We start from the raw sequence: 111,950 nt of genomic DNA on the forward strand, positions 1-111,950 counted from the left end.
GGAAGCTGTACGACAGCGCCGTCTGGGACCGCATCGCCAACAGCGAGCAGCGCCACTTCGAGGCCATCGGGCGGCTGCTCGAGCAGTTCGACGTCGCTGACCCGACAGCGGGCGACGACGACGGCACCTATGACGACAAGCAACTCCAGAAGCTGTACGACGGATGGCTGGAGGACGGGGAGAAGTCCGAGGACGACGCTTTCAAGGCCGCCATCGAGCTGGAGAAGCGCGACATCGCCGACCTCGAGAAGCAGATCAAGGCCACCGACAACGACGACATCAAGGCCGTCTACGAGCGCCTGCTCGCCGGCTCCGAGAACCATCTCGCGGCGTTCACCGCCTGGGCCAACGGCGAACCGGTCACCGGTATGCAGCAGGGCCAGCGCATGCAGCAGGGTCAGGGCATGCAGGGTCAGCAGAACGAGGCGCGCCGTGCGGAGCGCAGCGCGGTCTGTGACGGCACCGGCATGGAAGACACCGACCGCGGCAACGCGGACGCCCCGCGTGACGGCTCGGGCGACCAGCTGCGAGACGGCACCGGCAACGAGGACGCCCCGCGTCGTGGCATGAACCGCGGCAACGCCTGATCAACTGAGGACGGCGCCACTCTTGGGGGTGGCGCCGTTGTCATGCCCGGACCGGTCGCGCCCCGGCCCCACCCGCTGGCTGCCTTGAAAGAACGCTCTTCCCTCACCACGGGGGCCGCCCCGGCCCCGGTCACTGAGGTGCCGCGAAGCGGCCTCGAAGCCTATAGAACGTGACCTTGTCAGCTCGCGTTCGTCGGGGATCGCGTCTCAGCCAGAGGGGCGCAAGCCCTCGCGTCAGCTTGGGGTGATCGGCAGGGTCAGGGTGAACGTGGCGCCGCGGCCCGGGCCCGCGGACGCCGCGACCAGGTCCCCGCCGTGGGCCCGCGCGATCTGCCGCGCGATCGTCAGGCCGATGCCCGATCCTCCGCCCCGCTGATCCCCCTGCCGGCGATCCACCCGGTAGAACCGCTCGAACACCTTCTCCAGGTCCTCGGCCGCCAGGCCCACCCCGTCGTCAGCGACGGTGACCGCCACCCGCCCGGAATCCGCGCGGCACCTCACCGCGACACTCCCGCCCCGCGACACCGCCCGCAGCGCGTTACCCACGAGGTTCGTCACCACCTGCCCGATGCGTTGAGCGTCGGCGTCGGCCCAGGCGGCCTCGGAGTCGACTGTGAGGCTGACGCCCGCGTCGACCGCCTGAGGGCGCAGCCTCTCGGCGGCCTCGGCGGCAGTGGCCCCGACGTCGATCCGCTCCAGCCGCAGCGCCGTGCCCGCCTCCTGTGATTTCGACAGCGCCCCGAGATCGTCGGCCAGACGACGCATCCGCTCCACCTCGCGCCCAATGAGGCCGAGGTGCTCGGAATCTGTCGGAACCATTCCATCGGTCATCGCTTCGACGTACCCGCCCACGACGGTGAGGGGGGTGCGGAGCTCATGGGCGACGTCGCCGAGCAGTCTGACGCGCCGGGCTTCCGTGCTGGCCAGCGACTGGCCGAGCGTCTGAAGGTCGGAACCGAGGTCGCTGAGCTCCCGCTCGGACGCCTCCGGGACGGCGACGTCGTAGCGCCCAGCGGCCATCTGCCTAGCCGCCTCCTGCAGCTGGCGGATGGGGCGCATGAAGCGGCGGGCGACGAGGATCCCGAGCGTCGCGGCGACGAGAACCCCCGCGGCCGTGCCGATGAGCAACGCCAGGTCCATCGTCTCGACGATCTGCTGCCGGAAGCCCTGCCCCTGGCCGGCGTGGGGACCGCGCTGTTGCATGCGGTCGTACAGGGCCGGGGCCAGCGCCCGCGAGAGGAGGAACGTGACCAAAGCGCCGATCGCCACCACCGCGACATGGCTCAGCGCCAGCCGCACCGCCAGGCTCCTCACGGCTTCCCCGAAGGGGTCTTGAGAAACCGGTAGCCCACCCCTCGAACGGTCCCGATGACGACGGTGCCGTCGTCGCCGAGAGCCGCGCGGATGGTGCGGACGTGGACGTCGACGACCCGCTCGTCGCCGTAGAAGGCGTAGCCCCAGACCTGCTCGAGCAGCTGCGCGCGGGAGAAGACGCGGCCGGGTTTACGGGCGAGGGCGAGGAGGAGATCGAAGTCGAGGGCGCTGAGCGTCACGGGTTCGCCGTCGAGCGTGATCTCGCGGGCTGCCGGGTCCAGCGTGAGGCCCGGGAAGCGGAGGGTCTCGTCGGGTGCCTCGTCGGCGCCGCGCGGCCTGCGCATCATGGCGTGCACGCGGGCCACCACCTCGCGGGGGCTGAAGGGCTTGACGATGTAGTCGTCGGCTCCGAGGCTGAGGCTGACGATCTTGTCCACCTCTTCGGCCCGTGCGGTGACCACGATCACGTAGACCGACGAGTTGGCGCGGATCCTGCCGAGTACGTCCAGGCCTGAGAGGTCTGGGAGGCCGAGGTCGAGCAGCACCACGTCGGGGCGTTGCTCTCCGGCGAGCCGGACTGCCTCCTCGCCTGTGCCGGCAGTGAGGACCGCCATTCCTTCGGCCTCAAGATAGGTCCGGAGAAGGGTGCGGATCTCGGGTGCGTCGTCGACGACGAGAACGGTGGGTGCCACGGTGCCTCCTGGGTCACACAATACCCAGATGGGTATGGGGGGCGCGGAGTCGGGACCCCAGTGACGCCGGTCACGCTCAGCCCAGGTCGAGGTGACCGTCGCTACGGGCACGATTCCGCGGCCGGCAGGGTTCAGGGGAGTGGTGCGGTCGATTCCCTGACCACGAGATGCGGTCGGATCACCCGCCTTGCGCCCATTCGTCAGCACCTGTGCATAGTTATGCGGCACCAACTGGTCATTCATGAACGCCTATGTCAGGATGTGGGCTGCCGCGGGATAGCCAGCTCGCAGGCACCCGGCCAACCGTCCGACTATCTAGCCACTCCCGAACAGTCGTGCCGTCGCGTCGACGGCCCGCTGAGGACCGTGCTAGTTTCCGAGCGTGCCCATTCGCATTGCGCCCGAGCGACTCCCCCTCGTCGTCAAGGTCGCGCGCCTCTATCACGAGCACGGACTTCGTCAGCCGGAGATCGCCGCGCGGTTGAACATGTCCCAGTCGCGGGTGTCGCGGCTGCTCAAGGAAGGCGTCGAGGCGGGCATCGTGCGGACCATCGTCGTGGAGCCGCCGGGTATGTTCTCTGAGCTCGAGGACCAGGTGCGCGACGCCTACGGGCTGCGTGACGTCGTGGTGGCGGGAGGGCCGGACGAGGCCGGCGAATCAGACGCGGCCCTGCTCAGCGCCATCGGCAGTGCGGGCGCACGCTACCTCGAGTCCACCATGCTTCCGAGCGACCGCGTAGGGCTGTCATCCTGGTCCGCGTCGCTCCTGGCGGTGGTGGACGCCATGACCCCCCGCACCACCCGGACCGCCGAGCGCATCGTTCAGGTGATCGGCGGCGTCGGAGACCCCCGGGCCCAGGTGCAGGCCACCCGGCTGGCGGACCGTCTGGCGCAGGTCACAGGCGCGGAGGTCCACTACTTCAACGCCCCCGGTGTGGTTTCGAGCCCCGAGGTGCGGGCGTCGTTGATGTCGGACCCCCAGATCGCGGCGATCCGCGACGAATGGACCGGGCTCACGATGGCGCTCGTGGGCATCGGGAGCGTCCGGCCGTCCGCGCTGCTCGTCTCCTCCGGTAACACGCTCCCAGAGGCCGATCTTGAGGCCCTCGCGCGGCTGGGCGCGGTCGGCGACGTCTGCCTTCGCTTCTTCGACGCGCACGGCGTGCACGTCGATACCGAACTGGTGGACCGCACCCTGGGGATCGACGAGGAAACGCTCAAGGCCATCCCGCGGCGCATCGGTGTGGCCGGCGGCGAGCGGAAGCATGCCGCGATCCGAGCCGCGCTCGTGGGCGGGTGGTGCGACGTTCTGATCACCGACTCGCGGACCGCTCGCGCGCTGCTTGCCGACGGCTGAGCGCGGCAGAGGGGCCGACTGACAGGTTGCCCACTCAGCCCCCGGCGGTCCACGCCTTCCGCCACGACAGGCGCCCCGTCGTGTGGAGGAGGGCGCGACGGTACAGTCTGGCCCCCGCCAGGATCGTGACCGCACAGAAGGCCAGGGTCAACAGCAACGCCACCGCGGGCTCCCACCAGGTGGTCTCGCCGGCCAGGATCCGCATCGGCATCAGGATGGTGGACATCACGGGGACGAACGAACCCGTCACCTGAGCCTGGCCGTCCAGGTTGATGCCCAGGACGAAGACGCCGACGAGGATCAGCGTCAGCGGCATCGAGGTGGCCTGCACGTCCTCGATCCTCGACGCCATCGACCCGGCTGCGGCCCAGATGCAGGCCAGCGCGAGGAAGCCGAACAGGAAGAACGGCAGGTACCAGGCCACCGCCTCGGCCAGCCCAGGAAGCTCGATGTTGAGGTCGATGAACTGCAGCCCGAGCAGCCCCACGCCCGCGATCAGCGCCAACTGCAGCAACGCCAAGGCCGTGCTTCCGAGCACCTTGCCCAGCAGCAGGTGCCGCACCGGAATGGCCGCGGCCAGGATCTCCACGATCCGCGACTGCTTCTCCTCCACCACGCTGGTGGCGATCGCCATCCCGAACATCAGCGACGACATGTAGAAAAGCACAGCGAAGATCAGGCCGACGATATAGACCACCAGCCCCTGATCCGTGTCACCGCTCAGGTCACGGGTGGCCAACTGGGTTCCGGCGAGCAGTTCATCGACCCCGACGCCCAGGCGTTGAGCGTTGTCCTCGAGCGCCGACGCGGACACGAGCTCGATGAGCCCCAGCTGCAGCAACCGACCCGACTGCCCGTCCGTCGCCAACGTCCAGACTCCGCCCTCTCTCACCAGCAGGGCCTCGGCGTCCCCGTCGCGCACCTGCTGTTCCCCCGCCGCGACATCGGTGACCCGGACGGCGTTGGCACGAGCCTCCGGATCGGCGGCCTGCATCCGCGCGTCGAGGCCGGCGACCAGGCGAGCCCCGTCGTCGTCGGTCACCGCGACCGTGTAGGTGGAGGCCCCGGCTGTGAGAAAGAACTGCACCACCATGAGGCCGACGATCAGGGCCAGGCTGAAGCCCGTCGAGAGCAGGAAGTTGCGGTCGCGGAGCTTGACGCTGATCTCTCGGGCCGTGACCAGGGCCCATGGATGCGTCCGCCTCCCCGTCTCGGCGTGCGCGGGGCGTGCGTCGGTCCTGTTCATACGGAGGCCACCTCCCTGTAGATCTCGCTCAGGCTGGGCACAACGCGCGCCAGCTCGCGCACTGGGCCCCGCCCGAGGGCGTCGACGAGCAACCGCTGCACCGCCTCGTCGCTCTCCGGCTCGACGACCACGCTCGTCGCCTCCGACGACACCACCCGCACGCCGCTGGCCGCATGCACCCAGCCGATGTCTCCCTGAAGCTCGAGCCGGTATCGCACCGGTGCCGTGCTTCGCAGCTCATCGACGGTGCCATCAGCCACGACACGCCCCTGGTGCAGCACGACCAACCTGTCGCACAGCCGCTCGACCAGCTCCAGTTGGTGGCTGCTGAAGAGCACCGGCACCCCGGTCGCGGTGTGCTCCCGCAGCAACGCCGCCATCTGGTCCACCGCAGTGGGGTCGAGGCCGGAGAACGGCTCGTCGAGGATCAGGGCTTGTGGGCCGCCCAGGACTGCGGCGATGATCTGGGCGCGCTGCTGGTTGCCGAGCGAGAGGGACTCCACCTTGTCCCGGGTCCGGTCACCCAGGCCGAAACGCACGAGGAGCTCCTCGGCGTGCTCCCGCGCCGCATCCGCCCTCATGCCGTGGAGGCGGCCGAGGTACACCAGCTGGCTCAGCACCGGTTGCTTCGGGTAGAGCCCGCGCTCCTCCGGCAGGTAGCCGAACCTCGCCCGGTCAGGCTGCCCCGCCGGGCGGCCGCGCCACAGCACCTCGCCGGCAGAGGGCTGCAGGACCCCCATGATCATCCGCATCGTGGTGGTCTTCCCTGCGCCGTTGCCACCGACGAACCCCACCATCTGCCCGGCGGGGACATCGAAGGAGACGTCGTCGACCGCGGTGAGCTGTCCGAACCGCCTGGTCAGGCCCCTGAGCTGCAGCATCCTCGTCACCCTCCTGCCTGTGCCGCCACAGTACCGGTCGTGCAGTGCAGCTCCTGGGCCTAACCAAGGCCCAGGAACTCCACCAGCTCGGCGATGGCGGCCTCAGCCTCTTCCAGGGTGGGCATCTCGGCGAAGACCCGCAGGACGGGCTCGGTGCCGGAGAACCGCACCACGAGCCAGCCTCCGTTGGAGAAGTAGACCTTGCAGCCGTCGAGGTAGCTGGTGTGGTCCACAGCAGGGGTGAACGGGGGAAGCTCCCGGCGGTCGAAGAGGGTGGCGATGAGCTCGGCGCGCCGCGCAGGGGTGAACGAGTACGCGTTCTCCACCATCTGGGCGTCGCCGTACCGGGCAACGACGTCGGCCCACAACGAACTGAGTTTCCGGTTGCTGGCGGCCAGCATCTCGACCAGGAGCGACCCGGCGTACACGCCGTCCTTTCCCGCGATGTGGCCCCTGACTGTGAGCCCTCCGGAGGACTCGCCGCCGATCACGGCATCCGTCTCGGCCATCTTCGAGCTGATGTGCTTGAAACCCACGGGCACCTCGTAGCATTCCTGGCCGTGGGCGGCCGCGACCCGGTCGAGCAGGTGAGTGGTGGCGATGTTGCGCACCACCGGTCCCGTCCAGCCCTTGCCGGTCAGCAGGTACTCGTACAGCAACACCATGATCTGGTTGGCAGACAGGTAGTTGCCCTCGTCGTCGATGATCCCCAGCCGGTCGGCATCGCCGTCGGTGGCGATGCCGAGATCGGCGCCCTTCTCGATGACCGCCTGACGCAGCTGGTGCAGCGTCTCGAGCTTTGGGGACGGCAGCCGCCCGCCGAACATCGTGTCGTGGCGGGAGTTGATCACGTCGACCTCGCACCGGGCGGTCATCAGGACGGTCTGCATGCAGGTCTGTGACACGCCGAACATCGGGTCGAGCACCACACTCAGATGACGGTGCCGGATGGTCTCGACGTCGAGCTGCTCGAGGATGGCGTCGATGTACCAGTTCATGGAGAACTGCACGGTCACCAACGGATGGGTGCGCACCTCGAAGTCCGGCACCGACCGCACGTCTGCAGGGGTCAGCGCGTTGATCTGCTCCTGGAGGGAGGCGGTGACCTCGACGTCCGCGTCACGACCCCCTTCGGCGAACACCTTGACGCCGTTGTAGACGGCCGGGTTATGGGAGGCGGTGATCGCCAACCCGTAGGCGCACCCCAAGTTGCGCACCGTCCACATGATCATGGGCGTGGGGGCGGGGCGGTCGATCACCGTGACCGGGATCCCGTTGGCCACCAGCACCTCCGTGACCCACCACGCCGCGTCGGAGGAGAGGAAACGTCGGTCGTAGCCGACGACGGTGCCGCGGCCGGCGACCCCCTCGGCGTTCATGCGGTCAGCGAGACCCTGGGCCAGCAGCCGGACGTTCTCCTTGGTGAAGCCGTCGGCGATGATTGCGCGCCAGCCACCGGTGCCGAATTCGATCATGCTCGCACGGTAGCCGAGCCGGCACCCGGCGAGGAGCATCGGGGCAGGACCATTGCGCGTTTGAGCAGTGCCCCTGAGCGCGGACCCGCCTCCTCGACGGCGCCGCCTCCGTGGGGCGGGCGGAAGCGCACAATGGCTGCGCGAAGGAGGAGCCGGGCCGGGCGCTGATCCTAGGATGAGGGCCATGAACGAGACCATGCCCACCAAGGCCGTCATCCTTGCCCGCGGCCTCGGGACCCGGATGCGCCGCGCGGCCGACGTCGACCTCGACGAGGATCAGCGCAGGGCGGCGGAACTCGGGCTCAAGGCCATGATGCCGGTCGGTCTCGGCGACACCTCCCAGAGAGGGCTGCCGGCACGCCCCTTCCTCGACCACGTGATCAGCGAGCTGGCCGACGCCGGGCTCACCGACATCTGTCTGGTCATCGGACCCGAGCACGACCTCGTGCGCGACTACTACGCAGCGCTCGACCTGTCGCGGGTGCGGATCTCCTTCGCCGTCCAGGTGGAGGCCCTCGGCACCGCCGACGCCGTCCGGGCGGCCCGCGGATTCGCAGGAGGGGACCGCTTCGTGATGGTCAACGCCGACAACTTCTATCCCGCCGAGGCCGTCCGCGCACTCCTGCGGGCGCCCGGGACGGCGACGGTCGGCTTCGACGCCGCAGCGATGGTCAGCAGGTCCAACATCCCCGCCGACAGGATCGCCGCCTTCGCGATCCTGGACACCGACGCCGAGGGTCACCTCGTCGACCTGATCGAGAAGCCGTCCGCCGACGTGGTGGCGCGCTTCGGCCCGAATGCGCGGATCTCCATGAACTGCTTCCTGTTCGGTGCGAGCATCTTCAACGCCTGCGACGCCATCACACCCTCGGCGCGGGGCGAGTACGAGATCGTCGACGCCGTCCGCTGGCTGATCGCGGCCGGCGAGCCCGTCACGGTGGTCCCGGTGGCCGAAGGGGTGCTGGACATGTCCGGGCGCACCGATGTGCCCCTGGTGGCGGCCGCCCTCGCGAGCCGTCCGGTGCTGTTGTGAGCGGCTGGTTCGCCCCCGGACGCATCGAGGTCCTCGGCAAGCACACCGACTACGCCGGCGGCAACGTGCTGGTGTGCGCCGTCAACAGGGGCGTGACCGCGACGGTGAAGCCAGGCCGACGGGGGATCGAGGCGCGCAGCACGGCGCAGGAGGACGCCATCACCCTGGAGCCGGGCGTCGCGGTGCGCCTTCCTGCCGGGCACTGGGGCCAGTACCTCAACGTGGTGGTGGACCGGCTGGGCGCCAACTTCGGGCCCCTGCGCCCCGCGCGGCTTGCCATCGACGCGGACCTGCCGCTGGCCAGCGGCATGAGCAGTTCCTCGGCACTGGTCGTGGCGTCAGCCATGGCGTTGGCCCAGTTCAACGGCTTCGACGAGTCCGAGGCCTGGGTCGCGGCGATCCGGGACGAGGTTGCGCTGGCCGGGTACCTGGCCTGCGTCGAGAACGGGAGCGCGTTCGGTGCGCTGTCAGGACGGGCCGGCGTCGGCACGTTCGGTGGATCCGAGGATCACACGGCCATGCTCTGCAGCCAGGCCGACCACCTCGGACTGTTCAGTTTCAACCCGGCCGCGCTCGTGGGACGCGTGCGGCTCCCCGACGACCTCGCCTTCGTGGTGGCGGTCAGCGGCGTGTCGGCGGAGAAGACCGGCGCGGCGAAGGACGCCTACAACCAGGCCTCACGCGGGGTCGCTGAGCTGCTGGCCCGCTGGAACGCCGCCGCCGGGCGCGGAGACGCGAACCTGGCCGCCGCCGTCGAGTCCGACCCGGAGGCCGCAGCGGTGATCGAGTCGCTCGTCGCGGACGAGCCGCGACTGCTCGCGCGCCTCCGCCAGTTCGTCGCCGAATCCACCTGGATCGTGCCGGCGTCGGTCGAGGCGCTTCGCGCCGATGACCGTGCCGCGCTGGGCGAGTTGGTCGCGGCCTCCCAGAGGTGGGCGGCCGACGGCCTCGACAATCAGATCCCCGAGACCGAGGCGCTGGTCCGTGACGGCCGCCGGCTCGGGGCGGTGGCCGCCTCCTCCTTCGGGGCCGGGTTCGGTGGCAGCGTGTGGGCCCTCGTGGATCGCGACGGTGCCGACAGCTTCGCCGCCGAATGGCTCGCCGGCTATGTGCGGGCCCACCCGGAGCCGGGAAGCCGTGCCGCCACATTGATCACCAGGCCCGCGGGGCCGGCTCACGCTCTGGCCGATTGAGGGAGAGGGAGGCGGTCTACCCGCCGTAGGTGATTCTCGACGACGGGTCCGGCTCCTCCTGGCGCAGCCGTTCCTCGATGGTCTCGTCGTGATCGGTGTCGTCGGTGTGGAGAGCCGAGTCCACCGGCGTCTGGGGATCGTTCGGGACCATCGAGGCGGCGTCAGCGCCGTCGTCGATGAGGTCAGCGGTGCCGAGGTCTTCGGCTGTCACCTCGCCGTAGGGGTGCTCGGCGTCGGCGACCTCCTCGGCGTCCAGCTGCTCGAGTCCGTCAATGCTGCCGTCTTGCGCGTCCATGCTCATGCGCCCAGCCTTGCACGGGATCGGTGCCACACAAGGAGTTTGCGCGCCTCCTTCTGCGTGCCGGGAGCGACGCGGCCCAGCGGCGGAGGGCCTACTCGTCGAAGAGGCCGCGGATGTCTGCGGCCGTGATGGCCCCGGAGGAGAAGGAGCCCGAGTCGATGACCGAGGTGAACAGGTCCCGTTTGCGTTCCTGCAGCGCCACCACCTTCTCCTCGATGGTGTCCTCCGAGACCATCCGGTACACGTTGACCGACCTGGTCTGGCCGATGCGGTGGGTCCGGTCGATCGCCTGGCTCTCCGCAGCCGGGTTCCACCACGGGTCCAGCACGAAGACGTAGTCCGCCTCGGTCAGCGTCAGCCCGAAGCCGCCGGCCTTCAGCGAAATCAGGAACACCGGGTCCTCGCCCTCGCGGAACGCGGCGATGCGGGCCGGCCTGTCGCGGGTGTGGCCGTCGAGGTAGACGTGGCTGATGCCCGCCTCGCTCAGCGCCTCCCGCACGAGCTTGAGGTAGCCGGTGAAGCTGCTGAACACCAGCGCACGGTGGCCCTCCGAGGCGAGCTCCGTGACCTGCTCCACCAACGCGGACACCTTCGCCGACGGCGCCCCCGAGGCGTGCTCCGCGTCCACCAGGACCGGGTCCAGCGCCAGCTGCCGCAGCTTCGTGAGCGCACGGAAGATCGCCACCCGGTTGCGGTCCATGTCCTCCAGCATGCCCAGCACCCGCTGCCGCTCCCGGTGCAGGTACTTGTCGTAGACCCTGCGATGGGCGGGGGTGAGCTCCACCCGCTGCACCTGCTCGATCTTCTCCGGCAGCTCCTGTACCACTTCGCGCTTGGTCCGGCGCAGCACGAACGGCTTGATCCGCCGTCGCAACGTTTCCAGGGCGAGGAGGTCGCGCTCGTTCTCGATGGGCTTGCGGAACCGTTCGGTGAAGTGGTCCGGGCGCGGAAACAGGCCGGGCGCCGACAGCGACAGCATGGACCACAGATCCATCAGCGAGTTCTCCAGGGGGGTGCCCGTGATGGCCAGCGTGAACGGGGCGCCGAGCCGTCGGGCGGCCTGGTAGGTGCGGGAGCGGTGGTTCTTCACGAACTGGGCCTCGTCGAGGATCAGCCCGCTCCACTGCAGGGCCCGGTACTCGGCGTCCTCCAGCCGCATCAGCGTGTATGAGGTGACCACGACGTGTGCGCCCGCGACAGCCGCCGCGACAGTGTCGCCCCGGCGCTTCCCCGTGGCGGTGATCACCGCGACATTCAGGCCAGGCGCAAACTTCGCCGCCTCGTCGGCCCAGGTTCCCACCACGCTGGCGGGGGCCACGACGAGCACCGGCCTGCCGTCCAGCTCCCCGGCCTCGCGCGCCCGCTCCAGCAGGGCGAGGGTCTGGAGCGTCTTGCCGAGGCCCATGTCGTCGGCGAGCACCCCGCCCAGCCGCGCGTCCCAGAGCGCGGCCAGCCATTCGTAGCCACGGAGCTGGTAGGGGCGCAGCGTGGCGCGGATCCCGTCCGGGAGGGCGGGCGCCGGGCGGTCGGCGTCGGGGAGGAGGCGCTCGACGGAGGCCAGCCATCGCTTGCTCTGCCGCGCGATCACGCCCAGCTCGACGAGCTCCTCCCACAGGGCGGCCTGGTAGGGGCCGATGCGAAGCGGGCCGTTGGGGCTTCCGTCGGTGAGCTCGCGGGCTTCCTCGATGAGCCGTCGGAGGTCCTGCAGCTCCGGGATGTCGAGGCGGAACCAGGTGCCGGAGTCCAGGAGCAGGGCGTCGTCCCCTGCGGCCAGGGCTCTGAACAGTTCCTCGAACGGCACCTCCTGGCCGTCGACGGAGACGGTGATGTGGAGGTTGAACCAGTCGCGGTCCTCGGTGTCGTCTGCTGTGAGGAGCACGACGGGGGCCTCCGAGGCCTCCTCGTAGGCCACCGCATCGCCCTCCTCCTGCACCTGCACCCCTGCTTCGAGCAGGTGGGGGAGGACGTCGGCGAGGAACGCGGCGGCCGCCATGCCCTGCAGCTCGTGGTGGGCGATCAGGACTGGGCGGGGGGTGGCCTCCAGCAGTGAGGCGCCCACGACGCTGAGCAGCGCGACCACCGCGTCGGTGAGGCGCCGCTCCACCGGCACATCGCGCGGCGGATCCCCTGCGGCGTGCGCGAGAGGGACGACGGTGGGGCCCTGTCCGGCCACCGGCGACGGATAGGCGAACCCCCACCTGAGGTGCGTGACGTGGCCGGGGAGGTGCGTGAGGGTGAGGTGCAGGACGGGTGGGACGATCTCCGGGGCCTCGACGGTGCCGTCAGAGGTGGACACCGCTCCCGTGCGAGCGAGGGCCGGGTAATAGAGGGTCAGGAAGCGATTGACGTCCTCGGCGGGGATCTCGACCGCCTTCCCGTCGGCGAGGAGCCGGTCCAGCCCCTCGGCCGGTGGGGCGGCGAGCGGCCAGAGAGTCAGGGCGCCGCCGTCGAGCTGCCCCACCCCGTGGGCCGGGTTGCCGAACAGCAGGACCCGTCCTGGGGCGTCGGGATCCACCAGGGAGACGCGCGGCTGCGCGGTGATGCCGCCGTCGGCCGAGCGCGTGAGGTCCAGCGCGACCGTGGCGGAGTCGTCGCCGATCCGTACGGACCGCAGGCCCTCTCCGGCGAGGAGGACGACGCCGGCCGAGACCGCGCGCCGCAGCAGCGGCCAGGCGAGGGGGCCGAGGCTCGCGAGGTCCACTGTCGCGGGGACGCCGTAGGAGTAGGCGTTGTCGGGGCTCAGGAGGTGCAGCTGCGCCAGGGCCGCCCGATGCGCGGGGTTCAACTCCGCTGCCCGCCACGGTTGGGTGATGTCGCCCCACGAGGCGCCGGTCTTCACCCACGGGGTGCGGGCGCCCTCGCGGAGGGGCTGCAGCGTGATGCGCGACACGGCGGCCCCGTAGTGGACGGTGGGGACGGAGAACTCGAGGGCGAGCGCCCGTCCGGCGGTGGCGGAAGCGTCGCCGAGCTTGATCAGGTGCGCGAGCTGACTCTCCCATGTGGTGCTGGCGGGGCGTTGGCGGAGCCGTGCGCGCGCCGCGAGCATCACGGCGGCGACGTGCTTGCAGGAGCGGCCCATCGGGCAGCTGCACCAGTTGTCGAGGCGCCGGCCGCTGCGGGTGACCTCGACCTCGTAGACGTGGCGGCCGCTGCCGGTGACCAACGCCCCGAGTTCGTCGGGTGCGACGGTGAGGTCGCGGACGTGCCCGGCGTCGAAGTAGCCCTTGCCGCGGAAGTAGGTGGATGCGCCGAAGACCCGTTTCAGCTCGGGCTCGGAGAACTCCCGAACCCACTCCACGTCGTCAGGGTCCATAACGGACGAGGGTACCCGCTACGGGCTCGTGCCCGCGTCGCGTCGCTGGTCGTCCCGGCTCCTGGCGTTCATCCCGGACAACGACCAGGTTGGGGACAGTCGTCGGAAGTTATCCACAGGGGGTCGATGAAGCCCCGAATCGGCCGCGGCGGCTGCTGTGATGGGGCGACCTCAGAGAGAAGGGCGACGCAGATGGAAACAATGGACGTGCAGGTGGGCGAGGTCTGGGCGTACTACCCAGACGACTACCGGCCCAACGCGAGCAGAGTCGAGATCCTGGAGATCGTGCCTCGGCCCAAGAAGGACCGTTACCTCATCCGCTTCGAGGACGGCCGCGAGCGGGAGGTCGCGCGGACGCGTCTCAAGTGCAGATGGGAGGACGCCCAGGCCTACGAGGAGAAGCTGGCCGCGGAGGAGCTCATCCGGAATCAGGCCCCGGATTCCCGCCTGTCAGGATCCATCCGACGTGTCTTCCGGCTGGTCCCGCGCGAGGTGGCCACGTTGGAGCACTCTGGTCAGGTCGTCATCCACGACACTGCTCGGCTGGCTGCCCGGACGGGGCTGCCGATGGATGTCCTGCTGGCGGCGTGCGGACAGGTTGCGGAAGGCAGCAGTCTTCGGGTGTCGGCGCTGGGAGGCCAGAGGATTGCGATGGCGCTGTGCGTCGCGCACCCGGCCGAGGCCCTGCAGATCGCGCGCGGGCGCGACAGCTACGCGGACCACTACGACGACGAGCGCCCCGGCTACTTCTCACCCCGCCGGGACTATCGCTGGTACGCCCATGAGGAGGCCCCCGCAGGGGAGATCATCCGAAACTGGTGTGGGGCGTTGCCCACCTCCCGGGCCGAGGCGGCCGCCGCGGCCGAAGCCGAGTGCCACCGGCTGTGGCTCCTCGCCCACCGGTTGGTCAACGAGCTCAGCAGGCACGCTCTCCCCTTGGCCGAGAACCTGCGCAAGGACCTGGTGAACAACCAGATCTCGGCCGACGACGTCCGCGCGGCCTGATTCGCGGCTTGGTGATGCCCGCGCCCAGCGGCCCAAGCATGTATCACCGGTGATACAGTGAGGAGGTGGGAAGTGTGACTGTGCGAGACCTGCGCAACCGCAGCGCGGATGTGCTGGCGCGCGTGGCTCGCGGTGAGAGCCTGACGGTGACGCGAGACGGCGAGCCGGTGGCGGCAGTGGTTCCGCTCCCGCGTCGTCCACGAGGTGCCGCCGAGCTGGTCGACAGATGGAGGGCGCTGCCACGGGTGGATGCGGCAGCGCTCAAGGCAGACATCGACACCGTGCTGGATCCGTCGCTGTGAGTGAAGGGATTCTGGACACCTCCGCAGTGATCGACCTGGGCATCCTGGAACCCGCCTCGCTGCCTGCCGAGCCCATGATCACCGCAGTCACGATGGCGGAGTTGTCAGTGGGGCCGCACGTTGCGCGCTCGGATGTGGAACGTGCGGCCCGCCAGGCGCTGGTGCAGCAGGCGGAGGCGGACTTCGACCCCATCCCGTTCGACGGTGCCGCGGCGAGGGCCTTCGGGGTGGTGGCCGCCTCGCTGAGGTCTGCGGGGCGAAAGCCTGCAGCGCGCGCGTACGACGCGCTCATCGCGGCCACTGCGCTGTCACGCGGGCTGCCGATCTACACGGCCAACCCACGTGACTTCGAGGGGATCGCGGGGCTCGACGTGCGGGCCGTCCGGGCCGCGCACGCCGAGTCCTGAGGCGTCAAGCGGGGCTTCGATAGCGCAGCCGCGCCAGTGCCGGGCCGTCCCTTGCGTCCCCGAGAACGTCGCCACGGACGGCTACCACCGTGGACTTCGCCGGAGAGCCGGTCGTCCCCGCGCCCGGCCGAGTCGCGGTTGGTCGCCTCTGAGGCGCTGGCCGGGGCTATCGGTTTCCTTCCCCCGGGGTGGGGGATCCGGCGGGCCGGTGGGTGGCCAGCCGAACCTCCAGCCCGTCGAGGATGAGCTCGAGGCCGTAACCGAATTCGTCTGCGAACGTGTAGCCCGTCGCCACCTCGTCGATGAGCGCGGCCAGGTGGGGGTAGGGCTGAAGCAGCGATCCCACCGCGGCCGCGTAGTCCTCGGCGCCCTCAGCGCGGGAGGAGTCGAACGGGAGGTTCTGCTCGGTGAGGGCGAACCCGTAGACGTAGGCGTCGATCACGGAGAACGCGTGAGATGCCAACCTCGGCGGGAACCCGCCGCCCACCAGGCACCCGAGCACCGCATCGTGATGGTTGAGCAGCGCCGCGCCGGGGTTGGTTCGCGACTCGATGAGCCCCAACGTCCACGGGTGCGCGGCGAGCACCGCTCGCGCCGACGAGGCCCGGCGAACCATCCCGGCGCGCCATGGCTCCCCGCCCAGCGGCAGCTCGATCCGGGAGAAGATCCAATCGGCCAGCGCGTCGAGGAGGGCGTCCTTGCTGGCCACGTGGTGGTACAGCGACATGGCCTCCACCCCGAGCTCCCGCCCCACTGTGCGCATGCTGACCCCGCTGAGTCCTGAGCGGTCCGCGACGGCGACGGCGGCCTCGACGATGCGCTCCAGGCTGAGTGGCGTGCGGGGTTCCATGGCTCCTCCTTGTGTTCTTACAGATGTAAGGCTACAGTGAAGCGAGCAGACTTACACCCGTAAGGAGAGTCGTGAAAGCAGCAGTGGTGCACCGCTACGGACCCCCCGAGGAGGTGGCGATCGTCGAGGTTCCCATCCCCCAGCCCGGCCGGGGCGAGGTGGTCGTCCGCGTCGAGGCGGTGGCCGTCACCTCCGGCGACGCCCGGATGCGGGCCGGCCGGTTCCCGGCCGGGTTCGGGGTACTCGCCCGGCTGGGTTTGGGCATGCGCGGGCCGCGCCGTCGGGTATTGGGCGGCAGCCTCTCGGGGGTCGTGGTCGGTGTGGGCGCCGAGGTCGCGGGGCTCGCGGTGGGCGACGAGGTGGCGGGCATGTCCGGCGCCCTCGGGGCGCACGCGCAGTACGTGGCGGTGCCGGCAGCCCGCATGGTGCCGAAGCCCGCCGGCATCACCCACGCCGAGGCGGCCGGGGTCCTGTTCGGCGGCACCACGGCGCTGTACTTCCTGCGCGATAGGGCCGGGTTGCGGGCCGGTCAGACCGCGCTGGTCAACGGGGCCTCCGGATCTGTCGGGTCCGCTGCTGTGCAGCTGGCCAAGGTCATGGGCGCGGACGTCACGGCGGTCACCAGCGCGACGAACGCCGCCGTCGTGACCCGGTGGGGAGCGGACAGGGTGGTGGATTACTCGCAGACGCCGGTGTCGCGGCTGACCGGCACCTACGACGTGATGTTCGACGCAGTCGGCAACGTCTCCCGCTCTGAGGGGCTCCGGCTCGTCTCACAGGAGGGTGCTCTGGTCCTCGCCGTCGCCGGGCTCTGGGACACCCTCCGGGCGCGCGGCCGGGTGCATGCCGGCCCAGCTCCCGAGCGGCCCGAGGACTTCGCCTACCTGCTGGCCCTCGTCGCCGAGCGCCGGCTGGACCCCGCCGTCGAGGAGTTCGAGGGGCTTGGCCGGCTGCCGGAGGCGTACCGGCGCGTTGATTCCGGCCGCAAGGTGGGCAACCTCGTGCTCATCCCCGAACCCAATGAGGCAGGCTGAGGCCATGAGCGGCGAGACGGAGCTGACCACCCTGCTGGCGACGATGTCCCCCGTCGTGTGCCCTGGGGCCTTCGTCTTCGTGGTTGGCCCCGGGCCTGTGGAGGCTGAGGTGCTGGCCAGCGTCGTCGAATCGGAAGGTCTGAGCATGGTGCTTCGCAAGGAGGACGCGGACCGGCTCGGGTTGGACTACGACTATGTCGCGGGGTGGATCACGCTCACGGTGCAGTCATCGCTGGCCGCCGTCGGGCTGACCGCGGCTGTGAGCACGGCGCTGGCGGAGGCGAGCATCAGCTGCAACGTCGTCGCGGGGTACCACCACGACCACCTCCTGGTCCCGGCCGACCGGCTGGACGACGCCCTGGCGGCCCTTCGTCGCCTGGCCGGAAACGCGCGGGTGTGAGCGAGCCGGCCCAGCGATGAGGAGATCGACGGGGGAGGCTCGCAGCCGCGATCCGTCGCTTAGCCTGGAGGGATCCTGGTTGCGGAAGGCAACCCTGAACGAGGGAGTTCGCCATGACTGACCACACCTACAAGGTGACCGAGATCGTCGGTAGCTCGAGCGAGGGCCTGCAGCAGGCCATCGATGGGGCTGTCGCGCGGGCGTCGCAGACGCTGTCCCACCTGGACTGGTTCGAGGTGACCGAGATCCGCGGCCACATCCAGGACGGCCAGGTTGCCCACTACCAGGTGGGCCTGAAGCTCGGATTCCGCCTGGAGGACCACACGGCGTGAGCGCGACGCAGGACCGTCGTCGTCAGTAGATGAAGAAGGCGAACATGTCCGGGTTGTGGGCGTGCACGATGGCCATGAACACGATGGCGTCGAACAGCAGGTGCACCACCAGGACGTAGAGCAGGGAGCCCGTGCGCGCGAACAGGAAGCCCTGGATCAGTGCGAACGGGATGGTCAGGAGCGGTCCCCACTCGCGGTAGCCGAGCTCCCACAGGAACGAGACGAAGATGGTGGCCTGCAGAGCGTTGGCCAGCCACACCGGGAAGTGCCGCCTCAGCAGGGCGAAGCAGGTGCAGATGAAGAACAGCTCGTCCCAGGTGCCCACCGCGTTGACGCCGACGAAGAACCGCGCCAGTTCACTGGCGTCGGTGATGTGCGGCCAGTTGAGGTAGGCGCCGGAGCGGATGAAGTAGAACGGCAGGATCGCCCAGCCCAGGAACGGCACCGCGACCACGTAGATGACCTCTAGCCGAGACCATCGATGTTCCCCTCGCCAGGGGAACGTGATTGCCCGGCGGCGGTAGACGAAGCGGTCGATCAGCAGCGGCACCGAGACGGCGAGGATCAGCACCGTTCCGATGATGAGGAAGCGGTCCCAGCTCACGTCGGCCTCGACGGAGGTGGCGCTGACGATCGCCACACCCACCCCGATCAGCAGCAGGTCCCTGCCCAGCTCGCGGTTCACGAGACAGGCGGCCAGCAGGCTCAGTAGCAGCAGCGCGTGCCCCCATCCGGCCAGCTGGAACGCGAACAACAGGACCGCAGAGATCGACACCCCCGCCGCGGGGATCAGATCGCGCACCGACCATGCCTGAGCCGACGACGGGTCCTGAGCGAGGGGCGTCGGTGGGGAGGCCATGGGTCCAGCATTCCGCATGAGACGCCCGACGGTGGGGCGCGCGGCTCATGAATGGACCCATGAGCCGCGCTGTCGAGTGGGGCCGGCGTCTCCCGCGCCGTCGAGGTGAGTAGGCTCGGTGGGGTAGTCAACGACGACCACGGGAGGATCACCATGCCCACGCTTGCCATCATCGGTGCCGGAGCCGGACTCGGCGCAACAGTCGCCCGCCGCTTCGCCAAGGAGGGCTTCTCGGTGGCGCTCATCTCTCGCACCGCCGAACGCGTCCATGCCCTCGCCGAGGAACTGACCGCAGAGGGCATCACGGCCCGGGGCTACGTGGCAAACGTCCGCGACCACGATTCCCTGCGGTCCGCGCTCGACGACGCGGCCGCTGACCTCGGCCCCATCGACGTGCTGCAGTACAGCCCGCTGCCGGCGAAGGAATTCCTGCGCCCAGTGCTGGAGACCACCGTCGAGGACCTGCAGCCGGCCATCGAGTTCTCCGTCTACGGGCCGCTCGTGGCGATCCATCACGTCATGCAGCACATGCGCTTCCGCGGAGGCGGCACGATCCTGCTCGTCAACGGTGGCAGCGCGGTGCGCCCGGTGGCGAAATTCGCCGGCACGTCGGTGGCGTTCGCGGGGGAGTCGGCATTGGGTCAGATGCTGCACGACGCCTTGGCGCCGGACAACATCCACGTCACCCAGCTGATCATCCCCGGCGGGATCATCGAGGGTCACCCCCGCAAGGACCCGACGGTGCTCGCCGAACGGCTCTGGGAGATGCACGCCACGAAGGAGCAGTTCCGTCACTTCGCCGGCGATATGGACCTCGACGGCTGACGGTCGAGGCCCGCACGGGGCCACTGGTGGGAGCCGAGCCGGGCCCTGACAGGATGGACCCATGACTGACGAGCGCCCTTGGGTGAAGTACTACCAGCCGGGGGTCCCGGCAGACATCGCCACCCCGCCCACCTCACTGGTGGAGATGTGTGAGGAGGCGGTCGCCAAGGGCGGCGACGGCGTGGCGCTGCAGTTCTTCGGCCGCGAGACCAGCTACCGGAGTCTCGGGGAGCAGATTGCCCGCGTCGCCGAGGGCCTGCGCAGGCTGGGCGTCCGCGCAGGCGACCGCGTGGCACTGATCCTGCCCAACTGCCCGCAGCACGTCGTCGCGTTCTACGCGGTCCTGCGGCTGGGCGCGATCGTCGTGGAGCACAACCCCCTCTACACCGCGCGCGAGCTGCGTCACCTGTTCGAGGACCACGGGGCCCGGGTGGTCGTCGCCTGGGACGCGGCCGTGGGCAAGATCCGCGAGCAGCCGAGCGACATCGAGGTCGAGCATGTCGTCTCGGTCAACCTGCTGCGGGCATTTCCCCTTGTCAAGCGCTTGGCGTTGCAGTTGCCTGTGCCGAAGCTGCGCGCCGCCCGCGACCGCCTCACCCAGCCGGCGCCCGGCACCATGCCCTGGGAGGACCTGCTCCGGGCGCCCGCCCTCGAACCCGCGCATCCGCGCCCCGCGGTCGACGACGTGGCCGTCATCCAGTACACCAGCGGCACCACCGGCCGCGCCAAGGGCGCGATCCTCACCCACCGCAACCTCTACGCCAACGCACTGCAGGGCGCGGCATGGATGCACGACGCCGTGGACGACCGGGAGGTGATCTACGCCGTCCTGCCCATGTTCCACGCGTTCGGCATGACGCTGTACCTGACCTTCGGCATCCTCAAGCGCGCCCGGATCGTCCTGTTCCCGAGCTTCGACGCGGACATGGTCCTCGACGCCGCCCGCACCACCCCGCCGACGGTGTACTGCGCGGTCCCGCCGATCTACGAGAAGACCGCCCGACGGGCCCTCGAGCGTGGCGTGAGCCTGAAGTCGGCCCGCTTCTGCATCTCCGGGGCGATGAACCTGACCGACCCGATCGTCGAGCTCTGGGAGGGGGTGGCCGGGGGGCTCCTCGTCGAGGGCTACGGCCTCACCGAGACCGCCCCCGTGGCGCTGGGGAATCCGTTCCACCCGTCGCGGCGCACCGGCACCATCGGCATCCCGTTCCCCAGCACCCGGATGCGCGTGGTGGACCCGGAGGACCCGTCCCGTGAGGTGCCCCAGGGGGAGCGTGGTGAGCTTCTGCTGGGCGGTCCGCAGGTGTTCCAGGGGTACTGGAACGCGCCAGGGGAGACCGAGGCGGTGCTGCTGCCCGGCGGATGGCTGCGCACAGGCGACCTGGTCACCGTTGACGCCGACGGCTTCACCACCATCGTGGACCGCGTGAAGGAGCTGATCATCACGGGCGGCTTCAACGTGTCGCCGACGGAGGTGGAGGCGGTCCTGCGTGCGCACGAGGACATCGACGACGCCGCCGTCGTCGGCCTGAAGCTGGAGGGCGGGGGAGAGCGCGTCGTGGCGGAGGTGGTTCCGCGCCCGGGCGCCACGGTGCATCCGGAGGCGGTGCGCACGTGGTGCAGGGAGCGGTTGGCCGCCTATAAGGTGCCGCGCGAGGTGGTGGTGGTCGACGAGCTGCCGAAGTCGATGCTGGGCAAGGTGCTGCGCAAGCAGGTCCGCGACCGTCTCGCCGCACGGGCCGTCTCCGCTCCCTGATCTTTCCCGCTGGTTGAGCCGCGCCAAGCCGCGAAGCGGCGCAACGCGCGTCGAAACCGACCCGCGCCCGGTGCAGGGAACCCTGACCCGAGGCCCGGGCGGCCCTTGTCCACAGCCTGCCCGACGGCCGCCGGCCGGTCGTTGGTTCAGTTGTGGAGGCCGCCCGGGCCTCGTCTCACTGCTCCCTGCACTCGTTTCCCTGTGGCGTGGCCGAGTCCGGGAGTGTGCCGTCAAGGCGGCCCTGGCTTGGGTCTGTTCAGGCGGGATGCCAGTCGGGTGATCGTCGGGTTGGGCATCACAGCGCGCAGCCGCCCCGCCGTCCCCACCCTCGCGGGCATCGCAGCGTCCTGCCGGACCCTCGCCCCTCGACTCCGCCGTCGCCCTCGCGTCACATCTCGCGTGAGTCGGCCAAATCCCACTGCGGGTTCTGGCTGCTCGTTAGGACTGGTCGCGTAGTCGGTACCAGATCCACCCATCAGCTGTCGCGGCCCGGCTGCGGTGTTGGCACGTCGGGTCTGGTTCGCTGATCCCAGTGCAGTGAAGCGGACGCCTCACCGCGTCTACAGGGTATGGAGGCTGTGATGGAGCACCCGGTCGAGGTGATGACCAACGGGTTTGACAGGTACGTCGCCGCCCGCGGCGGCGAACTCTGGGTGGCCGCCTGGCTGCTCACCGGGGATCGGCAGCACGCCGAGGACCTCGTCCAGACGGCGCTGTCCAAGACCTACAGCCGCTACGACTCCTTCGACAACGACCACCACTTCGAGGCCTACGTCCGCACGACGATGTACCGCACGTTCATCTCCTGGTGGCGCCGGCTCCAGTGGCGCTCGGAGGTGCCCTCCGACAGCCCGCCGGACCGGCCGTCGGACGCAGGCGAACCATCGCTCGGCACTGACGTCCACCGCGCCCTCGCCGCACTCCCGCGACTCCAGCGCACCTGCCTCGTGCTGCGCTACTTCGAGGACCGCCCCACCCGCGAGGTGGCCGAGTTGCTGCGCATCCCCGAGGGGACCGTCACCTCCCACGTCAGCCGCGGGCTCGCCGCCCTGCGCATCTCCCCCCACCTCGCCCAGGAGGACAGGCCATGAACGAACAGGAATTCTCCGACGCCCTCCGCGACGGCGTCCCGCCCCGCCCGAGCGCTCGCGGCTGGGCGGCCGCCGCCAGGAACCGTGCGCGGAAGCGGCGAATGGGCGTGGCTGCGGCCGCGGTGGTGGCCGTCGTGGGCATGGCCACGCCGCTGGCGCTCCAGCTCACCGCGCCTCCGTCGGTGGTGTTGGCCACGCCCGAGCCCACCGCCGCCGCGACACCACTGGTCCCCGACCCCTGCCGTGACCCTCTCACCGGCGCCGAGACCCTTGTCGACGACGACCTCCCCGACGGCGCCACCCGCGTCTGGCTGTGCGGGCGCTCCGACACCGGGTCCGAGTTGGAGCTCGTGGGCGCGCCTGATCCGCTGGTCGCGCACGCCCAGGACGCCGTCGCGGCGTTCAACGCGCTGGAGAGGTCTGAGGGGGTGCTCGACTGCATGCCGAATCCGCTGGATTACACGGTGGTCGTCGAGTACGGCGACGGCGTGCACCGGGCGGTGCGGATCGCCGGCTGCGGCGACCTCCGGGACGCGACCGGCATGTTCGACATCTTCCGAGCCGACGGCGCCGGCTACCTGAACACTCTCCGCGAGCTGTGGAAGGCCGAGCGCGAGGAGTCCGGGTTCCAGTTCACGGGGGCGGCGCTCTGCGACTCCTCCTACGCCTCCGTCCTCCGGCCCTTGGAGTTGGACGGTCTGACGCGAGCGGTCGCCTGCCGTGCGGACGGCTCGGCGGTCGAGCTGGACGCCGAACTCACCGCCGATCTCCTCGCCGCGCTCCAGTCCGGCGACGCGCTGGCAAGCACGGAGGTGGGGTGGGAGGCGCCGCTCCCGGCCCTGGTCCTGCTCACGCCCACGGGCGATCCCGTCTCGCTCCACCGGAATGACGCCACCTACTGGTGGGACGACGGCACGGCCCGCTGGATGTGGGGGCCGTTGGACGTTGCCCTCGAGGCGCGCATCGTCGAGGCGCAGGGCGTTGACGGCGGACCTGTCCCGTCGCCCAGCCCGACCCCCGTCGTGCTCCCGGATGAGCGTGGCGACGGCTTGGTCTCGCAGGTGTGCGACGACATCCAGACCGGCGCCCTCGCGGCCGAGGAACTCCCCAGCACCGAGAACCTCCCCGACGGCGCAGCGAGGGCATGGCTGTGTGGCGACCGCTGGGAGACGTTCGGCGGCGTGGGCCCCATCGAACCGCTGACCACGGACCCGGACCGCGTCGTCCACGCCGTCAACGCGCTGCCCAGCCCCGACTACGAGGCGTGCACGGAGATGGGCGGCATCACCTACCACGTGGTGCTCGACTACCCCGACGGCACGCGTCGCGTCGTCTCCGCCGAGACCGTCAACTGCGAGTGGGTCGGCGGCTGGGGCAACCGCGCGGGCGGCGCCCAGCTGCTCCAGGACCTGCTCCCGCTGTGGACGGCCCAGCGCGAGGCGAACCCCGAGCCCTTCCTCGACGAGGTCTCCCTCTGCAGCGACAACGCGGGGATCGTCGGACTCAACTCGCTAGGCCCCGTGGAGCGCGGCTCGCTCTACCGCGGCTACGTGTGCGGCCTTCCCGCGGACCCCGCCGTCGGGGACGAATGGATGCAGCGTGAGCTCCCGGGCGACCTGGTCCTGGCCATCTCCCAGGCCACGGCCACCCCGGATGACCAATGGAACATCCCGGAGGACGGGCCGTACGTGGTGATGCTCACCCAATACGGCGACCCGGTCACCTACCTGATCGACGAGGACCTGCAGCTCCGGCTGGATCCCCTCGGCGTCCCCGACGGCGGTCCCTGGACCCCCGACGGCGACCTGGCGGGGGCGTGGAGTGAAATCCTCGCCGGCCTACGCGGCGGCACCCCCTGAGTGGACGGAACGCGTGCACGAAACGCCGCCCGAGTGCGAGGCCGTGTCCGCATTGGGCACCGGGTGGCCATCGGAACGGCGTGTCGTGCACGATGGGGGACGGGGGGTGCCGCGTCCGCCCACAGCGTAATTGAAAGGTCAAGCAATCTCGTGCCACAGTTGAGGCGTGAACAATCTCGCGATCATCGTCTCGTCCACCCGTCCCCAGCGCATCGGCGGCACAGTGAGTGACTGGGTGGCCGACACCCTGGACTCCCACTGGGACGTCACCATGCTCGACCTCGCGGAGATCAACCTCCCGTTCATCGACGAGGGCGCGCCCGCCGGCTCCGGCGTCTACACCCAGCCCCACACGCTGGCCTGGAAGGCCGCGATCGACGCTGCCGACGCGGTCCTGATTGTCACGCCTGAGTACAACGGCTTCTTCCCCGCGCCGCTGAAGAACGCCATCGACTACCTCTACGCCGAGTGGGAGGGCAAGCCCATCGCGTTCGTGGGCTACGGCTTCGGTGGCGGTGGCCGCGCGACGAAGGCTCTCACTCAGCTGATGGAGAACCTCAAGGCCGACGTTGTGGGCACCACGGGACTGATCTTCAACACCGATGTCACGATGGAGGGTCGGGTGACGGCCGGCGCAGACAAGCTCGCCGAGCTGCACTCGCTCTCCGACAAGCTCGCAGACGCCGCCGCCTCGGACGACGCCGCGGCCTGACGCCCCTCCTCCGGTCAGTGGCGACTCAGTTGTTGCCGCTGGCCGGAGGCGCGCCCAGCGCCTCGACGGCGGCGAAGAACTCGTCCGCGACCTCGGCCTCGATCAACCCCGCCAGCGCGTCGAGCCTGGCCAGCGACGGGATGCCCACGACCGTGGTGTCCACCAGCGGGCTGCGCATCGAGAACTGCAGTGCTGCAGCGGCCAGATCGACGCCGGCCTCCCGCGCCAACTCGCGGACCCTGCCGACGTGCGCCGCGAACTCCACCGGCATGCTGTGGTAGCCGTAGGTGCTCTCCCCGTTGGCCAGCGTTCCGCCGCCGAAGGGCGCCGCGTTGAAGACCTGCATGCCGAGCTCGCGCGCCCGCACATAGAGCTCCTCCGCGGAGCGGTCCACCAAGGTGTAGCGATTGTGGTTGAGGGCCACGTCGAACAGCCCCGTTTCCACATACGCGCGCGTCTCCGCCAGTGATCCGTACGCGATCCCGATCGCCCCGATAACGCCCTCGTCCCGCAGCGCGATCAACGCCTCGACGGGGCCACCAGGTGCGAGGGCCTCGTCGACGGTGATCGTGAACGGATCGTGGAATTGGTACAGGGGCAGGTGGTCCACACCGAGCCGTTCAAGTGATTCCTCGAGCGAGCGCCGCACTCGAGCGGCGTCGAAGATCCCCGTGGCCGGATCCCGGTCCGCCTTGGAGAAGACGGCCTTGCCCGACGGCACGCCACCGGCCCGACGGATCGCGTCGCCGAGGAACTGCTCGCTGCGTCCGTCGGCGTAGTTGTTGCTGGTGTCGACATGGCCGAGCGGGGACGCGAGCAGAGCGTCAGCCAGGGCCTCGCCGTCGGGACGCTCGCCGAGGCGCGACGCGCCGAGCGTGACGGGGGTGGTGGGAACGTGTGCCATGGGTGCCTCCTGCGGTCTACGTCGTATGCCCCGACCCTAGACGACGGCGGCCCTACCCCAGCGGCAGCGTCAGGCCGGTGAGCGCCGCGGCGGCGTCCATGAGGCGACCAGCGCCCACGGGGTCCTGCGTCGCCCGGGAGGACCGGGCGAGCACCGGCGGGCCCTTGGTGATCCGGCGCGGGCCCCAGTAGTCGCCGTTGCGCGCCTCGGGGCATGCCGCGGCGGTGAGCACTGGGAGCGCACCGTCGTGCTTGCCGTGGGCGAAGAGGCGCACGGGCGCCCGCAGGAGGCGGGCACCGTCGGGCTGGTTGGTCGCGACCCCTGCCCGCGGTGGGGAGAGGAAGTCGACGGCCGTGCCCGGGTGTGCGCCCACTGCAGCCGCGCCACCGCCGTGGCGGGCAAGACGCCGGGCGAGTTCGTGCATCAGGGTTGTCGTGGCCAGCTTCGACTGGCCGTACTTCGCCAGGTCCGAGGCGCGGAGGTCGGGCCGCGGCACCGCGTCCGCCGCCAGCGGTGCGCCCCGGTCGCCGATGCTGCCCACGAGCACGCACCGGCCGTTCGAGGCGTTGATCAGCGGAAACAGCAGGGCGACGAGCGCGTAGTGGCCGAGGAAGTTGGTGCCCCAGAAGAGCTCTTGACCGTCAGCGGTCGTCCGCCCGCGAATGCCCTTGTCCGCCCCGGGCTTGACGTGGTTGGGGTAGCCGATCGCCCCCGCGTTGGCCACGAGCAGGTCCAGCGTGGGGAGGCCAGCCAGCCGCTCGGCCGCGGCGCGCACCGTCGACAGGTCAGCCAGGTCCAGTGGCTGGTACGAGACCTCCGCCCCCCGAATCCTGGCTTGGATCGCGTGTTGCGCTGCGCGGAACCTGTCGGCGTTGCGCCCCGCGATCACGACGCGCGCTCCGAGGGCTGCGAGTCCCTCGGCCGTGAAGTAGCCGATCCCCGTCGCGCCGCCGGTGACGACGGCGGTCAGGCCGGTCAGGTCCGTCAGGCGGTGCCGATGGCCCCGCGCCGGGCACTGGGTGTGTGACTCAGGGGCTGCCATACGTGACTCCTGGGGTACGCGGTGGGCCTCCGCATGCTGCGCGGCCCATCCGCCAGCAGATACTCACCAGGAGGCTGTCCGGCACACGCTAATACACCCCGGGGGTCAGCCTGTTCCTGCTTGCGCTACGCGTCCTCGGGGCGTCCGCGACCGCGCTTGATCTCCCCGTGGCGGCGCTTGGTGGTCAGCCTGCGCTCAACCGAGCCCCGCGTCGGGCGGGTGCGGCGTCTCGGCGGCGACGGCGGGGCAAGCCCTTCACGGAGCATCGCAGCCAGACGCTCCCGCGCCGCACCCCGGTTCTGGCGCTGCGAGCGGGACTCGGCAGACACGACGGTGAGGACGGTGCCCGCAAGCCGGGACCGCAACCGGTGCAGGAGCCGCTCCCGCTGGACGTCGTCAAGCACGGCGGAGGCGGCCACATCGAAGGACAGCTGCACCCTCGAATCTGAGGTGTTCACGCCCTGGCCGCCGGGACCGGACGCGTGCGAGAACCGCTCGGTCAGCTCACCTGCCGGGACCACCAAGCCCTCCGGCAGCCCCGGCCCCGGTGCAATCCGCAGCTCGCTCACAGTGTCCAGGGTAGGCCGCTACGCCTCGCCTGGCTCAGCCGACGAGCCGCCCGAGCGAGTAGCGGGCGATGGGCGCATAGCCGAGGACCACCGGCCACGGCCCGTGCACGACGAGCCACGCCACACTCGCGCGACCCGACCCGGGCGCCGCCGCGTCGACCCCGTGCTCGAAGGACAGCCTCAGCGGGCCGCTGCGGACGCTCCAGGACCAGGTCCGCGCCGCCTCGTCGACCGCATCGATGCGGAAGTCCGCAACGATCCCGCCCAGGCCCGTCACCCGGCCGGTCGTCCCCGGCGTCACCATCGGTTCCGCGTACTCCACGCCGCGCAGATGCGGCGCCCATCGGGTCCACCACACCGGCCGGGTGTAGCGCTCCCACACCTCGTCCACCCGTAGCGGACCGCTCGCTGAGAGACGCAGCGCGCCGGACAGAGAGAGGTTCACCTCCTCAGTGTCCATCCCGGCACCCCCGATGAGGTCGACGGGGGCCGAACTCGCGCTCCTTCCGCGCCCGCCACGGCAGGGTCCTGCCGCGGCGGAACCCGTCAGGACGTCACGTCGGCGGAGCGGAACCTCGCCCACGCCAGCGACGCGAACACCGCAACCCACCCAACCTGCACCAGCAGCCCCGATCCCAGCACGCCCCAGTCCACCTCGAGGCGGAGGAACTCGGCGAAGTCGAACCAGTGGTGCGTGAGCAGGTAGGGGTGGATGGCCGCGAGTTGTGGCAGGGAGTCCAGCACCGTGGACACCACCGCCACCACGACCGTCGCGGCCATCGCCCCGACGGGGACCTCGGTCAGCGTGGAGATGAACACCCCCACCACCACCAGCCCCGTCAGGGACAGGGCGACATACCCCGCGACACCCAGCATCCGCGCCATCCCGGCCCCCAGGGAGACGGTGGTGCCCGACAGCAGAGTCATCTCTCCCAAGCCGAAGAACGCGCCCCCGGCGGCCAGCGCCATGACGGCGATCACCAGCACCGCGACCACCGCGAACGCCAGTGCCACCAGAGCCTTCGCCAGCAGCAGCCGCGTCCTGGCGACGGGCAGGGTCAGGAGGTAGCGCAGCGTTCCGGCCTGGGCCTCGCCCGCGATCGTGTCGCCCGCGGTGATGGCGATGGTCAGCGGCAGCAGGAACGGCAGGCACATGAACAGGGCCGCGACGACGAGGAACAGCCCGTTGCCGGTGACCCGTCCGATGAACCCCGGCCCCTGACCCTCCAGCCCGGAACCCTGCGCGATGAACAGCACGACGGCGAGGAGCAGCGGCACCAACGCCAGCCCGACGAGGAGCGCCAGCGTGCGGCGCCGGCCGAAGAGCAGCCGCAGCTCGCTGCGCAGCAACCTCCCGAAGGAACCCCTAGCGCGCGACATCGAAGCCCTCCCCAGTCAGTTCCACGAACAGCTGCTCCAGGCTGCGACGGCGGACGGTGAGACCGACGAGGTCCACCCCCGCATGCACCAACGCGGCGGACACGCGCTCCGGGGGCGTGGCCTCGAGCCGCGCCTGGACCTCCACGCCGTCGACGCGCACCTCGGCCAAGCCGAGGGTGCCGAGCACCTCGGTGGCCTCGGCCACGCCGTCGACGGTGGTGGTGACAACCACGCGCGGATCGTCGTCTGCGGCCAGTTCGTGGCGCTCCGCCTGGGCGAGGAGCTTGCCCTGGCCCATGATGCCGATGTGCGTGCAGACCTGCTCGATCTCGGCAAGCAGGTGGGAGGAGACCAGCACGGTGGAGCCCTCCGCGGCGAGCTCACGGATCAGGTGGCGGACCTCGCGGGTGCCCTGCGGGTCCAGGCCGTTGGTGGGCTCGTCGAGGACGAGCAGCTCGCGCGGACGCAGCAGGGCGGCCGCCAGGCCGAGGCGCTGCTTCATGCCGAGCGAGTACTGGCGGTACAGCTTCCCCGAGGCGGCGGTGAGGCCGACCCGTTCGAGCGCCGAGTCGATCCGGGACCGTGAGGTGCCCGGGTCTGCCGTGGCGTCGCACGCGTCGAGGCGGACCAGGTTGGCCCGCCCGCTGAGGTACGGCTGGAACGCCGGCCCCTCCACCAGCGCACCCACCCGCGGCAGCACCGACCCGCCGCTCTCGGGCATGGCCTCGTCGAGCAGCCAGGCGGCACCCGCCGTCGGCTTCACCAGCCCGAGCAGCATCCGGATCGTGGTGGTCTTCCCCGACCCGTTGGGGCCGAGGAATCCGTAGACAGCGCCGCGGGGCACCACCAGGTCGATCCCGTCGACGGCCACCTGGCCGGATCGGAATCGCTTGGTGAGCCCCTCGGTGCGGATTGCCGGGGCGCTCACGCCATCGCGCGCAGGGTCTCGGCGGGAACCGCCCCCACCAGGATGCGACCGTCGTCGGTCACCAGCACGCTGAGCAGTGCGGAGGTGAGCAGGCGACCCTCGGGCACCTCGGTGGTGAGCTGCTCGTAGAGGGCGGCGGCGTCGAGGTCCATGCCCGGCCCATGCTCGGGCTTGAACTCGTCCATCAGGTCCTGCGCCTCATCGGAGCCGGTCGACGGGGTGGGCATGCCGCTCATCGCGCCCGGATCCTGGGCGATCATCGCGGCGACGTCAACGCCGGTGAGCTCGACCACGCTCTCCCAGCCGGTGCCGTACACCGTGGGCTTCTGGTGGTCGCCCTCATGGGCGGGCATCTCGGTGCCCTCGGCGGGGATCGGGATCACGACGTCGCGCTGGGTGGCGCCGGCGGGGGTGGAGAACTCGAACACGGACTCGTTGGGGGCGGTGAAGTCCACGTCCGTGAACGACACCTCGACGGCGGGGGCCGCCTCGTCCTGCGTGCTCCAGGTCTGCACCCGCAGCGGGGTCATGGTCTCACCGTCGACTGCCAGCACCACGTGATCGACGAGGGTGCCGTCGGTGTCAGGGGTGACGACGAGCTGGTAGGCATCGCGCCCGGCGACGCTGATCTGCGAGTCGACGCGCACCGTCGAGTACTCCTCGACGTTGGCCAGCACCTTGGCCGCGGCCTCCTGCGGGGTGGGCAGCTCGTCCTGGCCTGCGAGGGCCTTCTCGCGGGCCTCGTCGCTCATCGTCTCCAGGCGGGCGCGGTCCGCGTCGCTGACGGTGTAGCGGACCACCTCATCGTCGGAGCTGGAATAGGTCCACACGTCCGTGCCGTCGGCCACCATCGAGTACTCGCTCATGGTGCCCAGCAGGGAGACGCGGGCGCGCTCGTCGCCGTCGGTCCAGACACGCAGCGTCGAGCTGCCGCCGAGAAGAGACATGGGATCAGCGCCGGAGGCCTCGGTGAAGAGGAGTTCGGGGAGCCCGAGGCGGGCGGTGTGCACGACGGTGCCGGACATCGCCTGGGGCTCGGACTCGAGGACCCGCGCCACCAGTTCCTCGGCGGTGAGGTCCGGCAGGTTGCTGGACTCGCCGGAGGCGAGCAGCGGCTGCACGAGGAGGCCGACGGCGACAACGCCGGCCACGGCTATCGGGGCGATCCAGGGGGTGCGGAGGGCAGAGCGTCGTTCGGTCATGCGCCCACGGTAGACCGCCGTCGCTGTGAGGACGCTGAGAGCGCCCGCCCGCCGCCACTGGCCCGCTGGCAGGATGGGGGCGTGCGGGTACTGGTGGTCGACGACGAGCGGGGGCTCACCCGGGCGTTGCAGCGCGGCCTGGCGGCGGAGGGGTTCGCGGTGGACTGCTCGCACGACGGCGAGACGGGCCTCTCGCTGGCCACCCACGGCGATTACGACGCGATCGTCCTGGACGTGATGCTGCCCCGGCGCAACGGCTACGACGTAGTGGCCGCGCTGCGTGAACGCAAGGTGTGGACCCCGGTGCTGATGCTGAGCGCCAAGGACGGCGAGTACGACGTGGCAGATGCGCTGGACCTCGGCGCCGACGACTACCTCACCAAGCCCTTCTCCTTCGTCGTGCTCGTGGCCCGGCTCCGTGCCCTGGTGCGCCGTCCCGCGGAGGCCAGGCCGTCGGTGCTCGCCGTCGGCGCGCTCGTGATGGACCCCTCCGCCCGGACCGTGACACTCGACGGGGTGCCCGTGGATCTCACCACCCGCGAACTGGCGCTGCTGGAGTACCTGATGCGGCACGCGGACCGCGTGGTGGGCAAGGTGGAGCTGCGCGACCACGTGTGGGACGGCACAGGGGAGGACCTCAACGTGGTGGAGGTCTACGTCGGCTACCTGCGGCGGAAGCTGGGCCGCGACGTCGTCCTCACCATGCGCGGCGCCGGCTACCGAGTGGTGGGCTGACGGCGTGCCCGGCGAGGGGCGACGGTGGGGCGGGCTCTCACTACGGTTGCGGCTGACTCTGGTGACCGCCGGATTGTTGGCGGTGGGGCTCTCCCTGGGGGCGGTCGCGTTGTCGACGGTGGTGTCCGCGAGCCGGGTGATTGCGCTGGACGAGCTGGCGGAGGCTCGGGCGCTGACGGTGTCGCGGCTGGTGGCCGATGACCGGCTGCCCGAGCCGCTACCGGTGGCGGAGCCGGGGGAGATCGCGCAGGTGCTCGACGGCGACGGCCTGGTGGTGGCGAGCTCGGCCAACGCGAGCCGGACGCTGCCGGTGGTGGCGCCGTCGGAGCTCCCGGCGCTCACGGGAGCCGGCCCCGCGACGATGCCGACGGCCTACGACGCGCGGGCGCGGGTGGTGGCCCGAGCGGCGGACTGGCGGGGGGCACCGGTGACGGTGGTGGTGGCGCTGCCGCTGCGCGACGTCGAGGGGGTGCTGCAAGCGCTGCGGGTGTCGCTGGTGGGGGTGGTGCCCACGTTGACGCTGCTGCTCGCGGGCGTCATCTGGCTGGCGCTCGGCCGGGCGCTGCGGCCGGTGGAGCAGCTCAGGGTGGCCGCCGCCCGGGTGGCCCGCGAGGGCGGGCCGGGCGCGTTGCCCGTGCCCGCAGCCGACGACGAGCTCGGGGCGCTTGCGCGGACCTTGAACGAGATGCTGGACCGCCTGGACCGGGCCGCGGCTCGGCAGCGCGGGTTCGTCGAGGACGCGGCCCACGAGCTGCGCTCGCCGATCTCGTCTCTGCGCGCCGCCGTCGAGGTGGCGGAGGCGCACCCGGCGGCCTTCACCAGCGGGGAGTTGGCGGCCGAGCTTGCGCCGGAGGTGCGGCGGATGCAGGCGCTCGTCGACGATCTGCTGCTGCTGGCGCGGGTGGGTGCGACGGGGGCGCGGCGAGACGACGCTGACCTGGCTGCCCTCGTCGGTGACGCTGTGGCCGGCGTGCGCGCGGGTGTCGCGGTGGAGGTGCGCGGAGCCGGGCGGGCGTGGGTGGACGCGGCCGCCGTCGGGCGGGTTGTGCGCAACCTGGTGGAGAACGCGGCCCGGCACGCCCGTGGTGTGGCGCGGGTGACGGTGTCCGACGGGGTGGTGGTCGTGGAGGACGACGGGGCGGGGATCCCGGCTGGGGATCGCGAGCGGGTCTTCGAGCGCTTCGTGCGGTTGGACGAGGCGCGTGAGCGCGAGGGCGGCGGCAGCGGGCTGGGCCTGGCGATCGCGCGGGAGATCGCCCGCGACCACGGCGGCGAGGTCACCCTGGGGGAGTCTGACCTGGGCGGGTTGAGCGCGACGGTGTCGCTTCCGGTGGGCCGTCCAGACGTGGACTAGGTCTCGCGCCGCGACACCATCTCCGCGATCCAGATCGGCGCGAACGGCGAGGTGCAGCCGGGCGGCGTCGGGTAGTCGCGCAGCACGCCCAGTCGCTCGCCGATCGAGACGGCGCGCTCACGCAGCGGCGGGTTCTCGATGCCGATCTGCGCGAGGCAATGGTTCATCGCCCACTGCAGCCGCTCGGGCGCCTCAGCCATCTGCGCCTCGATCAGGTCCAGAAGCCCGTCCAGATCGATACCCTGGGGGCTCCGCACCACGCGCTCGCTGGTCAGCGCCCACCCGGCGCTCGCGACGGCCGGGTCCGGGTCCGCGAACCAGGCCAGGCGCAGCGACTCCGCGTGGGTGCTCTTCTTGACGACGTAGTTGACGAGCCAGTCGTGCACCTTCGGCGAGCCGGCCCCACGGAGCATGCTGTCGAGCTCGTCGCGGGAGTACAGCTTCGGCCGGCAGATGAGCAGTGCGAGCAGCCGGGCGGCGGAGTCGCCGGTGGTCCACAGCTCGACGGCGAGGTCGTGGTTGGTCCTGACCCGCTTCGCCACGGCCCGCAGTCTCGTGAGGTTCACCCCGTGATCGTCGCCGTGGCGCTCGTTGACGGCCCGGATCTTGGGGTCCTCCAGCGCAGCAAGCTCGGCCAGCAGCTCGGCCGCCGTCGCTGCGGTGGTCGCCGCCTCGCTCATGTCGTCTCCCTCGTGATGTGCGGATTCAGCCTACGTCGGCAGCGGCGGGGCAAGCGCCCTAATGTGGCGACATGAGAATCGTTGTCATCGGCGGAAGCGGGCACATCGGGAGCTACCTTGTCCCGAGGTTGGTCCGGGCCGGGCACGACGTGGTCAGCATCAGCCGTGGTCAGCGAGCCAGCTACGTCGAGGACCCGGCCTGGCGGGATGTGCGTCAGGTGGTCGCCGATCGGGAGGCCGAGGAGCGCGAGGGGACCTTCACCGACCGCGTCGCTGCGCTCCGGCCCGACGTCGTCGTGGACCTGATCTGCTTCACGCTGGACTCTGCCACCGCGCTGGTCGAGCGACTCCGCGGGGAGACTGGGCACCTGCTGCACTGCGGGTCCATCTGGCGTCACGGCCCCAGCGAGCGCCTCCCGATCACAGAGGATGGCGGTACGCCGCCGGCTGGGGAGTACGGGATCGCGAAGTCCGCCATCGCGGCCATGCTGAAGGAGGAGACGAGGTCCGGCGGGTTGGTCACCACGTCGCTGCATCCGGGCCACATCGTCGGCCCCGGCTGGCATCCGATCGGCCCGCTCGGCAACGTCGATCCGACGGTGTGGCGCACCCTCTCAGCCGGCCAACCGCTCGAGATCCCCGGGCTCGGTGGCGAGTTCCTCCATCACGTGCACGCCGACGATGTGGCCCAGGCCTTCGAGGCGGCCATCGTGCACCGCACCGCGGCCGCGGGGGAGGACTTCAGTGTCGTGGCTCCGTCGGCGTTGAACGTGCGGGGGTACGCGAGGATCGCGGCGGGATGGTTCGGGCAGGCGGCGGAACTGCGCTCGGTGAGCTGGGACGAGTTCCGCGCGTCCGCCGCCGAAGGCGCCGCAGAGGCCAGCTGGGAGCACCTGCTGCGCAACCACTACCTCAGCATCGGGAAGGCGCGATACGCGCTCGGGTACGAACCCAGGTATCAGCCGGACGAGGCCATCCTCGAGTCAGTGAGGTGGCTGATCGAGCACGGAGAGTTGGAGGTCGCGGCGCCGCTGGTGGTGTAGCGAGCGCAGCCACCCTGAGCGATCACTCAGACGTCGAGTGCCTTCGCCTGCGTCACCCAGTCCTCACACTCAGCTACCGACAGCCCGATCACCGCTCCGTGACGGGTCTCGATCATCTCTTTCAGGTTGGCCGCGTTGCGGTGCCGGAGCTCCTTGACGGAGTCCACCCCGATGCTCTTGAGCATCTCCGCGTACTTCGGTCCGATGCCCTTGATCCTGGCGAGGTCGTTCTCTACGGATGCCATCACAGCTCCTCGAAGTGTTCGGTGCAATCCTTCGTTGGACTCATCCATCGTATCCAGCCCTGTCGCCGCGGGTGTCGATCTGACTAGGCCGCTCCTGGCCTTCTTGTCACGCCTCGTGCCCGGGTGTGAACCACAGAGCGTAAGCTCCGAGGCGGTCGCGAGGACCTCAGGGGTTCGGCACCCGGCACGCCTCGGTGAAGCCGGCCGGTGGAACACCGAGGGCCTGGATCACCCGCGCCCAGTAGTTCACCTGGGCGGCAGTGGTGGCAAGGATCACGATTTCACGCTCGCTGAACTCCGCCCTGAGCCGCGCCAGGTGCTCTGTGGGAAACGTCAGCGGTGTGGATGAGATCAGCCTTGCGTACTCGATGGCCAGCCGCTCCCGGTGGGTGAAGGTCTGGATGCCGTCAGGGTCGCCGCGGGCGAGCGCGGCCAGTTCGGCGTCGCTCAGCCCGGCGCGGTCATGCTCGTAGCTGTTCATGTCCACACAGAACGCACAGTTCGCGGTGATGGACGCGGTGACGCGGACCAGCTTCAGCAGCCGCTCGGAAGGTTCGCGATGCGCCACCAGCATTTCCAGCAGGCCGGAGCCGATCGCAGCCCTGGGATACCAGGCGAGCAGCCGGGCGGGCTCCATCCGGCGCTCTGTCGTGCGCTCGGCGATCCTGACCCCGAGTCGCAGCAGCGGATTCATCCGGCGCGGTTCACCGATCAGTGCCATGGCGCCATCATGGCAGCGCACTCGGACAATGGGCGGGAACTCCGCAACGCCAAGACCACGCGCGTCTTGTGGATGTCCCGGCCCAAAGGGTCGGGGTCTTAGGTTGTCGTCAGACAGCTGAGCGTTCGCTGTGGGGCTCAGCCACACACGCCATCCCGGTGGCTCAGGTGGCGCCCAGCGCCGTCGAAGCCCCGGACTGTGCGCTTCACGCTCCTGCCGAGGTGCTGATGCCGCCGGAATGGTGTCGTTGACGACGAGGGGTCTGCAACTTGCTACCCAGAGGGCGGCTTCTGCATATATGCGCAGATGCCGCTCTATGGGTAGCAAGTTGCAGACAAACACAAACCAGGGGGACCGTCTTTCCTCGCATGAGGGCGGGTTCGGCCGGGATACCACTCCGGCCCGCACGCGATGAACAACTACCGGATCTGCCGCGGACCGCTCGGACGTTCACAAGTTCCGGAGGTGGCGGACTGGGGTGTCGAGCTGCGCTTCACTCTGTGCACTTCTGCGCTCGGTAGTTTGTAGATCGGGACGCCCGGGGGAGGGTCGTCAAAAGTAGGGAGTGGGTCTTCCTGCTGCGGTGGCGGCGCCCCGTTCGTCAACGTTGGGTCCTGGAGGGATGTCAACGATGGCCGTGCGGTTCACGCTCATGCCGAGAGTCGGATGTCGCCAGATGGCCAAGTCCGAGTCGTGGGCAGTCGTCTGCGCCACATTGGCAGGTTTGGTGCCGTAGTCGACACCGAACCTGCCGATTGGCCCCCGCCGATCCGAGGCGTGGCCTCTGGCTGGCTGAGTGCCGCCGTGCGGTGTGGTCAGTCGAGCGGTTCCGTGGCGGTGTTGGTCGCTGCGGTGGAGATGTCGGTGTCGGCGTCGAGGGTGTCCGCGGTGGCGGGACGCCAGTGCGGGGGTCCACGCTCAGGGGGCGGAACAGAGGGTGCCGCTGCGGGCTCGTTTCCGCGCGCTCGGCTTCGGCACCTGGGGGTGGCGGGTGGCGATGTCCGCGGCGGAGTGGCGGTAGTGGCGGTGGCCTAGGGCCCGGTTGAACGTGGGCGGTGGCACTGGGGGACCGTCTCCGCGGTGGAGGCTCGGGTTGCAGCCCGCGTCTGAGGCGGGGTGACCCTCAAGCTTGACGCGACCTGTCCCCTCAGCGAACTGGCTGACACGGCCGGGTCACGGACCGCCTGAACGCCCGAAACTGCCGCGGGCCTGACCTAGTCGAGTCGAAACCGCATGAGCCAGCGAGGGTGGTTGGCGGCCGTCGCGACGGTTTTGGTGATGCGCTCGAAGCCCTCGGATTCGAAGAGCGTGGTGGTGCCTACGTAGGCCGCCGTCGAGTTCATCCGTCCGTCGCTGGTGTCGGCGGGGTAGGCCTGGATGATCGGCGCGCCGGCCTTCCGCACGTAGTCGACCGCTGCCTGGAGCAGGAGCCGTGCGAGCCCGCGGCCTTGGTGCTTCCTCCGGATGCGGAAGCAGACGACCGTCCAGGCCGGAGCCAGGTCGACCTGAGTCAATCGCTGGGAATTCTTCACGGCCGGCAGAAGCTCCAGAGGGCCGAAGCCAAGCCAACCGGCCACCTCGCCGTCCACGTACGCGATCAGGCCTGGGGGCACGTCGCCAACCAGCAGTTCCTTGAACTTCGCCTCGCGACCGTCAGGGGTGTCCTTCGGCCCGAATCGGGGAAGCACGCACCAGCAGCCTGGGCTCACGGCCGCGCATGCGTCTGTGAAGCGGTCCTCGGTCGCGGGCCAGATGCTAACGTCCTCACGCGCGAGTGGGCTCCGCATGGACACGACCATACGCGAGATCGGGCATGGCCCGCTTGGGCTCACTGACGCATTCGCTCGACCCCGGGCGCGCGACCGTCGGTCGGTCAGACACGGGTCGTCCCTCGGGCTGCCGACAGGCTCGAACCCAGGGAGTTGGCTGAAGCCTCGCAACATCCGACTCTGCCGCGGTCATCGCGCTCGATCGTGCCGATGGGCTGATTCAGCCGGCCGGCCCGTTCGTCGCCTTCCGCAGTGAACCTGTCCTAGGCTCGCCGTGTGGCTCGTGTCATTGTCGTGTGTGGTTTGCCGGGGAGCGGCAAGACGACCCTCGCCTCGGCGCTTGCGGCGCAACTCCCTGCGGCCTTTCTGCGCGTGGATGCCATAGAGACACCGCTGACGCTGGCGGGTATCGATGTCGGTCCGCTCGGCTATCAGGTGGTGCAGGAAGTAGCGGCGTCCAACCTGGCGTTGGGCATCCAGGTGGTGGTCGACCTCGTCGACCCGCTGCCCGAGACGCGCCGGCTGTGGCGCGAGCTTGCCGCACGGACCTCCTCCACGCTCGTCGTGCTTGAATGCGTGGTGCCCGAGGTCGCGGAGCACCGTCGCCGTGTGGAGGCGCGGCGTCCTGATTTGCCGGGCCAGGTTGTCCCTTCGTGGGACGAGGTGAGGGGCCGCGACTATGTCCCCTGGGACGAGGTGAGGGACGGACATCGGACCATTGTGGACATGACCGACACGGCGGCCGCCCTGATTCTGGCGCGGTCCCGGTTGTCGCTCGGTGGCTAGCTAGGCGGTGGTGGTTGCAGGCGAATTCGACAACCCATACGCCCTGATCTGCCGCGAGCCGGTGGCTTATTCGCGAGACGGTCCCTCGGTTTCGGTGAGTTGCCGGAGCGCGTGGACGTGGCCGAGGTAGGCGGTGCGTCCTGCGGGGGTGAGCCGGATCCAGGTTCGTGGTCTGCCGAAGGGTTGGGGGCGTTTTTCGAGGGTGAGGTAGCTCGCGTCGGCGAGCAGTTTGAGTTGCTTGGAGAGTAGTGACGGCGAGATCCCGAGGGCGTCTTCGAGGGCGCTGAACTCGAGGTCGGTGGCGGTCGCGAGGGCGGCGGTGATTCGGAGCCGGGTTGGGGCGTGGATCAGGTCGTCGAATCTGGGGGCGGGGGGTTCCCAGCTCATATGAGGTCGTAGCGGTCGTAGTCCCCGGCGGTGAGGCGCCGGACGCGGTAGCGGTCTTCAAAGCGCAGCCAGGCGTATCCGGCCATGGCCGCGATCAGTCCCGCCCCGAGGGAGTACCAGGGTTGCCAGTTGGGTGGTGCTTCGATTTGGCCCAGGACGAACAGCACGGCGTACAGCAGGGCGAACCTGAGCGTGCGAGCACCGATGGCGCGTTGGTCGAGCACCTGCCCTCGTCCGCGGGCCTGCCGGTGCAGGACAACCGCGAACACGAGCGAGCCGACGACCAGGACGACGATCGCGGCCACCCAGTATCCGGCTGTGCCGAGGGCGATGGTGGCGCCCGCCGCGGTGCTGATGCCCGCGTCGATCCACGCGGGCCGCCGGGTGGCCTGTGCGGCGGCGGTGCGTGACGCGATGATCTGCTCGAGGCTGGCCCGGGCCTCTTCAGGCGTGGGCTGCTCGTGGGCTTCCATGGCCGCCTCTCTGTGAGTTGGTTGACGATGTATCAAGTCTCTATCTTGGTTGTCGTTGCGTCAACCAACTTGGACGCCACCTGCCGCGGTCGCCCGGCCAGACGTACGGACATGCCACGACCTGTGCGCTCGTGGGGGGCGAGGCGCCTGAGCCTCCCTATGGCGTGCTTGGGTTCTGCGTGGTGGTCAGGCGACCTCTCCTCGCGCATGAGCGCGTTCCGATCGGCGCAACGCCCGGCGTCTTGGACTATTTCGCGTGGGTTGGTGAGACTGCAGCCATGACTGACCACGACGGCGAATCACTGTCGCCGCACAGGATCCGCGTCTTGTACGTGACTGATCTGGCGTACCAGGCGCGGGGGCGTCGCTATGGCGACGAGGACGTGTTCTTGTCCGATCGCCTTCGCTCTGACTTCGACATCGCCCTGTGCCACCCCAAGGACGCGGTCGTCTTCATGGACTCCTTCGACGTGGTCGTCGTTCGCAACAGCGGCCCCGTCATCCACTACCAAGGGCACCACGACGAGTTCCGCAGCCGCGCCCTGCAGGCCGGTACCCGGGTGTTCAACGAACTGACGGGCAAGGCCGACATGATCGGGAAGCAGTACCTGCCCGACCTGTACCGCGCCGGCTATCCGGTCATTCCCACGGTCGAACGGCTCCAGGACCTCGACCAGTTGCCGCCGGCGGTCCAGTACGTGGCAAAGCCCAAGTACGGCGCTGATTCGGTCGGTCTACAGTTCGTCGAACCCGACCGGTTGCGAGGGCTGAGCTTCGAGGACCTGCTGGTGCAGCCTCGCGTCGCCTTCGACTACGAGGTGTCGTTCTACTTCGTCGACCGCACCTTCGAGTATGCGCTCTACGCGCCCCATGCAGAGCAGCGATGGTTGCTCGAACTCTACGAACCGACCCAGGCCGATCTGTCCTTCGCGCAGCGGTTCATCGACTGGAACGACATCGTGCATGGGATCCAGCGCGTGGACGCCTGCCGCACACGGGACGGCGGCCTCCTTCTCGTCGAGCTTGAGGACCTCAACCCGTACCTGTCCCTGGAGCGAGTCGCTCCTCCCGTTCTGGATGCCTTCGTCCGGGACATGACGTCATCTATTGCGGCCCTGGCCAGGAAGTCACAAGCCTCAGGCCCGAGGTCCATGCCACGGTCGGGTTGACGGCGTCCGGGCGGCATGGTCGGAGGCTACTGACTCCGAACATCCTCTTCTGGCTCCCTTCTGTGTCAAGCCCGGGGCGTGGCGTTTTTCGGTTCCTCCGCTGTTGATGGTGTGCCGGTGCTCGGCGCGGTCAAGATCGTTCCTCCGGTGGGGGGCTCCATCTTGACCGCGCCTGCGCTCCGGCAGGTGGGCAGCGGCGAGGAACCGGCGGCGGTGTGAGCATCCCGGCCGGTCTGGCGTGCGACCTCGGTGTTCAGGTGGTGGCGGGTTGGGGTGTCCTACGCTGGCGGGTGACGGGTCCGGGAAGTGACTGATCCGAAGAGCCGGTGTGGGGATGTGAGCCGGCCACGCTGGATGTCAGTGTCGTTCCCCGGTGTCCTCCCGGGCCTGTCGCCATGGTGATGTAGTCGGTGAGCATCGTGCGGTAGACGATGTCGGACAGGCGCCGTTTCAGGCAGCGCATCGCCTCCATGGACGTCTTTCCGCTGGCCTTCTTGCGGTCGTAGTAGGCGCGGCCCTCGGTGGCGTTGCGGAGCTGGACGACGGCCATCAGGTGCAGCACCCGGTTGATCTGCCGGTTCCCGCCGCGGGACAGCCGATGGCGGACGTGGTCGCCGGAGGACGCGTCGATCGGGGCGGTCCCGGTCCACGACGCGAAGTGCGCCCGATTCGGGAAGCGGGTGATGTCACCGACCTCGACCAGGAGCCGGGCTGCGCCGGAGGGGCCGATGCCGTGCAGGTCGAGCAGCGCGGTGCGGGTGGCTTTCACGTGGGCGACGAGTTCCTTGTTGGCCTGCTTCTTGCGTTGGTAGATCCGCTCGAGGTCTTCAACCAGCTCCAGGGCGATCCGTTTGCGAGTGATGCTGACAACGTCGGATGGCTGCACGCCGGCCAGCAGTCGACGGGCCTGGGCGGCCGAGAGGTACCTTTTGGCGCCGCCGGGGATCAGCTCCAGCAGCAGTTGGTGCAACTGGCACACCTTCACGGTGTGTTCCTCACCGATCCGGCGGCGACGATCCACCAGCAGCCGCAGGATCTCGATCTGCTCGTGGGCCACGACCGGCCGCAGGCCGGCCATCCGGACCCCGACCAGGGTGATCGAGTGGGCGTCGGTGTCGTCGGTCTTGCGGCCCTGCCCGGTGGCGTAGAACCGGAGCCGTGCCGACAGCTTCGCCGGCACGTCCAGCACCGGCTCGGCGTCGGCGATCAGCCGTTGGGCGATGTGCCGGCCGATCCCTTCGCAGCCCTCCACCGCCCACACCCTCTCGGGCCATTGCCGGCCGTAGTCCCGCATCGCGGTGTAGCCGTCGGTGTCGGTGGTGAACTGGCCTCCACCCACGATGATCTCGTCGGCGGTCATCACCTCGATGGTGGCCGTCCGCTTGTGCGGATCCATCCCGATCACGACCCGTGGCATGTCCTGACTCATGATGTGCCCCCTTCCCCTTGTCCAATGAGGTTTCGGGCATGGGAGGGCACCGCTTCTACGAGCAGAGCATTCCCTTCTTGAGCCTCTCCCGCCCGTCGTCGGTGACCGGGGCAGCGCAGTCCAAATGAGAGTCACACGCGCCTTCATCGTGGACAGCCGCAAACGAGAGCGACCACCCCGGACACCTGAACCGAGCCTCGGCCAAGACCCGATCTACCGTCAATGAAACTAGAAGCCGCGAGGCGCAGCAGCACTGGGCACTCTTCTACCGCGCGCTCATGGCGGAGAGCGGCGGGGACCTTCCGCGGCCGCGCCGCGTGGGCGCGTAGTGGTCCCGCGCTGGCCCGGCGATCGTTGACTGGTGGGGCTTCCAGGGCCACTGTGGGCCTGTGTGTTGGATCGATTGACTGTTGCGGAAGCATGGGGGTGAGCGGGGTGGCCGAGGTGGATCCGATGGATGACACGATCTGGCGATGGGTCATTCATCACTACCGCTTCGACCCGGAGAGGCGGCAGCGTCGAGACGTCGTGGTGGCTGCCTTCGACAACGCGGCTGAGTTGGAGGCGGCGGTGAACCAGTACCACCTGGAGATCCAGGTCGGCATTGACGGCGGTGTCCGTGATGACCGTGAGCGTGTCACTGGCGTGGTGTGGCACCCGGGCTATCACAGTGAGCGGGCGCGGGGGCGGACCCTGGCGTCCTCTGGTTCGCGGCCCGGGAGCTGTGGCGCGGCGGGGACGGTGCCCTGTCCCGGCGCGGCGGATGGCGCGGCTTCCTCATCGCGTGTCTTGCCAACAGCATCCTCGCGACCGCCAGGGGCTTCCTCTAGACGGTATGGGTGACCCCACGCCTCAGCACATACGCACGGTCAGCGGTGGCACTGTGTGTTGAGCCAGGTCGCTGCGGTCTTGTGGGCAGTGTCCACGTCGGCGGACTGTTCGGGTGGTACCGGACCGCCGTTCCAGGTCTTGCCAGTACGGTCCACGTCGACTGCCGTGGTGATGAGGATCTGGGTGCCGTCGTACAGGCTCCTGACCTGGTTGGCCGACGAGTAGCCGGCCGTCGGCGCACCGAAGCTGCGCGCATGACCCAGGCCGCGGAAGGCCAGCACCGTCGCCTCCCCCGAACTGCCATTGTCCGGGCCCTGCAGCACCGCGATCGGCTGGGAGAGCTTCGCGGCATCGGCGACGGCCATCGAGACCTGACCGCCCTGGGACACTGTGCCGCCCTCCAAGGTCTCCCACACCACGGTGCCAGAGCGGTCCTTGAAGCCCACGAGGTTGCCGTCGGGCAACAAGGCCGACAGTCCTGCGAGCATGGGGCCCATGTCACCGCCATGATTGTGGCGCAGGTCCACGATCCAACCGCAGGTCGTGGCCGTGCGCGACGAGGCAATCCCGTTCGCCAACGTGTCCGCGTAGGTCTGTTTGAAGGCCTTGTCCGACACCGCCTGCTCCGGCACCACCACCGTGGTGATCCCTCCGGCGCTGCGCAGCGTCGGCAACGGCCGTTGCGGCATCGCCTCATCCAGGCCCTTGCCCGAATCCATCACCTTGCTGTGGTGACCGCCCGCGACGACCACCGCCCTGCGCAGCGCCGGGATGGTCTCCGCATAGGACTTCGCGTCCCGCGTGTCCGCGACGGCCTGTGCCCGGGCCGTGCGCCAGCTCTCACCAGTCGCGTAGTACCCGCCATCCATGATGCCCAGCGCAGCATCGGCATAGGCCGCAGGGCTCGGAGGCACCAGGTACACGCCATAACGCGGACCAAACTTCCAGACCGCGGCACCCGCCAGCAGAAGCAGGACGAGGAATGTGGCCACGATGACCTTCACACGTCGACGGATGCGCTGACGCCGGATACCTGGGGTGGTGGGGGTACTCACCCGCTCATGCTCCCCTGCCCGGGGGCCACCGTCAACCGGCCGAGTTGACTCATCAGAAACCTCCGCTTGTGCGGGGTCGTTGCCTCGGGTAGAAACCTCCGGTTAGGTGTGTCGTTGCCTCGGGTGAGGACCTCCGCGTGAGCACTATCACGGATGGAGCTGACGATGGGCCAACGCAAGGCCGTCACGAAGATGAAGGCCCTGGCCTACCGGGGCGCCGACCGGGCGGGCAAGACCCGGATCTTGGACGAACTGGTCGATCTGACCGGGTGGCACCGCGACTACGCCCGCGCGGCGTTACGGGATGCGCTGGTGCTCAAGGCGGTGGTGCCGCGTAAGCCCGGCAGGCCCTGACCGTCGCGACCGTGCTGGCAGCCGGCGGATGGCTGGCCACCTGCTGGCTGGCACGAATAGACCAGCTGCCCGGCGTCATCATCGTCGCGGGACACACCAGCCTCTGGTGGGCCGTCTGGTGTCTCCTGCTCACCTCTGCGGTCAGCCTGGTCGCCGCCGGGTTGCTGATCAGCGTCGCGATGACCCCGATACGCAAGCCTCTCCTGCGTGCAGCGGTCGGTGTGATCGGTTCGCTCGCCTGGGCGGTTGGCGCCTTCGCGCTCTTGGTCATCTGCTGGTTCAGCCTGTTCTGCCTCGGGCTCGAGGGCAGTCAGACCTTCGTCACCGCCGACGACGGGACAGCCGTGATGATCACCCAGGACGGGTTCGACGGCGACATGGTCGACTTCTACGACCCTGGCCCGGGACGGTGGTGGATCAGGCGAGACGATACGGCCCGGATCGATCCTCGAGACGGCCACTGCACCCTCACCACCACCAGCGCAACGCTCACCGTCACATGCGGCCACAGAAGGCAGACGATTCCCCGGAACTGACATCGCCGAGCGCCACTCGGGTTCGTCTCCGGCGGTCAACCGCAGTTGGCCGAAGACTTCCGCTAAGGGCGGTGTGCGGGGGCGCCTTGGCTTCGGTTCTCAGACCCTGCCGTCCACCTCGGCCGCTAAGCTAAGAGGCGCCTGCCTGGAGTCCGTTCGTGGCGCTGCCACGCAGTGGATGCTGGAAGAGGCGGCGACGAGTGAGGCCGGGGAACCACCCCGAAAGCCGACTACTCAGCGAGGCGCAGTCGCTTGGGACGACAACCTTGTCTACGCCATGAGCGACGCCGAATGGCGGACACGTCCCGCTTGGGTGTGACAGCCTCGCGTCCCAACGCGCGCTTCTGCCGCGGTGAGTCGGTGGGCCGTATTGATGGCGCCGCTTGCAGAGTGCTAGCATGTTGTCATGACGACCCTGTACATCCGTGACGTCTCCGACGACGTCGCCGCTACCTTGAAGGAACGGGCGGCGGCGGAAGGTATGTCGTTGTCGGCCTACGTCGCCGCCGAGTTGGCCAAGATCGCCACACGGCCCACCAACGAGCAGATCGTTGCTCGGCTCAGGGCGCGGGATCGCTCCAGTGGGCCCAGTTCCGACGACATCGTCGCTGCCGTGCAGGCGGGCCGCCGGTGATCGTGCTGGACGCCTCCGCGATGGTCGAGGCGCTGATCGGCAGCGAGGTGGCCGACGAGTTGCTGGATGCTCTCACCGGCGACGTGCACGCACCGCACCTGCTCGACGTCGAGGTGTTGTCCGTGCTGCGGGGCTTGCTCCTGGGCGGCAAACTCGATCCTGCTGTCGCGGAGGAGGTTCGTCGTGACCACTTCGCGTTCGTCATCAATCGCTACGAGGTCTCACCATTGGCTGATCGGATCTGGCAGTTGCGTCACCAGTACACGAGCTACGACGCCGCGTACCTCGCTCTGGCCGAGGCGCTGGATGCACCGCTGTACACCTGTGACGCGAAGCTCGACAGCGGCGGCCACCACGCCACGGTGCACCTACTCCATCGAACGCACTGATCTGCCGCGATGAGCGCAGCCGGCAGGGAGGGCAGCCTCAGCAGAAGGCCCAGCTACGTTCCCGAACCCGCACCGGAAATATGGTCCGTCCAAGCCCTCTCGGCTTCTTCGAGTGTCATCTCTTGGACCTGGGAGGCGGGGAGGTGCACCACGTAGAGCAGTGCGTCGGTCAACCATCTCGGGACTGGCTCAGGCTTCTCCGGTTCCGGGGTCGCGGTCAGGTCGCTTGCCTGCTTGGCGAAGAGCTCCAGAACCTCCGTGAGCGCCTTGGTCTTCGGTGAGGAGCCAGCGTTAGCGACGCGTTGCCTGATCTCTTCGTAGACCTCGTTGTCCTTGCGGTACCCAACTGCCCAGACCTCCGCGACCTCCACTCGGAAGTCTCCTGCGTCGTCCTGCACGACTCGCCATACGACGCGCCAGTCACGATCGCCGACGGTGATCTTGCGGTAGCCGATGAGACCGCCCAGCAAGGGGGCGCCTGCGTTGGGGTCGCGCTCGATCTGGATCATCTTCTTCAAGGCCCAGCGCACGATCTGCGGGTCGGCCTTGAACAGGGTCTCCAGGTCCTCGACCGCATCCCCGGTCAGGCGCACTAGACACCCGGGTACTTCCGGGTGCTTCTTCTCAACCATGCGTAACCGCCGGCCCGGGGCCGGTCCGGGGTTGCGTTGTCACTCGCGGCCGGTGGCTAGGTCAGCGTCGAGCTCGGCCTCGAGTTCCACCCGGTCGAACCCGAACGCGGCGATGGCGTCGTCCAGATCGGTGCGGCTGCCAGTGTCAGAGAGCTCGCGCGACAAGACGAGGGAAGCGGCGATCAGGTCAGCCCGAACACGGTGAAGCTCGTCGAACTGTTCAACGGAGATAACGGCAGCGACCGCGCGCCCGTGGCGCTCGACGATGATGTCCTCACCGCGCTCCGCATCCTTGACCAAGCCCGCGACACCGCGGCTGGAGGCTGCGGTAACGGACAGAGTCCGCTCGCGGTGCAGGTCAGCGAAGATGGTCATGACAAGAACTGTATAGGAATCTGTGCAGATTGCAAGAGCGTGCGCGTACCTCCCCGGTGAGAAGCTATCGATCCTGCGACTAGAGGTCTGGCCCAAGAGGGCCATTGAACGAGGGCTGCGCAACGTCCGGTCATGCCGCGGACCGCTCGGACGTTCACAGGTTCCGGAGGTGGCGGACTGGGGCGCCTCGCCGCAGGCCCGAGAAGCCGAAATTACACGGACGTAATCTGTGCACAGCTGTGGATAAGGCTGTGGAGAGATCACGCGAGGCCACCCAGGCGAGCCAACGCGGCGGCGGCAGCCCCGGCAATCACCACGAGCAGGAATGGCGCGCGCAGCACCAGGGCCACGGCGGCCACAAGCAGGGCCGCGGCGCGCGCGTCGAGCGCCACCGCAGTGCCAGATACGAACGCGTTGGTGGCCACGAGCGAGGCGAGCAGCCCGACCGTGACCCCGTGCGAGAGCTTCACGACCCACGGATTCTCGAGCCATCGCTCGGGAAGCAGGTAGCCGACCAGCTTGGTGACGTACGCGATCGCGCAGGCGGCCATGATCCAGAGCCACATCGTCATCGTGGGACACTCCGATCGACGTCCGGCGCGACCGTCGAGTCGCGGCGATGCTGGGCCAGAGTCATCGCCACCGCGACACCTGCCGCCACGATGATCGGAATCCCCGGCGGTACGAACGGTGCCACCGCCACCGTCACCACGGCGGCCGTCACCGCGATCGCGATCGGGTCGCGGCTCCGTAGCCGCGGCCACAGCAAACCCAGGAACGCCGCGACAGCCGCGCCGTCGAGCCCCCAGGCCTTCGGGTCGCCCAGGGCGTCGCCGAGGAGGGCCCCCAACAGTGTGAACAGGTTCCACAGGACGAACACCGCGACACCTCCAGCCCAGAACCCCCGCCGCTCCTCGACGGGGTCCTCCGCGGCCGACGCGGTGGCGATGGACTCGTCGATGGTCAGGTGCGCGGCCACGAAACGTCGCCAGCCGCGCGGGCGGAGCATGGCGTTGGCGGTGACCCCGTAGATCGCGTTGCGGACCCCCAGCAGCGAGGCGGCTGCGGTCGCCGACGCCAGCGCCCCACCTCCGCCGACGACGCCGACGAACGCGAACTGCGAGCCGCCGGTGAACATCAGCAGGCTGAGCACGCATGCCTGCCCCACCGTCAGGCCGGCAGCCACGGCCAGTGCCCCGAACGAGATCCCGTAGAGCCCCGTCGCGACGCCCACCGACAGCCCGCGCCGCTGCGCGGGGCTCAGCGCCACCCTCACTCCACTGACCTCACAGGACAGACTGTTCCGCGGACTCGGCGATCACCGGCAGCCGCAGCACGAACTTCGCCCCGCGGTCCGGGTCGTTGCCCGCGCGCACCGAGCCGCCGTGCGCCCGCGCCGTGTGATCCACGATGGAAAGCCCCAGCCCGGTGCCGGGGGTGTTCCGCGCCCGGTCCGAGCGGTAGAAGCGGTCGAAGATCAGCGGGAGGTCCTCGTCGGCGATGCCCGGGCCCTCGTCGACGACGGTGAGGGTGCCGTCTTCCAGCGTGACCACGATGGTGCCGTAGGAGGGTGAGAACTTCACGGCGTTGTCCAGAAGGTTGGTGATCGCGCGCTCCAGCGTCGACGGATCCCCCATCACGGGGGTGGGCTCCAGGGTGACGTCGAAGGTGATGTTGGGGCCTCGACGGCGGGCGCGTTCGATGGCGGACTCCGTCACCTCCGCCATGTCCAGGAGCTCGTGCGGGCGCTGGAGGTGGTCGTCGCGGGTGAGTGCCACGAGGTCTCCCACCAGTGCGGAGAACTCGCCCAGCTGCGCGGCGACGTCGCCCAAAATCACCGAGCGGGCGCCCTCCGGGAGCATGCCGGAGGTGTCGTCGGCCAGCAGCAGCTCGATGTTGGTGCGCATCGACGTGAGGGGGGTCCGCAGCTCATGCCCGGCGTCGGCGATCAGCTGGCTCTGCTGCTCCCGCGACGTCTGCAGCGAGCGCAGCATGAGGTTGAACGACTTGGTCAGCTCACCCAGATCATCTCGACCGTAGATCCGGATGGGGTTGAGCTGATCGGTCTGCGTGACGGATTTCACGGCCTGCGAGAGTCGACGCACGGGAGCGAGCACCGTCTGCGCCGCCCACAGCGCCGCGAGCGTGGTGGTCAGAACGCCCAGCGCGCCGGCCGCCAGCAGCGCGGCCCACAGTGAGCCGAGCGTGGATTCCAGTGCGACGGTGGGCCGCCCGTAGATCACGGCGTAGAACGCCCCGTCCACCGACATCGGCACCGACACCACGCGGTAGGAGGTGCCGTCCGCATCCAGGGTGCGGGCCGAGGACCCGGACTGCATCCGCGCCACCGCGATCTCCTCGGACCCGGCAGGCAGGGACACCGGCTGGCCGGGCACCTGCTTGACCAGCCCATCCGCCGCGACAAGAGCGAGCAGCCCATCGGAAGACCCCATCAGGTCGCCCGAGAGCCCGCCCATGTTGGACACGTTCGACGCGATGGTCCCGGACGCCGTCTGGGCCACCGCCACCAGCTCACGATCCAACTGCTCCAGCAGGGACCACCGCGTCACGACGTAGGAGGTGGTGCCGACGACCAGGACCGACAGCGCCACGCTGATGCCCGTCAGGAGGGCAAGGCGCCACTGCAGCGACTGGCCACTGACGAGGCGGCCCAGGCCGCGGCGAAGCCGGATCCACCAGCTTCCGATCACGGGGGAGTTTCACGCAGGACGTAGCCGATGCCGCGCACTGTGTGGATGAGCCGGGGCCGGCCGCCAGCTTCGGTCTTGCGCCGCAGATACCCGATGTAGACCTCGAGCGAGTTGGCCGTGGTGGGGAACTCGAAGCCCCACACCTCATTGAGGAGGGTATTGCGCTCCATGACGCGGCGCGGGTTCTCCATGAACACCTGCAGCAGCGCGTACTCGGTGCGGGTGAGCGAGATGTGCTGCCCGGCGCGCGTCACCTCGCGGTGCTGCGTGTCCAGCGTGACGTCCTGGAAGGTCAGGACCCGCGACTCCGCCTCCGGCACCGGCTTCGAGCGCCGGGTCAGCGCCCGCAGGCGCGCCAGGAGCTCGTCGAGGGCGAAGGGCTTGACCATGTAGTCGTCTGCGCCGGCATCGAGCCCGTCCACGCGATCCCCGACGGCGTCGCGCGCAGTCAGGATGAGGATGGGGGTGTCGTTGCCGCCGTCCCGGAGCATTCGGGTGGTCTCGAGGCCGTCGAGACGGGGCATCATCACGTCCATGATGATGGCGTCGGGTGTGTAGCTGACCAGCTTCGCGAGGGCCTCGACGCCGTCCGCGGCGGTCTGCACATCGTCGCCCGTGTAGGTCAGTGAGCGGGCGAGCGAATCGCGTACCGCCTGATCATCGTCAACCACCAAGATCTGCATGATCGTCCCCCCAAACCTTCCTCCACGCCGGTGGCTCATTCTAGCCACCTGTGCCCCCGGCCTCGGTGAGCCAGACCCGCGCGGCTAAAGTGTGACCAATGTCAACGATTCTCTTCGTATGTTGGGGCAACATTTGTCGCTCCCCGATGGCCGAGCGGGTTGCACGGCGCCGAGCCGAGGAGCGTGGGCTCGACGTGCGGATCGCCAGCTTCGGGGTGTCCAGCGACGAGGTGGGCAACCCCATCGACCACCGCGCCGCGCGCACCCTGGAGCGTGCCGGCTACGACGCTTCGGGGCACCAGGCGCGCAAGATCGGGGCAGCCGACATCAAGGGCGCGGACCTCGTGGTGGCCGCAGAGCCGCTGCACGTCGCCCGCCTGCAGCGCATCGCCCCGTGTGCCAAAAACATCGTTCTGCTCAACGACTTCAACCCGGACAAGACCAAGGGGGAGCCGCTGACTGACCCGTGGTACGGCACGGAGGAGGGGTTCGAGGAGACGCTGGCAGACATCGAGGCCGCCGTCGACGCCGTGCTCGAGGCCGTCACCCGCGACTGATCCGGGGCGCGGCTATCGCACCCAGTCCGCACCAGCAGTGGTGGCTGGATGGAAGGATGCGGGGATGGCACTCACACGCAATCCCCTGGACATGCTGTTCATCGGCGGCAGCGGCATCATCAGCCACGCGAGCGTGGAACGGGCAGTCCGGCTCGGCCACCATGTGACGGTCCTCAACCGGGGGCAGTCCACCACGCACCCGCTTCCCGAGGACGTGGAGTTCCTGGTGGCCGACGTGCACGACGGTGCCGCCGTCGACGAGGTCCTCCGCGGCCGCGGGTTCGACGTCGTGGCCCAGTTCGTCGCCTTCACCCCGGACCACGTGGGGCGCGACGTGGCCCGCTTCGCCGGGCGCACCGACCAGTACGTGTTCATCTCCTCGGCTTCGGCCTACCAGAGCCCGCCGTCGCGGATGCCGGTGACCGAATCGACCCCGCTGCGCAACCCGTTCTGGGAGTACTCGCGCAACAAGATCGCCTGCGAGGACCTCCTCGTGGCCGAGTACCGCGACAACGGATTCCCCGCCACGATCGTGCGCCCCTCCCACACCTACGACCGCACCCTGCTGCTCACCACCGGAGGCTGGACGGACATCGCCCGGCTCCGGGCCGGCCGGCCTGTTGTGGTGCACGGCGACGGCACCACGCAGTGGACCGTGACGCACTCGGCCGACTTCGCCGTCGGTTTCACCGGTCTCCTCGGCAACCCGCAGGCGGTGGGCGACACCTTCCAGATCATGGGCGACCACGCACCCACCTGGGACCAGATCTACACGTGGCTGGCCCATGCGGCCGGGGTGGCCAGCCCCGAACTGGTGCACGTGGCGTCGGAGACCATCGCGCGGGTGCTGCCCGACGTCGGACCCGGGCTCCTCGGAGACAAGGCGCACTCCATGGTCTTCGACTGCTCGAAGCTGCGGGCACTGGTGCCGGAGTTCAACCCGACGATCACCTACGACCAGGCGGTCGCGGAGCAGGTCGCCTGGTGGGACGCGCACCCGGAGAGGCAGATTGTCGACAGGGCGATGGATGCGGGCTTCGACAGGCTCGTCGACCACGCCAGATCGGTGTGACGGCCGGCCGCGGCGGGCCGCGGACGGCGCGGTAGCCTGTGTCCTTCCCTGGATCGCGAGCGAAAGGCGACGACGATGAGCCTGCTGGGCCGCAGCTTCCTCAAGGAGCTGGACTTCACCCCCGACGAGTGGCGCGGGCTCCTGGACCTCGCGGCCGAGCTGAAGGCGCAGCGCCGCGAGCGTCGCGAGAGCCCGCTCCTCGCCGGAAAGCAGGTGGCCCTGCTGTTCGAGAAGACCTCCACCCGCACCCGGTGCGCGTTCGAGGTGGCTGTCGCGGATCAGGGCGGCACCACCACCTATCTGGACCCGGCCGGCTCGCAGATCGGCCACAAGGAGTCCGCCGCGGACACCGCCCGCGTCCTCGGCCGCTGGTACGACGCGATCGAGTACCGCGGTTCCGGGCAGGACGTCGTCGAGACCCTGGCGGCCCACGCCGGTGTCCCCGTCTACAACGGGCTCACCGACGACTGGCACCCCACCCAGATGCTGGCGGACCAGCTCACCATGATCGAGCACAGCGGCAAGCCGTTGGAGGAGGTTTCGTTCGCGTTCCTCGGCGATGCCCGCAACAACGTGGGCAACTCTCTGCTGATCAGCGGCGCACTGATGGGCATGGACGTGCGGATGGTGGCGCCGGCGTCGCAGCAGAACGCGGCCGAGATCGTCGCTGAGGCGCGCCGCCTCGCGGAGTCGACGGGTGCGCGGATCACCGTCACCGACGACGTGGCCGCGGGTGTCGCGGGCGTGGACTTCGTCTACACCGATGTCTGGGTCTCGCTCGGTGAGCCGAAGGAGGTGTGGGCCGAGCGAATCGAGCTGCTTCGCCCGTATCAGGTCAATGCCGAGCTGATGCGGGCCACCGGCAACCCGGCCACCAAGTTCATGCACTGCCTGCCCGCGTTCCACGACCTCAACACGACGGTGGGTCGGGACCTGTTGGAGCAGTTCGGCATCGAGGGCGTTGAGGTGACCGACGAGGTGTTCGAGTCCGAGGCGAGCGTCGTGTTCGACCAGGCGGAGAACCGGATGCACACCATCAAGGCGGTGCTGGTCGCCACGCTTGCCGGCTGACCTCCTCTGCTGGCTGAGGTGCCGCGCAGCGGCCTCGCTCCCTTTCCCGCTGGCTGAGGTGCCGCGCAGCGGCCTCGAAGCCTCAGAGACGCGAGCTGACAACGTCACTTCTCTTGGGCTTCGAGGCTCGTCGCTGCGCTCCTCGCTCCTGAGCCAGCGAGGGGTCTGCCGCTGGAGTCCCTTTCGAGGCGCCCAAGACGTAAGCTACGGATGCGTAAGTTAGTGGAGAGGAGGCCGCGTGCGCGGTCAAAGCCAGGACATGGTGCAGCTGCTGACCCCTGAGGGTCGACGCGTGAGTCACGACGACTTCGAGTTCACCGGCACCACCGCGGACCTCGTCGGCTACCTCCGCGACATGGTCCTCGCCCGGCGCTTCGACGCCGAGGCCACCGCCCTCCAGCGGCACGGCGAGCTGGGCCTGTGGACCCCGCTGATCGGGCAGGAGGCCGCCCAGGTGGGCTCGGCCCACGCACTCCGCCCCGCCGACGTGGTGTTCCCGTCCTACCGTGAGCACGCCGTCGCCATGGTGCTCGGCGTCCCGCTCACCAACATGCTGTCGCTGTTCCGCGGCACCAACGGCGGCTACTGGGAGAAGCTGGACACCTTCAAGAACTACCAGATAGTCATCGGCTGCCAGGCGCTGCACGCCACCGGCTACGCGATGGGCCTGCAGCTCGACGGCGCCGTCGGCAACCACGACGACGAGAAGAACGCCGGCGTCATCGTCTACCACGGCGACGGCGCCGCCAGCCAGGGCGACGTCAACGAGGCCTACGTGTTCGCCGCCTCCTACAACGCGCCGGTGGTGTTCTTCTGCCAGAACAACCAGTGGGCCATCTCGGAGCCCATCGCGCTGCAGTCGCGCATCCCCCTGTTCCAGCGCGCCCAGGGGTTCGGCTTCCCCGGCGTGCAGGTGGACGGCAACGACGTGCTGGCCGTGAAGGCCGTCACCGACTGGGCGATGGCCCGGGCCCGCGCCGGCGAGGGGCCGGCCTTCATCGAGGCCTTCACTTATCGGATGGGCGCCCACACCACCTCCGACGACCCCACCAAGTACCGCGAGCGGTCCGACGAGGAGGAGTGGCGCGGCCGCGACCCCATCGCCCGCCTCAGCACCTATCTCCGCGCGGAGGGCGCCGTCGACGACGAGTGGTTCGCCGGCGTCGACGCCGAGGCCAAGGAGTTGGGGGCCGCCGCCCGGGCGTCGATCCCCCTGATGGAGAACACCACCATGGACAAGCTGTTCGCCACGGTCTATGCCGAGCCCACCGTCGCGCTGGAGGCGCAGCGCCGCGAGTACGCCGAGTTCGCCGCGAGCTTCGGGGAGGACGCGTGAGCGAGACCCTGACCATGGCCAAGGCCCTCAACCGTGGGTTGCGGCGCGCCCTGCAGGCTGACCCAAAGGTGCTGCTCGCCGGTGAGGACATCGGCAAGCTCGGCGGCGTCTTCCGGATCACCGAGGGCCTGCAGCAGGAGTTCGGGGAGAATCGGGTGGTCGACTCGCCGCTGGCCGAGTCGGGCATCATCGGCACCGCTGTGGGTCTCTGCATGCGCGGCTACCGGCCGGTGCTGGAGATCCAGTTCGACGGCTTCGTCTTCCCCGGCTTCTCCCAGATCGTCACGCAGGTGGCAAAGCTGCACATGCGCACCGGGGGACACACCAGGATGCCCATGGTGATCCGGATCCCCTACGGCGGTGGGATCGGGGCCATCGAGCACCACTCGGAGTCGCCCGAGGCCTACTTCGCGCACACCCCCGGGCTCAAGGTGGTCACGTGCTCGAACGCCAACGACGCGTACTGGATGATCCAGCAGGCCATCGCCTCCGATGACCCCGTGGTGTTCTTCGAACCGAAGCGGCGCTACCACGTCAAGGACACCGTCAACTTCTCGGCCCGCCCGGCTCCGATGCACCAGGCGCAGGTGGTGCGCTACGGCACGGACGCCACGCTCCTCGCCTACGGGCCGATGGTCAGGACCTGCCTGGATGCCGCGGTGCTCGCAGCCGAGGAGGGGACGTCCCTGGAGGTGGTGGACCTGCGCACACTGAGCCCCGTCGACTGGGTCACCATCGAGTCCTCAGTGAGGCGCACGCGGCGCGCCGTCGTCGTGCACGAGGCGGCCAAGACGCTGGGGCTCGGCGCCGAGATCGCCGCCAAGCTCCACGAGGACCTCTTCTACGTGATGGAGGCCCCGGTCCAGCGGGTGGCCGGCTACGACATGCCGTACCCGCCGGCCAGGGTGGAGGAGGAGTACCTTCCGAGTGTGGACCGGATCCTGGACGCCGTCGACCGTTCACTCGCCTACTAGGAGCCTGAGATGAAGCACCAATTCCTGCTGCCGGATCCGGGCGAGGGCCTGCTCGAGGCGGAGATCGTGGCGTGGAGGGTCGCGGCGGGTGACGTGATCGAGGTCAACGACGTGCTGGTGGAGATCGAGACGGCCAAGTCGCTCGTTGAGCTCCCCTCACCGTTCGCGGGCACCGTCACTGAGCTGCTGGTGGCGGAGGGGACGACGGTGGAGGTCGGCAGCCCGATCGTGGAGATCGACGACGGGGAAGGCGGAGAGGCGCCCACGGAGGAGGCGCCCGCTGGGGCAGGCCCCAACCTGGTGGGCTACGGACCCTCCGATCCGGGACCCGCTCGGCGTCGCCGTCGAGCGCAGGGGGCGGACAAGGCCTCGGTGGCCGAGGCGATGTCCGCGTCCTACGGGCACCATGAGCCGGGGCGCCGGGCGGACGAGGTGCATCCCGCGGGGGCGGTCCACGCCCAGGCCCACGGCGATCCGTTGCCGGCCCCTGGCCGGGCGCCGTCGGAGTCCCAGCTGGTGCTGGCCTCGGATCCTGGATCGTCGCGGGCGAAGCCCCCGGTGCGCAAGTACGCGATGGATCTCGGCGTGGACCTCGGAACAGTGGTGGGCACCGGGCCTGAGGGCACGATCACCCGCCGCGACGTGGAGGCCGCCGCCGCGTTCCGCTACCTCGACGAGCAGCCCAAACAGGGGCGCATCCTCAACGATCACGCCGCATTCCAGGCCTCCGAGCCGAGGCTCGGCGGGGCCGCGGGTGCTGCTGGGCAGGCGCACGCCGGGACCTCGTTCAGCGGGTCCAGCTTCGGCGGCGGATTCGGACCGACGGAGGGAATTGGTGGCTCCAACCCGCGGCAGGGCCGCGCCGAGCGCCGCGTCCCCATCAAGGGCGTCCGGAAGGCGACGGCGGAGAACATGGTGCGCTCCATCCAGACGCATGTGCACGTCACCGAGTGGATCACCGTCGACGTCAGCGCGACGATGGACTTCGTCGAGACGCTCAAGGGTCGCCGTGAGTTCACGGGCCTGAGGGTGTCGCCGCTGCTGGTCTACGCCAAGGCCATCTGCCTGGCTCTTGCGCGCAATCCGGAGCTCAACTCGTCGTGGGACGAGGAGCGGCAGGAGATCGTCTATTACGGCGACGTGAATCTCGGCATCGCGGCCGCCACCCCCCGCGGCCTGATGGTGCCCAACATCAAGTCCGCCCAGGATCTGAGCCTGCTGCAGCTGTGCCAGGCCGTGAACCAGCTGGTGCAGGTGTCGCGGGAGGGAAAACTGCAGCCCGGCGACTACGCATCCGGCACGTTCACCATCACCAACGTGGGCGTCTTCGGGATCGATGCGGGCACGCCCATCATCAACGGCGACGAGTCTGCGATCTTCTGCATGGGCTCCATCGAGCGCCGCCCGTGGGTAGTGGGCGCGGGGGCCGAGGAGCGCGTCGTCCCGAGGTGGGTGACCACGTTGGCCGTGGCGTTCGATCATCGGATCGTCGACGGAGAGCAGGGGTCGCGGTTCCTGCACGACGTAGCCTCCATCCTTCAGGAGCCGGCCCTGGCGCTGCTCTACTGAGAGATTCCCGGAGATGTGTTTAGCGGGCCGGATTGTGGGTACGTAGCCATTACCAACCCACAACGAGGAGGAATCATGGGAATCGACGACAAGATCAGCAATGCGGCCCAGGAAGCGGCGGGGAAGGTCAAGGAAGGCGTCGGTAAGGCGACCGACAATGAGCGCCTCGAGGCCGAGGGACACGCCGATCAGGCTGCAGCCGATGTGAAGCAGGCCGGCGAGAAGATCAAGGACGCCTTCAAGTAAATCCTTCGGGCGAGCTTATTCAGTCCGACTTCGCACCAAGGCGAAAGCGCGGCCGGCCACTCACGTGGTCGGCCGTTGCTGTGCCCAGAGCGCACAGATCCAGGATTGTGGCGCACCAAAGGGACTCGCCTCGTGCACGAATTGCAGGTGGCATTGTGACAACACCCCGTGACCCTGAGGCGCCCGCTGCGGTGCACCGACTGGCGGAGGTGCTTGAGGAAGTGCGCGTCGGCGTCCCGACGACAAGGGATGCGGCCTTCGACACCCTGAGGCGGCTCTTGGCCGTCCATGTGGGCGGCCAACTCGGACGGCCCCGTGGACCCCTCGGTATGGCCTGGCACGGCCGCGTCGCGCGTTCCCAGCGGGCCATCGCCGCGTCCGTCGCCTTCCTGGAAATGGTTCGCCGGGATTCGCTGGACTTCGTGATCGAGGCAGGGCTGTTGGAGGAGATCCTGACCGACTACCTGGCCCCGACGGAGGGCGAGCCTCCGGACAGCAGAAGCCGCGGGGCATGACCTGATCGTTGCGTCCTCGGCCCTCCGCCTCCGCTACTGTGCGAAGGTACGGCGAGTCACGCCGTCACCTCACCAGAGGAAGCTTGAATGACCCTCGATCTCAGTGGCGAAGAGGGGGCACCGGCCCCGGCAGCGCCCCGCGTCGGCATCGACATGTTCGTGCCGGATCCTGAGCTGGTAGCCCCCCCACGGGCGAGGCTGGCTCTCGTCCAGCCCGAGTCCCAGCGGGTGCAGGTGCTGAGTAGTGCCCTCGATGACAGCTACGACGTCATAGCGGTGACCGACATCGAGGGCGCCATCGACACCCTGCTGGCCGATCCCCCGGAGATCGTCCTTGCGGACCTCGCAGCCTGGTCCGCGGGCCTGGACTTCCTTCGCGCCCTCCGGGCAGAGCCGACGCTGGCGGGGAGCGCTGTGGTTCTGCTGGATGATCCGCCGGACGAGTCGGGTGAGGTCCACGTGGATCTTCCGCAGCTGCGCATCCGCCTGGCGGCCGCGCTGGCCAGGGCCCGACAGCGTTCCCTGGACACTGCGTGGCGGCGCGCCCTCCTCTCGTCGCTGCGCGACGGGGTGTTAATCTTCGATGCAGCGGGCGTGGTCATGGACATGAATCCCGCGTTCGCCCAGTTGTTCGGGTACTCGATGGCCGACGGGCCGTTCCGGCCTCCCTACCCGTGGTGGCCGAGCGAGGAGGAGGACGCGGACCAGAGGGCGGCGATCGCGCAACGCCATCGCGAGGCCCGTGAAGGTTCACCGGGGACCACCGAGGCGCTGTACTACGACTGTGAGCGCCGACCCTTCTGGGTCTCGGTGACCGACGCATCGGTGAAGGATCCCGAGACGGGCCTCACCGCCACCATCCGGACGTTCCGGGACATCACGCGTCAGAAGGAGGCGGAGAGCCGACGCGCGGCTGCCGCGCATGTCAGCGCGGGCTTCGCAGGTGAGGACGACATCGCGACCCTGTTGGGGCTGGCCACCCACGGCTTCGAGTTGCTGTTCGTGGGACGCTGCACCATCCAGATCGACCTGGGAGGCCCGGTCCTGTTCCACAGTGGCGCGACGGTGTCGGCCGAGGAGCTGCCGCCGGAGGTCGTGGCCGGCATCGGTGGACGCCCGAACGCCGACAGCATCAGCCTGCGGCCGGGCATCCTGCTCGTGCCGCAGACGAGCCTCGCCGACTGCCGGGCCTGGATCCAGTTCCCACGGCCCCGTCAGGTCAGGCCGGACGAGATGATCGTGGCCGACCTCCTCGCGCAGGCCTTTGCGCTGGCCGTCGATCGCCTCATCACGGCCCAGCAGAGCGCTGACAGACAGGAACACATGGCGCGCGGGATCGAGAGCCACCGCCTGATCGGCCAGGCGGTGGGCATCCTCGTCGAACGGCACAGGGTGACGCCGGCCGAGGCCTTCGAACGGCTCAAGCACGCCAGCCAGGAGCGGAACCTCAAGCTCCGCGCAGTGGCGGAGCTCGTCATCGAGACGGGCGCGGACCCCGAGGCGCTCTAGGCGCCGCTGGCCGCAGCCGTCGCGTTGGCCTCGGTCTCCGCGATCTTGGTGAGGAGTTCGTCGGTGCGGGACTCCTCCTCAAGCGACTGGGTGAGGAGGTCGTAGCCGTCGTTGAGTCCGAGCATCTTGGCCCACCGTCGCATGGTGCCGTAGCGGGTGATCTCGTAGTGCTCGACGGCCTGCGCCGAGGCGATGAGGGCGGCGTCGGCGGCAGGGCTGCCCTGGTACTCCTCCAGGTGCTCGTCGCCCTCCTTGAGGATGCCGTCGATGGCGTCGCAGCGCTTGCTGGTGGGCTTGCGGTCGATCATCGCGAAGACCTTCTCGAGGCGATCGATCTGCCCCTGGGTCTCCCCGAGGTGGTGCTCGAACGCGGCCTTCAGCTCGTCGGAGACCGCTGCCTCCTGCAGCTTCGGGAGGGACGAGAGGATGTGTCGCTCGGCGTAGTACATGTCTCGCATGGTTGCGAAGAACAATGCGGCCAGATCCTTTTCAGCCATGGTTTCTGTTCCTTTCTCAGGGCGTGTGGAATGTGCTCCACGCTAGTCCGATCGGCCCGGCTGTCAAGTGGACAGGGGGAGTATTTCGCCCTGAACCGCCCCTGTTTAGAATCCGCGGAAGTGGGTACGTAATAGGGCTGACTGGCTCCGCCTGCCCTATGTTCGATGGGCTTATCCGGCGTGATCACTTTGCTCGATCCATGTTTAGACATCGCGATTGTGGGTAAGGACTGTGCAGGAGAGCACAAGCTCTCGCACGACCGAACACGTAATGGAGGATCACCATGGCGTACCCGAATGAGACACCCACTGGTGGGCAGAGCGAGTACGGCGCAACTGTGGCGCCGGTCACCATGCCTGGGCAGTCCGGTGCAACCGGTTGGACCGGGTCTTCCGCCGATCAGAGCGCCACCGACCAGGCCAAGGAGGTCGCCTCCCACACGGGTGACCGGGCCAAGGATGTCGCGGCCACGGCCCAGGGTGAGGCGAAGGCCGTCACCGATACAGCCAAGGATGCTGGTGGCCACGTCATCGACACCGCCAAGCAGGAGGTCGGTGAGGTGGTCGAGGAGGCCAAGGCGCAGGGTCGTCGGCTCCTCGACGAATCGATGTACGAGCTCCGGGCCCAGGCCGGGACCGGGCAGCACATGGTCGCGGAGTTGGCCCGCTCATTGAGCGGTGAGCTGCGGGCGATGTCCCAGGCGGACCAGGACGGCATGCTCGGCGGCTACGTGGACAAGGCGCAGCGGTTCAGCGACGACGCGGCCGCGTGGCTGGAGAGCCGGCAGCCCGACGAGGTCCTGGAGTCGGTGCGTCGCTACGCCGCACGCAACCCCTGGCAGTTCCTGGCCATCTCCGCAGGCGTCGGGTTCGTCGGGGCGCGCATCTACCGCGGCCTGCAGGGAGCCAAGGCTGATGAAGGCAGCCGGGCGCAGCCCGCGGCCGTGTATCGCCCAGGGGCTGCGGTGCCTGGTTCATATCCCACGCCGCACCTCGGCGGCCAGTACCCGCCGACGCCCTCGGGTGCTGCCCCTCGTCGCGAGTCGCAGGTGGCCAACGGGACGTTCGTTGAGCCTGAGTCCCAGTACGAGGATCTCACCGTCGAGGGTGGGGATCCCTGGCGGGAGGGTCTCCGATGACCTCCCCCTACACCGATCCGATCCCCACCGCCCGCGACTCTTACGGCGCCGGACACCCGGATCCCGCCATCCCGCTGGGCATGGACCCGGAGGAGGCCGAGAAGGAAGCAAGCTACGCCCGGTACCGGGCCGAGGAGCGGTCGCTTGGCGATATCGCCTCGGACCTGATCGACAACGCCACCACCCTGATCCGTCAGGAAGTGGAGTTGGCCAAGGTCGAGGCCAAGCAGTCGGCGTCGAAGGCGGGAAAGGGCGCCGGCATGCTCGCCGGGGCCGGCGTCACTGCCTTTCTGGGCCTGATCGCTCTCACGCTGGCCCTCTGGTGGGGCCTGGCCGTCCTGATGGGGTCGGCCCAGAACCCATCCCTGGGATGGAGTGGGGTGATCGTGGCCGTGATCTGGTTCGCGATCGCCGCCATCCTCGCCATGGCTGGGAAGAGTGAGTTCGCCAAGATGCGGGGCCTGCCCCGGACCGCTGAGACCGTGAAGAAGATCCCGAACGCTGCCACTGGCAATGAGGAGAAGAACTGATGAGCACCAACCCGGATGAGATCCGTCGAGATATCGAGCGCACCCGCGCTGAGCTGAGTGACAACGTCAACGCCCTCGGCGACAGCGCCAAGCCGAGCAACATGGTCCGCGAGCAGGTGGATCAGGTCAAGGAGGGCGTCCACAGCTTCAAGGAGCGGATCTTCGGCTCCGACACCAACCCCTACGACCATGGCGCGGTGGGCGAGGTGGGGGACAAGGCAGGTACTGCGGTGGCTGATGCCCGCGACGCCGTGGCCGACGCGCCGCGCCAGGTGAAGGCGTCGACCCGGGGCAACCCGCTCGCCGCGGGCCTCATCGCCGCCGGCATCGGGGCGCTCATCGGAGGACTGATCCCCGCCTCGCAGATGGAGAAGGAGCGCGCCACGCAGCTCAAGGACGCCGCAGAGCCCGCGATCGAGGAGCTCAAGGCCATGGCGACGGAGGCGAAGGACAACCTGCAGCCGCTCGCCGAGGAGGTCGCGGGGAACATCAAGGAGGTTGCACAGGGCGCCGGCCAGAACATCAAGGCCGACGCGCAGGCCGCCACCGACGAGGTCTCCGAGCAGGCCCGGCTCTCCGCAGAGACGGTCAAGGCCGACGCCCAGGTCAAGGCCGACGAGACCAAGGCGGAAGCGGACCGACTCCGCAGCACCTGACCGATGGGCCGGCCCGGATGTCCCGGGCCGGCCCCCGTCACGCTGCAGTCGTCCCGACGGCGGTCCCCGTCGGGCCGTCGTCGGGACCGCACTGTGGCACCACCCCAGCGGGCTCAGGCTCGTAGAAATCGTCGGCCCCGGGCCCGCGCGGCCCTCTGGCCGGCTAGCCCGAGGAGCAGTGCAATGTCGCCAGCCGAGAAGAAGACCCCACCCACTCTGACCCCGCCCAGCGGGCCGGGCGTCGAGTCCCCTCCTGTTGAGGAGCCCACCACCACCGTCGCACCGCCGCCGCCCAAGCCGTCGCAGCAGGGCCCCGCGACCGTCACGCCGACAGGCGCAGCCACCGGAGCGCCGCCCGAGGCGGTGGCGCAGCAGGGGGAGTACCTCACCACCTCGCAGGGCGCCCGCCTCCGCACCACGGATCATTCGCTGAAGGCCGGCCTCCGGGGCCCGGTGCTCCTGCAGGACCACCACCTGCGCGAGAAGATCACCCACTTCGACCACGAGCGAATTCCCGAGCGCGTCGTCCACGCCCGCGGCACTGGTGCCCATGGGGTCTTCGTGGCCAACGGGCGCGCCGCCAGGATCTGCCGCGCCGCATTCCTCAAGAAGGGGGTGGAAACCCCCGTGTTCGTCCGATTCTCGACGGTGGCGGGTTTCCGGGGATCCTCGGACACCGTCCGCGACACCCGCGGTTTCGCAACGAAGTTCTACACCACCGAGGGCAACTACGACCTCGTCGGCAACAACATCCCGGTCTTCTTCATCCAGGAGGGCATCAAGTTCCCCGACATCGTGCACGCGGTCAAGCCCGAGCCGGACCGTGAGATCCCCCAGGCGCAGAGCGCGCACGACACGTTCTGGGACTTCGTCTCCCTGCACACCGAGGCGCAGGCTCACGTCGCGTGGAGCATGTCCGATCGGGCGATTCCCCTGTCCTACCGGATGATGGAGGGCTTCGGCATCCACACCTTCCGGCTCATCAACGAGGCGGGCGACACGAGCCTGGTGAAGTTCCACTGGAAGCCCAAGCAGGGCATCCACAGCCAGGTCTGGGAGGAGACGCAGCTGACGGCGGGCAACGACCCGGACTTCCACCGTCGGGACCTCTACGACGCCATCGACGCCGGCGCCTACCCGTCCTACGACCTGGGCGTCCAGGTGATGCCGGACACCGAGGACGAGACGTTTGAGGGCATCGACCTGCTGGACCCCACCAAGCTGATACCCGAGGAACTGTGCCCGGTGGAGATCATCGGGACGATGACGCTCAACCGGCGCCCCACGAACTTCTTCGCCGAGGTGGAGCAGGTGATGTTCAACCCCGGCAACCTGGTGCCGGGGATCGACGTCACCAACGACCCGCTGCTCCAGGTGCGGCTGTTCTCCTACATCGACACCCAGATCACCCGGCTGGGCGGGCCTAACTTCAGCCAGATCCCGATCAACCGCGCCCACTGCCCGGTCAACGACATGTTCCGCGACGGCTTCCACCAGGCCGCCGTCCACGGCGGGGTGGCGCCGTACCGGCCCAACTCGCTCGACGGCGGGAACCCGGCCGAGGCCGACGACGGGTCGGGTGCGTTCATCGACATTCCCACTCCGGTGGCAGGGGACAAGGTGCGTGAGCTGTCCGCGAGCTTCGAGGATCACTTCAGCCAGGTCACGCTCTTCGTGCGCTCCCTGACGGACGTGGAGCGCGAGCACCTGACCCGCGCCTACACGTTCGAGCTGGGCAAGTGCTTCGAAGAATCCGTACGGGTGCGGCAGCTGCAGTGCCTGGCCAACGTCGACGCCGAGCTGTGCGCGGACGTTGCCCGTGGCCTCGGCCTACCGGCGCCGGAGCCGACGGTGCCGCCCGCCGACGTGGAGCCCAGCCAGGCGCTGTCGCAGCTGCGCGGGAAGTGGCCGGTGACGGGCCGAAAGATCGCGGTGATCGTCGACGCCGACACCGATCCCGCTGCGATCGCCGTGGCGAAGGACGCCGTCGAGGGGAAGGGCATGCGTGCGTTCATCACGGCTCCACGCGGCGGCAAGCTGGGTGACGTCGTGATCGATCGGGCGTTCCTCACGGCAGCGTCGATCGAGTTCGACGCGGCGTTGGTCCTGGAAGCGCCCAAGCCCGCACCGGATGCCGAGCCCACTTTCGACGCGAAGGCCGGTCACTCGACGGCGGGCGAGCCGGTGGATCCGCGCGTGGTCAAGATGGTCGCGGAGATGTACCGCCACTGCAAAGCGATCGCGGTCTCCCCCGGGGCCACAGCCGTGCTCGACGCGGCCGGGGTGCCACGGGAGGCTCCTGGCGTGGTGGTGGCCGAGGCTGGGGCGGCCGTCTCGCGGCTGACGAAGCTGCTCGCCACGCACCGGGTGTGGGAGCGGTTCCCGGCCGGCCCAGGCGGTCCTCAAGCCCGCGATGGAGAAGCGCCTGGTGCCGGCGAGGAGAAGCCGGCGTAGACCGCGCCGGCTGAGCGACGGGAGGGAAGCGATGATGCGCGCTGTCACCTGGCAGGGACGAGGCAAGGTTGAGCTGACGGAGGTTCCGGATCCCGCAATCGAGAACCCTACCGATGTGGTGGTGCGGGTCACCTCCACGGCGATCTGCGGATCGGACCTCCACCTGATCGGACCGCTGACCCCGTTCATGACCCGCGGCGATGTCCTGGGCCACGAGTTCATGGGAGTCGTCGAGGAGATCGGCTCGCAGATCACGCACCTGAGGGTGGGGGACCGGGTGGTGGTCCCGTTCAACATCTCGTGCGGTAGCTGCTTCATGTGCTCCCGCGGGCTCCACTCGCAGTGTGAGACCACCCAGGTTAGGGAGTACGGCACCGGCGCGGCGTTGTTCGGCTACACCAAGCTGTACGGCCAGGTGCCCGGAGGCCAGGCCGAGTTCGTGCGTGTCCCGCAGGCCCAGTTCGGTCCGATCAAGCTGCCTGAGACGGGTCCCGATGAGCGCTGGCTGTACCTGTCCGACATCCTGCCCACCGCGTGGCAGGCGGTGAAGTATGCGGAGCTGCAGCCCGGCGAGACGTTGGCAGTGATCGGCCTGGGGCCGGTCGGACAGCTCGTGGCCCGCGCCGCCCGGGAGCAGGGCGCCGGCCGGGTCATCGCCGTCGACTACGTACCCGAACGGCTCGCCCTGGCCAGGGAATCGGGCTTCGAGGTGATCCATGCAGGCGGCGTGGGTGACGTGTCCGGAGCGATCCGCGAACTCACCCAAGGGCGTGGCGCCGATCGCGTCGTGGACGCCGTCGGGATGGAGGCGCACGGGTCACCGGTGGCCCACGCCGCGATCGGGATGGTGACGACGCTCCCCAAACCGGTGGCGGCCGCCCTCACGCAGACCCTCGGCGTGGATCGGCTCGCGGCACTGGAGACAGCGCTGGGTTCGGTGCGCCGAGGCGGCACCGTGTCCCTGGCAGGGGTGTACGGCGGGGCTGTGGATCCGCTGAACCTGATGAGGCTGTTCGACGCCCAGGTGACGGTCCGGATGGGGCAGGCCAACGTCCGGCGGTGGACGGACGAACTGTTCGAGATCCTGTCACGTGAGGACGACGTCTTCGGCGTTGAGGGCTTCGCCACCCACCACCTGCCCCTCGACGAGGCCCCGCACGCCTACAGCGTGTTCCGCGAGAAGAAGGACGGCTGCATCAAGGTGGTCCTGCACCCCTGACCTCGGTGGGCGGCTCGGTCACCGGTCCGGGTTGAGCGGGGAGAGCCCTTGCGGGATCTCGTCGCTGACCACGACGACCGTGTCGATGGTCTTCCAGTCCACGTCGGAGCACCGTCGGCGAAGGTCCTCGATCTGCGCCACGGTAAGCACCGCACCCTCCACAGGCACCACGAACACCTCACTGTGGAACATGTGGCCCATGTCGCGGGTGCGGACCTCGGCCTCGGCAACCCAGTCGGTACGCAGCGCCGCCTGGCGGAGCTTCTCGATGACCGGGTGCGGGTCGTCGGACTCGATCGGGGTGGCGCGGGCGTCGAGCAGGGCCGCGACCGCACCGCGGACGTTCGTGACGCCGTCCTTGACGATGCTGGCCGAGACCAAGACCGCGGCCACTGAGTCCGCCCACCACAGGCCGAACCCGATTCCCGTGACACCGGCCACGGTCGCCAGACCTGTCTGCCAGTCGGCCTTGAGCATGTCGGCGTCGGCGGCAAGCGTCTTGTCGTGCAGTTGCTCAGCGAGTTTCAGCTTCATCCGGCCGAGGATGACCGGCGGGATGGCGCTGAGCGTCATCACCACGATCATCAGCCACCCGGACCAGAAGGTGTATCCCAGGAGGGTGACGGCGCCCACGGGTGGCCGCTCGCCCTTGATCAGCCCCGAAGCCCCGTTGTAGAGCAGTGACGCCCCGAAGGTCAGAAGGGCCACCGCCGAGACGAGGTGACCGGCCGCGATGGCGCGGTGGTGCCCGTAGGGATGCTCGGGTGTGCGCGGCTTGCTGGCCCGCCACACTCCGATCAGGAATGCCACCGGCGGAAGGAGGGCCAGCGAGTCCTCCACGAAGGCTGTGCGCATCGCCTGGGACTGGCCGGCCGTGAGACCGACGGCCGTGATGATGAGGCCCATCACCACCAGCGAGATCCACTCCAGCCGGATGGCCCGGTGGAGGAGCGCGGACTGCTTCGGGGGCAGCACCGAATCGCGGTTGCTCATGCCTGGAGCCCTTCGGCGGCGAGGAAGCGCTCAAGGTTGGTCAGCAGCGCGTTCTCTCCCAAGCGGACCGCGATGACGAGCTTCACGGCCTTGCCGTCCGCGCCGATGGTGGTGGTGTACGGACGGGTGAGGGCAGCGTGCGTGGACCACGGCGAGTCTGAGGTGAGGCCGCCGATGATGAGGTCCAGCTGGCCCAGCTTGATCAGCTCCATGAGCTCACTCTCGGCCCCCTCGCGCCACTCCACGGTGGCGCCGATGGTGTCGGCGTAGGCCTCGACGATCTCGGCCTCGGGACCGCCGACCGTCCCGTCGTCGGATATCTCGGCGTGCGGCGGATGCGAGGCCACACCCACCAGGAGCGGGCCGTTCGTGGCGCGATGCAGGGTTCCCTCCGGGTCCCGGGGGAAGGCCGGCTCAGCGCACCCGCTCAGCAGGACCACCAGGGCCAGAGCGATGGCCCACAGGCTGCGGATCATCTTCGGAGTCTGCCATGCGGACCGACCCCTTGGCCAGGGGTCCGTTGGCGGCCGGCGACACCAGGGCGGCCCAACGCCTGTTTCGGATGCGCCTGATGTGGGTACGTCAGCGACGTGGGGCGCCAGCTGCCCCGGACAAGCAGAGACGCGCCAGCCGGGCTGACGGACCTGGCGCCGGTAAGTGAAGGAGGGGCACGCCATGTCGCCCAGTGAACGATCCACGCGAGACAGCGAGCCTGAATCGGTTGAGCAGACCCGGGAGAAGGCCGCGACCGCGCCGCACCCCGACGACCCGAGGAAGCCGGACTCCCCGTCGGACCTGCACGGACCCTCCTGGCGGTACGCGCTCAAGCGGGCCGCGTCCGAGTTCTCCAAGGACCACGTGACGGACCTGGCCGCGAGCCTCACCTACTTCGCCGTGTTGTCGCTCTTCCCGATGCTCCTGGCGCTGGTCTCGCTGCTGGGCGTCTTCGGACAGGGAGAGCAGACCGCGCAAGGCATCAACCGGCTGATCGAGACCTACGCGCCGGCGGAGCTCTCGGAACTGCTCGGCGACACCATCACGGGCCTGGCGACGCAGGGGGGTGCCGGGCTGGCGTTGGCGACGGGCCTGGCGGGCGCGCTGTGGGCCGCGTCCGGGTACGTCGGGGCCTTCTCCCGCGCGATGAACCGGATCTACGAGGTGGAAGAGGGGAGGCCGTTCTGGAAGCACAAGCCGCAGATGCTGCTCCTGACGCTGGTCCTGGTCCTCATCCTGGCCGTCATCGTCTTCGCGCTGGTCCTGTCCGGCGACATCGCGCGGGGCATCGGAGGCCTCATCGGTCTCGAAGACACCACCGTGCTGATCTGGGACATCGCGAAGTGGCCCGTGGTCATCGCCCTGGCGGTGCTGCTGATCGCGCTGTTATATTACTTCACCCCCAACGTGAAGCAGCCCAAGTTCCGCTGGATCAGCGTCGGCGCGTTGGTCGCGCTGCTCGTGGCGGCTTTGGCGGTGGCCGGCTTCTCTGTGTACGTGACCAACTTCGCCTCCTACAACGCCACCTACGGCGTCATCGGCTCGGTCATCGTCCTCCTCCTCGGGGTGTGGATCATCAACAACGTTCTGCTGTTCGGCGCGGAGATCGACGCGGAGATCGAGCGGGGGCGGCAACTCCAGGCGGGGATCGAGGCCGAGGAGGTCATCAAGCTGCCGCCGCGCGACACCAGGGCCTCGGAGAAGCTCGCCGACAAGCACGGCGAACTCGTCAGCCGCGGCAGAGAGCTGCGGGCCGAACTCGGGAGGGACCACTCCAAGGACGCCTGAGGGATTCGGGGGTCCGGCCGTCGGCCGGACTACGGCCGCGACACCGACAGTGAAACACTTGCTCCATGCCTTCGCCCACCCGGTTCCACGTCGACCTCGACGCCCTGCACGCCAACCTCGCCGTCGCCCGCGATCTGGCCGGTGGACGGAAGGTCCTGGCGGCGGTCAAGGCGAACGCGTACGGCCACGGCCTCGTCGAGGTGTCGCGCAGCATCCAGCAGAGGGGGAGCGCGGACTGGCTCGGGGTGGCCCTCACGACGGAGGCGCAGGCGCTGCGTGACGCCGGGGTCACCCTGCCCGTCCTCAAGTTCACCCCCACCCTGGCCGAGGACCTGCCGGAGGCCATCGCCGCGGGCGTGACGCTGTCCGTCGGGGACTCCCGCTCCGTGGACGAGGCGCAGGCGGCTGCCCTGGCGGCGGGGGTCACCGTCGACGTGCACCTCAAGATCGACACCGGGATGCGGCGCGTGGGCGTCGACCCCGCGGACGCTGTCGCGCTGGCGGAGAGGCTGGCCGCGTCGTCGCACCTGAGAGTCGGGGGCATCTTCACCCACCTCCCGGTCAGCGACGTGGTGCCAGGCGAGGAGTTCACCCGCGGCCAGCTGGCTCTGTTCGAGGCGACGGTGGCGAAGGTCGCGGCGGTGGTGGGCCCCCTCGAGCTGGTGCACGCGGCCAACTCAGGGGCGGTCCTCGGCCACGACCTCGGCTCCACCACCATGGTGCGCCCCGGCATCATGATCTACGGCTCCTACCCGGACGCCGCCACGCCCCCCACCCGGCCCCTGCGCGACGTGGGCCGCTGGACATCACGTGTGAGCTTCCTCAAGCGGATCGCGGCGGGGGAGACGGTGGGATACGGCCGCACCTGGACCGCCCCCCGCGACACCTGGGTGGCCACCGTGGCCGTCGGATACGGCGACGGATACTCGCGGCTGCTGTCGTCGCGGGGCCGGATGCTGATTGACGGCCGCTCCTACCCGGTCATCGGCCGAGTGTGCATGGACCAGACCATGCTGGACCTCGGACCCGACGGGCCGATGGTGGGGGTGGGCGACGAGGTTGTCCTGATGGGAACCAGCGGTGGCGAGCGCATCGGCGTCGAGGAGATCGCCCGGCTGATGGGCACCATCACCTACGAGGTGACCTGCCTGATCACCGCCCGCGTCCCGCGGACCTACTGACCCCTACTCGGCGCGGCTGCGGGGCAGCTTCGGCCGCCTGCTGGGGAACTCGTTCATGGCGTGGATGCCGATGCTCCGGGTGCTCCATCCGTCGACGGCGGCGCCCACGCCACCGCCCACGAACGGGATCCCGCGCAGCGCCCGCACGCCGAGACGCTTCCCGCTGACCTGGTACAGCACCCGGTCCAGCAGCGCCCGCGACACCTGCCCGTCCAGCCGCGCGTCGAACACCGGCGCTGTGGCCACCACCAGCGGCGAGCTGGGCAGCACGCCCTTGCTCACCAGGTCCGCCATGGTGGACGGGCCGAGCATGACCATGAGGATGGCGGTGCGGACTCGCGGATCGCTGAGTTCGTAGCCGCGGAGGTGCGCGATGCCCGCCACCAGCCGTGCCTGGAGGAACGTCGCCGCCGCGATGTTGGCCGGCACCGCCACCAGGGACACGAAGAACCCGCCCCAGTTCGTGACGAAACCCTGGCCACCGGCCATGGCGACGTGCTGGTTGATCATCCAGGAGATGGCGGACTCGGCATCCGAGCGCTGCGCCAAGAGCTGTTTGGCGGCGTGTTTGGCACCCGGCAGCCTGCCCTTGCCGTCGATGGCCAGCTGCAGGAGCTCGTGGAGGACGTCGGCGGTGAAGTTCTCGGCCACCGCCACGACGTTCTGGTCACTCATCGGCATACCCCTCTCTGCCCCAAGCGTCGCACACGCCTGCAAGCGCGTCGACCCTGGAAATGTCCCTAGGGGCTGCCAGACTGGGGGGATGCTGGGCGCCACGTTCGGCCGGCCCGAGGAGTGGCCGAGCCAAGATCTCATCGGATACTCCGAGGAGTTCGGCGCCGGACTGGCGCTCGAGGCCTACGCCTGCGGCGTGTTCCCGATGCCGATCTACCACGACGGGGACGAGATGGGCTGGTGGTCGCCGATGCAGCGCGGGCTGCTACCCATCCGCGGCCTCCACGTCACCAGATCGGTGAGAAAGTCGGCCAAGCGCTACACCACGACGGTGGATCAGGCGTTCGGCGGCGTCCTGGAGGCGTGCGCGGACCCGTCGCGCGACGGCGGGTGGATCGACGCGCGGATCGAGGAGGCGTACACCACCCTGCACGAGAAGGGGTGGGTGCACTCCGTCGAGACCTGGGACGCGGACGGGCGGCTGGTCGGAGGGCTGTACGGCGTGCACATCGGCGGCGTGTTCGCGGGGGAGTCGATGTTCCACCATCCCGAGCTGGGGCGGGACGCGTCGAAGGTGGCGCTGCTGCGCCTCGCCGTCGAGCTGGCGGACGCGGGCGTGGCGCTGCTGGACGTGCAGTGGCTGACGGAGCACCTCGGCTCGCTCGGCGCCTACGAGGTGCCACGGCACGAGTACCTGGGGCGGCTCAGTCTGGCCTTGGAGCTCCCCCGGTTGCCGTGGCGGGCCCGGGAGGCCATGGACGGGACTGAGTTGCTGAAGGCCTGGGACGTGGTGCGCTCGGCGGGCACACTGTCTGTGAGAGGAGGCGCCGATGCCTGAGCTGCCGGAGGTGGCCGCCCTCGCCGGGGCGCTGGACGAGAGGCTGCGCGGCCGCGTGATCGCCGCGGGACATCTCGTGTCGTTCGCCGCGCTGAAGACGTTCCGGATCCCGCTGGAGGCGCTGGCCGGGCTGGAGGTGGGCGGGGTATCCCGCCACGGGAAGTTCGTCGACGTTGAGGCCCAGGGCGTCCACCTCATCTTCCACCTCGCCCGCGCGGGCTGGGTCACCTGGCACGACGAGGCCCCGGCGGTCCCGTCGAGGCCGGGCAAGTCCGGGCTGGCGCTACGGATCATCCTCGACGACGGCTCCGGCTTCAGCGTCACGGAGGCCGGCACCCAGAAGCATCTTGCCCTCTACGTGGTGGAGAGCCCCGAGGAGGTGCCGGGGGTCGCGGCGCTGGGCCCGGATCCGCTGAGCCCCGAGTTCACCGTCGAGGACTTCCGGGCCGTGCTGGCCGTCGCCGGACGCGCCCAGCTCAAAGGGGTTCTGCGTGACCAGAAGATCCTGGCGGGGATCGGTAACGCCTACAGCGACGAGATCCTGCACGCCGCCAGACTGAGCCCCTTCAAGCCCGCCAACAGCCTCGACGAGGTGGCCTCGGCTGAGCTCTTCGGGCACCTTCGTGACGTGCTGGGCCAGGCTGTCGCGGCAGCGGCCCAGGTGCCGATCGCGCAGCTCAAGGACGCCAAGCGCGCCGGGATGCGGGTCCATGGGCGCGCGGGCGAGGCGTGCGAGGTGTGTGGCTCGACCATCGCCGAGGTGTCGTTCGCCGACTCGTCGCTGCAGTACTGCCCCGGGTGTCAGACCGGGGGGAAGCCGCTCGCGGACCGCCGGATGTCAAAACTCCTCAAGTAGCACTCTCCCCGGCTCCCTACGATGAGGAGATGAGCGACGGCGGAGTCATCGGCGACATCCAGGACAAGGCCAAGGACGTCGAGCACCATCCCGTCGCGGCATGGGTCGCCGGAGCAGGACACGTCGTCAACGGAGTGGTCCACGCCATCATCGGCGCCATCGCCATCGGGATCGCCCAGGGGGCCGCGGGATCCGCGGACCAGTCCGGCGCCATGCGGGCGATCAGGGCAAACCCGATGGGCGCGGCCGCGCTGTGGCTGGTCGCCGGGGCGCTGTTCGCCCTGGCCGTCTATTCGCTGGTGGTCGCCGTCGGTGAGGTGACTCGGGAGAAGCGGGACGCGGCCAAGAGCGTCGGCCGTGCGGTGATGTACGCCGTGGTGGGCGCGGCGGCGCTGGTCTACGCCATGGGCGGCACGGCAGACGGTGAGGAATCCACCGAGTCGCTCAGCGCCGAGCTGCTGCAGAGTTGGTGGGGATCGGCGCTCCTGGTGCTGGCCGGCGTGGTGATCGCCGTGATCGGCGCGGCGATGATGGCTAAGGGCCTCACCAAGTCGTTCCTCGAGGATGTTGAGCTTTCTCCCCGGTTCCGCCTGGCCTTCACGGCGCTGGGCATCGGCGGATACCTTGCGAAGGGGCTCGCGGTGGTGATCGTGGGCGTGTTGTTCGTTGTGGCGGTCTTCACCCGGGATGCGTCGGACACCGGCGGTCTCGACGGGGCGCTGAAGTCGCTCGTCGACGTCCCGGGCGGCCAGGTGGTGCTGATCGCCATCGGTGTCGGCCTGATCCTGTACGGCCTCTACTGCATCGCGAGGGCGAGAACAACGGCGCGCAAGGGTCGCTGACGGCACCGTCGTCGCCGTCGGCCGATGGCCTACCCTGAGGGCGTGCTCGGATACTTCGGCCCCGCGGGGACCTTCACCCATCAGGCGTTGCGCACCATCAACGCCGACGACGCCGTCGCCTTCGCCAGTGTGCGGGAGGCGCTCGACGCGGTGCGCCTCGGGGAGGTGCGGGGCGCCGTCGTGCCCATTGAGAACTCCGTCGAGGGAGGAGTGTCGGCGACGCTCGACGAGCTGATCGCCGGCGCGCCGCTGGCCATCCGAGGCGAGATCGTCATCCCCGTCGAGTTCGGGCTGTACGTGCGGCCGGGCACCCGCTTGGACGACGTGCGCCAGGTGCTGACCCACGGGCACGCGGCGGCCCAGTGTCGCGACTCGCTGTCGCACCTGGTCCCGCAGGCACACATCACCGAGGCGGGCTCGACGGCAGGGGCAGCGGCCGAGGTGGCGCGGCCGGACTCGCGCTACGACGCGGCGGTGTGCGCGAGGGTCGCGGGGGAACTGTACGGCCTGGATGAGCTGGCCTATCAGATCGAGGACAACCCGGGTGCGGTCACGCGTTTCGTGGAGGTGGGTGTCGCGGGGCCTGTGGCGGAGCGGACGGGCGCGGACAAGACCACCCTGGTGGCCTACATGCGCGAGGACCACGCGGGCGCTCTGCTGGAGATCCTGGAGCAGTTCGCGGTACGCGGGGTGAACCTCAGCCGGATCGAGTCGCGGCCCACGAAGACGACTCTCGGCTCCTACTGCTTCTCGATCGACGTGGAGGGACACCTGCACGACAAGCGGGTCGAGGAGGCGATGGAGGGCCTGCACCGGGTCTGCCCCACGGTGCACTTCCTCGGGTCCTACCCGCGCGCGGATAGGGCCCGCCCCGTCGTCGGCCACGGGTTCACCGACGAGGAGTTCGACGCCGCCGCGAAGTGGATCCGTACCCTCGGCTGAGGCCCAGGTTTCGCTGGCTGAGGTGTCGCCCATTCCGCTGGCTGAGGTGCGAGGAGCGTCAGCGACGAGCCTCGAAGCCTAAGAAACGGTAGCTGACAAGGTCACTTTCTTCAGGCTTTGAGGGCGCTACGTGGCACCTCAGCCAGCGGTAGGCTGGCCTCAGCCAGTGAGAAGGTCTCGTCGCTGCGCTGTTCAGCCAACGGGAGGGGCCGGCAGGACCACCCGCACCGCGGCCGGCACAACGTCGAAGCGGATCCTCCGCACCGCCCCCACCACGTCGCCGTCCACCTGGCACAGCACCGGCTCGGCGTACTCCGCCGTCACGCTCCGAGCGTCGAACCGGTCCAGGAGCGGCTCCTCCGATGCCTGCCTGAGCACCCCACCGATCATCCGCGCCACGTCGCCTGCCGTCCGCGGCGACGCGACCAGCACCTCCAGCGAACCGTCGTGCGCGCTCGCCGCGGGCATCAGCGACACCCCCGGGTACAGGTCGCCCACGTTGCCAACCTCCACCAGGGAGGCGTCCCGCTGCAGCGGGTCCCCGCCGTCGACGGTGAGCCGCAGCGACACCGGCCGTGCCCTGATGTGGCTGATCCCGGCCCACACGTAGGCCGCAGGCCCCAGCGCGCGCTTGAGCGCCTCGTCGGTGTCGTGGAGGACCGCGGCATCGGCGCCAAGCCCAACCATCACCGCCGCGACCCCCGCGACCCCGCCGTCGAGGTCCTCGTAGCGCAGCAGGTCCATCTCCTGCGCCTCGCCCGTGAACGCCAGCACGATCGCGCGTCCCGCGTCGCGCGGCACGCCCAGGTTGCGGGCGAGCAGGTTGCCCGTGCCGGAGGGGAGGATCGCCATGGGCGTCGCGCTGCCGGCCAGGGCGGCGCACACCTCACGGACGGTGCCGTCGCCCCCGACGACGAGCACCAGGTCCGCCTCCGATTCCAGTGCGGCCCGGGCCATGCCCCCACCGGGATCGTGCTCGGTGGTGGCCAGCCAGATCGGCGGCTCCCATCCGCGCACCTCCGCCTCGTGCCCGACGAGGCGGTGCAGGACGGCGAGGTCGCGCACCTTCGTCGGGTTGTACACCACGGCCAGACGCCCTGGCCCTGTGTGAGCGGGAGGCAGGGGGAGCATGTGCACGTCCGCGATCAGGCACGCTAGGGAGGCGACGAAGCCGCCGAACAGGAGCCCGCCCACCACGTCGGTGACGAAGTGGGCGCCGAGGAGCAGCCGGTCCGCCGCCACTACCAGGACCGTCGCGGCGCCCACCGCGCGCGCAGCCAGCACGACCCTCCGGGGTCGCCGCGTGATGGTGGTGAGGATGCCCAGGAGCATCGCCGCGACAGTGATGGCGACGGTATGCGCCGACGGGTAGCTCAGCGGGTCGCTGCTGACGAGGTAGTCCCATGGGCTGTCCGGACGGTCGCGGCCGATGGTGAGCTTGAGCAGCGCCGTGCCGGCGACTGCCAGCACCACCGCGATGATGATCGCCCGGGCGATGGCGAGGAACTGTCGCCGGGACGCCCACCATGAGGTGACGAGCAGGGCCGGATAGACGAGGGTGGGCGCGGTGATGAACGCCACCGCGGCAGCCGCCTGTCCCACCACCGAACGGTCAGGGACGGGGGAGTGCGGCCAGAGGTCGTCGACGAAGGCGGGCAGCAGCAGCGTCCACAGCAGGAAGGCGGCACCGAAGGCCAGTGTCGCCGCGACCGTCACCCTCGACCGTCGCATCATGGGGCCGATTCTTCCACCGTGCGCCGGGCTGGGGGCGGGGCGCGGTGGGCTCAGTCAGGTTCGGGCCCGCCAGGGGCGACCGCGGACGAACAACCAGGGCACCACGGCCGCGCCCATGACGATGCCGGTGACGGCGAAGGCCCAGCCGAAGCCGACGGCGTCGGCGATGGCCCCGGCCACCAGAGTGCCGGCGATGGATCCGAGGTCCATGGACATCGAATAGGTGGACAGGGCCTGCCCACCGCTGCGGTTGGAGCCGATGATGTCCGCCATGAGAGCCTGCGAGGCGGGCGCGATGAACGCGGCCCCGGCCCCGGCCAGCGCCGAGAGGGCGAGGAAGATCCACAGGTTGTCCACCCAGCCGAAGAAGACCGTGGCCAGAGCGGACACGGCGAGGCCCACCACCAAGAAGGGCCGGCGCCCCACCCGGTCCACGAGGCGGCCCGTGGCCTGCTGCGTGACGGCATTGCCGAGGGCGAAGAGGGTGAGCGCGATCCCGGCAGCCTGGGTGCCGATGGTGGGGATGGCGGCGGCCATCAGTGGCAGCAGCGCGATGCGCACCCCGAAGTTCGACCAGCCGTGCGCGAAGCCGGTGACCAGCAGCGCCCGGTAGTAGGGAAGCCCGAGGGCCTCGGCGAGGGAGAGGGTGTCGCGGGTTTCTCCGGCGACGGGGCGGCCTCCGGTGCCGCCGCGCAGGAACACCACCACCACCGCGGCCGCGGTGAACACCGCCGCGGCGTAGATGAAGAAGGGGATCCGCAGCCCCAGGCCCTGCATGGCGGAGCCCAGGATGGGGCCGAAGATGCTGCCGAGCAGGAAGGCGGTGCCGTACAGGGACGACGTGTGCCCGCGCTGGGCGGGGGGAGACAGCCGCACCAGCAGCGCCATCGCCGAGACGGTGAACATCACCGAGCCCATGCCGCCGATGCCCCGGAACACCAGCAGCCACCAGAAGTTGGTGGCCAGACCGCTGAGGACGCTGGAGGTGCCCACGACGAGGAGGCCGACGATGTAGACCCGCCGCTCCCCGAGCTTGTTGACCAGCGCCCCGCCGGCGGGGGCGAACAGCAGCCTGACCAGGGCGAAGACCGACACGATCGACGACGCGGCCATCAGCCCGACGTCGAAGGAGCGGGCGAACTGGGGGAGGATGGGGGCGACGATGCCGAAGCCGAGCGCGATGATCATCGCGGCGGCAACCAGCACCCAGATCTCGGCCGAGATCGGCTCCCGTCGCCCCGTCGCCTGATCGTCCCTCACCCGCCCACCCTATGCGACCCGCAGCCCTCGGGCGGGGAGGGGTTTGAGCCGATGGATGGGTTCGTGGAGGACGCCGCGCGGCAACTGAGCGGGGCGCGTGCCGCGAACCCATCCATCGGCTCAACTCTCCTCCCTCCCAACGAGGGGATCGGGGCACGCGGAACGGAGGGCCCGACGTCGGTAAGGTTGAGGCCATGATCGATCCCAAGTGGCTCCGCACGGATCCAGACCGCATCCGACGCTCCCAGGCCGCGCGCGGCGCCTCGGTCGAGCTCGTCGATGAGCTGATCGCAGCCGACGAGGCCCGCCGCTCCACCATCCTCTCGTTCGAGACACTCCGTGCCGAGCAGAAGGGCCTCGGCAAGGAGGTGGCCAAGGCGAAGGGCGAGGAGCGTTCGGCCCTGCTGCAACGCACCGGGCGGCTGGCGGCGGACGTGAAGGCGGCCCAGGCCTCCGTCGACACCACCGAGGCCCACTTCACCACCCTGATGAAGCAGCTCGGCAACCTCGTCCTCGACGGCGTCCCCGAGGGCGGCGAGGACGAGGGCGTGGTACTGGAGACCATCGGCACGCCGCGCGACTTCGCCGCGGAGGGCTTCACGCCCAGGGACCACCTGGAGATCGGCGAGCTCCTCAGCGCCATCGACATGGAACGCGGCACGAAGATCTCCGGATCGCGGTTCTACGTCCTCACCGGGGTGGGCGCGCAGCTGGAGCTGGCGCTGCTGAACCTCGCCATGACGAAGGCGGCGGAGTGGGGCTTCACCCCGATGATCCCGCCGGCGCTGGTCAAGCCGTCGGCCATGGAGGGCACGGGCTTCCTCGGCCAGGCGGCCCAGGACGTCTACCATCTTCCCGCCGACGACCTCTACCTCGTCGGCACGTCCGAGGTCGCGCTCGCCGCCTATCACTCGGGCGAGATCCTCGACGGTGCCACCCTGCCCCGGCAGTACGTCGCGTACTCGCCGTGTTTCCGCCGCGAGGCCGGCTCCCACGGCCGCGACACCCGCGGCATCTTCCGGGTGCACTGGTTCGACAAGGTGGAGATGTTCGTCCACTGCGATCCGGCGGATGCGGAGGAGTGGCACCAGAAGCTGCTCGGCTTCGAGAAGGAGTTCCTCAGCCTGCTGGAGGTGCCGTTCCAGGTTCTCGACGTGGCCTCGGGGGATCTCGGCCTGTCGGCGGCCCGCAAGTTCGACTGCTACGCCTGGCTGCCCACGCAGCAGCGCTACCGGGAGGTCACCTCCACGTCCAACTGCACCGAGTTCCAGGCCCGGCGTCTCGGCATCCGTGGGCGCTTCAACGACGGGGTGCGCCCGGTCGCCACCCTCAACGGCACGCTGTGCGCCATGACCCGCATCATCATCATGCTGCTGGAGAACCACCAGCAGGCCGACGGCTCGGTGCGCGTTCCCGAGGCGCTGCGTCCCTACCTGGGCGGCCGTGAGGCGCTCGTCCCGCCGGCTTAGCTCACCCGTCGTTCGACCGGGGGACACCGGCCGTTCACGCGGATCTGGCAGGCTCACGGCACGCCGGCCCGCCGGCGCAAGACAAGAGAGGTAACGCGTTGATGAAGTTCAGCCCCCAGCTGGTGGCGCTCGACATCGACGGCACGCTCGTCGACCCGTTCGGCGACATGCCGCCGGAGGTGCGGGCCGCCGTCCGCCGCGTGGTGGACTCAGGTGTGCCCGTGGTCCTGTCGACGGGTCGGTCGTGGATCTCCACCGAGATCATCCACTCCCACCTGGACCTCCCCCCGGGCTGGGCGGTGACCTCCAACGGCGCCATGGTGGTCACGCATCCGCCCTTCGAGGTGCGCCACGAGACCCGCTTCGACCCCCGGGAGACCGTGCACAGGGTCGCCGAGCTGGCGCCGAGTGCCTGCATCGCGGTGCAGGACGGGCTGCACTGGCGGGTCAACCGGCCGTTCCCCGACGGCGAGCTTCAGGGCGACGTGGCGATCGAGAGCATAGAGGAGCTGGCGTCGCGGGAGGTGTCGCGCGTCATCGTGCGCGACCCCCACAGCTCCGAGGAGGTGTTCAACGGCATGGTCAGCCAGCTCGGCCTGCACGAGGTGGCCTACTTCATCGGCTGGTCGGCGTGGCTGGACATCGCCCCGAAGGGCGTGGACAAGGCGCACGGGCTGCAGATCGTGTGCGACGAGCTGGGCATCGATCCGGCCGACGTGTTGGCCATCGGTGATGGCCGCAACGACATCGAGATGCTGGAGTGGGCCGGGCGCGGCGTCGCGATGGGTGACGCCCCTGACGTGGTCAAGGAGTCCGCCGACGCCATCACGGGCAACTTCGCCGACCTCGGCACGGTCGACGAGCTGGCCCGCTGGTTCCCGGCCCTTGCCGACGTCAACTGACGCCATCCTGACGTCCAGGCGTCAGGATGGATCCTCCTCAAGGGGGAACGTGGAGGCGGGCGTCCGCGCGTCCGCGGTGAAATAGCCGTCGCCCTGGTGGGTGTCGATCCACGAGGCAGCCGCCCGCTCGTCCGCCCCTGAGGCCCACACCCGCCCGTGCGCCCAGCTGTAGGTGTTTGTTTCGATCCACCGGATCTGGCTGGGTACCGAGCGCCATCCGATGGAGTGCCGGCCCAGCGTAGGGTAGTCCTCCTTGTACGCGGCAGCCGCGGCTGCGACGAGCCAACCAGGCGCGGCGACGACCTCACCCCGAGGGGTGACCACGGGGCTGTACTGGAGAGCCTCGGACCGCTTCTGGTACAGCGGTGACTGGAAGAACAGGCAGTCCACCAACCCCTCCGTCACGCAGGCATCCCTCAAGGCGTAGCCCACTACGTAGTGGCTCGGATGAGCATCGAGCCAGCTCATCCCCCGGAAGTGAGCCGTCGGCCCGGCCTTGGCGACCACATTGCCCACGGCCGATCGGACCTTGGTGGCCGCATCGCTCAATTCCTCCTGCACGTAAAGGAAGTGGACGTTCGAGGCAGGCACGCCCATCCGCTCGAGTGCCGACAAGAGCTCAGCGTTCCGGGAAGCGGTGATCTGTTCGTTTGTCAGGCACCTGTTCAACTGCTCGCACAGGAGGTCCTTGACCCCCGTCCAATAGCCGGCGTTCACGAGATAGACGTGAATGCGGCGCCCGGCGTTGATGTCGCGGCTGATGCCGCCAACCATGGAGATGAGTTCGTCGTCCTGATGCGGCACGAAGTAGAAGGCCTCTTCGCTGGGTGTGCCCTGGGGGATTTCACTCGCGATGGTCGCCGCGGGAGGGTTGACCGCACGACGGATCGCGGAAGTGCCACAGGGTGTCGGAGAAGTTGTCGTCGAGGATGCGCTCCCCAGATAGAACCTGTGGGCCAACGTCCTCGACGATAATGCCTCGGTGGTGTAAGCCGGAGCGCACGAGCCGGTGCTCAGCAGGATCGGAGCCCCGTACGAGTGCGCTAGGGGGGTTCCGCTCAGGCCGTCTGGGAAGAGGAGGCCGGACGCGACGACGGCCGTATCCGCATCTTGGAAGTAGCGCTGTGCCACGGTGGCCGCGACGGCGTAGCGGTCGGCGCCGCCGATCCGCTCCGTCGTCGCGCCGGCCGCGGTGGCGATAGCTTCCAGCACAGCGTCACTGATGGTGTCTGAGCCGCCAAGAACGGTCACCGTCTGGGGCGCAAGGCTCCGCAGAGCCTCAGCCGTCGAGGCCGGCAGGTCACCTTGGCGCGTCAGGAGGAGCGGAGCGCCGAGCTTCGCTGCGAGTGGTCCAGCCGAGAGGGCATCGGAAAAGAGCTCCCCGGAGGCGATGACAACATGGGTGGCGGTCGTCCCAGCGGCGATCCCCGCCGCGACCTCGTACCGGTCAGCGCCGCCGATGCGGGTGACGGGGGCAATGGTGCTGAGCGCCGACTCCACGGCAGGGGAGACGCTTGAGGTCCCTCCGACAATGAGGATCTCCTGCGGTGGCCGGCGTTGCAGCTCGGCGGTCACGGATTCCGGCAGGGAGGCCGCGCGTGTGAGCAGCAGCCGTGACTGATCCCGGGCCGCCAAGGGACCTACGGTGAGCGCGTCCGGGAACACCTCACCTGAGGCGACGACGACGCGATGCCCGTCACCGCCGGGCAGCCAGCGGGACAGGTTGGCAGACACGGCGAAACGGTCAGAACCGCCGATGCGCTGCTCGGCCGTTCGCTCAACCGTCACATCACCAGGCGCAGCCGTCGCTCGCTCGGCACCACTGGGCAGGGAAGAAAGGGCGAGCGCCGACAGGATCGCCCCCGCGAGGAGTCGTCGTCCGGTCGCAGTGCGCATGGTTCTCCCATTGTGATGATGGTGCTCGAGTTGAGGGGCAGCCTACCCCTGGGTCGGGCCTTATCACCTTCGACGTGTCACGGGATCCGAAGTGGACCGCACGCGGAACCAGCGGTAGCCGTACCCCTCCAGCGTGAGCGACAAGGCGCCGTCGTGCACGACCATCGCGTCGCCGTCGAGCAGGTCCTCCACCACGTCGTCGTCCCCGAGGACTCCCGGGAGCGACACCGACACCGGATCAGCCGAGAAGTTGTGCACCGCCACCACCGCAGACCCCTCCAGCGACACCCGATGCGCCAGCACCGGCCGCGCCTCCGTCGGGATCACCGAGAAATCTCCCCATCCCAACTCCGGCCGACGGCGCCGCACGCCGATCAGCGTGCGCAGGAACGCCCACAGCGAGTCCGGATCATGCTCCTGGTCCGCGAAGTTGACGTGTTTGGGCCCGTATCCGTCGGGCACGACCCGCTGGATCAGCTTGCCCGGGGCCGCCGTCGAGAAGTCGCCGTTGCGGCCTGGCCCCCACTGCATGGGGGTGCGCACCGCCATCCGGCCTGGCGCCTCAAGATCCTCGCCCGTCCCCAGCTCCTCCCCGTAATACAGCGTGGGGGTGCCGGGCAGTGAGAACATCAGGCTGTAGGCCATCCGCACCCGACGCGGGTCCCCGCCGAGCATGGGCGGCAGCCTCCGCTTGAGCCCGCGACCGTAGACCTGCATCTCCGGCTCCGGCCCGAACGCGTCGAACACCTCCTGGCGCTCGGACGCGGTGAGCTTGTCCAGCGTCAGCTCGTCGTGGTTGCGCAGGAAGGTGGCCCACTGACACGTCGGGTGGATTGTCGGGCGGGTCTCCAGGGCCTTCACCAGCGGGCGGGGGTCCTCGCGCGCCATCGACAGGTAGGTGGCCTGCATCGCGATGAAGTCGAACATCATCTGCAGCTCGTCCCCCGCGTCGCCGCCGAAGAACTTCCGCTGCTCCGCGTGGGGAACGTTGACCTCGCCCAGCAGCATCGCGTGGCCCTTGCGTCGCTGCATGAAGGCGCGCAGCTGCTTGATCACGTCATGGGGATCCACTGCCATCGTCCGCGTGCCGGTGTTGTCCGCGTTCTGCAGGAGGAACGGGACGGCGTCCACCCGGAATCCGTCGATGCCGAGCTCCAGCCAGAAGCCGACGGTGCGCAGGATCTCGTCCATCACCGCAGGATTGGCCAGGTTGAGGTCCGGCTGGTGCGAGTAGAAGTGGTGCAGGTACCACTCGCCGGTCCGATCGTCCTGCGTCCAGATGCTGTCTTCCTCGTCCGGGAAGACCACCTCGGCGGAGGTGTCCCCCGGGTCGGTGTCGCGCCACACGTAGTAGTCGCGGAACGGGTTGGTGGTGCTGCGGCGCGACGCCACGAACCAGGGATGCTGGTCCGAGGTGTGGTTGACGATGAGGTCCGCGATCACGCGGATGCCACGGTCGTGGGCGGTGCGGATCACCTCCACGAGCTCGCCGTGGTTGCCCAGCCGCGGGTCGACGCCGTAGAAGTCCTTGACGTCGTAGCCGTCGTCGCGATCCGGGGAAGGGTAGAACGGCATCAGCCACAGGCAGGTGATGCCGAGTTGGGCGAGGTAGTCGATGCGTTGCGAGAGGCCGCCGAGGTCTCCCACCCCGTCGCCGTTGGAGTCGAGGAAGGTCTCGATGTCCAGGCAGTAGACCACTGCGCTCTTCCACCACAGGTCGCTTGTGTCGGTGATCCTCATCCTCGTCACCGGACCTTGGGGAGGACGTGCGCGCCGAACGCGTCGAGGTACTCGGACTGGTCCTGGCCCACGTAATGCAGGTAGATGTCGTCGAAGCCGAGGTCTGCGTACTCCCGGATCCACGCGACGTGCTGGTCCAGGTCCGACGAGATGCGCACCACGTCGCGCACCGACTCCAGGGTGACGTGCTCCGAGGCCGCGTCGAAGCCCTCGACGGTGGCGATGTCCCAGGCGAGCGGCTCGCCCAGCACGTTCGATCGCCATTGGTCGAAGGCGATCTGTTCGGCCTCCTCCATGGTGGGCGCCCACGACAGGTGCAGCTGGAGCGCCACCGGTCCGCGCCCGCCGGCCCCGCGGTAGGCCGCGATCACCTCGCGCAGCACCTCCAGGTCCTGGTTGACGGTGATGAGGCCGTCAGCCCAGGCCGCGGCCCTCGCCGCGGAGGCCGCCGAGACGGCCGGGACGAGCAGCGGCGGCGGCTCCTCAGGCCGGTCCCACACCCTCGCGCGGTCGACGGTGATCAGGCCGGTGTGGCTGACCTCCTCGCCGTCGAGGAGGCGGCGGATCACGTCGACGCACTCCTCCAGGCGCGCGACCCGCTCGTCCTTCGCGGGCCAGCGGTCCCCGGTGATGGACTCGTTCATGGCCTCGCCGCTGGCCAGGGCCGTCCAGAAGCGCCCCGGGAACATCTGCGCGAGCGTGCCGATCTTCTGCGCGACGACGGCGGGGTGGTAGCGCTGGCCGGGCGCGCAGACGCACCCGAACTCCAGGCCGGTCGTCGCCAGCGCGGCACCGAGCCAGGACCAGGTGTAGCCGGAGTGCCCCTGGCGCTCTGACCACGGCTTGTAGTGGTCCGAGCACATCGCCATGTCGAAGCCGACGCGCTCGGCCTGCTGCACGTCGAGGAGCAGTTGGCGCGGCGAGATCTGTTCGTGGGAGGCATGGAAGCCGATTCGGGTCATGCCCCCACTCTCACCCGGTCAGTGCGGCGGAAACAAGGGTTTGGCGAAACTGCCCCCAACCTCGGGCGACGGCGGCTAGGCGGCGGCGACCCGCCGCGACCTCCGCAGCACGTCGGAGGCCACCGTCATCACCTCGACGGGGGTGGGGGCCGGCCGCTCGGGCCTGCGCCAGGCGAGCCCCTCCTCCTCGATCCTGCGGAGGTGGCGTTTGATCGTGGAGACGGAGCACCCGACTCTGCTGGCGATCACCACCAGCGGCAGGTTCGGATGGGCGGTGCGGAGTCGGTAGATCTCGTGCGGGTCGTACTGGCGCCCTGACCTGACCCCGACGGTGGAGTCGAAGTCCTCCGGAGCCACCTCGACGGCGAGCCGCGCACGGATCTCCTGCCGCTGCCGCCTGGTGGTGCCCGCCACGAAGCCGGCGACATCGAACCTGGTCACCGCGTCGGTGAGGCATGCGGCCAGCCGCGGGCACTGAGCGCACATCGTCTCCGCCTGCGCCCGCACCATGGCCTGTTCGCGTCGCTCGCTCCGGGAGTCCGGAGTGACTCCGTCGTCGAGTAGTGGGTGGAGGAAGACATTTCTGTACCTCACACACTCTGTCATTTCAGCCATCGCTGCCCCTCGCTGCTGCTGCCGTCATGGGTGGAATCCCATGCACCAACGTTGCCAAGAGCCGGGCCGGGTCCCGGTCCCAGGGATGGGGGTCCCTACCTGAGTATTGTGAGTGCTCAAGGACAGAGAATTGAGTATGTGTACTCACTTTGACGGGCGGGGGTCTTGGGGCGCCGCCACATGAGTGTGATGACAAGCACCGTTGCCTGCCGTTCCCCTCGCGCCGGGAGGAGTTCACTTTCGGCCACTATGAAACCGCCGCTCACCATGCTGGGCAGGTGAACGGCGGCTCGGGTGTCGCGGGCGGTTTGCCGGGGTCAGTCGGTGCCGGACTCCATGGAGGAGCTCGCGACGGCCTCGTCGACGTCAGACGGACCGGTTGCTCCGAGCTCGGCGATGGCCGCAGCGCCGCCGGCCTCGAGGCGCCCGATCAGATCCTGGTGGCCCGCCAACAGCGTCCCCTGTGCCGCGTACAGCTCCAGCTTCTCGCGCGAATCTGCGATGTCCAGGTTGCGCATGGTCAGCTGCCCGATGCGGTCCGTGGGGCCGAACGCGGCGTCCTCGACACGTTCCATGGACAGCTTGTGCGGCTGGTAGGAGAGGTGGGGGCCGCGGGTGTCCAGGAGGGTGTAATCGTCGCCGCGGCGCAGCCGCACATCCACCTCGCCGGTGACGGCGGAGGCCACCCAACGCTGGATGGATTCGCGCAGCATCAGCGACTGTGGGTCCAGCCAGCGGCCCTCATACAGGAGCCGGCCGAGCTGGAGGCCCTGGGAGCGGTAGTTGGCAAGGGTGTCCTCGTTGTGGATGGCGCTGAGCAGGCGCTCGTAGGCGATCCACAGCAGCGCCATGCCGGGGGCCTCGTAGATGCCCCGCGACTTCGCCTCGATGATGCGGTTCTCGATCTGATCGCTCATCCCCAGGCCGTGGCGGCCGCCGATGGCGTTGGCCTCCATGACGAGCGCGACGGGATCGTCGAAGCGGGTGCCGTTGAGCGCGACGGGGCGGCCCAGCTCGAAGCGGACGGTCACGTCCTCGGTGGCGATGGCCACCGCCGGGTCCCAGTACTTGACGCCCATGATGGGCTCAACGGTCTCCAGCGACACGTTGAGGTCCTCGAGGGTCTTGGCCTCGTGCGTGGCGCCCCAGATGTTGGCGTCCGTGGAGTAGGCCTTCTCCTTGGAGTCGCGGTAGGGGAGCTTGCGCTCGGAGAGCCACTGGCTCATCTCGTCGCGGCCGCCGAGCTGGTGGACGAACTCCTCGTCCAGCCACGGCTTGTAGATGCGCAGCTGCGGGTTGGCCATCAGGCCGTAGCGGTAGAACCGCTCGATGTCGTTGCCCTTGTAGGTGGAGCCGTCGCCCCAGATGAAGACGTTGTCGTCTGCCATGGCGCGGACCAGCAGCGTGCCGGTGACGGCGCGGCCGATGGGGGTGGTGTTGAAGTACGCCCTGCCGGCCGAGCGGATGTGGAAGGCGCCGCACGCGAGGGCGGAGAGGCCTTCCTCGACGAGGTGGGCACGGCAGTCCACCAGCCGCGAGAGCTCGGCGCCGTACTGCACGGCTCGGCCGGGGACCGAATCGATGTCGGGCTCGTCGTATTGGCCGATGTCGGCGGTGTAGGTGCAGGGCACGGCTCCGGCCTCGCGCATCCACGCGACGGCGACGGAGGTATCGAGCCCTCCGGAGAAAGCGATGCCGACGCGCTCGCCGACGGGGAGGGAAGTCAGGACTTTAGACACGTGGTCACTGTAGATGATCGCCACAGAAGGCAGCGGGGCGTCCGCCAGGCGTGTCACAGCCAGGTTCGTCGCCCATGGCGTTTCAGCGCGGACAGGCGCATGATGGAGTCACGAGCAATTGATTGGTAGGCGTCATGTCAGCCCAGCAGCGGACGCCAAGAAGAGCGATCGTCTCGCGTCTCCTGGTCAGCGTCCTCATCCTTCTCGCATCATTCACGGGAGCCCGTGCCCAAGCCGCGGATCTCCTCGGGCACGACGTGTCGTGGCCCCAGTGCCCGTCGCCGGACGGCTACGGCTTACCCATGCCGCCGGACTCCACCCAATTCGTGATCGTCGGGCTGACCAAGGGTCTGGCATTCACGAGGAACCCGTGTCTAGCCAATCAGGTGCAATGGGTCACGTCGAGGTCCAGGCCCGCCCACGCCTACGGGATGGCCACCTATCCCACCGCGGCCCAGCTGACCGAGTACGGCTCAGCCGGACCTTGGCGCTCCACCACACCGGCCGCCCGGTTGAGCAACGTCGGGTACGCACAGGCGAAGGACTCCGTCGCGTACCTGGCCCAGGTCGGCTGGAGGCCGCAGGTGGTGTGGATCGACGTGGAGCCCAGGCCCGCTCAGCCCTGGCCGTCAGGGACCGCCGGAAGGCGGGCGCTCAACCGCGCCGTCGTCGAGGGGTTCATGCGCGGTCTGGCGGAGTCCGGCTATGGCTACGGGCTCTACTCCTACACCAACGGGTGGAGTGAGATCGTCGGGGACTGGAAGCTCCCCAACGTCCCGGTGTGGGCCACCGCGGGGCGCCTTGACTACGCCAACGAGGCCATCGACCGCTGCTCGCAGGCAAGCTTCTCCGGCGGCCGCGTACTCATCTCGCAGTGGTACGACGACACCCGAGACTACAACCGGACCTGCGGCGCCTACCAGTTCACCAACTTCCCCGCAGCCCTCCCGCCCCGCACAGGCTTCCTCAACGATCTCAACGGCGACTGGCGCAATGATCTGCTCGCGCGAACGACGGACGGGAAGCTGTGGCGCTACGCGGGGAACGACCGGGGCCAGTTCACCAGGCAACAGATCGGCACCAGTTGGGGCGTGATGAACCTGATCGAGGTGGTCGGCGACGGCAACGGAGACGGCAGCAGCGACTTCATCGCCCGCGACGGTTCGGGTGGCCTCTACCTCTACGTCGGGTACGGGTACGCCGGGCCCACCCGTCAGCAGGTCGGAAGCGGGTGGAACGTCATGGGCGACGTCGCCGGCGTGGGGGACTTCAACGCCGACGGCAGGACAGATCTGCTGTCGGTCCAGAACTCGACCGGCGACCTCTGGCTCTACAAGGGCGACACGTTCAGCGGACAGACCCGCACCAGGGTCGGGACCGGATGGAACGTCATGGACCTGCTCGTCTCGCCCGGGGACTTCAACTCTGATGGGAACCCTGACCTCATCGCCCGGGAGAAGAGCACGGGCTACCTGTGGTTCTACCCCGGCAACGGAAGAGGCTCTCTCCTGGCGCGCACGCGGATCGGCACCGGCTGGGGCGTGATGGACATGGTCGAGGGGTTCACCGACCTCAACGGCGACCGTGTTCCGGACATCGTCGCCCGGCAGAGGAGCAACGGAGTGATGTATCTCTACCCCGGGAACGGCACGGGCAGCCTGCAGGCACGCGTCTCGATCACACATCCGGCCGGCGGGACGTGGTCTGGCTTGAACGCCCTGGCCTGAAGCACCCAGGCCAGGGCATCGGATTTTCAGCCGATGGCGACGAACCGGTCCGTCTTCGCGGACTCGATCATGGCCTCGCACACCTCGACGACCCTTGCGCCCTGCTCCAGGGTGACGATGTCCGCCTCCTTGCCCAGTACGGCGTCGCGGAAGTTCTCGTGCTCGGTGCGCAGGGGCTCGGGCTTCGGGATCTCGTAGCGGGTCACGTCGCCCTCGGACACGCCACGGAACTGGGCGATGTCGTCCCAGGTGTTGACGATGCTGCCGTTGGCGTAGAAGGTGAGGTCCGCGGTGAGGGTGTCGGCGATGTACATCCCCTTCTCGCCGGTGACGACGGTGAGCCGCTCCTTCGTGGGGGTCAGCCAGTTGACGAGGTGGTTCGACATGAGCCCGCCCTCGAGCTGGCAGGTGGCCGAGACCATGTCCTCATACTCGCGGCCGGCCTTGAACATGGTGCGAGCCGCCACGAGCTCGTACTTGCGCTGGGTGACCCACGCGGTGAGGTCGATGTCGTGGCTGGCGAGGTCCTTGATGACGCCCACGTCCGCGATGCGTGCGGGGAACGGGCCCTGGCGCCGGGTGCACACCTGGTAGAGGTCGCCGAGGTCCCCGGCCTCGAGCCGCTTCCGCAGGCTCTGCAGGGCGGGGTTGTAGCGCTCGATGTGGCCGACGGCTCCGACCAGCCCCTTGTCGGCGAAGGCCCGGGCCAGGGCGCGTGCCCCGTCGACGGTCTTCGCCAGCGGCTTCTCGATGAGCGCGTGCACGCCGGCCTCGGCCAGCTTCAGGCCGATCTCCTCGTGGTACATCGTGGGAGCGGCCACGACCACGTAGTCCAGCCCCTGCTCGAGCAGGGCGTCCACGTCGGGGAGCACCGCGAGGTCGCCGGCCAGACCGTGCGGGTCGCCGGCAGCGTCCGCGACGGCCACCAGCTCCACCCCGTCGATGGAGCGGAGGTTGCGGGCGTGGTGGCGCCCCATCATGCCTAGCCCGATGAGGCCGGCGCGGAGGTTGGCCATGGTCAGGCACCTGCCTTCGCGAGGGCGTTGACGGCCATCACGATGCGCTCGAGGTCAGCCTGGCTGAGTGACGGGTGCACAGGCAGCGACAGGCACTCCTTCGCCGCGCGCTCCGTCTCCGGGAGCTCGACTTCTGCCATGAACGGCTTGAGGCGATGGTTGGGCACGGGGTAGAACATGCCGGAGCCCACGTTGTACTCCTCCTTCAACGCCCTGGACAGGCCGTCGCGGTCACCCGCGACGCGGACCGTGTACTGGTGGAAGACGTGCACGGCGCCGTCGGCGATCGGCGGGGGAGTGACGCCCTCGAGGTTGGCGGAGAGGAATGCGGCGTTCTCCTGGCGGGTCTTGGTCCAGGCGCCCACCTTGGTCAACTGCACCCGGCCGATGGCGGCATGGATGTCCGTCATGCGGTTGTTCAGGCCGACGACCTCGTTGTGGTACTGCTGGAGCATGCCCTGGTTGCGGTACAGGCGGAGGTTGCGCTCGATCTCCGCGTTCGCCGCGGACACCATGCCGCCCTCACCGGAGGTCATGTTCTTGGTGGGGTAGAGCGAGAACATCGCGAACTCGCCGAACGCCCCGACTGGGGTGCCGTTGAGTGCCGCGCCGTGGGCCTGGGCGGCGTCCTCGAACAGCATGAGTCCGTGCTCGTCCGCGATGGCGCGCAGCTGGTCCATCTTGGCCGGGTGCCCGTAGAGGTGCACCGGCATGATCGCCTTGGTGCGTTCGGTGATCGACGCCTCGACGGAGGCCGGGTCCAGCGTGAAGTCGTCCTCCGAGATGTCCGCGAAGATCGGCTTGGCGCCGGTCAGGGCGACGGAGTTGGCCGTGGCCGCAAAGGTGAAGGACGGGACGATGACCTCGTCGCCCGCGCCGATCCCGCAGCTCAGCAGGCCGAGGTGAAGGCCCGAGGTGCCGGAGTTGACGGCGACGCACGCCCGCCCGAGCTTGAAGTGCTCGGAGAACTCGGTCTCGAAGGCGGCCACCTCCGGGCCCTGGGCGATCATGCCGGAGCGCAGGACGCGGTCAACCGCGGCACGCTCCTCGTCACCGATCAAGGGCTTCGCCGGGGGGATGAAGTCGTAGGTCATGCGGATTCCTTTACCAGTGTCAGAGTGTCGCCGGACTGTTCGAATTCGTCGCCGGTCTTGGGGTCGCGGAAGGTGTTCTCGCCGGTCTGCTCGAGTGGGAAGCCTGAGCGGCCCACCCACTTGATCCGCCGAGCCGGCACTCCCGCGACGAGGGCGTAATCGGGGACGTCGCGCGTGACGACGGAGCCGGCCGCCACCGTCGCCCAGGCGCCGATGGTGACCGGTGCCACGCACACGGCGCGGGCGCCCACTGAGGCGCCCTGCCTGAGGGTGACGCCCACCGGCTCCCAGTCGTGGGCGCTCTTGGCGCTTCCGTCAGGGTTGATGGCGCGGGGGAAGGTGTCGTTGGTCAGGACTGCGGCGGGCCCGATGAAGACGCCGTCCTCCAGGAAGGCCGGCTCGTACACCAGCGCGTAGTTCTGGATCTTGCAGTTGTTGCCGACGTGGACGCCGCTGCCGATGTAGGCGCCGCGGCCGACGATGACGTTCTCTCCGAGGACGGCCCCAGCGCGGACCTGCGCGAGGTGCCAGACGGACGAGCCGTCGCCGATGGTGACGCCGTCGTCCAGGTCGGCCGACGGGAGGATCCTGGGCTCAGCCATACGAGTTCTCTCCTAGCGTTGATCGGGGCTCAGTCTAGTGCTGGGGGTGTCTCCGGCACGCGGGCGGGCCCAGAGACGTCCCCGCGGCTCAATTCAGGATGGCCGCGAAAGTGCCGACGATGACCCTCAGGTCACCCAGGAACGAGCGGTGCCGGACGTAGTCCCGGTACATTGATACCTTCTTTGGCAGGATCACCTCGACGTAGTGACGCTCGGGATCCTCCGCCGCGGCCAACTCATCCTGTTCGTTGCGAAAGGCGATGGCCGCGGGATCCGAGATTCCCGGCCGCACACTCAGGATCTCCTCGCGCGCGTCGGCAGGCCACATCGCCACGTAGCGAGGCACCTCGGGCCGGGGACCTACCACTGACATGTTTCCCGTGAGGACGTCGATCAACTGGGGCAGTTCGTCGAGCTTCGATTTGCGCAGGAACGCGCCCACGGGTGTGATCCGGTCGTCGTGGGAGCTGGTGACCAGTGAGCCGCCGCTTGACACGCGCATGGAACGGAACTTATGGATCCGGAACGACCGTCCCCCCCGTCCGACCCGCTCCTGGCGGAAGAACACCGGGCCGCGGTCCTGGGCCCAGACGGCTGAGCCGACGACGAGGAACACCGGGGAGAGCACGATGAGCCCGGCGGCCGACGCCACCACGTCGAAGGCCCGCTTGACGTCCGTCCTCACGCGAGGATTGCCCTGGCCGCGCCGATGACCTGATCAACGTCCTCGTCGCTCATGGCCGAGAAGATCGGCAGGCTGCAGGTGCGCTGGAACTCCGCCGTGGCCACTGGGAAGTCCTCAGGCGCGAGTTGGTAGGTGTCGCGCCAGTAGGGCTGCAGGTGCAGTGGGATGAAGTGGACGCTGGTGCCCACCTCCCTTTCCGCCATCAGTTCGATGAAGCGGTCCCGGGTCACCGGCGCGTCGGAGGTGAGACGCAGGTTGTAGATGTGCCAGGCGTGGCTGGAGTTTTCCGGCGCGTGCGCCGGCAGCGTTAGGGGCAGGTCCGCGAAAGCGGAATCGTAGCGGTGCGCGATGGCGGAGCGCCTCGCTACCATCTCGGGCGTGCGCTGGAGCTGGACGCGCCCCATGGCCGCCGCGGTGTCCGTGAGGTTGTACTTGTAGCCGGGCGCCACGACGTCGTAATGCCAGCTGGGCTTCGAGGACGAGTAGCGGTCGAACACGTCGCGGTCGATGCCGTGCAGCCGCATGGTGCGCATGCGTGAGGCCAGCGCCTCGTCTGTGGTGACCACCATGCCGCCCTCGCCGGTGGTCATGGTCTTGGTGGCGTAGAAGCTGAACACGGTGGCTGTGTGGCCGTGGGCGCCGATCAGCGTGCCCTCGTTCAGGGTGGGGAACGCGTGGGCGGCGTCCTCGATCACCTTGAGCGAGTGGCGATGCGCGAACTCGGTGAGCGCGGAATCGGGTACCCCGAGGCCGGCGTAGTGGACGGGGGCGATGGCAACGGTGCGTTCGGTGGTCTTCCTCTCCGCGTCCGCGAGGTCGATACACAGGGTTGCGGGGTCGGCGTCCACCAGCACGGGGTCTCCCCCCAGGTAACGCACGGCCTCGGCTGTGGAGGTGAACGTCCACGTGGGCACCAGCACCTCGGTGCCTGGGCCCACGCCGATCGCCTCGAACGCCAGGTGGAGGCCAGCCGTGGCGGAGTTGACCGCCACAGCGTGCGCGTCCGCCCCGAGGAACTCGACGAACTCCTTCTCAAACGCCGCCGCATTGGGGCCGGTCGTGAGCCAGCCGGAGCGCATCGCCTTGACCACGGCTTGGATCTCGGCCTCGGTGATGTCCGGGCGCGCGAAGGGGAGAAAAGCCATGTGCCGAGATTACACCGGGGGCTACGGGGTCGGCGCAACCAAGCGGCCGGGGGCCCGACCTGTAGGCTGGCGTGGTGAATCTTGCCGGGATAGTCCACCTCAGCACGGTGCACCGTACCCGCGACAATCGCATCTACAACAAGGAGTGCGGGGCACTCCTGGACGCCGGCTACCAGTGCGTCCTGGTGGTGAGGGGTGAGCGCGACGAACCGGGCCCTGTGGCGATTCGGGCGCTACCCACACCGGCGAACCGCCTGATCAGACTGACCACCATGCAACTACGGGCATGGCGGGAACTCGACAGGCTAAAGCCGCGGCTCGTCCACATCCACGATCCGGAGCTGATCCCGTTGGCTTGGCTGTGGTCAAGGCTGCGGGGGGCCCTATGTGTGTTCGACGCCCACGAAGACCTCGTGAAGCAGATTGCCACGAAGCGGTACCTGAAGCCGTGGCAGCGAACTGCGGCACGCCTCTACGCGCGGCTTCTCACCTGTTGGGCCGACAGGGGCATGGACGCCGTGGTCGCAGCGACCGGACCGATCGCCGAAGGCTTCTCGAACCCGCGCACGATCGTCGTGCACAACTACCCGTGGCTGCGGGACTTCCAGGCCACACCTGCCCCGGTCCCGGGGCGGATGGTCTACACCGGTGACCTCACTGAGGAACGCAAACTCTCGTTCATGGTGGACCTGGTCCACCTGGTGCGGCAGCGGGTCCCCAGCGCGCACCTCGTACTGGCGGGGGCCGTCGTCGGGGAGGCGGCGAGACGAGTTGCCAGCTCGTCCTTCGACGGCGAACTCGTCAAGCACCTGGGGCTACTCCCTCCGTCCGACGTGCCGGCGGTGATCAGTTCGGCGCAACTGGGCCTGATCCTCCTGGAGCCGCTCCCCAATTACCTGACATCACTGCCGACGAAGCTGTTCGAGTACCAGGCCGCCGGGGTGCCCTTCGTGGCGAGCGACTTCCCCCACTGGCGGGCAACGTTCGGCGAACAGGCGGGCGTGTTCATCGACTCCGAAGACCTGGTGGCGTCCGCCGACGTCGTGGGAGAGCTGGTGCAGAACCCGGAACGCTGCCGGGGGCTCGGGCGAAACGGCAGGGCGGCCGTGGAAGTGGCGCACAACTTCGAGCACGAGGCGGAGAAACTGGTGGGGTTGATGCGCGAGCTGGGGCTGGTCCCTTGATATTCGAGCCCGTCAGGCTGAACGAGCCGGCGGCCACCGGCGCCGCCAAGCGTGGACTCCTCTCCATCATCGCAATCGGCCTCCAAGGGGGGACCCGCTTCCTCTCGAACCTCCTCATCGGTCGCGTGGCCGGGCCGCTGATCAACGGCGCCGTCGCCAGCGCCACGGCGCTGGCGTTCCTGCTCCATACCTTCTGGCCGTCCAGCTCCCCAGGCGCTGCCTCCAAGTTCATCGCCCGCGCACGCGGGAAGAAGGACGACGCCGAGGTCCACTCCGTCACCCGCCACATCGCGCTGCGCGTGGTGCAGGTGACAGGCGTCCTCGCCGTGGCGTGCCCACCGTTGTGGGTCTGGGTCTACGACGGCCAATGGTGGGAGGGCCTCTGCATCAGTGTGATCCTCATCACAGTCTCGACGTCACAGTTCGCACGAGGGGTCCACTTCGGCGCGGGCCAGGTGGCTCGTGGCACCCGGTACGACATCCTCATCAGCATCATCGGCATCGTCACGACCGTTCTCCTTCTCTCGCTCGGGGTTCGTAATCTGCTGCTGACACTGCCGATGTCGCTGGCTCTGGGTGCCTACTCCCTACTCTGTTGGCCGTGGACGGCTCACGGGACCCCGGAACGGGCGCTGCGATCGGAGATCGACAAGTTCATCACCTTCTCCGCACTGGGCAGCATGGCCAGCGCCGGGATGCTCCAGGCCTCGCAGTTGGTGGCGGCGTGGCTGGGGCCGGAGGAGGCCGCACGCTTCGCGCCGGCGCTGCTCATGGTCACCCCACTGTCGATCATCGCCACGGCCCTGACGATGGCGCTCTATCCCTCCATGGCCGAGGCGCAGGGGGGAAATGATACGGAGCGACTGCGGAGACAGACCGACCTCGCGACGCGGGGCTTCATGGCCGTCATGGTCCCCAGCTTCGGAGGAATGGCGATCGCGGCCCGCCCCATCATCGAGCTGGTGTGGGGCCACAGGTTCGACCAATCTCCCGCGCTCATGCCGTTCTTCTGCCTGGCGCTGCTGATCAACAACGTGGCCACGCCGTCGGTGAGTTCCATCACCAGTGGTCCGCACCGGAACATGTGGTACACCCTCCTGCTGTCGCAGGCCGGGCTGGCTTCGGCTATTGTCGCGTGGCTGCTACTGGTTCAGCCCCTGGGTGTCTTCGGGGTAGCGCTGGGCTACGGAATCGGCGCCAGCGTGACGGCGATCAGCCTCATCGTGGTGGCGTGGCGGATGTATGCCCAGCGTTGGTGGCCACTGTTCGCCCAGCTCGTGGTGGCCGTCGCGGCGATCGCGGGACTTTCATGGTGGCGCCACAGCTCGCCGCCGGACCACGTTCTCGACCTGGTCGTGGGCACCGGCTTCGGCTTGCTCTGGTTGGGCATCTCAGTGCCGACGCTCCGTCGGCTGTGGGGCCACAGGGCCTGAGGGGCAGCACGTCGTCAAGGATGCGCGGTGCGGGGATAGACTGCCCCTCGTGTTATGGACTGGTAGGAGATGGCGTTGACGATTCAATCTGCCAGGGTCAGGTTGCTGCGGGTCGGTTTGGCCCTCTGGGACTCGGCCGCTTGGGCGCTGGCCGCTCTCGCCCTCGTGATCGCACGATACAACTTCCAGCTCTCCGACGAGTATGCGCAGATAGTGCTGCTATACGGAATCGGAGCTGTCACCCTCCAGGTTGTGGTCGGGGTGATCACGAAGCTCTACCGGGGCCGGCACAGCGTTGCGTCGTTCGAAGAGGCCGCGATGTTGGCGCTCGTGGTGCTCGGGATCGGTCTGGCGTTGGCCATCGCGTTCGCGGTGTTCGCCCCCCCGGGTTACCCGCGGGTTGTGACGTTCACCGTGCCGTTTGCCGCGCTCGTGCTCATGGCTGCTGGGCGCTTCATGTTCCGCACCGTCACGCGGTATGTGCAGGGTGGGCATCCCACGGAACCCGTCATCGTGTACGGCGCCGGGAACGCGGGCCTGCAACTCGGGAGACTGCTGTCGTACGACCCGGATGCTCCCTACGAGATCGTGGGCTACATCGACGATGATCCCAGCAAGCGGAACCTGCACGTCTCGGGCGCCAGAGTCCTGGGCGGCCGTGATCACCTTGTCGAGGCGGCCCGCGCGCGGGGAGTGACGACGGTCATCGTCGCCATCCCCACGGCAGACCGGGCCCTCATGCGCGAGATTTCAGGAATCACCGAGGACGCCGGACTGAAGACGCTCGTGATGCCGCCCACCCGCGACATCGTCTCCGGCAAGGTGAGCCTGTCAAGCCTGCATGAGCTGGACGTGACCGATCTACTGGGACGAGCCCAGATCGAGACCAATCTCGGCGAGATCTCCGACTATCTCTCCGGCAAGGTCGTTCTCGTGACGGGGGCCGGCGGCTCCATCGGCTCGGAGTTGGCGAGGCAGGTCCACCGCTTCGGGCCCAAGGAACTGGTCATGCTGGACCGTGACGAATCCGGTCTCCACGGGACCCAACTGTCGATCTTCAAGCAGGGCCTGCTCGACACGCCCAACATGGTGCTCTGTGACATCCGGGACGAGGAAGCGCTGGACGCGGTCTTCGAGACTCACAAGCCCGACGTCGTCTTCCATACCGCTGCGCTCAAGCACCTCCCCATGTTGGAGCAGTACCCCCTCGAGGGGTGGAAGACCAACACCTTGGGAACACTGAACGTGTTGCGCGTCGCCGAGAAGTACGGCGTGGAGCGCTTCGTGAATGTCTCGACTGACAAGGCCGCGGACGCCACCAGTGTCCTGGGCAAGACCAAGCGACTGGCCGAGGAGTTGACCGCGCACTACGCCGAGCGCACAGGCCGCAGCTATCTGAGTGTGAGGTTCGGAAACGTCCTTGGGTCTCGGGGGTCGATGCTCCATACCTTCACTGCCCAGATCGAGGCCGGTGGCCCGCTGACAGTGACTCACCCGGACATCAGCCGCTATTTCATGACCATCCCGGAAGCCTGCGAGCTGACCATCCAGGCAGGGGCCATCGGCCGACCCGGGGATGTTCTGGTGCTGGACATGGGGGAGCCGGTCCGGATTCTCGATGTCGCCAAGGGTCTGATCGCCCGGTCGGGACGAGACATCAAGATCGTGTTCACCGGCCTCCGTCCCAACGAGAAGATGCACGAGGTCCTGTTCAGCGATGATGAGGAGCGGACCCCCACCGGCCACGAGTTGATCGGACGCGTGGCTGTGCCGCCCCTGGACCCGGCGCTTCTCGCCGGCGTCGATGGTTCGGACCCGGCATCGATCGGCTCACTGACCCAACAGAGGCACGCCGCGGCGGCCCATGCGCGGATCGCGCAGGAGGCGGCCGAGGGTCTGGAGGGAATTGAGTTGCGCCATCCGGACAGGGCCCTCCCTGGTGCCGGCTGAGGCAGGGGGTTTCACCCGGCTGGGCAACGCACTCGCGTGGTCCTTGGTGCCTCTGGCAGGGCTCATGCAACTGGTCGGGCTCCGCAGACCGGTTCCCGGGCTTGAGTGGCCGACGGTGGAGTTCGTCGGCTTCACTCTCATCGCGCTCGCCTCGTCCCCGTGGTGGTGGCGTCGCCGGGCCGAGGTGAGCAGGTGGGGATGGCTCCTGATGGGCTGTTTCGTCGCTCTGATCGGGTACGGGCTCCTGAGCGTCCTCCTGCACCCCGGGCCGACCGTGACCACGTCGCAGGTCTTTGAAGTGAGCACGGTGTGGGTGGTGCTCCCTCTGCTGACCGCCCTGGCGACGATGGCTGCGGCCGGCGGTCTGGTCCTGGCCGCCGAGGCCCGGCTCCGTCCCGCCGTCATGGCGACGGCGTGCGCGGTTCTCCTTGTCACGGCCATGATCTCCTGGCCGCGTCAAGCTGTGATTCACCGTTCCGGACGGCTGGCCACGGCGATGGCCGGCTCCGCGACGGTGCACGTCGTGCTGCTGCTCGTTGCGGCTTTCGCATTCGGTTTGTTCCTGGCCCGATGGCACCCGCGGCTGTCCTTGGCCCTCGCCGGACTGGCGACACTGGCCCTGGTGGCAACCGAGTCACGTGCCGGGATGCTCGCGCTGGTGACCTGGATCGTTCTCATAGCCATCGGGTGGGCCCGGGTGGGGCATGCGCACCCGATGAAGCTCTGGCCGCTCTGGGCGGCGTGCGGCGCCATCGCGGGCGCGGTCATCGCGGTCGCACCGCTCCGCCGCATGGTGTCGTTCGCGGACCCCAAGCGGGCGCAGAACCTGGAGACCGCCCTCACCATCTGGACGCGAGGGCCCGAGACCGTCGCGCTGGGCGCAGGTTCCGGGCAGGTGTGGCCCTGGTATGCCTTCGACTCCGGGGAGGTCCCCGTCCCTGGCGCGGGGATCCAGCACACGGAGTGGGGTGACGTTCTCCTGAGCCCTCACTCGACGGTGCTCGCTCTCCTGGTGGAGTCGGGGCTGGTCGGCGTAGTACTCGGCGTGGGGTGCCTGACAGCTCTCCTGGCGACCCTGTGGAGATCGCGTATGGACCCTTCCCGTGCAGTGCTTGCGGCTGCGCTCGTGGCGTCCTGCGTCGCGTTCCTCTTCGACACCTACCTCCTCAAGAACTTCGGTGTGAGCCTCTGGTGGTGGCTCTTCGCCGCGCTCGTGATGACGCGCGATCCTCGCCAGGCCGATGGTGGTCTCACTGCCGACACGAGCCGGCAGCCTCGAACCCAATAGACTGAGCCGGTGCGGATCCTCTACATCGACCACTACGCGGGTTCTCCCACTCTAGGCATGGAGTATCGCCCCCACGCCATGGCAGAGCGCTGGATGCGGTCGGGCCACACCGTCACGCTACTGGCCGGATCCTTCAGCCATCTTCGGGCGGAGAACCCCGATGTCCGGATCGACGGTGAGCACCGCAGCATTGACGGGGTCGACTTCCGGTTCATCCTCACCCGCTCGTACGGCGGCAACGGCATAGCGCGAGTGCTCAGCATGGGCGACTTCGTCGGCAAGGGGTGGCTGCAGGCCCGCCGGATTTCGACGGCGCTTCGTCCCGACGTCGTCGTCGCGTCCTCCACCTACCCGTTCGACACCTGGCTGGCGCAACGCATCGCCCGCTTTAGCGGAGCAGGTCTGGTGCATGAGGTGCACGACCTCTGGCCCCTGACCCCCATGGAGCTCGGAGGCTACTCGCCCCGCCACCCTCTGATGTGGCTGATGGCCCGGGCCGAACGCTCCGCTTACGCCGAGTCGGACGTGGTGGTGTCCATTCTTCCCAACATCGAGCCCCATGTCCGGTCCCTCGGGGTGGGTACTCCCGTCGTGCACGTGCCGAACGGCATTGAGGCATCGTCCGGAGACCAACCCGCACCGGAGGACCTGACCGCATTGGTCGCGACGCTCCACGCGGAGGGACGCACGGTGATCGGGTACGCGGGCGGCATGTCCACGTCAAACGCTCTGGACGACTTCATCGTCGCGATGGGGCTGCTTCGGGATGAGCCGATCTCAGCCGTGCTCATCGGTGACGGCATGCTCCGGCCGGAGTTGGAGAAACTGGCAGTGACGAACGGTGCGGCGGTCCACTTCGTCGGCAGGATACCCAAGCGGTCGGTTGGCGCCATTCTCCGGCACATGGACGGCCTGTACATCGGATCCAAGCGGTCGCCCCTCTACGAGTTCGGTGTCTCAGCCAACAAGATCTTCGACTATCTGCTGACCGGGGTGCCGATCGTGAACGCCTTCGCCACGGCGCACTCTCCGCTCAAGTTCGCGCAGTGCTCCCTGGACGCCACTGCCGAAGATCCTGGCGACATCGCGAGGGCCCTGCGGAAGATCGCCGTCATGCAGCCCGAGGAGGCAGCGGAACGGGGGCGGCGCGGCGTCGAGTACGTCCTCGCCCACCACTCGATGGACGCTCTGGCGGACGACATGTTACGTGCCCTGGAGCAGGCGGCAGACGCCCAGCGTCACGCCGCCGGGTGAGGCTCAGCCGCTGAGCACCAGCCCGGACAGGTGAACCCCGGCGAGCTCAAGCACGTTCAGCCCATCCCGGACCCTGGACTTGGAATCCGTGCTGGCATCCACCACCAGCAGGGCCCAGTCCGCCGCCGCCAGCCCCAGGGCACCGGCGCTCGTCGGCAACAGGGGGCTGGTCACGAGGATCACCCACCGATCGTGCACCCTGAGCCGTTCCACCAGCGACGACAGCGAGGGCCGGGTCAGGAGATCGACGGGGTTGGGGACGGGCCCGCCCGCGTGCAGACGGTTTCGCTCCGGAGCGATGGTGGATGTCGCGGGGTCCGCGAGGAACTCGGCGACGCCGGGTCCACCGTCGCCAAACGGGCGCCCAGCGAGGTCGAGATCGACGGCGACCGCGGCCTGGCCTTGAGCCTGTAGCTGCTGGACGACGGCCGTGCCCAGTGCCGCAGCAGCGTCTGAGGACGCCAGGCCGGCGAGAGCCACCACCCGCGAGCCCGTGGTGGGGGCGAGGAAGGAGAAGTTCCTGGCCAACACGGACACCGCGTCGACGTCATCCCCGGTCAGGTGCGCCACGACGGCGTCGTCGGTGATCGACTCCAGATCCCTGGGACTGCGCACCCTGTTGTCCAGCAGGACCCGCAACGCAAGATAGGAGAAGGCGACGAGTGCGCCCACGGCGGCGGCGACAATAGCCGCACCCATGACGCCCAACGCGGTACCCGCAGACTCCTGGGTGCTGATGCTTACATCCGCCACCTCGAGCCGCACCCCTCCTGGGCCGGACAGCGCCCCATCGGCGACGAGCCGCTCGAATTCGTCCATCACCGCCCGGAGCGCGGCCTCAGCTCGCTCCGCGTCAGGATCCGTCAGCATCGCCGTGAGCACGAGCGATGAGGTCGGGGCTGCGAACTTGATGCGGCGATCCAGCACCTCGCTCGCCATCGGGGGGGCGAGCGACTGCCCCGCCGGGCCCAGCACCAGGGCCGACCGCAGCAGTGCGGGGGCGGATGCCGTCAGTGAGGTCACGGTCGCCTCCGTCACCGGGCCCGACGAGTCCTGCTGGAGACGCATGGTGAGGGTGGCTGAAGCCGTGTAGTCCGGCGAGTTGAGGAACTGGGAGGCGGCCGCGGCTGCCACAGCGGCCAGGGCACCAACGACCAACGCCCCCACGATGTAGCGGCGAATAAGGTGGAGGTAGGAACGCAGTGTCATGCTCATCCAATCGTTCATCAAACTGCGGGTCAGCTTACGGCCTCGACATACCCCGGACTACCGCGATGCGCTCGGACGCCTGGGCGTGGGGTGGGGATCCACGACCTGGGGGCTCGGGGCGCCGCCCCGCGTCGGCGGCGCACTAGGCTGACCTCAGTTGCCTACGCTCGGAAGGAGCGCGCCCATGGAGCGGCCCCTGGTGGTGTGGATCACGTCCGGCTTCCCTTATGGTTCGGGCGAACAGTTCATCGAGACCGAGGTGCAGTACTGGTCCGGGTTCCCGGGCGACGTGATCCTCCTCCCGGAGAATCCCGGGCCGTCGGAAGCGCGTCCAGTCCCGGAGGGCGTGCGGGTGTCGACCCGGCTCATGCACCGGTGGAACAGCCTCCGGTGGCAGTTGCTCGCCGCACTCCAGGCGGTCGTTTCGCCGGTCCTGTGGCGGGAACTCGGCGGACTCGTTGCGTCCCGCCGGGTCTCGCGCTACCGCGTGCAGCATGCGGTCCTGTCGGTCGTGCGGGTGAAGATGGAGGAGAGGGTGCTGAGGATTCTCGCGCATGAGCATGGCCGACCCATCGACGTGGTCTACGCGTACTGGATGTCGATCGCCTCATTCGCCGGGTGCATGGGGCGTCGCAAAGGATATGTCCGTCGGGTCGTGGCTCGCGCTCATGGCACCGACCTCTACGAGGACAAGCGACCTGAGCGGTACACGGCACTGGTGCGCCAGTTCGCCCGGGAGTACGAGGCGTTGTTCACGATCTCCGAGGATGGCCGTGCCCACGCGGAACGTTACGGTTTCGCGCCTGAGCAGCTGAGGGTAGCCAGGTTGGGAGTCACGAGTGCGGGGCGGACCCTCCCCAGCGACCCGGGACACCTCAGCCTGCTGTCGGTAAGTTCCCTGACGCCCTTCAAGCAGGTGCATCTGATCGTCGCAGCCGTGGCTGAAGTGGCGAAGAGGTTGCCTGAGACCCAGGTCCACTGGACGCACGTCGGCACCGGCGAACTCGGCCTCGACATCGAGCGCGCGGTCGCAGAGCGCCTGGGCTTGGCGAACGTGACCGTCGACCTTCTCGGACACATCCCCAACCCGGAGCTCATGACCTGGTTCGACGCCAACCGCGTGGACCTGTTCCTGAACGCGAGCAGTTCCGAGGGCGTGCCCGTCTCCATCATGGAGGCGATGGCCCACGAGGTGCCGGTGATCGCCCCGGATGTGGGTGCGGTCTCCGAGATCGTTCCCCCCGAGCTCCTGTTGCCGGCCGCCTTCACTGTGGAGGACATGGTGACGCGCGTCGTTGAGGTGCGCGAGCGCGTCAAGGACCCAGTCTACCGGAGGGCCATCCGCGCCCTGCAGGTGGAGGCGTACGACGCCGCCTCCAACTACAGCCAGTTCGTCGCCGGTATCGCGGCCCTGGGTGCCGACGATGCGTGACTCGCCTGTCAGCGTTCTGACGATGACGGTGGCCTTCCTCGTGCCACTCGTCTCCGCGTTGGGGTCGGTGGTAACCGTCGCGGGGCTGGCTGCGGCGCGTCCGTTGGCCATAGCCCTTATCGTGCTGGCTCTGCTGACGGTCAGGCGCTGGGATGTCGCTGCCGCCCTTGTTCTGACGGCCTCCATCGTGTGGCTGGGGTGGGGATTCCTCTCGCTGAGCACCGTCAGCAACCTCCGAAATCTCGTTGCGCTGGGCTGTGGCCTGGCCACCGCCCTAGCGTTCGCCCTCATTCCCTGGACCCCCGCACGCCTTCGCCTGCTCGTGTGGGGTTGGTTCTTCGCCTGGATCATCGCCGTGGTGCCCGGCATTGCTGAGACAGTCACGGGAATCCACCTGCCCAACTATCTCGAAACATCCCCGGAGTACGTGCGTGAGACCGTCACTGACACCGCGTCGTTCTTCGTCAATCCCAATCCCTACGCCGTGTTCCTCTGCATCTCCATGGTGGTGTTCGCCGTGGGAGCCCGGCTGGAGAAGGGGTGGGTCGCCAGAACATTGCTGGTGGCGAGCCTGGCCGGTCCCGTGCTCATCCTCCCGACCAACAGCCGGATCACCCAGCTGGTGTCGCTGGGCATCGCGGTCTGGATTGTCGTTTGGCTCGAGGTGGCTAGGCCCTACAGGGCGCGGTTGATCGCCGGGATCGTGGTGGCCGTGAGCCTGGCGATGGCGTTCGTCATGATGATGCCCGAGGTCCAGCAGAGAATCCTTGAGGCGTTCCAGGGCTCGGGCATCATGCGCATCAATCTGTACCTGGACGCACTGTGGATGTTCGCGAGCACCGGTGGACTGGGGGTGGGACCTGGCATGTTCGAGCGCTACATCGCTGCCGGCCTGACCCCCTACGACACGAGCTCCGCGGTCAATCCGCACAGCGGTGTCTTCGAGATTCTCAGCGAATACGGGTTTCTCGCGGCCGGCTTCGCCCTGGTGGCCGTGGTTCTGCTCGTCCGACTGGGCGCGCCCGGCTTCACCCGAAGCTTCGCGGACCCCCTGGATGCCGCCGCGCGACAAGGGGTCCTGGTGTGGGCGGTCGCGCTGCCCGTCCTCTCCTTCGGGGACAGTACCTACCTTGACTCGCCCATTGCCTGGGCCGGGATCGCCACTACGTTCGCATTCGCCCAGTACGCACGCGAGCGGGGTGGGCAGCCGCAACCCCGGTGGAGCATAGAGAGGGGAACCCCCTTACCAGAGCGCATGAGGGTGTTCGCGCGCCAAGGACCGCTCAGCGCTGGAGAAGGGCAGAGTAGGCCTCCACGAGCGGTGCGGCGTCCTCTTCCCAGGTGGGCAGAGGCTTCAGTTGGGAGACGAACCCGCGTGCGAGGTTCCGATCCAGCCGCTTCAGGAACCCCCTCAGCTCTGTCGCCGGGTCGGTGAGAATCAGTTCCTTGGCGAGGGGGCCAAGTCGACGACGTGCCTCCGGCAGATCGGAGCACAGAGGCGGCACACCCGCGGCGAGCGCCTCGAACAGCTTGTTCGGAGATGACCACGCGTAGCTGATGGCCGCCGTGTCGATGAGGCTGAGGGCGAGGTCCGCACCCTTGACCACCGAGACCACCTCGTCCGGAGGGACCGGCGAGAGGTGGTGCACGTGAGGCGAGCGCGCGACGGCGGCATCCACCAGCGGGGCCAGTTCGCCGGCCCCGACGAAGACCACATGATGGCGTGCCTCGTTCTCGAAGGCGTCCACGATGAGCTCTATGTTTCGTCCTGGGCTGAGGTTGCCCGTATGGACCACCAGCACCGCCTCCGCGGGAATGCCGAGCGCACCCCGCAGGTCCCGCGCGGGCCTGATGGCGGTCGCGGCGGGGTAGTTGTGCACAACCAGGACGGAACGGAGCTGGTAGCGCTCCCGGTACCAGTCCGCAATCTGCTGATTGACGGCGGTGACGAGGGCACACCGGCGCACCAATGAAGCCTCGATCCCTTCCGCGAGCACACGTTTGACGCCCACCATGCTCGGGGTACGGGTCTCCAGCTCGTGGGGGTTGTACACCACGGGAGCGCCCGTGCTCCGGCTCAACGCGAACGCCAGCGGAAGTGCGAAGACGGAGTGTGCGCTGATGACGGCCAGAGGTGCTCCCCGGTATGCCCGGTACACGGCAACGAACCAGCCGCCCACCTTCTGGAACCGGCTGCGCAGCGTGTCCTGCTTCGGCGCCGACGTTCCGATGCGGTCCACGGTGACGCGATCTTCGACAGGCTCAAGGCCCTCTCTGTCGTCCACCTGGAGGCCCACCAGCCGGATCTCAAGGGGGGGAGAGACGGCGGTGAGGCTGCGCGCCAGGCGCAACAGGCGCGATTCGTTGTCCATGGGGGACTGGTACAGGTGAAGGGCGAGGCTCACTTCGGATACCACCCTCGCTTGCGAAGTATGTTCACGCCGCCTCTGAGGAACTGGACGAACCCGTAGGAGTTCTTGTAGTCCCGGTAGGACCGTACGGGGGCCTGCATGATCGTCTCGAACTCCTGGGGGGTGAGGTTGAGCTTCTTGAGGAAGAACTCCCGGTCCTGTTGAACGAGCAGCGGTTCGTAATCGACGTCGTCGACCTGGTGGAGCGCCTCGGACCTGGTGATCTGTCCCGAGTTGATCAGGTCGGACAGGTGTCCGCGTCGCTTGTCGATGCCGAACTTCTCCTTCAGGATGTAGCCCTGGTAGAAGCGCGTGTAGATCGATTCGAAGTGCTTGCCGGGGTAAGGGCGCCAGCCCAACCGGTCCTGCAGCTCCTGAACGGCGGAGGCCTTGTCATAGTCCAGGTAGTTGAGGATGCTGACGATCCTCACCCGCGACACCGCATTGGTGTAGAAGAGCTCCCCGAACCCGAAGTGAGGGTAGCTGGTGAGCTTCTCGCGGCCGAAGCGCTCGTGGACGGATCGGATGTAGCGCCAATCCGAGTGGCCGTAGGACCAGGAGGGCACGCTGATGGCTTCGGTGCGGAAGTTCATGCCTGAGATGACGTATCGGATGCCGTACTTGCGGGCGAAGCCCCACATGCTGGCCTGGATGGCGTGGTCCGTCGGGACGTCACCGTCCGGAGTGGAGGCCAGCAGGAATGCGCGCTGCAGATCGTAAAACTGGCGCAGGTCCAGGACCTCGGTCACGAGATCGAGGTCCAGTGCCTTGACCGTCTTCTCCACGTTGGACACGGCGAGCTCGGAGTTCCAGCCGTTGTCGACGTGCATGGCCAGCGGTCGCAGCCCCAGCTCCTTGACCTTGAGGGCCACGTAGGTGCTATCCACGCCCCCGCTCAGGCCGATCAAACAGTCGTAGCGACGGTTCGCCGCCGACTCCTTGATCGCGCTGACCAGGGCCGACAGTTTGGTATCGGCTTCCTCGCCTGTGAAGACTCGCGACGACAGCAGCTCGTCGTAGCGCCGGCAGTGGTTGCAGACGCCGTCGACCAGCTCAAGATCCGGGTCATCTGCGCTGCGCATGATGCAGCGTCGGCACTCAAGCATCAACGGTCTCCGGGAAGGACACGGCAGGGAGCCAGACGTTCAGCTCCGCCTCGGTCGGGTAGGTGATGAGGACCGCACGGTGCGGTCCGTAGAACGTGAACATCGAGCCGGCTGCCACAGCAGAGGCCCCGGCCTCGACGGCCTGGCTGAAGTGCTCCAGTCTGCCGGCCCCCCCATTGGCCACGACGGGAACATGAACGGCCCGGGACACCTCGCGCACGAGGCTCAGGTCGTAGCCGCGGTAGCAGCCCTCGCGAGTCGTGGCGGTCACCATGATCTCCCCGGCGCCCAGATCGCAAGCACGTTGCGCCCATGCCGAGGGCGTCATCATCAGGGGGCGTCCACGCCCGCCCGGCACCACGCGCCGAGTCCCGTCCACGTCGATCACCGCGACGACCGCCTGCCGACCGTAGGCGGCGGCCGTGTTGCGCACCGCCTCGGGATCGCTGAGGAGGGCGGTGTTGAACGCGACCTTCTCCACACCCGCAGCCAACGCCGACCGCGCGTCGGCGAACCGTCGCAAACCACCCCCGAAGGTGACCGGCATGAAGGCCTCGGTGGCAATCCGCTCCAGTTGCCGCAGCCCGATCGGTTCCCCGCCCCGAGGCCCGCTGATGTCCAGCACCACCAACTCGTCGATGCCCTTGTCATTGAAGATCTTGACGGTGTTGATGGGGTCGCCGATGTAGGTGATCTCATCGAATGCGCGAGTCTTCACCACGAAGCCGTCGCGCAGACACATGGTGGCGATGACGCGCGCCCTCACGGCTGCCACCCCAGGAACGCGGTGAGGACCGACACCCCGTATCGATGTGATTTCTCCGGATGGAACTGCATTCCCACCACCGGTCCCTGTCCGATGACGGAGGAGTACCGGACTCCGTAGACCGTCTGGCCGTAGGACACGGTCGGCTCGTCCAGGGGCACGTAGTAGCTGTGCGCGAAGTAAAATCTGCCGCCGTCCGGCAAACCGGGTCCATCCGCCGCCGCCGCGGTGGGCGTCACCTCGTTCCACCCCATCTGCGGAACGCGGAACGAACCGACCCGCCCCGCGAACGAGTGACACCGCCCGGGCAGGAGACCGAGCCCTGGCAGGCTCCCCTCGTCGCTGCCCTCGAGCAGCAACTGCATGCCCAAGCAGATGCCCAGGAGTGGCCGGCCGGCTGTGGTGTGGTCGTTGACGCACTCGTCCAGCCCGGAGGACCGCAGTCCGGTCATCCCCGCGTCGAACGAGCCGACGCCGGGGAGAATCAGGTGCGACAGTCCTGAGGCATCACTGGGCTGGGTGACGAGGACCGGAGTCGCGCCGATGTAGCGGAGCATGTTCATCACCGATCCGATGTTTCCCACTCCGGAGCTCAGCACCCCGACGGACACCTGCATAGTCACCTTTCGTATTCCTGGCTGGAGATCGTGAAGTCGGGTTTGTGTCAGACCTGGCCGTCGCCGAGGCGGAAGAACTTCACGTCAGCCCACGCGTCCGCCGGGCAGGTGCCGCGACCGTCGACGAACACCTGCACCCCCGGCAGGTCGGCCGGGGTGAGCGAGGTGTATTCCGGGTGATCTGCCTGGAGAATGGCCGCGTCCACCGGATCCCCGAGGTGATAGGCGGTTAAACCGTATCCCGCCAGCTCGTCGTCGGTGTACATCGGGTCGTGGACGCTCACTTCGGCGCCGCGCGCCTTGAGACCCGCAACGGTGGGGAACACGCCTGAGAAGGCGGTCTCCTTCACCCTGCCGCGGTAGGAGGCCCCGAGGACCACCACCTTCCTGCCGCCGAGGTCTCCCAGCGCGCCCTCGGCGAGGGCGATGGCGTACTCCGGCATGGTCATATTGGCCTCGCGTGCGGTGCGCACGATCGTGGCGTCCGGATCCGTGTAGAGGTAGAGGCGCGGGTAGACCGGGATGCAGTGGCCGCCGACGGCGATGCCGGGGCGGTGGATGTGGCTGTACGGCTGCGAGTTGGACGCTTCGATGACCTTGTGGACGTCGATGCCGTTGGCGGCCGCGAACTTGCCGAACTGGTTGGCCAGGCCGATGTTGACGTCGCGGTAGGTGGTTTCGGCCAGCTTCGCCATCTCGGCGGCCTCTGCGGAACCCAGGTCCCAGACGCCGTTGCCCTGCGGCAGGTCCGGGCGGTCGTCGAAGCTCAGGACGGCCTCGTAGAACTCCACACCCCGCTTGGCGCCCTCGGGTGAGAGCCCGCCCACGAGCTTGGGGTACTTGCGCAGGTCCTCGAAGACGCGGCCCGTCAGTACCCGCTCGGGGGAGAAGATCAGGTGGAAATCCTTGCCCTCGGTCAGCCCCGAGATCTCCTCGATCATGGGCTTCCACCGGGTGCGGGTGGTGCCGACAGGAAGCGTGGTCTCGTAGCTGACCAGAGTCCCGGGGGTGAGGTGTTCGGAGAAGCTTCGCGTGGCGTTCTCCATCCATCCGAAGTCCGGCAGCCAGGTCTCGTCGTTGACGAAGAGGGGGACGACGATGACGATGGCGTCCGCGCCGGGGATGGCGTCGCTGTAGTCCGTGGTGGCGCGGAGACGTCCGGCGGGCACGAGTTCTGAGAGCTTCTCCTGGAGGTGGGCCTCGCCGGGGAACGGCTCGACCGCGGAGTTGACCAGATCGACGACGCCCTGCTGCACGTCGACGCCGATCACCTCGTGGCCCATGTCGGCGAATTGCACGGCCAGCGGGAGGCCGATCTTGCCCATGGCGATGACAGCGATCTTCACTCTTACCTCGTCCCTCGGTGTGGTGAAAGGCGTGGAGCCTCCGGCCCGAAGTCTACCCATCGGGGACGCTGAGTGCCGCTAGCCTGTGGCCATGCACCCAGTCCTGGCGATCGGCCCGTCGAACTATGCCGGGCAGGCGACGGCGTGGGCACGGGCTGTCACCGCGTCGTTGCCGGCGCAGGCGTGGTCATTCTCCGGAGTTCCGCTGCGCGGGGGAGGTTTCGACTTCGAGGTGGATCGTCAGCTCGGCCGGGTGGCCTTCCGCGCCTCCCCGCTGTGGGGGGCCCGGTCTCGCCGACTCTTCAAGGGGACCACCCACATCGCCCTGGACGGCTTCAAGACCCTCGCCCGCTGGGACCGGCATGCCTCGTTTCCGGCGGATGCCCGGCGGCTGGAGTCAATGGGTCACACCATGGCGCTGATCGCTCACGGATCTGACGTGCGTGACCCGGCCGCGCACCTGTCCCGCGACGAGTGGTCCTACTTCGCCGTCGGCTCGGACGAGTGGAGGGCAACGCTAGCTGCCCAGACCGCCCGCAACCGGACGTTCGCCGAGGAGGCCGGCTGGCCGGTCTTCTACTCGACGCCCGATCTGGGTTTCGATCTCCCCGCCGGCACCTGGCTCCCGGTGGTCGTGGACGTCGACGCCTGGGCGTCGGACGCCCCTCTGCTGGAGCGGGAGCGGCCGCTCGTCGTCCACGTGCCCAGCCAGCGGAACCCGCCGATCAAGGGCACCCAGCACATCGCGCCGGTGCTCCAGCGGCTGCACGACGAGGGGGTCATCGAGTACGTGGCACCGTCCGGGATGACGCACCGTGACCTGCGCGAGCTGGTGCGCAGGTGCGATGTGCTGGTCGATCAGCTGCTGTTCGGCTCGTACGGAGTGGCGGCCGTGGAGGCGATGGCCGCCGGGCGCGTCACAGTCGGCCGGATGATTCAACCAGTGCGTGACCTCATGGAGGAGGCTCCGCTGATGCTCGAGGCGACGCCGGATTCGCTGCGGGAGGCCATCACGTCGATCCGTGAGCGTCGCGGGGAGCTGCGCGCCCGGGCCGAGAGCAACCTCGCGTTCGTGCGTCGCTGGCACGACGGCGCCGTGTCGGCGGCGCGGCTCAGCACCTTCCTCGGCCTCGGCGCCCGGCGATGATCAAGAGCGCGCGCGCCGTCCGGCGGTAGCGTCCGGTGCCTCCCGGCCGCGCCTACCGGAACGTCAGCACTTGATCGTCGGGCTCGTGATCGATGCGGGTCCGCCGATCAGGAATGTCGAGGGTGGCTTCATCGAGTTCAACGCGGCGATCGTGTACGGAGAGGTGCAGGTGGCCGTGCCCAGCAGGATCGGGGCGTTGTGGGCGTGGGCCAGCGGCGTCCCGCTCAAGCCATCCGGGAACAGGAGGCCGGATGCGAGCACGGCGGTGCCGGCGGACGGGAAGAACTGACCCGCCACGTTGGCCGCCACCTGGTATCGGTCCGCCCCACCCACTCGCGCGGTCTGGGCGCCGGTGATGCTCGCGATCTCATTCAACACCGCGTCGCTGACGGTTGCCGCGCCCCCCAGAACGGTGACCCGATCCGGAGCGATGGCGCGCAGCGCCGCGGCAGTGGCGGCGGGAAGCTCACCGGAGCGCACCAGCAGCAGTGGCCCTCCCAGCTCTGCGGCGAGCGGGCCGGCGGACAGGGCGTCGGAGAAGAGCTCGCCCGAGGCGATGACCACATGCTTCCCTGGAATGCGGGCCGCGATACCGGCCGCCACCTCGTACCGGTCGGCTCCGCCGATGCGGGTGACCGGGCCGTAGGCCGCGAGGGCGGCCTGTACTGCGTCCGACACGGTGCCGGGGCCACCGGCGATCACGATCTCGCTCGGACGGCTGCGGCCCAGCTCAGCCGTGACCGACGGGGGTAGGGCCGTTCCGCTGGTCAGCAGGAGGCGGGCGCCACGGTAGCCCGCCAGCGGCCCGGCGCTGAGCGCGTCAGTGAAGACCTCACCTGAGGCCACGACCACGGCTGAGCCGTCGGCGTTGGGGAGCTGCCCTGAGACATTGGCGGCGACCTCGTACCTGTCGGCTCCTCCGATGCGCTGCTCGACCGTCGGGTAGGCGGGCGGCTCGGCCCACGTGGCGGTGACCTGGCCGGACGTGAGAGTGGCGCCCGCGGCGGTGACCAGCTTCGCGCGGAACGTGCGGGTCCCGGCGGTGGACTGGCCATAGGTCAGCGGAAGGTCGAAGCTGCCGTCACTGTTGACGGTGGCCGTGGTGTGGTTCTGCCAGGCGCCGCTCACCAGCACCTGGGACGTGACCGTGCGGCCGCCGTAACCCAAGGCGGCGCCCTTCAGACGTGCGGTCCCTCCCACCAGCACCCCCGACACGGGCTCGACCGTGATCGTGCCGAGTCGGTCGACCGTGAACTCTGCGCTGGTCAGCGTCCCCGCCGCCGAGGCCGCCTGCACGCGGTACCTGGTGCTACCTACGGTGTTCGTGCCAAATGTCAACGGGATTGAGAACTGGCCCCGTGTTCCAGAGGTGACCCGCTGGTCGGTGGACCACCCGGAGGCGGTGTAGGCCTGCGTCAGGACCTCGCGTCCTCCTCCGCCGGGGCTGAGCAGGCCGGTGACGTACGCCGTCGCGCCCACCTTCGCCTGGGTCTGCGGGCGGATCACGAGTTCGCTGGCGCCTGTGGCGGGGGCGGTGACGTTGTACTGGTAGAGGTTGTACTTGACCATAAGGTTGATCACCTTGTTGGCGTACTGCGGGTCCGTCGCGTAGCCGCCTAGGTGCACCTCGACGATGAAGCGGTCCGGGTTGTCGGTGTAGTTGAACGCTTTGGCGTATCGTGTCAACCTGCTCAGGAAGTAGCCGTGGTCGATGAACGAGTTCTGGTCGGTGTCGTACTTCCGGAACTGTGCGGTGGTGGTGTAGGCGGTGCCGCTGGAGTCGTACTCGGTGGTGTTGACGGCGTAGCAGCCGTTCTGGTGCGGGCTGACGGTGGAGGAGCACTTGATGCCGAACCAGTTGCGCGCGTTCTTCGTCAGCGAGGACTCGCCCCAGCCGGACTCGAGGATTGCCTGCGCCATCGCCACCGACGCGGGCACCCCATACTCCCGCTCCTCGGCCTGTGCCCAGGCCGAGGTCTTCGCCACGAACGTGGCTGCGTCCAGAGCGGCCGCGGGTCTGGCGATGGGCAGGAGTGTGGCCGCGAGTGCCACGGCAAGCAGCACTCTCAGGAGGATGCGCGGGGAAGGCATGGTGGCCATTCAATCTGCCGCCGCGTAGATCCGTCACCCGAAAGGTGAGGCGAAGGTTGAGGTTCACCGGCGCCGACGGCCGTGGGGTGTGGCCGAAGGTCAGTGGACCAGGACGATCTTCCCGACGTTGTCGCCGCCGGTCAGCTGCTCGTGCGCTCGGCGCACCTCGTCGAACGGGATGCGGGTCTCCGGCGAGAGCCGGATGCGGCCGTCGGCGAGCATCGGCCACACCTCGGCCTCGACGGCGGCGCAGATTTCCGCCTTCTCCTCGGCTGGGCGGAACCGGAGCGAGGTGGCGGTGATGGTGGCCTGCTTGCTCAGCATCGCGCCCAGGTTGAGGGTTCCCTTCACCCCGCCCTGCAGCCCGATGACCACGATCCTGCCCCTCTTCCTCAACGACGAGACGTTGGCCTCCAGGTACTTGGCCCCGATGATGTCCAGGATCACGTCGGCGCCCTTTGTGGCCGCCTTGAGGGCCGCCACCCAGTCGTCGTGGTAGTCGAGCGCGTAGTCGGCGCCGTGCGCGAGGCAGTGCTCGAGTTTGGCCGCGCTCCCGGCAGTGGCCACGGCAGTGGCGCCGAGGGCCTTCGCGTACTGGGTGGCGAACGTACCGATCCCTCCTGCGCCCCCGTGCACCAGGAACACCTCTCCGGCCTTCAGTCGCCCCTCGCGGAGGTTGGACAGTACCGTCGCCGCCACCTCCAACACCCCGGCAGCGGACACGAGATCCACGCCCGGCGGCGGCGCGATCAGCTGGCCCGCCGGGGCCACGAAGTACTCGGCGTAGCCGCCGCCGGCCAGCAGGCCCACCACCTCGTCGCCCTGCTTCCAGCGCTC

General features: G+C 69.0%; 108 protein-coding genes and 1 pseudogene (2 of these 109 cut by a window edge). 55 read left to right on the top strand and 54 right to left on the bottom strand.

Going from position 1 to position 111,950, the window contains the following annotated elements; genetic code table 11:
• On the top strand, positions 1 to 587 hold the 3' portion of the coding sequence (locus H5399_RS02205) for a DUF2202 domain-containing protein (RefSeq protein WP_182781385.1). 172 nt of this gene lie to the left of the window's left edge; only the last 587 of its 759 coding nucleotides appear in the window; the start codon falls outside the window, past its left edge; the stop codon is at positions 585 to 587.
• 234 nt (positions 588 to 821) lie between these two features.
• Here H5399_RS02205 and H5399_RS02210 read toward each other — a convergent pair whose 3' ends face one another.
• Entirely contained in the window at positions 822 to 1,901 is a 1,080-nt protein-coding gene (locus H5399_RS02210) for a HAMP domain-containing sensor histidine kinase (RefSeq protein ID WP_182781386.1), read from the bottom strand.
• Positions 1,898 to 2,593, bottom strand: coding sequence for a response regulator transcription factor (locus H5399_RS02215; RefSeq protein ID WP_182781387.1), 696 nt, complete (start codon positions 2,591 to 2,593; stop codon positions 1,898 to 1,900). The genes H5399_RS02210 and H5399_RS02215 overlap by 4 nt, the downstream gene beginning before the upstream one ends.
• A gap of 382 nt (positions 2,594 to 2,975) precedes the next feature.
• On the opposite strand from H5399_RS02215, the gene H5399_RS02220 reads away from it, so the two are divergent.
• Positions 2,976 to 3,950: a sugar-binding transcriptional regulator gene (locus tag H5399_RS02220; protein WP_220489060.1), complete on the top strand. Its 975-nt coding sequence runs from the start codon at positions 2,976 to 2,978 to the stop codon at positions 3,948 to 3,950.
• A gap of 34 nt (positions 3,951 to 3,984) precedes the next feature.
• On the opposite strand, the gene H5399_RS02225 is transcribed toward H5399_RS02220, so the two are convergent.
• Genes H5399_RS02225 through H5399_RS02235 form a run of 3 tightly spaced genes read right to left on the bottom strand, consistent with a single transcriptional unit; the run spans position 3,985 to position 7,552 of the window.
• Positions 3,985 to 5,196, bottom strand: a complete 1,212-nt coding sequence (locus H5399_RS02225) for an ABC transporter permease (RefSeq protein WP_182781388.1) — start codon at positions 5,194 to 5,196, stop codon at positions 3,985 to 3,987.
• Entirely contained in the window at positions 5,193 to 6,077 is an 885-nt protein-coding gene (locus tag H5399_RS02230) for an ABC transporter ATP-binding protein (protein ID WP_182781389.1), read from the bottom strand. Before H5399_RS02230 ends, H5399_RS02225 begins: the two co-directional genes overlap by 4 nt.
• Before the next feature lie 59 nt (positions 6,078 to 6,136).
• Positions 6,137 to 7,552 (bottom strand): phosphoglucomutase/phosphomannomutase family protein, encoded by a 1,416-nt coding sequence (locus H5399_RS02235; RefSeq protein WP_182781390.1) that lies wholly within the window; start codon positions 7,550 to 7,552, stop codon positions 6,137 to 6,139.
• A 184-nt stretch (positions 7,553 to 7,736) separates the two neighbouring features.
• On the opposite strand from H5399_RS02235, the gene H5399_RS02240 reads away from it, so the two are divergent.
• A complete protein-coding gene (locus tag H5399_RS02240) occupies positions 7,737 to 8,585 on the top strand; it encodes a nucleotidyltransferase family protein (protein WP_182781391.1) in 849 nt (282 codons plus the stop codon).
• Entirely contained in the window at positions 8,582 to 9,778 is a 1,197-nt protein-coding gene (locus H5399_RS18405) for a galactokinase family protein (protein WP_182781392.1), read from the top strand. Before H5399_RS02240 ends, H5399_RS18405 begins: the two co-directional genes overlap by 4 nt.
• Positions 9,779 to 9,794: 16 nt before the next feature.
• Here H5399_RS18405 and H5399_RS02250 read toward each other — a convergent pair whose 3' ends face one another.
• Complete coding sequence (locus H5399_RS02250; protein WP_182781393.1) at positions 9,795 to 10,079, bottom strand: hypothetical protein; 285 nt, start codon at positions 10,077 to 10,079, stop codon at positions 9,795 to 9,797.
• A 91-nt stretch (positions 10,080 to 10,170) separates the two neighbouring features.
• Positions 10,171 to 13,392: a DEAD/DEAH box helicase gene (locus tag H5399_RS02255; protein WP_182781394.1), complete on the bottom strand. Its 3,222-nt coding sequence runs from the start codon at positions 13,390 to 13,392 to the stop codon at positions 10,171 to 10,173.
• A gap of 192 nt (positions 13,393 to 13,584) precedes the next feature.
• Between H5399_RS02255 and H5399_RS02260 the strand changes: the two genes are divergently transcribed.
• The 3 genes from H5399_RS02260 to H5399_RS02270 all read left to right on the top strand — a co-directional run bounded on the left by H5399_RS02260 (position 13,585) and on the right by H5399_RS02270 (position 15,106).
• Positions 13,585 to 14,397, top strand: a complete 813-nt coding sequence (locus tag H5399_RS02260) for a hypothetical protein (protein WP_182781395.1) — start codon at positions 13,585 to 13,587, stop codon at positions 14,395 to 14,397.
• A 74-nt stretch (positions 14,398 to 14,471) separates the two neighbouring features.
• Entirely contained in the window at positions 14,472 to 14,699 is a 228-nt protein-coding gene (locus H5399_RS02265; RefSeq protein ID WP_220490716.1) for a type II toxin-antitoxin system prevent-host-death family antitoxin, read from the top strand.
• Entirely contained in the window at positions 14,696 to 15,106 is a 411-nt protein-coding gene (locus H5399_RS02270; protein ID WP_220489059.1) for a type II toxin-antitoxin system VapC family toxin, read from the top strand. Before H5399_RS02265 ends, H5399_RS02270 begins: the two co-directional genes overlap by 4 nt.
• A 166-nt stretch (positions 15,107 to 15,272) precedes the next feature.
• Here the strand turns inward: H5399_RS02270 and H5399_RS02275 are convergent, their stop codons facing one another.
• Positions 15,273 to 15,956, bottom strand: coding sequence for a TetR/AcrR family transcriptional regulator (locus H5399_RS02275; protein ID WP_182781398.1), 684 nt, complete (start codon positions 15,954 to 15,956; stop codon positions 15,273 to 15,275).
• 71 nt (positions 15,957 to 16,027) lie between these two features.
• Between H5399_RS02275 and H5399_RS18410 the strand changes: the two genes are divergently transcribed.
• From H5399_RS18410 to H5399_RS02290, 3 genes are all read left to right on the top strand, one after another.
• Positions 16,028 to 16,990 carry an NAD(P)-dependent alcohol dehydrogenase gene (locus H5399_RS18410; RefSeq protein WP_182781399.1) on the top strand — a complete coding sequence of 321 codons (963 nt, stop codon included), beginning with the start codon at positions 16,028 to 16,030 and terminating at the stop codon, positions 16,988 to 16,990.
• A 4-nt stretch (positions 16,991 to 16,994) separates the two neighbouring features.
• Positions 16,995 to 17,390 (top strand): ACT domain-containing protein, encoded by a 396-nt coding sequence (locus H5399_RS02285; protein WP_182781400.1) that lies wholly within the window; start codon positions 16,995 to 16,997, stop codon positions 17,388 to 17,390.
• A 113-nt stretch (positions 17,391 to 17,503) separates the two neighbouring features.
• The gene (locus tag H5399_RS02290; RefSeq protein WP_182781401.1) at positions 17,504 to 17,722 is read left to right on the top strand and encodes a dodecin; all 219 of its coding nucleotides are present in this window, start codon (positions 17,504 to 17,506) and stop codon (positions 17,720 to 17,722) included.
• Positions 17,723 to 17,744: 22 nt separating this feature from the next.
• Here the strand turns inward: H5399_RS02290 and H5399_RS02295 are convergent, their stop codons facing one another.
• Positions 17,745 to 18,581 (bottom strand): type II CAAX prenyl endopeptidase Rce1 family protein, encoded by an 837-nt coding sequence (locus H5399_RS02295; RefSeq protein WP_182781402.1) that lies wholly within the window; start codon positions 18,579 to 18,581, stop codon positions 17,745 to 17,747.
• A 153-nt stretch (positions 18,582 to 18,734) separates the two neighbouring features.
• Between H5399_RS02295 and H5399_RS02300 the strand changes: the two genes are divergently transcribed.
• From H5399_RS02300 to H5399_RS02320, 5 genes are all read left to right on the top strand, one after another.
• A complete protein-coding gene (locus H5399_RS02300; RefSeq protein ID WP_182781403.1) occupies positions 18,735 to 19,406 on the top strand; it encodes an SDR family oxidoreductase in 672 nt (223 codons plus the stop codon).
• Between the two features lie 61 nt (positions 19,407 to 19,467).
• On the top strand, positions 19,468 to 21,162 hold the full coding sequence (locus H5399_RS02305; RefSeq protein ID WP_182781404.1) for a long-chain-fatty-acid--CoA ligase: 1,695 nt from the start codon (positions 19,468 to 19,470) through the stop codon (positions 21,160 to 21,162).
• A 581-nt stretch (positions 21,163 to 21,743) separates the two neighbouring features.
• Positions 21,744 to 22,253 carry a SigE family RNA polymerase sigma factor gene (locus H5399_RS02310; RefSeq protein ID WP_220489058.1) on the top strand — a complete coding sequence of 170 codons (510 nt, stop codon included), beginning with the start codon at positions 21,744 to 21,746 and terminating at the stop codon, positions 22,251 to 22,253.
• A complete protein-coding gene (locus tag H5399_RS02315) occupies positions 22,250 to 24,112 on the top strand; it encodes a hypothetical protein (protein WP_182781405.1) in 1,863 nt (620 codons plus the stop codon). Before H5399_RS02310 ends, H5399_RS02315 begins: the two co-directional genes overlap by 4 nt.
• A gap of 166 nt (positions 24,113 to 24,278) precedes the next feature.
• The gene (locus tag H5399_RS02320; protein ID WP_182781406.1) at positions 24,279 to 24,824 is read left to right on the top strand and encodes an NAD(P)H-dependent oxidoreductase; all 546 of its coding nucleotides are present in this window, start codon (positions 24,279 to 24,281) and stop codon (positions 24,822 to 24,824) included.
• Between the two features lie 25 nt (positions 24,825 to 24,849).
• On the opposite strand, the gene H5399_RS02325 is transcribed toward H5399_RS02320, so the two are convergent.
• The 7 genes from H5399_RS02325 to H5399_RS17790 form a co-directional block, all read right to left on the bottom strand.
• Entirely contained in the window at positions 24,850 to 25,728 is an 879-nt protein-coding gene (locus H5399_RS02325) for an aldo/keto reductase (RefSeq protein ID WP_182781407.1), read from the bottom strand.
• A gap of 52 nt (positions 25,729 to 25,780) precedes the next feature.
• On the bottom strand, positions 25,781 to 26,770 hold the full coding sequence (locus tag H5399_RS02330) for an SDR family NAD(P)-dependent oxidoreductase (protein WP_182781408.1): 990 nt from the start codon (positions 26,768 to 26,770) through the stop codon (positions 25,781 to 25,783).
• Between the two features lie 125 nt (positions 26,771 to 26,895).
• Complete coding sequence (gene arfB, locus H5399_RS02335) at positions 26,896 to 27,339, bottom strand: alternative ribosome rescue aminoacyl-tRNA hydrolase ArfB (protein WP_182781409.1); 444 nt, start codon at positions 27,337 to 27,339, stop codon at positions 26,896 to 26,898.
• A gap of 34 nt (positions 27,340 to 27,373) precedes the next feature.
• Positions 27,374 to 27,784, bottom strand: coding sequence for a hypothetical protein (locus H5399_RS02340; protein WP_220489057.1), 411 nt, complete (start codon positions 27,782 to 27,784; stop codon positions 27,374 to 27,376).
• A 101-nt stretch (positions 27,785 to 27,885) separates the two neighbouring features.
• Positions 27,886 to 28,719, bottom strand: a complete 834-nt coding sequence (locus H5399_RS02345) for an ABC transporter permease (RefSeq protein WP_182781410.1) — start codon at positions 28,717 to 28,719, stop codon at positions 27,886 to 27,888.
• Positions 28,706 to 29,647 (bottom strand): ATP-binding cassette domain-containing protein, encoded by a 942-nt coding sequence (locus tag H5399_RS02350; protein ID WP_182781411.1) that lies wholly within the window; start codon positions 29,645 to 29,647, stop codon positions 28,706 to 28,708. Before H5399_RS02350 ends, H5399_RS02345 begins: the two co-directional genes overlap by 14 nt.
• Positions 29,644 to 30,849, bottom strand: coding sequence for a hypothetical protein (locus tag H5399_RS17790; RefSeq protein WP_182781412.1), 1,206 nt, complete (start codon positions 30,847 to 30,849; stop codon positions 29,644 to 29,646). The genes H5399_RS02350 and H5399_RS17790 overlap by 4 nt, the downstream gene beginning before the upstream one ends.
• Positions 30,850 to 30,930: 81 nt before the next feature.
• Between H5399_RS17790 and H5399_RS17795 the strand changes: the two genes are divergently transcribed.
• Positions 30,931 to 31,584, top strand: a complete 654-nt coding sequence (locus H5399_RS17795) for a response regulator transcription factor (protein WP_182781413.1) — start codon at positions 30,931 to 30,933, stop codon at positions 31,582 to 31,584.
• 61 nt (positions 31,585 to 31,645) lie between these two features.
• Positions 31,646 to 32,938, top strand: a complete 1,293-nt coding sequence (locus H5399_RS02365) for an ATP-binding protein (protein ID WP_220490721.1) — start codon at positions 31,646 to 31,648, stop codon at positions 32,936 to 32,938.
• Here H5399_RS02365 and H5399_RS02370 read toward each other — a convergent pair.
• Positions 32,935 to 33,618, bottom strand: a complete 684-nt coding sequence (locus H5399_RS02370) for a DNA alkylation repair protein (protein ID WP_182781415.1) — start codon at positions 33,616 to 33,618, stop codon at positions 32,935 to 32,937. The genes H5399_RS02365 and H5399_RS02370 overlap by 4 nt on opposite strands.
• Positions 33,619 to 33,689: 71 nt before the next feature.
• On the opposite strand from H5399_RS02370, the gene H5399_RS02375 reads away from it, so the two are divergent.
• Positions 33,690 to 34,661: an NAD(P)-dependent oxidoreductase gene (locus H5399_RS02375; protein ID WP_182781416.1), complete on the top strand. Its 972-nt coding sequence runs from the start codon at positions 33,690 to 33,692 to the stop codon at positions 34,659 to 34,661.
• 26 nt (positions 34,662 to 34,687) lie between these two features.
• Here H5399_RS02375 and H5399_RS02380 read toward each other — a convergent pair whose 3' ends face one another.
• The 3 genes from H5399_RS02380 to H5399_RS02390 all read right to left on the bottom strand — a co-directional run bounded on the left by H5399_RS02380 (position 34,688) and on the right by H5399_RS02390 (position 37,414).
• Positions 34,688 to 34,906: a DUF4332 domain-containing protein gene (locus H5399_RS02380; protein ID WP_220489054.1), complete on the bottom strand. Its 219-nt coding sequence runs from the start codon at positions 34,904 to 34,906 to the stop codon at positions 34,688 to 34,690.
• Between the two features lie 166 nt (positions 34,907 to 35,072).
• A complete protein-coding gene (locus tag H5399_RS02385; protein ID WP_182781418.1) occupies positions 35,073 to 35,627 on the bottom strand; it encodes a carboxymuconolactone decarboxylase family protein in 555 nt (184 codons plus the stop codon).
• Positions 35,628 to 36,841: 1,214 nt separating this feature from the next.
• Complete coding sequence (locus tag H5399_RS02390; protein ID WP_182781419.1) at positions 36,842 to 37,414, bottom strand: GNAT family N-acetyltransferase; 573 nt, start codon at positions 37,412 to 37,414, stop codon at positions 36,842 to 36,844.
• Between the two features lie 258 nt (positions 37,415 to 37,672).
• Here H5399_RS02390 and H5399_RS02395 point away from each other — a divergent pair, with 258 nt between their 5' ends.
• Positions 37,673 to 38,182 carry an ATP-binding protein gene (locus tag H5399_RS02395; protein WP_182781420.1) on the top strand — a complete coding sequence of 170 codons (510 nt, stop codon included), beginning with the start codon at positions 37,673 to 37,675 and terminating at the stop codon, positions 38,180 to 38,182.
• A gap of 66 nt (positions 38,183 to 38,248) precedes the next feature.
• Here H5399_RS02395 and H5399_RS02400 read toward each other — a convergent pair whose 3' ends face one another.
• Both H5399_RS02400 and H5399_RS02405 read right to left on the bottom strand, forming a co-directional pair.
• On the bottom strand, positions 38,249 to 38,569 hold the full coding sequence (locus H5399_RS02400; protein ID WP_182781421.1) for a transcriptional regulator: 321 nt from the start codon (positions 38,567 to 38,569) through the stop codon (positions 38,249 to 38,251).
• Positions 38,566 to 39,042, bottom strand: a complete 477-nt coding sequence (locus tag H5399_RS02405; RefSeq protein ID WP_182781422.1) for a hypothetical protein — start codon at positions 39,040 to 39,042, stop codon at positions 38,566 to 38,568. Before H5399_RS02405 ends, H5399_RS02400 begins: the two co-directional genes overlap by 4 nt.
• Before the next feature lie 278 nt (positions 39,043 to 39,320).
• On the opposite strand from H5399_RS02405, the gene H5399_RS02410 reads away from it, so the two are divergent.
• On the top strand, positions 39,321 to 40,211 hold the full coding sequence (locus H5399_RS02410) for a hypothetical protein (RefSeq protein ID WP_182781423.1): 891 nt from the start codon (positions 39,321 to 39,323) through the stop codon (positions 40,209 to 40,211).
• Between the two features lie 253 nt (positions 40,212 to 40,464).
• On the opposite strand, the gene H5399_RS02415 is transcribed toward H5399_RS02410, so the two are convergent.
• Positions 40,465 to 41,640: an IS110 family transposase gene (locus tag H5399_RS02415; RefSeq protein ID WP_220490723.1), complete on the bottom strand. Its 1,176-nt coding sequence runs from the start codon at positions 41,638 to 41,640 to the stop codon at positions 40,465 to 40,467.
• 869 nt (positions 41,641 to 42,509) lie between these two features.
• Positions 42,510 to 43,526: a S41 family peptidase gene (locus H5399_RS18415; protein WP_182781424.1), complete on the bottom strand. Its 1,017-nt coding sequence runs from the start codon at positions 43,524 to 43,526 to the stop codon at positions 42,510 to 42,512.
• Positions 43,527 to 43,691: 165 nt separating this feature from the next.
• On the opposite strand from H5399_RS18415, the gene H5399_RS02425 reads away from it, so the two are divergent.
• From H5399_RS02425 to H5399_RS02440, 4 genes are all read left to right on the top strand, one after another.
• Positions 43,692 to 43,880, top strand: coding sequence for a hypothetical protein (locus H5399_RS02425; protein WP_182781425.1), 189 nt, complete (start codon positions 43,692 to 43,694; stop codon positions 43,878 to 43,880).
• Positions 43,881 to 43,891: 11 nt separating this feature from the next.
• Complete coding sequence (locus H5399_RS02430) at positions 43,892 to 44,416, top strand: hypothetical protein (RefSeq protein WP_182781426.1); 525 nt, start codon at positions 43,892 to 43,894, stop codon at positions 44,414 to 44,416.
• A gap of 406 nt (positions 44,417 to 44,822) precedes the next feature.
• Positions 44,823 to 45,050: an antitoxin gene (locus H5399_RS02435; RefSeq protein WP_182781427.1), complete on the top strand. Its 228-nt coding sequence runs from the start codon at positions 44,823 to 44,825 to the stop codon at positions 45,048 to 45,050.
• A complete protein-coding gene (locus tag H5399_RS02440; RefSeq protein ID WP_182781428.1) occupies positions 45,047 to 45,439 on the top strand; it encodes a type II toxin-antitoxin system VapC family toxin in 393 nt (130 codons plus the stop codon). Before H5399_RS02435 ends, H5399_RS02440 begins: the two co-directional genes overlap by 4 nt.
• Positions 45,440 to 45,492: 53 nt before the next feature.
• Here the strand turns inward: H5399_RS02440 and H5399_RS02445 are convergent, their stop codons facing one another.
• From H5399_RS02445 to H5399_RS02470, 6 genes are all read right to left on the bottom strand, one after another.
• Positions 45,493 to 46,071: a type II toxin-antitoxin system RelE/ParE family toxin gene (locus H5399_RS02445; protein ID WP_182781429.1), complete on the bottom strand. Its 579-nt coding sequence runs from the start codon at positions 46,069 to 46,071 to the stop codon at positions 45,493 to 45,495.
• A 39-nt stretch (positions 46,072 to 46,110) separates the two neighbouring features.
• Entirely contained in the window at positions 46,111 to 46,446 is a 336-nt protein-coding gene (locus H5399_RS02450; protein ID WP_182781430.1) for a type II toxin-antitoxin system Phd/YefM family antitoxin, read from the bottom strand.
• Positions 46,447 to 46,706: 260 nt separating this feature from the next.
• Entirely contained in the window at positions 46,707 to 47,018 is a 312-nt protein-coding gene (locus H5399_RS02455) for an AzlD domain-containing protein (protein ID WP_182781431.1), read from the bottom strand.
• Positions 47,015 to 47,716 carry an AzlC family ABC transporter permease gene (locus H5399_RS02460; protein ID WP_370585667.1) on the bottom strand — a complete coding sequence of 234 codons (702 nt, stop codon included), beginning with the start codon at positions 47,714 to 47,716 and terminating at the stop codon, positions 47,015 to 47,017. The genes H5399_RS02455 and H5399_RS02460 overlap by 4 nt, the downstream gene beginning before the upstream one ends.
• 16 nt (positions 47,717 to 47,732) lie before the next feature.
• Complete coding sequence (locus H5399_RS02465; RefSeq protein WP_220489101.1) at positions 47,733 to 49,121, bottom strand: HAMP domain-containing sensor histidine kinase; 1,389 nt, start codon at positions 49,119 to 49,121, stop codon at positions 47,733 to 47,735.
• Between the two features lie 32 nt (positions 49,122 to 49,153).
• Positions 49,154 to 49,840 carry a response regulator transcription factor gene (locus tag H5399_RS02470; protein WP_182781433.1) on the bottom strand — a complete coding sequence of 229 codons (687 nt, stop codon included), beginning with the start codon at positions 49,838 to 49,840 and terminating at the stop codon, positions 49,154 to 49,156.
• A gap of 98 nt (positions 49,841 to 49,938) precedes the next feature.
• Between H5399_RS02470 and H5399_RS02475 the strand changes: the two genes are divergently transcribed.
• The 9 genes from H5399_RS02475 (at position 49,939) to H5399_RS02515 (ending at position 58,689) form a co-directional block, all read left to right on the top strand.
• Complete coding sequence (locus H5399_RS02475; RefSeq protein ID WP_182781434.1) at positions 49,939 to 50,397, top strand: low molecular weight protein-tyrosine-phosphatase; 459 nt, start codon at positions 49,939 to 49,941, stop codon at positions 50,395 to 50,397.
• A 64-nt stretch (positions 50,398 to 50,461) separates the two neighbouring features.
• Positions 50,462 to 51,469 carry an NAD-dependent epimerase/dehydratase family protein gene (locus tag H5399_RS02480; protein ID WP_182781435.1) on the top strand — a complete coding sequence of 336 codons (1,008 nt, stop codon included), beginning with the start codon at positions 50,462 to 50,464 and terminating at the stop codon, positions 51,467 to 51,469.
• Between the two features lie 75 nt (positions 51,470 to 51,544).
• Positions 51,545 to 52,540 carry an ornithine carbamoyltransferase gene (gene argF, locus H5399_RS02485; RefSeq protein WP_182781436.1) on the top strand — a complete coding sequence of 332 codons (996 nt, stop codon included), beginning with the start codon at positions 51,545 to 51,547 and terminating at the stop codon, positions 52,538 to 52,540.
• A gap of 238 nt (positions 52,541 to 52,778) precedes the next feature.
• The gene (gene pdhA, locus H5399_RS02490) at positions 52,779 to 53,876 is read left to right on the top strand and encodes a pyruvate dehydrogenase (acetyl-transferring) E1 component subunit alpha (RefSeq protein ID WP_370585668.1); all 1,098 of its coding nucleotides are present in this window, start codon (positions 52,779 to 52,781) and stop codon (positions 53,874 to 53,876) included.
• Between the two features lie 14 nt (positions 53,877 to 53,890).
• Positions 53,891 to 54,850, top strand: a complete 960-nt coding sequence (locus H5399_RS02495; RefSeq protein WP_220490821.1) for an alpha-ketoacid dehydrogenase subunit beta — start codon at positions 53,891 to 53,893, stop codon at positions 54,848 to 54,850.
• Between the two features lie 9 nt (positions 54,851 to 54,859).
• Positions 54,860 to 56,419 carry a dihydrolipoamide acetyltransferase family protein gene (locus H5399_RS02500; RefSeq protein WP_370585669.1) on the top strand — a complete coding sequence of 520 codons (1,560 nt, stop codon included), beginning with the start codon at positions 54,860 to 54,862 and terminating at the stop codon, positions 56,417 to 56,419.
• 75 nt (positions 56,420 to 56,494) lie between these two features.
• The gene (locus H5399_RS02505; protein WP_182781438.1) at positions 56,495 to 56,665 is read left to right on the top strand and encodes a CsbD family protein; all 171 of its coding nucleotides are present in this window, start codon (positions 56,495 to 56,497) and stop codon (positions 56,663 to 56,665) included.
• A 155-nt stretch (positions 56,666 to 56,820) separates the two neighbouring features.
• On the top strand, positions 56,821 to 57,180 hold the full coding sequence (locus H5399_RS02510) for a hypothetical protein (RefSeq protein ID WP_182781439.1): 360 nt from the start codon (positions 56,821 to 56,823) through the stop codon (positions 57,178 to 57,180).
• Positions 57,181 to 57,267: 87 nt separating this feature from the next.
• On the top strand, positions 57,268 to 58,689 hold the full coding sequence (locus H5399_RS02515) for an ANTAR domain-containing protein (protein WP_182781440.1): 1,422 nt from the start codon (positions 57,268 to 57,270) through the stop codon (positions 58,687 to 58,689).
• Here the strand turns inward: H5399_RS02515 and H5399_RS02520 are convergent.
• The gene (locus tag H5399_RS02520; RefSeq protein WP_182781441.1) at positions 58,686 to 59,186 is read right to left on the bottom strand and encodes a ferritin-like domain-containing protein; all 501 of its coding nucleotides are present in this window, start codon (positions 59,184 to 59,186) and stop codon (positions 58,686 to 58,688) included. The two genes, H5399_RS02515 and H5399_RS02520, sit on opposite strands and share 4 nt — an antisense overlap.
• Before the next feature lie 284 nt (positions 59,187 to 59,470).
• Here H5399_RS02520 and H5399_RS02525 point away from each other — a divergent pair, with 284 nt between their 5' ends.
• The 5 genes from H5399_RS02525 to H5399_RS02545 all read left to right on the top strand — a co-directional run bounded on the left by H5399_RS02525 (position 59,471) and on the right by H5399_RS02545 (position 65,184).
• Positions 59,471 to 60,325, top strand: coding sequence for a hypothetical protein (locus tag H5399_RS02525; protein WP_182781442.1), 855 nt, complete (start codon positions 59,471 to 59,473; stop codon positions 60,323 to 60,325).
• Positions 60,322 to 60,855 (top strand): phage holin family protein, encoded by a 534-nt coding sequence (locus H5399_RS02530; RefSeq protein WP_220490724.1) that lies wholly within the window; start codon positions 60,322 to 60,324, stop codon positions 60,853 to 60,855. Before H5399_RS02525 ends, H5399_RS02530 begins: the two co-directional genes overlap by 4 nt.
• On the top strand, positions 60,855 to 61,511 hold the full coding sequence (locus H5399_RS02535) for a DUF3618 domain-containing protein (protein ID WP_182781443.1): 657 nt from the start codon (positions 60,855 to 60,857) through the stop codon (positions 61,509 to 61,511). The genes H5399_RS02530 and H5399_RS02535 overlap by 1 nt, the downstream gene beginning before the upstream one ends.
• A 183-nt stretch (positions 61,512 to 61,694) precedes the next feature.
• Entirely contained in the window at positions 61,695 to 63,965 is a 2,271-nt protein-coding gene (locus tag H5399_RS02540; protein WP_182781444.1) for a catalase, read from the top strand.
• Between the two features lie 31 nt (positions 63,966 to 63,996).
• Positions 63,997 to 65,184, top strand: a complete 1,188-nt coding sequence (locus H5399_RS02545; protein WP_255421940.1) for a zinc-dependent alcohol dehydrogenase — start codon at positions 63,997 to 63,999, stop codon at positions 65,182 to 65,184.
• Positions 65,185 to 65,202: 18 nt separating this feature from the next.
• Here H5399_RS02545 and H5399_RS02550 read toward each other — a convergent pair whose 3' ends face one another.
• Both H5399_RS02550 and H5399_RS02555 read right to left on the bottom strand, forming a co-directional pair.
• Positions 65,203 to 66,177, bottom strand: a complete 975-nt coding sequence (locus H5399_RS02550) for a cation diffusion facilitator family transporter (RefSeq protein WP_182781445.1) — start codon at positions 66,175 to 66,177, stop codon at positions 65,203 to 65,205.
• Positions 66,174 to 66,653 (bottom strand): transporter substrate-binding domain-containing protein, encoded by a 480-nt coding sequence (locus H5399_RS02555; protein ID WP_182781446.1) that lies wholly within the window; start codon positions 66,651 to 66,653, stop codon positions 66,174 to 66,176. Before H5399_RS02555 ends, H5399_RS02550 begins: the two co-directional genes overlap by 4 nt.
• Positions 66,654 to 66,852: 199 nt before the next feature.
• Between H5399_RS02555 and H5399_RS02560 the strand changes: the two genes are divergently transcribed.
• Positions 66,853 to 67,959: a YihY/virulence factor BrkB family protein gene (locus H5399_RS02560; RefSeq protein WP_182781447.1), complete on the top strand. Its 1,107-nt coding sequence runs from the start codon at positions 66,853 to 66,855 to the stop codon at positions 67,957 to 67,959.
• 65 nt (positions 67,960 to 68,024) lie between these two features.
• Positions 68,025 to 69,140 carry an alanine racemase gene (alr, locus tag H5399_RS02565; RefSeq protein WP_182781448.1) on the top strand — a complete coding sequence of 372 codons (1,116 nt, stop codon included), beginning with the start codon at positions 68,025 to 68,027 and terminating at the stop codon, positions 69,138 to 69,140.
• Positions 69,141 to 69,143: 3 nt separating this feature from the next.
• Here the strand turns inward: alr and H5399_RS02570 are convergent, their stop codons facing one another.
• The gene (locus H5399_RS02570) at positions 69,144 to 69,815 is read right to left on the bottom strand and encodes an EcsC family protein (protein ID WP_182781449.1); all 672 of its coding nucleotides are present in this window, start codon (positions 69,813 to 69,815) and stop codon (positions 69,144 to 69,146) included.
• Positions 69,816 to 69,903: 88 nt separating this feature from the next.
• On the opposite strand from H5399_RS02570, the gene aat reads away from it, so the two are divergent.
• From aat to pheA, 4 genes are read left to right on the top strand one after another with little or no spacing between them, the layout of a single operon-like run.
• On the top strand, positions 69,904 to 70,653 hold the full coding sequence (aat, locus tag H5399_RS02575; RefSeq protein WP_182781450.1) for a leucyl/phenylalanyl-tRNA--protein transferase: 750 nt from the start codon (positions 69,904 to 69,906) through the stop codon (positions 70,651 to 70,653).
• A complete protein-coding gene (locus H5399_RS02580) occupies positions 70,646 to 71,509 on the top strand; it encodes a DNA-formamidopyrimidine glycosylase family protein (RefSeq protein WP_182781451.1) in 864 nt (287 codons plus the stop codon). The genes aat and H5399_RS02580 overlap by 8 nt, the downstream gene beginning before the upstream one ends.
• 29 nt (positions 71,510 to 71,538) lie before the next feature.
• Positions 71,539 to 72,351: a DUF1206 domain-containing protein gene (locus H5399_RS02585; protein ID WP_182781452.1), complete on the top strand. Its 813-nt coding sequence runs from the start codon at positions 71,539 to 71,541 to the stop codon at positions 72,349 to 72,351.
• A gap of 42 nt (positions 72,352 to 72,393) precedes the next feature.
• On the top strand, positions 72,394 to 73,293 hold the full coding sequence (gene pheA / locus H5399_RS02590; protein WP_182781453.1) for a prephenate dehydratase: 900 nt from the start codon (positions 72,394 to 72,396) through the stop codon (positions 73,291 to 73,293).
• 192 nt (positions 73,294 to 73,485) lie between these two features.
• Here the strand turns inward: pheA and H5399_RS02595 are convergent, their stop codons facing one another.
• Positions 73,486 to 75,027: a diacylglycerol kinase family protein gene (locus tag H5399_RS02595; RefSeq protein ID WP_182781454.1), complete on the bottom strand. Its 1,542-nt coding sequence runs from the start codon at positions 75,025 to 75,027 to the stop codon at positions 73,486 to 73,488.
• 54 nt (positions 75,028 to 75,081) lie between these two features.
• A complete protein-coding gene (locus tag H5399_RS02600; RefSeq protein ID WP_220490728.1) occupies positions 75,082 to 76,287 on the bottom strand; it encodes an MFS transporter in 1,206 nt (401 codons plus the stop codon).
• A 194-nt stretch (positions 76,288 to 76,481) separates the two neighbouring features.
• On the opposite strand from H5399_RS02600, the gene serS reads away from it, so the two are divergent.
• Together serS and H5399_RS02610 are read left to right on the top strand one after the other, a co-directional pair.
• Entirely contained in the window at positions 76,482 to 77,756 is a 1,275-nt protein-coding gene (serS, locus tag H5399_RS02605; protein ID WP_182781455.1) for a serine--tRNA ligase, read from the top strand.
• Between the two features lie 101 nt (positions 77,757 to 77,857).
• Positions 77,858 to 78,658, top strand: coding sequence for an HAD family hydrolase (locus H5399_RS02610; RefSeq protein ID WP_182781456.1), 801 nt, complete (start codon positions 77,858 to 77,860; stop codon positions 78,656 to 78,658).
• A 21-nt stretch (positions 78,659 to 78,679) separates the two neighbouring features.
• On the opposite strand, the gene H5399_RS02615 is transcribed toward H5399_RS02610, so the two are convergent.
• From H5399_RS02615 to argG, 5 genes are all read right to left on the bottom strand, one after another.
• Entirely contained in the window at positions 78,680 to 80,554 is a 1,875-nt protein-coding gene (locus tag H5399_RS02615) for a cell wall-binding repeat-containing protein (protein WP_182781457.1), read from the bottom strand.
• Positions 80,555 to 80,617: 63 nt separating this feature from the next.
• Complete coding sequence (locus H5399_RS02620; protein WP_182781458.1) at positions 80,618 to 82,294, bottom strand: alpha-amylase family protein; 1,677 nt, start codon at positions 82,292 to 82,294, stop codon at positions 80,618 to 80,620.
• Positions 82,295 to 82,299: 5 nt separating this feature from the next.
• Positions 82,300 to 83,256, bottom strand: a complete 957-nt coding sequence (locus tag H5399_RS02625) for a TIGR03885 family FMN-dependent LLM class oxidoreductase (RefSeq protein ID WP_182781459.1) — start codon at positions 83,254 to 83,256, stop codon at positions 82,300 to 82,302.
• 75 nt (positions 83,257 to 83,331) lie between these two features.
• Positions 83,332 to 83,850 carry a winged helix-turn-helix domain-containing protein gene (locus tag H5399_RS02630; RefSeq protein WP_182781460.1) on the bottom strand — a complete coding sequence of 173 codons (519 nt, stop codon included), beginning with the start codon at positions 83,848 to 83,850 and terminating at the stop codon, positions 83,332 to 83,334.
• A gap of 338 nt (positions 83,851 to 84,188) precedes the next feature.
• Complete coding sequence (gene argG / locus H5399_RS02635; RefSeq protein WP_182781461.1) at positions 84,189 to 85,610, bottom strand: argininosuccinate synthase; 1,422 nt, start codon at positions 85,608 to 85,610, stop codon at positions 84,189 to 84,191.
• Between the two features lie 134 nt (positions 85,611 to 85,744).
• Between argG and H5399_RS02640 the strand changes: the two genes are divergently transcribed.
• Positions 85,745 to 87,337, top strand: coding sequence for an FG-GAP-like repeat-containing protein (locus H5399_RS02640; protein WP_182781462.1), 1,593 nt, complete (start codon positions 85,745 to 85,747; stop codon positions 87,335 to 87,337).
• 26 nt (positions 87,338 to 87,363) lie between these two features.
• Here the strand turns inward: H5399_RS02640 and H5399_RS02645 are convergent, their stop codons facing one another.
• The 5 genes from H5399_RS02645 to H5399_RS02665 form a co-directional block, all read right to left on the bottom strand.
• On the bottom strand, positions 87,364 to 88,353 hold the full coding sequence (locus H5399_RS02645; RefSeq protein ID WP_182781463.1) for a Gfo/Idh/MocA family protein: 990 nt from the start codon (positions 88,351 to 88,353) through the stop codon (positions 87,364 to 87,366).
• Positions 88,354 to 88,355: 2 nt separating this feature from the next.
• Entirely contained in the window at positions 88,356 to 89,447 is a 1,092-nt protein-coding gene (locus H5399_RS02650; RefSeq protein ID WP_182781464.1) for a DegT/DnrJ/EryC1/StrS aminotransferase family protein, read from the bottom strand.
• Positions 89,444 to 90,049, bottom strand: coding sequence for an acyltransferase (locus H5399_RS02655; RefSeq protein ID WP_182781465.1), 606 nt, complete (start codon positions 90,047 to 90,049; stop codon positions 89,444 to 89,446). The genes H5399_RS02650 and H5399_RS02655 overlap by 4 nt, the downstream gene beginning before the upstream one ends.
• An 88-nt stretch (positions 90,050 to 90,137) precedes the next feature.
• The gene (locus H5399_RS02660; protein WP_182781466.1) at positions 90,138 to 90,734 is read right to left on the bottom strand and encodes a sugar transferase; all 597 of its coding nucleotides are present in this window, start codon (positions 90,732 to 90,734) and stop codon (positions 90,138 to 90,140) included.
• Positions 90,731 to 91,879: a DegT/DnrJ/EryC1/StrS aminotransferase family protein gene (locus tag H5399_RS02665; protein WP_182781467.1), complete on the bottom strand. Its 1,149-nt coding sequence runs from the start codon at positions 91,877 to 91,879 to the stop codon at positions 90,731 to 90,733. Before H5399_RS02665 ends, H5399_RS02660 begins: the two co-directional genes overlap by 4 nt.
• A 74-nt stretch (positions 91,880 to 91,953) precedes the next feature.
• On the opposite strand from H5399_RS02665, the gene H5399_RS02670 reads away from it, so the two are divergent.
• The 5 genes from H5399_RS02670 (at position 91,954) to H5399_RS02690 (ending at position 98,988) form a co-directional block, all read left to right on the top strand.
• Entirely contained in the window at positions 91,954 to 93,063 is a 1,110-nt protein-coding gene (locus H5399_RS02670; RefSeq protein ID WP_370585670.1) for a glycosyltransferase, read from the top strand.
• Positions 93,060 to 94,496 (top strand): lipopolysaccharide biosynthesis protein, encoded by a 1,437-nt coding sequence (locus H5399_RS02675; RefSeq protein WP_182781469.1) that lies wholly within the window; start codon positions 93,060 to 93,062, stop codon positions 94,494 to 94,496. Before H5399_RS02670 ends, H5399_RS02675 begins: the two co-directional genes overlap by 4 nt.
• 75 nt (positions 94,497 to 94,571) lie before the next feature.
• Positions 94,572 to 96,446, top strand: a complete 1,875-nt coding sequence (locus tag H5399_RS02680; RefSeq protein ID WP_255421941.1) for a nucleoside-diphosphate sugar epimerase/dehydratase — start codon at positions 94,572 to 94,574, stop codon at positions 96,444 to 96,446.
• A 64-nt stretch (positions 96,447 to 96,510) separates the two neighbouring features.
• A complete protein-coding gene (locus H5399_RS02685) occupies positions 96,511 to 97,734 on the top strand; it encodes an O-antigen ligase family protein (protein ID WP_182781471.1) in 1,224 nt (407 codons plus the stop codon).
• Positions 97,735 to 97,743: 9 nt separating this feature from the next.
• The gene (locus H5399_RS02690) at positions 97,744 to 98,988 is read left to right on the top strand and encodes a glycosyltransferase family 4 protein (RefSeq protein ID WP_182781472.1); all 1,245 of its coding nucleotides are present in this window, start codon (positions 97,744 to 97,746) and stop codon (positions 98,986 to 98,988) included.
• Positions 98,989 to 98,991: 3 nt separating this feature from the next.
• Here the strand turns inward: H5399_RS02690 and H5399_RS02695 are convergent, their stop codons facing one another.
• Positions 98,992 to 100,197: a hypothetical protein gene (locus H5399_RS02695; protein ID WP_182781473.1), complete on the bottom strand. Its 1,206-nt coding sequence runs from the start codon at positions 100,195 to 100,197 to the stop codon at positions 98,992 to 98,994.
• A gap of 184 nt (positions 100,198 to 100,381) precedes the next feature.
• Here H5399_RS02695 and H5399_RS02700 point away from each other — a divergent pair, with 184 nt between their 5' ends.
• Both H5399_RS02700 and H5399_RS17805 read left to right on the top strand, forming a co-directional pair.
• On the top strand, positions 100,382 to 101,629 hold the full coding sequence (locus tag H5399_RS02700) for a glycosyltransferase (protein ID WP_182781474.1): 1,248 nt from the start codon (positions 100,382 to 100,384) through the stop codon (positions 101,627 to 101,629).
• On the top strand, positions 101,622 to 103,064 hold the full coding sequence (locus H5399_RS17805; RefSeq protein WP_255421942.1) for an O-antigen ligase: 1,443 nt from the start codon (positions 101,622 to 101,624) through the stop codon (positions 103,062 to 103,064). Before H5399_RS02700 ends, H5399_RS17805 begins: the two co-directional genes overlap by 8 nt.
• A 37-nt stretch (positions 103,065 to 103,101) precedes the next feature.
• Here the strand turns inward: H5399_RS17805 and H5399_RS02705 are convergent.
• From H5399_RS02705 to H5399_RS02725, 5 genes and pseudogenes are all read right to left on the bottom strand, one after another.
• Positions 103,102 to 104,001: pseudogene (locus tag H5399_RS02705) on the bottom strand (glycosyltransferase); the annotation flags it as partial.
• Positions 104,002 to 104,030: 29 nt separating this feature from the next.
• Entirely contained in the window at positions 104,031 to 105,122 is a 1,092-nt protein-coding gene (locus tag H5399_RS02710; protein ID WP_255421943.1) for an N-acetyl sugar amidotransferase, read from the bottom strand.
• A 16-nt stretch (positions 105,123 to 105,138) separates the two neighbouring features.
• A complete protein-coding gene (locus H5399_RS02715) occupies positions 105,139 to 105,912 on the bottom strand; it encodes a HisA/HisF-related TIM barrel protein (RefSeq protein ID WP_220490730.1) in 774 nt (257 codons plus the stop codon).
• A complete protein-coding gene (gene hisH, locus H5399_RS02720; protein WP_255422021.1) occupies positions 105,909 to 106,529 on the bottom strand; it encodes an imidazole glycerol phosphate synthase subunit HisH in 621 nt (206 codons plus the stop codon). Before hisH ends, H5399_RS02715 begins: the two co-directional genes overlap by 4 nt.
• Before the next feature lie 47 nt (positions 106,530 to 106,576).
• Complete coding sequence (locus tag H5399_RS02725; protein WP_182781478.1) at positions 106,577 to 107,875, bottom strand: nucleotide sugar dehydrogenase; 1,299 nt, start codon at positions 107,873 to 107,875, stop codon at positions 106,577 to 106,579.
• Positions 107,876 to 107,966: 91 nt separating this feature from the next.
• On the opposite strand from H5399_RS02725, the gene H5399_RS02730 reads away from it, so the two are divergent.
• On the top strand, positions 107,967 to 109,022 hold the full coding sequence (locus H5399_RS02730; protein WP_182781479.1) for a glycosyltransferase: 1,056 nt from the start codon (positions 107,967 to 107,969) through the stop codon (positions 109,020 to 109,022).
• A gap of 63 nt (positions 109,023 to 109,085) precedes the next feature.
• Here H5399_RS02730 and H5399_RS02735 read toward each other — a convergent pair whose 3' ends face one another.
• On the bottom strand, positions 109,086 to 111,113 hold the full coding sequence (locus H5399_RS02735; RefSeq protein ID WP_182781480.1) for a cell wall-binding repeat-containing protein: 2,028 nt from the start codon (positions 111,111 to 111,113) through the stop codon (positions 109,086 to 109,088).
• Between the two features lie 99 nt (positions 111,114 to 111,212).
• Positions 111,213 to 111,950, bottom strand: partial view of an NAD(P)H-quinone oxidoreductase gene (locus H5399_RS02740; RefSeq protein ID WP_182781481.1) — the 3' portion only. It continues 228 nt past the right edge of the window; the window shows 738 of its 966 coding nt (coding positions 229-966); its start codon lies off the right edge, out of view; its stop codon occupies positions 111,213 to 111,215.

The organism is Tessaracoccus sp. MC1627 (genome assembly GCF_014164725.1).
Classification (GTDB): Bacteria; Actinomycetota; Actinomycetes; order Propionibacteriales; family Propionibacteriaceae; genus Arachnia.

Excerpts from the sequence above, each read along its gene's own strand:
- H5399_RS02310 (WP_220489058.1), top strand. The coding sequence starts at position 21,744 with ATGGAGCACCCGGTCGAGGTGATGACCAACGGGTTTGACAGGTACGTC.
- aat (WP_182781450.1), top strand. The coding sequence starts at position 69,904 with ATGCTGGGCGCCACGTTCGGCCGGCCCGAGGAGTGGCCGAGCCAAGAT.
- H5399_RS02415 (WP_220490723.1), bottom strand. The coding sequence starts at position 41,640 with ATGAGTCAGGACATGCCACGGGTCGTGATCGGGATGGATCCGCACAAG.
- H5399_RS02390 (WP_182781419.1), bottom strand. The coding sequence starts at position 37,414 with ATGCGGAGCCCACTCGCGCGTGAGGACGTTAGCATCTGGCCCGCGACC.
- H5399_RS02585 (WP_182781452.1), top strand. The coding sequence starts at position 71,539 with ATGAGCGACGGCGGAGTCATCGGCGACATCCAGGACAAGGCCAAGGAC.
- H5399_RS02385 (WP_182781418.1), bottom strand. The coding sequence starts at position 35,627 with ATGGCACTGATCGGTGAACCGCGCCGGATGAATCCGCTGCTGCGACTC.
- H5399_RS17805 (WP_255421942.1), top strand. The coding sequence starts at position 101,622 with ATGCGTGACTCGCCTGTCAGCGTTCTGACGATGACGGTGGCCTTCCTC.
- H5399_RS02615 (WP_182781457.1), bottom strand. The coding sequence starts at position 80,554 with ATGCGCACTGCGACCGGACGACGACTCCTCGCGGGGGCGATCCTGTCG.
- H5399_RS02345 (WP_182781410.1), bottom strand. The coding sequence starts at position 28,719 with ATGTCGCGCGCTAGGGGTTCCTTCGGGAGGTTGCTGCGCAGCGAGCTG.
- H5399_RS02425 (WP_182781425.1), top strand. The coding sequence starts at position 43,692 with ATGGGCCAACGCAAGGCCGTCACGAAGATGAAGGCCCTGGCCTACCGG.
- H5399_RS02475 (WP_182781434.1), top strand. The coding sequence starts at position 49,939 with ATGTCAACGATTCTCTTCGTATGTTGGGGCAACATTTGTCGCTCCCCG.
- H5399_RS02620 (WP_182781458.1), bottom strand. The coding sequence starts at position 82,294 with ATGAGGATCACCGACACAAGCGACCTGTGGTGGAAGAGCGCAGTGGTC.
- H5399_RS02595 (WP_182781454.1), bottom strand. The coding sequence starts at position 75,027 with ATGATGCGACGGTCGAGGGTGACGGTCGCGGCGACACTGGCCTTCGGT.
- H5399_RS02520 (WP_182781441.1), bottom strand. The coding sequence starts at position 59,186 with ATGGCTGAAAAGGATCTGGCCGCATTGTTCTTCGCAACCATGCGAGAC.
- H5399_RS02580 (WP_182781451.1), top strand. The coding sequence starts at position 70,646 with ATGCCTGAGCTGCCGGAGGTGGCCGCCCTCGCCGGGGCGCTGGACGAG.
- H5399_RS02495 (WP_220490821.1), top strand. The coding sequence starts at position 53,891 with ATGGCCAAGGCCCTCAACCGTGGGTTGCGGCGCGCCCTGCAGGCTGAC.
- H5399_RS02530 (WP_220490724.1), top strand. The coding sequence starts at position 60,322 with ATGACCTCCCCCTACACCGATCCGATCCCCACCGCCCGCGACTCTTAC.
- H5399_RS02445 (WP_182781429.1), bottom strand. The coding sequence starts at position 46,071 with ATGGTTGAGAAGAAGCACCCGGAAGTACCCGGGTGTCTAGTGCGCCTG.
- H5399_RS02540 (WP_182781444.1), top strand. The coding sequence starts at position 61,695 with ATGTCGCCAGCCGAGAAGAAGACCCCACCCACTCTGACCCCGCCCAGC.
- H5399_RS02470 (WP_182781433.1), bottom strand. The coding sequence starts at position 49,840 with ATGCAGATCTTGGTGGTTGACGATGATCAGGCGGTACGCGATTCGCTC.
- H5399_RS02405 (WP_182781422.1), bottom strand. The coding sequence starts at position 39,042 with ATGGAAGCCCACGAGCAGCCCACGCCTGAAGAGGCCCGGGCCAGCCTC.
- H5399_RS02300 (WP_182781403.1), top strand. The coding sequence starts at position 18,735 with ATGCCCACGCTTGCCATCATCGGTGCCGGAGCCGGACTCGGCGCAACA.
- argF (WP_182781436.1), top strand. The coding sequence starts at position 51,545 with ATGAGCCTGCTGGGCCGCAGCTTCCTCAAGGAGCTGGACTTCACCCCC.
- H5399_RS02700 (WP_182781474.1), top strand. The coding sequence starts at position 100,382 with ATGGAGCGGCCCCTGGTGGTGTGGATCACGTCCGGCTTCCCTTATGGT.
- H5399_RS02275 (WP_182781398.1), bottom strand. The coding sequence starts at position 15,956 with ATGGAACCCCGCACGCCACTCAGCCTGGAGCGCATCGTCGAGGCCGCC.
- H5399_RS02400 (WP_182781421.1), bottom strand. The coding sequence starts at position 38,569 with ATGAGCTGGGAACCCCCCGCCCCCAGATTCGACGACCTGATCCACGCC.
- H5399_RS02515 (WP_182781440.1), top strand. The coding sequence starts at position 57,268 with ATGACCCTCGATCTCAGTGGCGAAGAGGGGGCACCGGCCCCGGCAGCG.
- H5399_RS02375 (WP_182781416.1), top strand. The coding sequence starts at position 33,690 with ATGAGAATCGTTGTCATCGGCGGAAGCGGGCACATCGGGAGCTACCTT.
- H5399_RS02380 (WP_220489054.1), bottom strand. The coding sequence starts at position 34,906 with ATGGCATCCGTAGAGAACGACCTCGCCAGGATCAAGGGCATCGGACCG.
- H5399_RS02545 (WP_255421940.1), top strand. The coding sequence starts at position 63,997 with ATGATGCGCGCTGTCACCTGGCAGGGACGAGGCAAGGTTGAGCTGACG.
- H5399_RS02235 (WP_182781390.1), bottom strand. The coding sequence starts at position 7,552 with ATGATCGAATTCGGCACCGGTGGCTGGCGCGCAATCATCGCCGACGGC.
- H5399_RS02525 (WP_182781442.1), top strand. The coding sequence starts at position 59,471 with ATGGCGTACCCGAATGAGACACCCACTGGTGGGCAGAGCGAGTACGGC.
- serS (WP_182781455.1), top strand. The coding sequence starts at position 76,482 with ATGATCGATCCCAAGTGGCTCCGCACGGATCCAGACCGCATCCGACGC.
- H5399_RS02250 (WP_182781393.1), bottom strand. The coding sequence starts at position 10,079 with ATGAGCATGGACGCGCAAGACGGCAGCATTGACGGACTCGAGCAGCTG.
- H5399_RS02225 (WP_182781388.1), bottom strand. The coding sequence starts at position 5,196 with ATGAACAGGACCGACGCACGCCCCGCGCACGCCGAGACGGGGAGGCGG.
- H5399_RS02435 (WP_182781427.1), top strand. The coding sequence starts at position 44,823 with ATGACGACCCTGTACATCCGTGACGTCTCCGACGACGTCGCCGCTACC.
- H5399_RS02455 (WP_182781431.1), bottom strand. The coding sequence starts at position 47,018 with ATGACGATGTGGCTCTGGATCATGGCCGCCTGCGCGATCGCGTACGTC.
- H5399_RS02480 (WP_182781435.1), top strand. The coding sequence starts at position 50,462 with ATGGCACTCACACGCAATCCCCTGGACATGCTGTTCATCGGCGGCAGC.
- H5399_RS02500 (WP_370585669.1), top strand. The coding sequence starts at position 54,860 with ATGAAGCACCAATTCCTGCTGCCGGATCCGGGCGAGGGCCTGCTCGAG.
- H5399_RS02625 (WP_182781459.1), bottom strand. The coding sequence starts at position 83,256 with ATGACCCGAATCGGCTTCCATGCCTCCCACGAACAGATCTCGCCGCGC.
- H5399_RS02240 (WP_182781391.1), top strand. The coding sequence starts at position 7,737 with ATGAACGAGACCATGCCCACCAAGGCCGTCATCCTTGCCCGCGGCCTC.
- H5399_RS02550 (WP_182781445.1), bottom strand. The coding sequence starts at position 66,177 with ATGAGCAACCGCGATTCGGTGCTGCCCCCGAAGCAGTCCGCGCTCCTC.
- H5399_RS02710 (WP_255421943.1), bottom strand. The coding sequence starts at position 105,122 with ATGCGCAGCGCAGATGACCCGGATCTTGAGCTGGTCGACGGCGTCTGC.
- H5399_RS02325 (WP_182781407.1), bottom strand. The coding sequence starts at position 25,728 with ATGGCACACGTTCCCACCACCCCCGTCACGCTCGGCGCGTCGCGCCTC.
- alr (WP_182781448.1), top strand. The coding sequence starts at position 68,025 with ATGCCTTCGCCCACCCGGTTCCACGTCGACCTCGACGCCCTGCACGCC.
- H5399_RS02230 (WP_182781389.1), bottom strand. The coding sequence starts at position 6,077 with ATGCTGCAGCTCAGGGGCCTGACCAGGCGGTTCGGACAGCTCACCGCG.
- H5399_RS02410 (WP_182781423.1), top strand. The coding sequence starts at position 39,321 with ATGACTGACCACGACGGCGAATCACTGTCGCCGCACAGGATCCGCGTC.
- H5399_RS02560 (WP_182781447.1), top strand. The coding sequence starts at position 66,853 with ATGTCGCCCAGTGAACGATCCACGCGAGACAGCGAGCCTGAATCGGTT.
- H5399_RS02640 (WP_182781462.1), top strand. The coding sequence starts at position 85,745 with ATGTCAGCCCAGCAGCGGACGCCAAGAAGAGCGATCGTCTCGCGTCTC.
- H5399_RS02665 (WP_182781467.1), bottom strand. The coding sequence starts at position 91,879 with ATGGCTTTTCTCCCCTTCGCGCGCCCGGACATCACCGAGGCCGAGATC.
- H5399_RS02610 (WP_182781456.1), top strand. The coding sequence starts at position 77,858 with ATGAAGTTCAGCCCCCAGCTGGTGGCGCTCGACATCGACGGCACGCTC.
- H5399_RS02535 (WP_182781443.1), top strand. The coding sequence starts at position 60,855 with ATGAGCACCAACCCGGATGAGATCCGTCGAGATATCGAGCGCACCCGC.
- H5399_RS02555 (WP_182781446.1), bottom strand. The coding sequence starts at position 66,653 with ATGATCCGCAGCCTGTGGGCCATCGCTCTGGCCCTGGTGGTCCTGCTG.
- H5399_RS02735 (WP_182781480.1), bottom strand. The coding sequence starts at position 111,113 with ATGCCTTCCCCGCGCATCCTCCTGAGAGTGCTGCTTGCCGTGGCACTC.
- H5399_RS02255 (WP_182781394.1), bottom strand. The coding sequence starts at position 13,392 with ATGGACCCTGACGACGTGGAGTGGGTTCGGGAGTTCTCCGAGCCCGAG.
- H5399_RS02285 (WP_182781400.1), top strand. The coding sequence starts at position 16,995 with ATGAGCGGCGAGACGGAGCTGACCACCCTGCTGGCGACGATGTCCCCC.
- H5399_RS02695 (WP_182781473.1), bottom strand. The coding sequence starts at position 100,197 with ATGACACTGCGTTCCTACCTCCACCTTATTCGCCGCTACATCGTGGGG.
- H5399_RS02305 (WP_182781404.1), top strand. The coding sequence starts at position 19,468 with ATGACTGACGAGCGCCCTTGGGTGAAGTACTACCAGCCGGGGGTCCCG.
- H5399_RS02260 (WP_182781395.1), top strand. The coding sequence starts at position 13,585 with ATGGAAACAATGGACGTGCAGGTGGGCGAGGTCTGGGCGTACTACCCA.
- H5399_RS02730 (WP_182781479.1), top strand. The coding sequence starts at position 107,967 with ATGCACCCAGTCCTGGCGATCGGCCCGTCGAACTATGCCGGGCAGGCG.
- H5399_RS02650 (WP_182781464.1), bottom strand. The coding sequence starts at position 89,447 with ATGACCTACGACTTCATCCCCCCGGCGAAGCCCTTGATCGGTGACGAG.
- H5399_RS02570 (WP_182781449.1), bottom strand. The coding sequence starts at position 69,815 with ATGAGTGACCAGAACGTCGTGGCGGTGGCCGAGAACTTCACCGCCGAC.
- H5399_RS02290 (WP_182781401.1), top strand. The coding sequence starts at position 17,504 with ATGACTGACCACACCTACAAGGTGACCGAGATCGTCGGTAGCTCGAGC.
- H5399_RS02295 (WP_182781402.1), bottom strand. The coding sequence starts at position 18,581 with ATGGCCTCCCCACCGACGCCCCTCGCTCAGGACCCGTCGTCGGCTCAG.
- hisH (WP_255422021.1), bottom strand. The coding sequence starts at position 106,529 with ATGCAGGTGTCCGTCGGGGTGCTGAGCTCCGGAGTGGGAAACATCGGA.
- H5399_RS02330 (WP_182781408.1), bottom strand. The coding sequence starts at position 26,770 with ATGGCAGCCCCTGAGTCACACACCCAGTGCCCGGCGCGGGGCCATCGG.
- H5399_RS02450 (WP_182781430.1), bottom strand. The coding sequence starts at position 46,446 with ATGACCATCTTCGCTGACCTGCACCGCGAGCGGACTCTGTCCGTTACC.
- H5399_RS02645 (WP_182781463.1), bottom strand. The coding sequence starts at position 88,353 with ATGGCCAACCTCCGCGCCGGCCTCATCGGGCTAGGCATGATGGGGCGC.
- H5399_RS02315 (WP_182781405.1), top strand. The coding sequence starts at position 22,250 with ATGAACGAACAGGAATTCTCCGACGCCCTCCGCGACGGCGTCCCGCCC.
- H5399_RS02370 (WP_182781415.1), bottom strand. The coding sequence starts at position 33,618 with ATGAGCGAGGCGGCGACCACCGCAGCGACGGCGGCCGAGCTGCTGGCC.
- H5399_RS02505 (WP_182781438.1), top strand. The coding sequence starts at position 56,495 with ATGGGAATCGACGACAAGATCAGCAATGCGGCCCAGGAAGCGGCGGGG.
- H5399_RS02655 (WP_182781465.1), bottom strand. The coding sequence starts at position 90,049 with ATGGCTGAGCCCAGGATCCTCCCGTCGGCCGACCTGGACGACGGCGTC.
- H5399_RS17790 (WP_182781412.1), bottom strand. The coding sequence starts at position 30,849 with ATGACCGAACGACGCTCTGCCCTCCGCACCCCCTGGATCGCCCCGATA.
- H5399_RS02685 (WP_182781471.1), top strand. The coding sequence starts at position 96,511 with ATGCAACTGGTCGGGCTCCGCAGACCGGTTCCCGGGCTTGAGTGGCCG.